This window comes from Acinetobacter sp. ANC 3882, assembly GCF_022549545.1.
Classification (GTDB): Bacteria; Pseudomonadota; Gammaproteobacteria; order Pseudomonadales; family Moraxellaceae; genus Acinetobacter.
The window spans coordinates 631,699-747,041 of sequence record NZ_JAKZGB010000001.1 but is presented as its reverse complement, the minus strand read 5'-3'; the positions used below and the strand labels follow the sequence as shown (position 1 = coordinate 747,041).

The window sequence follows — 115,343 nt, the reverse complement described above, 5'->3', positions numbered from 1 at the left end:
ACTTTTACACGGTTATATACCCACAATATGGATGTCGATAATATTAATTATCAGCATCTGAATGAAATTGATAATGAAAGCCATCAGTTTAATGCTGTGGTCGATGGCAATGAAAAGTTGATGGAAACCTTAAAATCTTCAGTGCGTGCACCTGAAGAACTGACCTTGAAAAAAAATGCCAAAGTCATGTTTGTCAAAAATAACTTTGATATGGGCTATATCAATGGCAGCTTGGGTGAAGTAATCGGCTTTGAAGAAGATGATAAGCAGGGCATTCTGCCTAAAGTAAAGTTGACTGACGGAACAACCTTTTTAGTTGAACCTGAAACATGGTCAATTGAAAATGAAGCGGGCAAGGCAATTGCCAGTTTTCAGCAGATTCCTTTACGTTTGGCATGGGCAATCACCATCCATAAAAGTCAGGGCATGACACTGGAAGCCGCAGAGATTAATCTCACCCATACTTTTGAGAAAGGTCAGGGTTATGTAGCTTTGTCACGCTTAAAGTCACTGACAGGACTTAAGCTACTTGGTTTTAATGATCAGGCACTTGAATTGGATAGTCTGGCAATCAAAGCAGATCGCCGTTTTCAGGAGTTATCGACGGAAGCTGAGGTTAATTTTGAAAATATAGATTTAACCACTCAACATAATGCATTTATTCGTCATTGTGGCGGCACATTGAATGCCACTGAAATCGCACGTAATGAAAAAAAAATCGCCAAAGGGGTGAAACAGAATTATGCTGCTGCGACTTTAGATGAGACCCGCGCTTTATTTGAAGATGGTTATGAAATTGAAGATATTGCGCATGAACGTGGTCTAACCCCTGCAACTATTATTAACCATCTCGCGCGTCTGCATAAAGAACAGGGCTTAGATATCTCTGTGGCGAATCCAGGCGATGAAGTGATTGAAGAAGTTCGTAAGATCTATAAACGCTTACATAAACGTAAAAATCCAGAGCACTTTACCGATGATGGTTCAATAAAGCTGCGTCCAATCGTGGAAGCAACCAGTCCGCGAATGGCTTATGATCAAGTTCGTTTAGCTTTATTATTTATTGAATAGGAAAAATAAAAATGCCTCATCTGATTGCAAACTATTCGGCCAATTTAACTGAATTGGATCCGCAAAAACTCTTGCAAGATATCAATGTTGCGCTAATTGAAACTGATTTATTTATTGCCAATGATATTAAATCACGTGCGTTTCAAGATGAGGTGTTTTTAATTGGCTTGAATGACACCCAAGAGGCCTATATTCACTTAAAGCTATATTTATTGAGTGGAAGGACGCAGCAACAAAAACAAACAGTTGGTACAGCCCTGTTAAATCGATTAGAGCGCAAAAGCTATATGCTGTCCGAGGTCGGATATCCAATTCAGTTGTGCGTTGAAGTAATCGATATGCCTAAAGACAACTATTTTAAGGCGACGGTTTAATTTGATTTGAAAATCCGCAATTCTGATCAAGTTTACAGGATATGAATCTGGCAAATTAGCTTTCATCAAATGATTGAGTTAAATGTATGACGCTATATGATCAGAAGTTGCAGCGCGTATGTGAATATATCCAACAGCATTTAGATGATGAGCTTGATTTGGATCGTTTGAGTCAGGTTGCATCCTTATCTAAATTTCACTTCCATCGCATTTTTTTAGCAAATATCGGTGTGAATGTGATGAAGTTTATTCAATTATCCCGTCTGAAACGGGCATCATTCCAACTGGCATTTTCAGCTGATATTAAAATTATTGATATTGCCTTGCAATCTGGTTTTGAGAGCCCTGAAGCATTTAGCCGTGCATTTAAACGTTCATTTGATCAAACCCCCAGTGCTTTTAGAGAACAGCCACATTGGCCGTCTTGGCATGAAAGGTTTGTTTTTTCTTTACCCCCGAGAGAAATCATGATGAACGTTAATATTGTAGAAAGAGCCGAAGAGAAAATTGCATTCATATCACACTGCGGCGCTCCAGAACGTGTATTTGAAACGGCAGCACAATTTATTCAGTGGCGCAAAGAAACGGGATTATCTCCTGTAGCGAAAAGCCGCACCTACGGTATTCCATTTTCTGACCCTGAACAGACTTTAAGTGATGAATTCCGTTTTGATATTGCTGGAACAATCACGGCGGATATCCCTGAAAATACATATGGTGTAAGTACGGGTACACTTCCCAAAGGCAACTATGCCGTGGTTCGACATTTGGGCAGCCACGATAATATTAAAGACAGTGTTTACTATCTATATCGGGACTGGCTGCCACAATCAGCGCGTGAAGTAGGGGATTTTCCCGTCTTTTTTCACTATCACAACTTTGTTCATGATGTAGATGAATGTGATTTGATTACAGACATTTATTTATTATTAAAGTAAGTATAAGGGTCTGCTGTGAAGCAGAGCTATATAATTTTAATGTCCACATACTGCTGGATTAAATTGTCATCGAGCATATGGACATAATCTAAAAATGCCACATTAAAGCTTCCTACGGTTTGTGCATGCTCATAGGCAAGTTTACCTGCGATGGCAAAATGGATATGTGAAGCCAGCGCGGCAATACTGGCTGTGCTCACCGCATGGTAGGCTGCTGTTAAAGCGCCCAATGCACAACCTGTTGCAGTAATTTTAGGTTGTAAGTAACAACCGCCATTAACTTGAATAACCGCATCAAACTGCTTGGAAATGATGTAATCCGACTCACCAGAAATAGCAATGCATTCAGAATGCTGTAACAGGCTTTTTGCTTGCGCATAGACATCATGGCTATTTAAAGTACTATCTACGCCTTTAGATTGGGCTTGGCTACCTGCCAATGTACTTATTTCTGAAGCATTACCGCGAATAATGCTTGGTTTAAATTGTAAAAGTTGTTCGATGGTCTCACTACGCCATTTTAAAACAGGGCCGTATCCCACAGGATCAAGCACCCAAGGCACATGATGCTGATCTGCAGTCTTGGCAGAAATTAACATGGCTTGGGTTTGTTCTGTCGTTGGTGTACCGACATTAATACTTAAAGCTGAACTAATTTTTGTGAAATCTTCTGCTTCAAATGGATTGTCAATCATGGCTGGCGATGCACCCGCTGCAAGCAAAATATTCGCAACATAATTGTTTGCGACACTATTGGTCATGCACTGTACTAATGGGGTTTGTTGTTGTAAGGCACGCCAAGCTTCTATGACTTGATCAATCAGTTGTTGTTTGTGTGACATGACACATCCTTCATAAGTATTGATTTGGGTATGGGTGTTTTAACGTGTGAAATAATGATCTTGATGTTTGCAGCGACGGCAGATCAATGAGACATAATCTTTCGCATCATAATCGACAATTAAATCGTTTGAACCACAATACATACAGCGTTTGACTGAATAAAAATTTAATCTCGGTTCGATTTTTCGCCAAGACTTCCAAACAGGCTGAATAAAAATACTTTCGTCATAACCCAGAAACTTAAACAGCAGCACTTCACTCATTTTGCTAAAAGGAATGGTGTAGGGCCTTGGCAGGGTTGTGGTTTCCCAACGTTCTGCTAACGCGCGCTCACGATACTGTTCCAGTGTTTTTTTCAGCAAGTTGGTATTGATAAATTTATCATTTCTTGGCTGTAAAGCTTTCTGTTTATAGAGATATTCTAGTGCGGTTTGGATCAAATAAAAAATTTGACCCACTGCTAAGCCTTCCATTAAACGATAGCAAAAAGCTTGGAAGCTGCGATTTCCTGCAATTTGAATGCCCCAAGTGCGACAGTAAAACTGCATAAATTGTACGATTTCTTGGTAAAGCACCAAATATAGGGCGTCTTTTACTTCATCTGTGGTTTTAAATGGAATACCTAAACTAAGATTTTCATAGAACCATTGGCGTAGCTGATGCGTGACACTAAACAGGCTAGGGTCCGAATAACCATCGAGGCGCAGATTGAGATAAAAATGTTCAGTTTCCAAATTATCATTTTGTGGCTTAAAAACACCTAATTTTAATAACTCTTGGACCAAATGGTTTTGAAATAAATAGTTTGGAGTAAAGTCATGATATTTTACATTTTTCCAATGAATTAGTTCGTCGTGTTGGACATCTTCACGGGCATAACTATCCAAAAGACTCAGTAAAAATAATTTATGTAAAAAGCTGAGTTGATTCAGACTATAAATCACTTCGTCTTTGATTTTGTATTTGCGCTGTTCTTGTAAAATCGTCTGTTGGGTTTGCTTTTTCCGTTGAGCCGTACATTGCGCACAATGGCAATTCAGTTTGCTGTCACTTTTAAAGACACGGTGTTGGCAATGGCTGCATTCATGGAATTGCAATTCTTGGCTATATTGTTCTGCTTCTACCCAAAACATAGAGGCTTGGCACAGCGGGCAATGGCTACTTTCATCTAACTGTTTCTGTAGAATCTGTAAATCCATTGATGTTAAACCTGCGACCATTAAAAAGAGAATTATACATGCTGTATCAGCAGAGTGATGCAAAGTTTATAGATGGATCAAAACTAAGGCTAAAATGTGACTGAATTGGATGAAATCTATATCAAAATAAAAGCATATTTCAGTATGAATGATGAATGTCCTAATAGGTGCAGTGAGGTTGGGTTTTCTAAATTTACTCGCATTGTCACATAGATTTAAATCGGTAGCGTATATCAGCAAACATTAATCTTAAAATATGTGAACTAATTAAAATTTTGTTTGATTTTAGATAGTTAAATATGGCTTGGCTGTGTTGACTGTAGATGAACATTAGAATAAAAATGAAGCTACAGACGGATCGATTTTGCATTACGGAGCTTATTATGCAAAGAAACTCACTCATGAAAGGACTCATGGGCATCTCCTTGGGATTGTTCACGACAATTAGTTTTGCTTCCACACCAGAAGGGTTTTGGAAAAGTATTGATGATCGTACAGGTGAGCAACTCTCCATCGTAGAAATCAAGAAGAAACCTGATAATACCTACACAGGAACGATCGTATATCGCTATCCTGTTCCTGGTGGTGCTGCTGTTTTGACGCATTGCGTGAAGTGTCCTGAACCATTTAAGAACAAGCCAATTCAAGGTTTACAAATTGCTTGGGGTTTAAAAGAAGATCCGAAGAATCCAAATCAATATATTGATGGACGAGTACTTGAACCGAAAACGGGTAATGTCTATAAAGGCAAAGCACAGCTAAGTTCGGATGGAAAGCGTTTGCGCATGCGTGGTTACATGGGGGTTTCTGCCTTTGGACGTACACAAGTCTGGATTCGTACCGATAGCGCAAATCCTTAAATAAGGATTGTTTTTTAGAAAGCCTAAACGACTGGTTTAGGCTTTTTTATTTGTGCTAAAGAGTGTGAATTATCGTATCGAGTTTAGCATCTAGATCAGCTATTTCTTATACAAATGAACGCTAGCGTACAGTGTAACTTGCGTAAAAGTGTGATAATTTCCGTGCATTAAACCTATAAAGATGAATAGGTTACTTTTTAAAGACGGGGTTAATATGCTAAATCGAATGCTCATGAATGGAATCATGGGGCTGACTATCGCTTGTGCAAGCGCAACAACTTTTGCTGCATCGATTGAAGGCTACTGGAAAAGTATCGAAGAACGTACTGGGGAACAACTCTCGATCGTAGAAATCCGTAAGGGAAATGACGGCCGTTATCATGGGAAGATTGTTTATCGTTATCCAAATTCGCATGGTATTGCGCTGACGAACTGCACCAAATGTGCAGCACCAAATACCAATAAACCGATTCTTGGGCTGGAAATTTTATCGGGCTTTAGAGAAGATCCAAACAAACCTGATTCGTATATTGACGGTCGTGTCCTCGAGCCGACTTCTGGTCGTGTCTATAAAGGCAAAGGAGTTGTCACTGGAGAAGGAAAGCGTCTTCGTATGCGTGGCTATATGGGTGTCTCAGCATTGGGTCGTACCGTAGTATGGTTGCGTACGGATAATGCAACGCCTTAATCGAAAATAAAAAAACCTCGAATTCGCTTCGAGGTTTTTTTATGGTTAAAGTGAGTGATTAAACAGGGCATGGTAAATTTTCGTCCTCCTGACCGATTTTTTTGGCAGCAATAAGTGCCTGTACTTTTTTACTTGGCAATTTTTCTTTGCCAAGCGCATCATACGTATTCACAATGTTGGTCACTTCTAAGGTTGTCAGTTCAATTCCTTCTGCTGTTAAAAAAACTGAGATTACATGATGATCTACACCAGCTTTAGCCAGATCATGGATTGCTTTGATATTCTCTAAACGATATAGATGTGCTTTTAATTCCATCGTCATAACCCTCGCTTGTTTTATTGTATTTACCTAGATTGGCATATAGAGTTAAGCAATAACCGTGCACAAAATGTAAAACTCAGGAAAAAAATGTAAGTTGCGCGATAGAACGCAATTGGTTCTGTAGTTTTTATTTAAGAATGGAAAACGATGTTGTAATTTTGTCTAAATGATCGGGTAATTTGCAGATCAAATTTGAAAACCTGAATAGCAAACCCAATAAAATTATTAAAACTGATACCGAGCCGTAAAGACAGGTTTTATAAGTTGGCGTATGATCTGATTGAGTCCATGGTTATTTCACCGATGCAGATGACAAAAAGTGATTTGTCACATGATTTTAGGCGATACAAGGCATGATTTGTGCAACTGAATGACTTTAATCAAGAAGTCTTGCTAACAAGACCATCTAAACGACATGATGAAAGATAAGGAATACTGATGAATATTGCTGCACAACCTCCCGTACAAGCAGATCAAACCATTTACCTCAAAGATTATCAAAAGCCATCTTTCTTGGTTGAATCAATTAATTTAGATATTCAAGTCTATGATGATCATACGATTGTTGACTCTACTTTGGTGATGAAGCGTCAGACAACTGGTGCCTTGGTGCTTTTAGGGCGTGATCTTGAGTTGAAGTCAATTCAACTGAATGGGCAAATCCTGAGCGCAGCGCAATATGATTTAGATGATGAGCAATTGGTGATCACTGATGCACCAGATCAGGTCATTCTACAAATTCAAGTGGTGATTCATCCAGAGTCTAATACGCAGCTTGAAGGTTTATATCAGGCTGGAGATTTATTTGTTACTCAGAATGAGCCAGAAGGTTTCCGAAAAATTACTTTCTATCCAGATCGTCCCGATGTGCTGGCTGAATTTACTACGCGTGTAGAAGCAGATAAGAAATATCCAGTATTGCTCGCAAACGGGAACTTATTGGAAACAGGTGATGCAGGTAATGGCCGTCACTTTGCAATCTGGCAAGACCCAACCAAAAAGCCAAGCTATTTATTTGCGTGCGTGATTGGTGATTTGGCGGTGCTTAAAGATCGTTACACCACTTCGGAAGGCCGTGATGTTGCATTAGAAATCTATGCAATTGAAAAAGACATTCCAAAATGCCACATTGCCATGGAAGCATTAAAGCATTCAATGCGTTGGGACGAAGAACATTATGGCCGCCCTTATGATCTTGATAATTATATGATCGTTGCGGTAAGCCAGTTCAATATGGGCGCAATGGAAAATAAAGGTTTAAATATCTTTAATACCTCATGTGTGCTTGCGGATGAAGAATATACAACTGATGCTGCAATTATGCGGGTACAGTCGGTCATTGCACATGAATATTTCCATAACTGGACAGGTAACCGAATTACTTGTCGTGATTGGTTCCAATTGTGTTTAAAAGAAGGCTTAACTGTTTTCCGTGATCAGTCTTTCTCTGAAGATTTACAATCAGCCGCCGTGCAACGTATTGATGATGTTGCTGTTTTAAAATCACATCAGTTCCCTGAAGATGCGGGTCCTTTGTCACATCCGCCACGTCCAGACCATTTTGTTGAAATCAACAACTTCTATACCGCGACAGTGTATGAGAAGGGGGCTGAAATTAACCGCATGATGGCGACTTTACTGGGCAAAGAAAAATATCGTAAAGGCACAGATGAATACTTCCTGCGTCATGATGGGCAAGCAGTTACGGTTGAAGATTGGGTTGCTGCATTGAGTGCAGGCTCAGGTGTTGACCTTTCCAATTTCCTGACATGGTATAACCAACCAGGTACACCAAAGCTGGAAGCGAAAGGTGAATTTGACCCCACTGCACAGACTTATCGTTTGAGTTTCAAACAAAGCTTAAAAGTACATCCTAAATATCCAAATTTAAAGGCTGTGCCTATTCCAGTAGCTTTGGCGTTGTTCAATGCCAATACTGGTGAACAATACACCTTGCACAGCACTGATTTGTTTGTAAATGACGTTCAAGATGGTGTGTACTTATTCGATCAAGACGAGGCAATCATTGAATTTACAGGGATAACTGAACAACCTGTTGCTTCGTTATTGCGTAATTTCTCAGCGCCAGTCAATTTGGTATTTGATTATTCTGATGATGATCTTGCTTTCCTGATTCAACATGAAACCAACGGTTTTAACCAATGGCAAGCAACACAGACCTTGTTGGAACGTATCTTATTAGAAGATCATAAGGCAGATATTTATATTCAGGCGATTAAAAATACCTTGCCAGAATTAGTGAATAAAGATCCATTATTGGCATCACGTTTATTTGATGTCCCAAGTGAAAATTATTTGGGTAGCCGTATTGATCAAGACTACGAACCTGAACTGGTCCGTGAAAAGCGTGAAGCCGTCCTGGATCGTTTAGCACGTGACTTGGGTGGATTTTGGACAGAGACCTATTTGGCTTTAGATCCAGATTTGCAGAAAGAGTTTTCTTTAGCTATGGGTGTGCGTGCGCTCAAAAATATCATGTTGAATATGCTGGCACGACAGGGTGACGATAGTGTATTTGATTTAGCCTATGCGCAATATCAACAAACTGGAAACATGTCTGAGCGTTTAGGCGCATTACGTGTTTTGGTGTGGAATGATGCACCACAAGCCCAAGCAGCATTGGCTGATTTCTATAACCGCTTTAAAGATGAAGCCTTGTCTTTAGACCAGTGGTTTGGCATTCAAGCTTCAAATCCGTGTGCAAGCGCAGAAACGATTGACTATCTGACCAAACATGTGGATTATGATTTGGGTACGCCAAACCGTATTCGTGCAGTGAGTGGTGGCCTAGCGGCAAATCCAGTCAATACATGGAGCTTTGGTGTTGCTCATTTTATTGATCTTGCTGTATATTTAGATGAAAAAAATCCAATTTTAGGTTCTCGCTTACTGCAAGTTCTGTCTCGTTGGTATACCTTGGCGGAACCGCAGCGTTCGCAAGTACAACAGGCACTCAAAGCATTACAACCGAAAGTAAAATCTAAAAATGTCGCGGAAACATTGAACAGCTTATTAAGTATTTAATAGGCCAGTTAAATGTATTAAAAAAGGATGCTGTCAGGCATCCTTTTTTATTTGACAATTGTAATTGTCAGAAATAGTATGGAAATCATTCGAACGCAACGGATGACTGAGATGGAAATAAAAACAATCACATTACCAACACGTCAAATCGAAGTTGAAGTGTATACACCTGCACAAACGACGGAAAAGGCACCTGCGATATTATTGCTGCACGAGTTATTTGGCATTTTGGATGTCTATCGTGAAGACGCCCAAGACTTGGCTGATCATGGCTATTTGGTTTACGTGCCCAACTTATTTAGCGGTGGTGCAGTGAAATACTGTATTCGTGCAATGGTAAGTAAAGCAGGGCGAATCAATGCAGCTGACAGTGAGGTCAATCAAGAAATTCATGTTCTGCTGGATGGGCTCAAAGCAGATCCGAGATGTAATGGCCGTTTAGGTATGCTCGGACAATGCCTAACAGGTGGCTACGTCATACAAATGGCCAAACGTGATGACATGCTGGCACCTGTGGTATATCACCATTCTTTGGGGATTCAGGGGGCAGGTGTTCCAAACAAAGAATCCTTGGATGAGGTTCGAATACTACAGGGACATTGGTCGACTGTAGATCCATTTTGCCCAGCAACCAAGCGTAATAAACTGATTCAGCAGCTAGGTGAGCGTGTCGAAGCTTATACCTATAATATGCCGCATGGTTTTCGTAGCGTGAGTCGTGGCATGCCAGAGGCCCAAGTCGTATGGCAACGTACAGTTGATTTTTTTGATCGAGAATTAAAACAAAACACAATATAAATCATTGCAACAACAGGTTATTATTTATCAATATTTTTATAGAAATAAAAAAGTGAGGGGAAAATATGTCTCAACAATATGCATACGCGGGTTTCTGGATACGAGTTGGCGCCGCGATTATTGATTCAATTATTGTAATCGTTGCCATGATTCCATTAACCATGATTTTTGGTGGCGGTAATACGACCGTTGCTTCTGATGGTTTCTCATCATTCCAATTTATGTCTACGGCAGATTGGATATGGCAAATTCTCGCTGCCGTATTTTATATTTTCTGTTGGATTAAATTCGCAGGAACGCCGGGTAAACGTTTATTGCGTTTAAAAGTGTTGGATGAAAAAACGGGTGAAAATGTAACTGTCGGGCAAGCCATTATTCGCTACATTGGTTATATTCCAGCAACTTTAGTGTTTTTTATTGGTTTAATCTGGGTGGCTTTTGATCCTAAAAAGCAAGGGTGGCATGACAAAATGGCGAAAACAGTTGTAGTAAGAGAACTGTAATTTAAATTTGTTTTAATGCTTTTGCTGAGCTTTGCAATAAAAATTTCATAAAATAGGACTTGTGAATCAGTTTGCATGTCCTATAATGCCGTTGAGTTTATTCACGGAGATCCTAAATGGGAAGTTGTTCGAGGTTCGGGTTTAATAATGGATTAAACCAAGGCGAATACTGAGCAAGTTAGCCTTTTAGGTCGGCTGTCTTGCAATGAGATAGCTTTGAGAAAAATCATTTTCACCCTTCTATAAAATTTTGCTGTATTCACAAAATTTATTGTATTGACTGCTACCTGTTTAGTTTCTCACCTAAAAATGGGGAGAAGCCTATGTTTTTTCACGCTTCCATTCAATGGTTTGCTGTTCTCAACGTATTTATATTGTGTGGATTGTTGTTCACACAAAAGAGTAAGGCTGGTCCACTCATCAATACTGATGATGTGTCTATTACTACAGCACAGCATTGTCAGTTAGAAAGTACCTATAGTTATAACAAAGATCGAACTTGGTCCTATCAAGTTGTACCTGCCTGTAACCTCACTCAAAATTTAGAAGTTTCATTGGGTTATCATTCAAGTAAAGACATCGATCAGATTCATGGTTTTTCAGCGCAAGCCAAGTCCATTTTAAAGCCGATGGACAATGATTGGGGTGTTGCCAGTAGCTTGCTGCTATCACGTGATGATGTTTTACATCATGGTGGTGATTTGGACTGGTTTTTTAATGTCCCTGTGAGTTTCCAACTTTTAAATCAACGTTTAGCTTTGGACACTAATCTAGGCTATCAGCATGCCGATGAACGCTTGCTACGCTGGGGTGTTGCCTCAACCTATAATGTGTCAGAGCGCGTTGGCTTAACACTTGAAACCTATAATCAAGACCGTCAAGCACCATTCTTCCAAACAGCAGTGCAGTATAGTCTTATCCCGAATATCCTCACATTAGAAGCATCCTTTGGTGACCGATTACATCGCTTAAAACAGCATTGGTTTGGGCTGGGTATAAGTTATACGCCATCATCATAATTGCCTTAAATTCAGTTTAGCCCTCATTAAAATCATTGATAATAAATAGGTGTAAGATGCAATTAAAATTTTTACAGAATATTGATTTATCGAATATCGCAGATACCTTGATCAGCCTGTCTGCTGCGTTCATTTTAGGTGCATTGATCGGACTGGAACGCCAGTATCGACAACGTACAGCAGGATTGAGAACCAATGTTCTTGTTGCTGTTGGTGCTGCTATCTTTGTTGATATTGCAACCAATTTAACCGGTGCAGAAGGGGCAGTTCGTGTGATTGCCTATGTGGTATCAGGCATTGGCTTCTTGGGTGCAGGTGTCATTATGCGTCAAGAAGGCAATATCCATGGTTTAAATACGGCTGCGACACTGTGGTGTTCAGCAGCGGTTGGCGCTTCTGCAGGTTCGGACTTGATCATTGAAGCGGTATTGGCTACTGGATTTATTTTAGCGGCAAATACGTTATTAAGACCGATTGTCCATGTGATTGACCGTCGACCAATTGATGATGACACAGAAGTTTTACATGTCATCTATATTATTTGCGATCGCAGTCAGAGTAAGGTGGTGATGGATGAGTTGAATCTAACATTGAAACATCATAATTATCCGGCCAAAGATATTGATGTCACGCCATTTGGTGAAAAAGAAGTTGAAATTGAAGTGACTTTGATCGCTACCTCGATTGAAGCCGAAGAAGCACAGCATATTATTAATCATCTCAATGCCATGCCACAAATTAGACAGGCATTTTGGGATAAGAATGCAATCAATTAGCCGTATTCTACCTATTCTAAAGCATTGAATTGGGATGCATTATCCCATAAATGATATATAAGACTTTTATTGTTTCACATAAAATGAAACCAGCTTGAAAACAATGAGAACAGTATGAGTTCAGAAGCACATTCAATTAGTTTAATTGCGCCAGTGGTCTTGTTGGCCGCTGCTGTTATTGCCGTCCCTATTTTTAAACGTATCGGGTTGGGTTCAGTCTTAGGTTATCTCATCGCAGGATTGATTATTGGCCCCTTTGGTTTTGCCTTTTTCCACGATTCGGCCTCGATTCTGCATATCGCAGAACTGGGGATCGTGATGTATTTATTTGTGATTGGTCTGGAAATGCAGCCTTCACATTTATGGAGTTTAAGGCGTGAAATCTTTGGCTTAGGTACTTTGCAGATTATTGCCTGTGCCTTGGCATTGACGGGTGTCGGGATTTTATTTGGTTTTACTTGGCAGGTTGCATTCATTGGCGCGGCAGGCTTTGTCCTGACCTCAACTGCTATTGTGATGCAGCTCTTGGGGGATCGAGGAGATATTGCCCAACCACAAGGTCAAAAGATTGTCGCAATTTTATTATTTGAAGATTTATTGATTGTCCCGTTACTGGCCATCGTTGCCTTTATGGCACCCAATCACGTGGTTGAGACCACCTCAACCCGTTTAGAAAGTATCGGCATTGGCTTAATTGCGATTGCAGGTTTAATTGCTGCAGGGTACTGGTTGTTAAATCCACTGTTTAGATTGCTGGCTGCCGCAAAAGCACGAGAAGTGATGACGGCAGCAGCATTGCTTGTCGTTTTAGGCGCAGCCTTGCTGATGCAAGTCAGTGGACTTTCAATGGCGATGGGTGCTTTCTTGGCAGGAGTATTGTTATCCGAGTCAACCTTTAGACATCAAATTGAAGCAGATATCGAACCGTTCCGTGGTTTGTTATTGGGGCTTTTCTTCCTCGGTGTCGGAATGTCACTGGACTTATCTGTCGTTGCACAGAATTGGCAGCTGATTGTCAGCGGTGTTTTAGCCATGATGTTTGCTAAGGCCTTGATGATTTACATCGTGGCACGTGTCACCAAGAGCCCACATACCGAAGCTTTAGATCGAGCATTATTAATGGCACAGGGTGGTGAGTTTGCCTTTGTTCTGTTTGCGGCTGCTGTTAGTGCCCAAGTGATTGATAATTCGGTGAAGTCGAATCTCACCGCAATTGTGGTCTTGTCGATGGTCTTGACGCCAATTTTAGGTATTATCTTTAAGCGTTTCACTGAAACCAAAGATGAGATTAATTTGGATAATGTAAATATCGCCGAAGGCTTAAGTGGCAGTGTCCTGATGATTGGTTTTGGTCGTTTTGGACAGGTTACCAGTCAATTGCTTTTGGCAAGAGGTGTCGATGTTACGATTATCGATAATGACATCGACATGATTCAAAATGCCGAGAAATTTGGCTTTAAAATTTATTATGGCGATGGTTGTCGTTTAGATATTTTACATGCTTCAGGTGCATCTTCCGCTCAAGCTATCGTGGTCTGTGTGGACAGTAAAGACACCACCAATCGAATTGTCGAGTTGGTTACGCATGAGTTCCCATTGGCAAAACTGCTGGTTCGTTCTTATGACCGTGAACATTCACTCTATTTAGTCAAACAGAAAGTGGATTATATGATCCGTGAAACCTTTGAATCGGCGATTAAGTTCGGCGGAGTGATTTTACAGGAACTGGGTGTTGACGAAGATGAAGTGCAACGCATTAGTGATGAAATTCGTGATCGTGATGATGAGCGTTTTGAAACAGAGATCGCTGCCGATGATGTTTATGCAGGTGTAGGCCTACAATATACGCATTCACATCCACGTCCAACAGCACCATTGATCCGTCCTAAAAAAGCAGGACGTATTTTAAATGATGAAGAAGCGCAGAAGGATTTGGAGGAAAAGTAGCATTTAAACTATGATCCTCCCATTTTTTCGAATAGGCCTTAGTTCAACTAAGGCTTATTTTTTGCTTTAAATCTAAATAAGATCAGCACAAAGATACCTAATAATAAGCCCCAAAATGCCGAACCAATTCCCCAAAACTGAATACCAGAAGCACTGCATAAAAAGGTAAGCAGTGCGGCTTCACGTTCTTCAACATTTGAGAAAGCAACTGCAATGTTATGGCTAATTGTCGCAAATAAGGCGATTCCAGCCAGGGCGACAATAAAGATTTGCGGGAATGACATCAACAGGCTAACCAAGGTTGCTGCAAAAAGCCCCATGAGAATATAAAACAATCCACAGCTGATGCCTGCAATATAACGTTTGCTTGGGTCTGGATGCACTTGATCATCCAAGCTGACTGCGGCACTAATTGCTGCCAAGTTGTTTGAAAAACAGCCGAAAGGAGCAAATACTGCGTGTGCAACACCTGTCCAACCGACCAATTGATTGACATGTGGGTGGTAGCCATAGCTTTTGATCATAGCAATACCTGGAAGGTTCTGTGACGTCATATTGATGACGAACAGGGGCAATGCCAGACCAAGTAAAGCAGACCATGAAAATGAGGGTTGCATCCAGATCGGTTGAGTCAGTGACCATGTGATTGCTTGTAGTTTAAAGTCAATAAACAATGGGCAAATTGCAGCACCTAAAATCACGGTCAGCACAATGCTATAACGTGGAAATAAGCGTTTTGAAACCAGATAAATCACCAGCATGCTCAGTACAAAACCGAGATGGCTTTCTAAGCTGCTGAAAATTTGGATACCAAACTTTAACAGGATTCCTGCCAGCATGGCACAAGTTAAACTCTGAGGAATATGGGCCAAAAGTTTTTGGAAGATACCTGAGAAACCAACAATCGCAATGGCAATACCGCAGATGAGGAAGGCACCTATCGCCTCATAGAGATCATAATGTCCAGTAGAGGCAATGATTAAAGCAATCCCTGGCGTCGACCAAGCGGTGGCCACAGGATATTTATACTTCCAAGAAAGAAGTAGGCCTGATAATCCAATTGCAAGACCCAAGGCCCAAAACCAAGAGCTGATTTGAGCGGTGTTGGCACCTAAAGACTGAGCACCTTGGATCACCAAGATTGCAGAAACACTAATACCAATCAAAAAGGTAATAAAACCAGCGAAAACAGCAGGGATTGAAAAATCTTGGATAAGACGTTGCATCTATGCATCTATACTTGTTTAAAATTTGTTGAAAAGTATATCGTTAATATGCACTAAATCGTAGTTCTAAGATGATTGAATAAATTGATCATTTGATCAAAGTTCTGATTAGGAAATGGTTGAGGTTGCCAATCTTAAACCAAAACCAAAAAACAGGATGCCAACCAAACAAATGCCAGTTGCTGCCAGCTTATAATTATGCTTAAAAAATCCTGCCAATTTGATCCCTGAAAAAATCAAGGCAGTTAAATAGCTGAAACTGATGATTTGCAGAATGATTGCCAGAATTAAAAAACTTAATGCGGGATAGGCATAACTTGGTTCAACAAACTGAACGAAGAAAGAGAGGAAAAACAAGATTGCTTTAGGATTTAGTAAGCTAATACTGAGCGCAGTACGATAGGGATGGATCTGATCGAGTTTAGGTAAATCAGCGAGTTCAGCATTATGCGGTGGATTTTTCCAAGTCTGATAAGAACCCTGTAATAGCTTAAAACCCAAGTAAGCGAGATAACATGCACCCGTTATTTTTAGAATAATAAACAGAATGGGAAATGCTTTGAGTAAAGACGCTGCACCCAATACGGTACAGAGAATTAAAATAAAGTCGCCTGTAAATACACCACAAGCGGCAGCATAACCTGTACGGATCCCATAGCGAGAAGCCACTGACATCACATATAAAGAGTTCGGGCCGGGGAGTAACACAATTAAGATTGTACCAATAATATAAGTGGTTAAATCTGTTATGCCGAACACGATGAACTCATTAAAAAACCGATTTTCGCTAATATAACAAAAATCGGTTTTTATAGGTGAAAAATCGACTAATTATGGTTTGATTTCAGCATCAATACCAAAAGATTGACGCAGCAATAAACTGAGCTGATCTCGGGCCTTGATAAACCCATCAATGCCGCCTTGCAGTAATTGAAATGCCATCAAATCTTGTTCAAGTTCGGCTTTAAAGCTGTCTTTGTTTTGAGCAGGGCGTTCAATTTTTTCTGCTTGTTGAGCAAATTCAGCACTGAGTTGAGGCTCAATAACCTGTTGGTCTTGTTGCAACTGAGCCAATAGATTTGGTGCAATCGTGAGTAAGTCACAGCCTGCGAGACCAAGGACTTGTGCAGTACTACGGAAACTAGCTCCCATTACTTGAGTTGGAATACCATGCTGTTTGTAATAGTTATAAATCTTCTTCACAGAAAGCACACCTGGATCTTTGGCGATCGGGTATTGCTCTACACCTTCAGCTTTTTTATACCAATCCAAAATACGCCCAACAAAAGGAGAGATTAGAGTCACTTTCGCATCTGCACAGGCTTGCGCTTGATGTAAACCAAACAATAACGTGAGGTTACAAGGAATTCCTTCAGCCTCTAAGACCTTGGCTGCTTGGATCCCTTCCCAAGTTGACGCGATTTTGATCAGGATACGTGATTGTTCAATCCCATAACCTTGGTAAAGTTTTGATAATTCACGGGCTTTGGCAATCGTCGCGTCAGTATCATAAGAAAGTGAAGCATCAACCTCTGTTGAAACACGACCCTCAATCAGTTTTAAAATTTCGACGCCGAATTTTACAGTTAAAATATCAATGGTGCGTTCGATTAATTCATCACTTTGATAGCCTTCCTGCTTTGCTTGCGTATATGCATCTTCAATCAGTTCTTTGCTTTCTGGTTGTTCCGCGGCAGCAGTAATCAGTGATGGATTGGTTGTTGCATCTAAGGGGCGAAATTTTTCGATCGCCTCTAGATCACTACTATCGGCAACAACGGTGGTCAAATTTTTTAATTGGTCTAATGCGGTCTGAGTCATTGATATAGCGTTCTTACTTAAACATATTATTGGTAATTTCTTTTATAACACAATCTAGCCGAAAGCAAAGCATCGCTTTTGTTGGCAGCGTTATTCCTTAAAGTTATCTTTATATTACTTGGCGTGTTGGCGCTGTTTACGAATATGATCAATCAAGAATCTCGCTGCGGCACCTAATTCACTTTCACGGCTCCACACCAGATCTACGTAGTATTCAAATTTTGGGGTGAAATCATAAAGCTCTAAAATTTTTAACTTCTTCTTCAATTCGGGGTTTTCATTAAACATTTCTAAAGGAAGCACCCCCCAACCTAAGTTACGTACAATCATCATACTCGCAGAGTGATGATTATCTGTTCGCCAATAGTCTTTGGAATAGAGCAGCTCTGGTTTGATGGTGTTATCACGGCTGGCGACAACAATTTGACGAGTTTGCACCATTTGCTCAAATGACACTTGATCTAGTTCTGCTAAAGGATGGTTTTTAGCAATCACGGGAACCAATGCTTCTCGCTTTAACTCCACAAATTGTTCACGGCTATCCAATTGTTCTCGCTCAAACATCAGTGCGAGTTGCGCTGATTGATCAAGTAGCATCTGTAAGGCATCTTCTTGCGGTGCAGAGAAGATGTTGATCGCCAGACTTGGAAAGTGTTGTCCAAGCAGGGTGATGTAATCAGTCCAGTTGGTATGCAATAGTTCAGAAACCACCACAATATTCAGAGTGGATTCCAGTCCAGTGCTTAAGGCATGGGCATGCTGCTTCCATTGATTCATTTCAATCAACAGTTGCTGGGTTTTCTCATACAGCACCATAGCCTCTGCTGTCGGAACGGGTTCGCGTCCAACACGTTCAAATAAGTTGAGATTGAGGTCAATTTCTAAATTGGCAATTGACATGCTGACCGCAGAAGGTACTTTGCCTAATTTGCGTGCCGCAGCTGAAAAAGAGCCTGTTTCAATCACGGTTTGAAACATGAGTAATTGTTCTTGATTAATATTCATCTGTCAAAAAAACTGAAAGAACCTGATTGGATTGATCAATATTATAAAAATAAAATAGCGACTATCCAAACAACAGAGTGTTATAGAAATGTTGATTTCCAAAAGAAGACTCGTTCATGCAATTAGCTATGAAGTGATTTTATTGGTCATCATCGCGATTGCGTTAAGTTTTATTTTTAGTATGCCACTTGAAGTAACAGGTATCCTCGGTACGATCATGGCTGTTATTTCCGTATTCTGGAATATGATCTTTAACCATTACTTTGAGAAAATTGAGCATAAATACCAGTGGGAAAGAACGATCCCCGTACGTATTCTACATGCGATTGGATTTGAAGGCGGCCTGATGCTCGCGACAATCCCTATTATTGCGTATTTAATGAACATGAGCTTTATTGAAGCTTTGATTCTAGATTTTGGTTTGACGATGTGTATTTTGATTTATACATTTATCTTCCAATGGTGTTATGACATTGTGGAAGGGCGTTTCTTTCCAAATGCAAAACTCGCATCTTAATCATCAGATCATCAAAAGCATTCTTCGGAATTTTCGGAGGATGCTTTTTTATTTTCATCAAATTAGGGTGATTTGATTACAGTATTGATAAAGTCAGAAGCATAAAGTTTATTTAATATCGGAAGAGAAGGTTTTAGAAAAATAGTAAAAAGATAAAGATTTCATCACGCTAGATCGTAGGAGAATAAAAAATGCCGAGTGTGCTTATCGAAGTCAGGCAACAATATACAATAGACGTAGAACTTGGAATTATGGAGGCAGTCCATTCGGCACTTAGAAGTGCGTTTAAAATCATGCCCAGTGATCGAAATGTGCGTTTAGTCGTGCATGAGCCGCATCGTTTTCAGTGTCCACCAGAAAAGACTCAACCTGAATGCTATACATTAATTAGCATTGATGCTTTTCTTGGGCGATCTTTAGATGCAAAACGGCAGCTTTATAAACAGATAGTTAGCAACCTTGAACCGATTGGTATTCCTAAAGACCACGTCAAAATAATGTTAAGAGAATTACCCTCAGAGAATTTTGGTATTCGTGGTGGGCAAGCAGCCTGTGATGTCAATGTCGGCTTTAAAATTGACGTATAAAATAAGGTTGCTGAAAAGAAAGCTCTAAACGAGCTTTCTTTATTTTGGAATAAAGAAATAGCCTAAGTAAATTAAAATGCATTTAATTCAACAGTGAATTTCTTCTTTAACTAAAAAACATCATGCTAAAATAGGGAACTTATCTTTTTAGATTGCATGATTTTCTCTATGTTTCAACAAGAAATCTCTCAATTAAACCTACAACAATTTAAAGCGGGTGAAAAACGCTGGATCGGTTCCTTACTTGGATCATCTGCGGCACTATTATTCAAAGAAATTGCGACCCAAAGCACCAATCTATACGTCATTATTGCAAGAAATAATCAGCATCTAGCACAGCTTGAAAGCGAACTTGAATTTTACGGAATCAAACCCGTCATTTTCCCTGATTGGGAAATCTTGCCTTATGACCGTTTATCTCCGCATCAAGATATCGTTTCAGAACGTTTGGCAATCTTATCGAATATGCCACAAAAGGGTATTTTGCTGGTTTCTGCCAGTACCTTGGCGCAACGTGTTGCACCCTATTCATGGGTAGTAGGTGAGCACTTTGATATTAAAATTGGTCAAAAACTTGATTTAGAAGTACAGAAAAAGCAATTGGTACAAGCTGGTTATCGCTTAGTAGATACAGTTTATGATCATGGGGAATTTGCTGTACGCGGTAGCATCATGGATATTTATGCATCGGGGCAAGATCAACCGATTCGCATTGATTTGTTTGATGATGAAATTGAAAGTTTAAAGTTCTTTGATCCAGAGACGCAAAGAACTACAGAATCATTAAAAAACTTTACCGTGTTACCTGCAAAAGAGTTTCCACTAAAAGAAGGGCGTTCGACCTTTAGAGATCGTTATGCAGAAAGCTTCCCAACTGCAAATCCTAAGAAAAATCCAATCTATCAAGATGTGTTAGACGGGATTGCGACGCCTGGTTTGGAATTCTATTTACCATTATTCTTTGAAAAGAAAGTGATGGAAGCACAAAGTATGCTCACCACATACTTACCTAATAATTGCGTTGTCATTACAAATAATGAAATTGAAAATGATTTAATCAATTTCTGGAAAGAAGTTGTACGACGTTATGAAGATCGTCGTCATAACATTGACCAACCGATTTTGCCACCAGAAGAATTATTTTTAATGCCGAATCATGTGTTGCAGGCATTGAATCAATTTCCTCGAATTTTAGCATCTGCAGAAGCTTATGACGATAAAGTAGGTGTGCTCAATATTGCCGCGGAACAGCCACCCAAACTGGCGGTTGATCCTAAAAAAGAGCAGCCTTTCGCAGCGGTGAAACATTATATCGACCAAGTTAAACATCCTGTTTTACTGGTGGCTGAAAGTGCAGGACGTCGTGAAACTCTGAAAGATGCTTTGCGTTCCATTTTGGGTGATATCCAAAATGTAGAAAGTTTTGCTCAATTCCAAAAAGCTCAACTAAACATTGCGATTACCAGTGCACCTTTAGATCGCGGTTTATTACTCACCAATCAATTGTCGGTAATTTCAGAAAATCAGCTTTATGAACACCGTGTGGTACAACGTCGCCGTAAACGTCAGCAAGAAGTTTCCGAAGAGTTCTTGATTCGTAGCTTAACTGAGCTGAGCATTGGCGCACCTGTGGTCCATATCGATCATGGTGTAGGGCGTTACGCAGGTTTAATTACTTTAGAAATTGATCATCAAGATCATGAGTTTTTACAGCTGGATTATGCGGATGCTGCAAAAGTTTATGTACCAGTGACCAATTTGCATCTGATCAGCCGTTATAGTGGCGGTGATCCAGACTTAGCACCGCTGCATAAATTGGGTACAGATACGTGGAGCAAGGCGAAACGTAAGGCTTTAGAGCAAATCCATGATGTGGCAGCGGAATTACTGCATATTCAAGCACGTCGCCAATCTAAACCTGGTTTTGCCTTTGAACTGGATCATACTGGATATATGCAATTTGCCAGTGGCTTTGCTTATGAGGAAACTCTCGATCAGGCCAATGCGATTGATGCGACCTTGCATGATATGCAGCTTGCCAAGCCGATGGATCGGCTGGTGTGTGGTGATGTCGGCTTTGGTAAAACTGAAGTGGCAATGCGTGCCGCATATGTGGCAGTGCAGAATAATAAGCAAGTTGCAGTATTGGTTCCAACCACGCTTTTGGCACAGCAGCACTATGAGTCTTTCAAAGACCGTTTTGCTGATACCGCGGTACGTATCGAAGTGTTATCGCGTTTTGGCAGTAATAAAACCCATCTGAAAATTATTGAAGATCTTGCTGAAGGTAAAGTCGATATTGTGGTGGGCACACATAAAATCTTGCAAGAGAACATACAATTTAAAAATCTTGGTTTGATGATCGTCGATGAAGAGCATCGCTTTGGGGTTCGTGATAAAGAACGGATCAAGGCTTTGCGTGCCGATGTCGATATGTTGACTTTAACTGCGACGCCAATTCCACGGACCTTAAATATGGCATTCTCTGGCATGCGTGATTTATCAATCATCGCAACGCCGCCAGCACGTCGTTTAGCCGTAAAAACCTTTGTACAAGAACATACCGATGATTCAGTCAAAGAAGCCATTCTACGTGAGTTATTACGTGGTGGTCAGGTCTACCTCTTACATAATGAAGTCGATACCATCGAACGTGCTGCTGAAACAATCCGTAACTTAGTGCCAGAAGCACGTGTTGCGGTTGCACATGGGCAAATGCGTGAACGTGAACTGGAACAGGTGATGCAGCAGTTCTATCACAAAGAATATAATGTATTGGTCTGTTCAACCATCATCGAAACAGGGATTGATGTACCCAATGCCAATACTATCATCATTGAACGTGCTGACAAGTTGGGACTTGCACAGCTGCATCAATTACGTGGTCGTGTTGGACGTTCGCATCATCAAGCGTATGCCTATTTGCTGGTTCCATCGCTAAAACATCTGAAAGGCGATGCTGAAAAACGCTTAGATGCTATTCAACGTGCTTCAACGCTAGGTGCTGGTTTTATGCTGGCGACCGAAGATTTGGAGATTCGTGGTGCAGGTGAGTTGCTGGGGGAACAACAAAGTGGTTCCATGCAAGCGATTGGTTATAGCCTGTATATGGAAATGCTTGAGAAAGCAACTAAAGCCATTCAGAAAGGCAAGACACCGAACTTCGATGCGCCTTTATCATTGACTGCCGAAATTAATTTGCACATGCCAGCCTTGATTCCGGATGATTATCTTGGTGATGTGCATCAACGCTTGTTGTTCTATAAACGCATCAGTGGTACGGATACCCAAGAGAAACTGGATAATATCCGTATGGAGTTAATCGATCGTTTTGGTATTCCTCCACTAGCGGTGAAGCAATTGTTTAGTGTTCATCAGCTTCGCTTACGAGCAGAGCAACTTGGAATCACCAAAATTGATATCAACAGTAATGGTGGCTATATCGAATTTGCGCCAGATACACCCGTACAAGCGTTGAGTATTATCCAACTGATGCAGAAGAATCCAACCTATTATCGAATGGAAGGTGGGCAACGTCTGAAAGTCATGGTGCAGTTGGCTGAATATGACAAGCGAATACAGTTCATTGTGGATCTGTTGAATAAGCTTTTGAGTGAGCTCGATCGATAGGCTGAACATTATAAATTGATGGTTAATTGAGCGGGTTCTGTTTTTTGCATGACATCTCGATGTTTTTGATCAGATGTTCATGCAATAAATGAGGAAAATCATTGTTATTTGTAATCAAACGGGTTACTAATAATATTCACATCAAAACTGATGTGATAGTATTGATCATCATTATTTTGCATCATTATAAAGATATGTTTAGTTTGCATCCACAACTTGCTCAAGATACATTTTTTGTAGGCGATTTCCCGCTTTCAACATGTCGTTTAATGAATGATATGCAATTTCCATGGCTAATCTTGGTGCCACGTGTACCAGGCGTCACAGAATTATATGAATTAAGCCAAGCAGACCAAGAACAGTTTTTACGTGAATCAAGCTGGTTATCAAGCCAACTGTCACGTGTATTCCGTGCAGACAAGATGAATGTCGCGGCTTTAGGTAACGTTGTTCCTCAGCTTCATTTTCATCATGTGGTCCGTTATCAAAACGATGTTGCATGGCCTAAGCCAGTGTGGGGAACACCAGCTGTGCCTTATAGCAATGAAGTACTAGCGCACATGCGTCAAACGTTAATGCTTGCATTGCGTGGACAGGGTGATATGCCATTTGATTGGCGTATGGACTGATCCAGAAAATAGAATAAATACAGTATTCTATAATAAAAAAAGGAGGATAGAGTGCCACTAGATAGGTTGATTGATAAAGAACCTAGACAGTTTGCTTATTTTCATCGTTTGATGGGATATTCGATTCTGTCACTAATTTTGGTAATTTATACATTTACCTCGACTAGTGCTAGCTATCAACTCTACCTTCTTCCTTTATTACTTATTTATTTTCTGCTTTGTCCTCGTTTAGAAAAATGGCTGCAATATAAATTTGATAAAAAAATAGAAAAAAATGTTCTTTTTGGCAATGAAGCAGTCATTATCGCGTTGGTCCTCGCTGCATTGCATCTCAGTTTAGTTCCCACCTTTACCATTCTATTTGGATTGCTCTATGTGGGGCTGAACAATAAGATTTCCTTGCCCGTCTCCTGTTTAATCGGATTGATTGGCGTCATTGTTTTCTATTTCAGTACCTTTGTGATTTTTGGCGCCGAAGAATACTTTGAACCGACCAATCCTGAATTAACAGTCGTGAGCCTGCTTGGTTTGATGATGTTTATCGTGATTGGTAACTATTACCAGCACCGTCGCTTGAATATTCTAGGCCAACAACGCCAACATTATCATAATCAAATGACGCGTTATATTGCTTTTGCAAATCAACTGAGCCGCTATGCGCCATTACAATTGTGGCAGTCCATCATGCGTGGTGAGGCTGAGGCAAAAATTGAATATAAACGTAAAAAATTAACGATTTTCTTTTCCGATATTCAAGGCTTTACCGAGCTTTCTGAAACCCTAATTCCTGACGACTTAGCCTTCCTGCTGAATGATTATTTGAGTCATATGACTGAAATTGCAAAGCAGTATGAAGCGACAGTCGACAAGTTCATGGGTGATGCGATTCTTATTTTCTTTGGTGACCCCAACTCACAAGGCGTTGAACAAGATGCAAAATCTTGTGTAGAAATGGCGATTGCAATGCGTCAACAAATGAAATTGTTACGTGAACGCTGGAAGAAAATGGGTTATCCGGCTTTACATATCCGTATGGGTATCAGTACGGGTTATTGTCACGTGGGTAATTACGGCGCTTCTCATCGTATGGCCTATACCATTGTTGGTCGTGACGTAAATTTGGCCGCACGTTTGCAGTCTGCCGCGGAAGTTGATGAAATTCTGATTGCAGATGATACCCATCAACTGATTAAAAACGAGTTTTTATGTGTACCGAAAGTGCCGATCTATTTAAAAGGGATTCAAGGTCCAGTTAAAACTTGGCAGGTGATGGAGAAATTCACAGGCAAGAAATCAGATACGCAAAAGTGGTTTGATTTCGATTATAAAGGCTTTCATTTGGTCTTAAATCTGGAAGAAGTACAAAACTATGAATATCCTGAATTGGTCGAAATTCTGGAAAACATGGTGCAGCGTATCAAGACCCAGCAAAAGATTACCAATGCGCAAGGCATTCCTAAACTGACTTTAGATGATGAAGTCAGATAATAATAAGCAGCATATCTAATTTGTTAATCAGTCGTTTTATCTGCATGAACTTCATATAAATGGTCAAATTCAAGTGCTAAAGAGGCGAGTGTGGTTGCCTGAAGTTGTCGGGTTAAGATAGTTTTGGCATCTAGTATGGCGTGATCTAAAGCTGCATTCACGACACGTTCAACTAAGCATTGTGGATTTTCCCTTTCATTTCCAATCGCAAAAATAGTGGGTTCACCCACAGCTTGATAAATATCCCAAAGCGAAATTTTCTCTAAATCACCTGTTAATTGCCAACCACCGCCAGCGCCTTTTTCTGAATGTACAAAACCAGCCTTTTTTAGACCCGACATGGTTCGTCTAACCACCACAGGATTGGTCGACAACATATGAGCGATTTCATCTGACGTGAAGGTCTTATTTTGTCTTGCCATGTGAAGTAGCACATGAAGCATTCGGGAAAGTTTACTGTCGGTACGCATCAGATGAATGGAAATAAAGAATAGATTTAAATGTAACATCAAAAGTTGCAAATTGAAATAAAAAGCATTAATGTAACTTTTGAAGTTACATTATGGTGAAAAAGATGCAGTACGATGTTGCAATTATTGGTGGAAGTTATGCGGGTTTGTCAGCAGCGATGCCATTGGCGAGGGCATGCAGAAAAGTAGTCATTATTGATGCTGGTCAGCGCAGAAATCGTTTTGCAGAGCATTCACATGGCTTCTTAACCCAAGACGGTAGTCGGGCCAGTGAGATTGTTCACATTGCAAAACAGCAGGTTTTAGCTTATCAGACTGTGGATTGGGACGATGGACGGGTAAAACGTGTAGAAAAAGTTGACGGTGGTTTTGCGGTATGTATTGATGCCACTCGTTCAATCACTGCCAAACGCTTGATTATTGCAGCAGGAATTACGGATCAGCTTCCTGAAATTTCGGGCTTGGCTGAACGCTGGGGTAAAAGCATTTTTCATTGTCCTTACTGTCATGGTTATGAACTGAATCAAGGTAAGATTGGCATTATTGCCAGTTCTGAGCATGCTGCACATATGGCGATGATGTTGCCAGATTGGGGCAATACCACGCTGTTCTTAAATGATTATCCTGTAGCCGATGAATTACTCGACCAATTAACTACTCGGGGCGTTACGGTCGAGAAACGATTCATTCAGCAAATCATTGGACATAGTGATGTCTTACTTGCAGATGGTTCTGTTATTCAACTGGATGGTATTTTTGCAACCACCAAATGTACTATTGCTCAGGAATGGATTTTCAAGCTAGGTTGTGAGATTGAGCAGAATACAATGGGAGAGGCAATAAAGACCAATGCGATGAAGGAAACATCCGTGACAGGTATTTTTGCCTGCGGTGATGTTGCTCGTTTAGGAGGTTCAGTACCGCTTGCAGTGGGTGATGGCACGATGGCAGGTGCTGCCGCACATCGATCTTTAATTTTTGGCTGATCATAAAAAAGCTAGAGATCAACTCTAGCTTTTTATGTCTGTGGAAACCAGTCGACTTAATGATTTTCCGAAGCATGGTTGATGGTGTATTTAGGAATCTCAATTTCTAAATCTTCATCAACAATCTCAACCTGACAAGACAGGCGCGAGTCAGGCTCTAAGCCCCATGCACGGTCAAGCAAGTCAGCTTCTACATCATTCATCTCTTCAAGGCTGTCAAAACCTTTACGCACAACCACATGGCAGGTCGTACATGCCGCTGACATGTCGCAAGCATGTTCGATTTTAATGCCTTGTTTTAATAAACTTTGGCATAGATTGGCGTTTTGTTCGACTTCAAATTCTGCACCTTCAGGGCAAATTTGTGCATGAGGAAGAACTTTAATACGTGGCATATTGATCACCTATACCTTTAGTTTGAGTTTGACCAATCTTCAAGTTTCGTACCTTTTAAGGCATGGTCAATATGTCGGTTCATACGAAGCGCAGCAAAGGCATCGCTATGAATTTTAAGCTGTTGAACAGAATGCTCAATCGCTGCAAGCTCATCTGTTTTAAGACGGGCTTTTAACGCTTCAGCAGCAAGAATTAAATCACGAGCCTGTTGCTGTGAAAGTAAATCGGTATCTGCTTTCAAAGCTTGCTCTAATGCTTCCAGCTCACGTTGTGCTTCAACTTTGGTCTCTTGTAAGTGACGAAGATGCTTATCTTCCTCAGCATATTGGAAACCTTCTACCAGTAAGCGCTCAGTATCCGCTGACGATAGACCATATGACGGTTTGATATCGATTTGCGCTTGAACACCAGAAGTTGTTTCTTTAGCCGATACCGTCAGTAAACCATCTGCATCAACTTGGAAAGTTACCTCAATACGTGCTTGGCCTGCAGTCATTGGAGGAATGCCATGTAACACAAAGCGACCCAATGAACGGCAATGCTCAACCAAATCACGCTCACCCTGAACCACATGAATCAACATGGCAGTTTGGCCATCTTGATAAGTAGTGAATTCTTGACGGCGTGCAACAGGAATCGCTGTATTGCGTGAAATCAGACGTTCAACCAACCCGCCCATGGTTTCTAGGCCAAGAGAGAGTGGGGTGACGTCAAGTAGTAAGGAACCATCTTGGCTATTGCCAATGAGCTGGTTTGCAGTAATTGATGCACCAATCGCAACCACTTCATCGGGGTTGATTGTGCAGAGTGGCTCACGTTTAAATAATTCACGAACTGCTTTTTGTACTGCATAAGAGCGAGTTGAACCACCCACTAAGACCACATGTTCAATTTCATCGAGTTCAAGTTTAGCATCACGTAATACGCGTTTGCACACACTCATAGTTTTATCGAGTGCCACTTGAATAATGGTTTCAAATGTTGGGCGGTCTAAAGTCAGACGGTCATCTAATAGTTTTAACTCAGCAGAATCATGATCTGTTAAATATTCTTTGGCTTGTCGTGCAGCCATGATGAAGACAGCATATTCTTCGTCGCTTAAGGTCTCGATATTGAGCTGTTTTTTCGCCCATTTTACGATTAAGCGATCAAGGTCATCACCACCAAGCGCAGTATGTCCGCCTGTTGCCAGAACTTCAAAGACACCTTGTGAGAAACGTAAAATTGATACGTCGAAGGTACCACCACCGAGGTCGTAAATGACATAGTTGCGATCTGTACTGAGATTGGTGTCTTGATCCAATCCATAAGCTACGGCAGCAGCAGTAGGTTCGTTGAGTAAACGTAGAACATTTAAGCCCGCAAGCTGTGCAGCATCACGCGTAGCTTGGCGTTGTGCTTCATCAAAATAGGCAGGCACAGTAATCACCGCACCATTCACAGGATTGCTTAAACTTGCTTCAGCACGATCTTTTAACTGTTTTAAAATTTCAGCAGAAATTTCGACTGGTGTCTTACGTCCAGCAGCTGTTTCAAATGCAGGCATTTCATTTTCTGCACCAACAAGGGTGTATGGATGCTGAAATTTGATATCTGCTTGTGAGCGACCCATAAAGCGTTTTACTGAAACGACTGTGTTTTTCGGGTCAGTTAGCATAAACGGTTTAGCTTCATAGCCAAACGTCGTTGCGTCCTTTGCATAGTGAACAATAGACGGCAGTAATACTCGGTCTTTGTCATCTTGTAGGACTTTCGGTTTTCCCGATAGCACTGTCGCCACTAAAGAGTGGGTTGTCCCTAAGTCAATGCCAATCGCAATACGATGTTGATGCGGGGCAGTAGCTTGACCAGGTTCAGCAATTTGCAAAAGCGCCATGCGTGCGGTATCCCTTGAAAATAATCGGTAACAGCGAATTAAAAATCATCATCGAGGTCGAAGCTTTCTTCTTCGTCCAACATGCGATCTTCAGCTTTATCAATATCATTCATAACACGTTGGAAAAAACGTAATTTACGAACAGTATCACGTGCTTCAGCCCAGTCTTCGTCAGCAAAATCGATTTTAAATTCGCGAACTAAACTATCAATCCACTGTTGAATTTCAATTTTTAACGTATTGAGTTGCTCTGTCGACGTTGCTTCATCCAATTGTTCACGCATTTCGAGTGCTGATTGCAAAAACTCAAAATCACTAATGGATTGGTCAAGATGGTGATCTTGTTTTTTTAAGGCAAGCAAATATGCAGCACGACTATCAACTTGTGAAAGTACTTTATACGCTTGATTGATTTCGCTCGACTTGATCAATGCCTGATCTTTGTCGATGGCCTTGTCGGGGTGATATTGCTGTTGCAAACTTAAAAACTGTTTTTTTAAAGCTGCTAAATCTATATCGAGTGCTTCGGGTAATTGGAACAACTCAAAATGATTCATGGGAGATGAATTCCGCTATTGATAAATACGTTAAAACAGTGCGGAACACACTGTTTTGACGAAAAGAAAGAGAGGTGCTGCAAGTTAAACAGTAAATGATTCACCGCAACCACATTCACCTTTTTGATTTGGGTTGTTAAATTCAAAGCCTTCATTGAGACCATTTTTTACATAGTCCATCTCTAAACCATTGAGATAAACTAAGCTTTTAGGATCAACAAATACTTTAACGCCGAGTTGTTCAAATACTTGGTCGTGCGTGTCGACATCATCGACAAACTCAAGTACATAAGCCAACCCAGAACAACCCGAAGTTTTCACACCAATACGAATACCTTCACCCTTACCGCGATTTTGCAGGTAATTGCTGATGTGACTCGCAGCATTTTCAGTTAAATGGATCATGAAAACTCCAATGTTATTTCGGTCATCAATTAAGCTTTCGCTTTTTTGCCACGATAGTCTTCAATCGCAGCTTTAATTGCATCTTCAGCCAATACAGAGCAGTGTACTTTTACTGGTGGAAGCGCAAGCTCAGTCGCAATATCAATATTTTTGATTGATTGAGCTTCATCAAGCGTTTTACCTTTTAACCATTCGGTTACAAGAGAGCTTGATGCAATTGCAGAACCACAGCCATAAGTTTTGAAGCGAGCTTCTTCAATTACGCCATTGTCATCGACTTGAATCTGTAAACGCATTACATCGCCACATGCTGGTGCACCGACCATACCTGTACCTACGTTTTCTGCATTTTTGTCTAAGACACCAACATTACGAGGGTTTTCGTAATGATCAATTACTTTTTCGCTATAAGCCATGTTGCTTCTCCAAACCTCGGGGTCAGCCTAATATTAATATGAGGGTAAAAACACGTTTTTCAATTGAGGGTTCAATGAATTAGTGTTCAGCCCATTCAACTGTTGAAAGGTCGATACCTTCTTTGTACATATCCCAAAGCGGAGAAAGTTCACGCAATTTCTCAACTGCAGCTTTGGTAATTGTTAACACGTGATCAATATCAGCTTCAGTTGTGTATTTACCAAAACTAAAACGAATTGAACTATGTGCTAACTCATCAGATAAGCCTAACGCACGTAAAACGTATGAAGGCTCTAAAGTTGCAGATGTACATGCTGAACCGCTTGAAACAGCAACGTCTTTCAGCGCCATCATCAATGACTCACCTTCAACGAAGTTGAAGCTCACATTTAGATAGTTTGCAACGTTTTGAGTCGGGTGGCCGTTCAAGAACACTTGTTCAAGGTCTTGTAAGCCATTCCAAAGCTTGTCGCGTAATTTACGAATGCGCTCTTGCTCTGCTTGCATTGTTTTGCCTGCAATTTCAAAAGCTTCACCCATACCAACAATTTGGTGTGTCGCTAAAGTACCAGAACGCATACCACGTTCATGACCACCACCGTGCATTTGTGCTTTTAAGCGAACACGTGGGCTACGGCGAACGAAAAGTGCGCCAATACCTTTAGGACCATAAATTTTGTGACCAGAGAAACTCATCAAGTCGACTTTCATGGTTGAAAGATCAATTTCAACTTTACCTGCTGCTTGAGCAGCATCGACGTGGAAGAATGTTTTATTGGCACGTGTTAATTCACCAATTGCAGCAACGTCTGTTACGGTACCGATTTCATTGTTCACCATCATGAGGGATACAAGAATCGTATCTGGACGTAAAGCTGCTTTCACCATTTCAGGTGTAATTAAACCTGTACGTGGTTCTGGCTCTAAATATGTAATTTCGAAACCTTGTTCTTCTAGCTCACGGCAAGGATCTAACACAGCTTTGTGCTCGATTTTACTTGTAATGATGTGTTTGCCTTTTGAACCGTAGAACTGAGCAATCCCTTTTAATGCAAGGTTGTCAGATTCAGTTGCACCTGAAGTCCAGACGATTTCACGTGGATCTGCTTTAATTAAGTTTGCAACTTGCTCACGCGCATATTCAGCTTTTTCTTCGGCTTGCCAACCATAAGCATGTGAACGTGACGCAGGGTTACCAAAAGTTCCTTCGAACGTTAAACACTCCACCATACGTTCTGCAACTTCAGGCAGTACAGGAGTGGTTGCTGCGTAATCAAGATAAATTGGACGTTTCATGTCAAATACCTGTAACCGATAGAAGGGCTGAATCTAAACTTGGTGAATTCTGGCGTAGAGCAACAGTTTGAACGTTGTCACGCGCAATTAAGTCAGCAAGTGTGATTTTTGCGAGATAATCGGCAATATGGTGGGAGAGTTCTTGCCATAAGTCGTGCGTTAAACACATTGCACCATTCTGGCAGTTGCCTTTGTGGTCACAACGGGTTGCATCAACAGTTTCATTTACAGCTTCGATAATTTCTAGCACGGTGATTTCACTTGCAGTGCGCGCAAGGTGATAGCCACCATTTGCACCACGAACGCTTGAAACTAACCCATGACGTTTAAGTTTTGCGAATAACTGTTCTAAATAAGCGACTGAAATGGATTGGCGTGCTGCTATTTCCGCAAGCGTGATCGTTTGTTCAGTTGGCTGCAAAGCTAAATCAAGTAGAGCAGTCACTGCGTAACGACCGCGAGTTGTAAGACGCATGATTCGGTACACATGGTTAGACTAGATGTCTAAATTTTATGAATTCCGACTAAAATAGTCAAGTTTTAAATTGCCAATATCAGCGTGAAAAGTGAAATATATTGGAATTATTGTATCCACGTATTATAAACAAAAAAGGCAATGAAAATAAAGCTGAATACCGCGAAGCTAATATTAATCAAGCGTTGACGCTTTTGCAGGCGATGAATACGGTTTTGATATTGCTTTACTTCCACCAGTAAAGTGTTGATTTCGGTGCGTTGCTGATCGATTTTATCTAAAAGTGGGGCAATACGTTGCTGAGATGCAGCTGCTTCAGCTTCATCGTTAAATAGGCTAAACCATTGTTTCCAATTTGCAAAAATACTTGTGAGTGTGAGATGGGGGAGTAAGTCTAGAAATTCTTCTGCCAGTGCAGAGTCACCCAAGATACGCATATTGGTGATGCTACGCTGATTGTTAAACACAAAAATCTTAATCAGATCGATGAGTGTGCTATTAATTTCTAAATCAATGGTCCGATCGAGTGCTTTCATATCAAATAAAAGACCCTTTTCGGTAAATTGAATATAAAAATCGAAAAAAGGGATATAGCTATTGATTCGAATCGTCATGTTGCGATTGATCAATTTTTGGGCTTGCAGGCGTAATGCCGCATCGTGTGTAAGGATGAAGGAGAAAAAAGTTTCTAAAACAATGATGACAATGTTTAGCAACAAATGGGGATGTTTATGTCTTTGTTGCGTATCACTCATAGATCTCTTTTTCCTTACCAATAGCGTTGTGAAACAATATCGTCCGTAAACTTGAGTATCCTTACTCAATTGTTAAAAATAATTTACATGACTTTATTGCTTTGTAGAACAGTTTTTTAAAACGATCAAGTCTTAACTTTGATATTATAAAAACATTTTTATGGTTAAATACGACATACTGTTTGTAAAGTGCTTAGGAGCAATGGTCAATGGATAACTCAAATATAGAAAATCCTAACGAAGAAGCTGAAGTAAAAACTAAGCAAAAATCAAAGAGTTCTAAGAAATCTGCGCTGGATTTCAAAAAATATACACAACAAATTTGGCTTGCGGGTTTAGGTGCTTTTTCACGTGCAGAAGAAGAAGGAAATAAATTGTTTGACTCGCTGGTCAAGGTGGGAGAAGAACTGGAATCTAAAACGGTCGATTTCGCAGACAATACTGTCGGTAAGGTGACAGAGAAAGCCAAAGAGTCTGTGACAGATACCAAAGACAAAGTTGAGAAGATTCTGGATACCGGTGTGAATCATTCACTCAACCGTATCGGTTTGGTCACACCAAAGGATCTTCAGCACATCGAACAGCTTCTTGTACAGTTGCATATTAAGGTGGACGCTTTAATCGAAGAAAATAATCAATTGAAGGCCAAATTGAATAAAAAGTAAAAAAATGGCAGGTAACTCGTCTGTTTATGTCGTATTTCAGTATTTATTTTAATTAAAAGGTCTTTCTAGTATTGCGTTCTCCCCCAAAGCATTGCTATAAAGGCGTCATGGCCTTTTAAACTATAGCCTTGGATCTTAACAAACGATATTAAGAGGATATTTTTTATCATGAATAAATCAGAATTAATTGATGCGATTGCTGAAAAAGGGGGAGTGTCTAAATCGGATGCTGGTAAGGCACTCGATGCGACAATCGCGTCAATCACTGAAGCACTTAAGAAAGGTGACACGGTTACTTTAGTTGGTTTCGGTACTTTCAGCGTTAAAGAACGAGCTGCTCGTACAGGTCGTAACCCTAAAACTGGTGAAGAACTGCAAATCAAAGCAAGCAAAGTACCTAGCTTCAAAGCTGGTAAGGGTTTAAAAGATTCGGTTGCGTAATCTTTTTAAATCAATAAACGCACCATTTAGGGTGCGTTTTTTATTTATTGAATGAAAAAGTTAATTTGATCTTTATTCTCCATTCATTCGTCTTTGTTTTTCAGTTAAAATTGCCCCGAAATAAAATATTGGAATTCTTATGGAATCGTTTCGTACTCTCATTAAGGGTTGGCTTGGCAAAGTCCTGTTAGTTTTGTTTTTGACTCCTTTAGCACTTGTCGGTATAGAAGGGTATTTTAGTGGTAGCAATAAAGCAGACGTTGCGAAATCAGTAAACGGTCAAGATATTTCTAATAAAGAATTAGAAAGTGCAACCAAGAACTATAAAGATCAATATTTGTCATTGGTGAAAGGTGATGAATCTCTTTTAAACTTGCCTGTTATTCAGGAAAAAGCATTAGATGCACTTGTTGCGCGTAGTTTGTTGCAACAGCAAGCTGAGAAATTGGGTTTGACTTTAAGTGATGTGCAACTTGAGCAAATGTTAGCTCAACAGCCAAGCTTTCAAGAAAATGGTCAATTCTCTCAAAAATTATATGAAAACTATTTGCGCTCTGTTGGCATGACCAACCAAGCATTGATTGCCAGCTTACGCCAAGACCATGCACTTAAAATGATTTCTACATCATTGATGGATTATGCATTGGTGAGTAAGTCTGATGTGCAGCAGTTAGCGAATTTACAAACTGAACAACGTACATTGCACTTGGCAAGTATTAAGTTAGATGATTACAAAAAAGGTGTGACTGCTTCAAATCAAGAAATTGCAGACTACTACAACAAGCATAAAAATGAATTTAAGCAAGTTGCCAGTGTCGATGTTGATTATGTGGTTTTAACACCAGCATTATTGCCTAAAGCAAATCTTGCAGTGACTGAGGCAGATTTACAGCAGGCGTATACTGCTTTTGTAGATGAACAGAAAAAAGCAATTAAGCGTCAGGTTAAGCATATTTTAATCACCACTGATGCGCGTGATGATGCGGCTGCACAAAAACTTGCCAATGATGTCTATGCAAAAATTCAGGCTGGTATGACATTCGCAGACGCTGCTGCTCAGTTCTCGGATGATCCAACTTCGAAGACTCAAGGTGGTTTGGTTGAAGCTTATGCACCTGGTGCATTCTCGACAGATTTTGATAATGCAGTGAATGCATTAAAAAATGGTGAAATTTCGAAACCTGTTAAAACACAATATGGTTATCACATCATTGAAGCTGAATCGCCAATGGTAAAACTACCATCATTTGAATCAGAAAAAGCGCGTTTAACTGCCGAGGTTGAAAAATCTAAAGCAGCGAATTTATTCAGTGATACAGTCAATAACCTGAATGAAATGGTTGTTGGGGCTGATTCATTAGACGTGGTTGCACAGGAAGTGAAGGGTGCGCGTATTGAATCTGCAAATGATGTAACTTTAGCGACAGATAATCCATATTTAAGTGATTTGAGTGTTAAAGCGAAACTATTCAATGATGACGTGAAGAATGGCGATCGTAATGCTTCGTCAAACATTCAGTTGGCTAATGGCGATACGGTCTGGATTAAAGTCCGTAATTATCATGCAGCAGGTGTAAAACCTCTAGAGCAAGCGACAGCTGAAGTGAAAGCAAAGGTGATCGAAGCGAAAGCATATAAAGCAGCTCAAGCGAAAATTGCAACAATCCTTGCTGATTTTAAAATGCTACCAGCTGCTCAGGTTGTTGCAAAATCACAAGTCACTTTTGAAAATGCAGGTACATTTGCTCGTTCACAAGGTTTAAAACGTCCGATTGAGCGTGCAGCATTTAGTATTCCAGCGCCAAGCAAAGAAGGTTTATGGTCTGCGACGACGGCGAAATTGCCAAATGAATTGGTGATCGTTGCTGTTTCAAATGTAAATAGCAGTGTAGCTAGTACATTACCAGCAGAACAGTTGCAAGAGTTGAATAGGCTTTATCAACAGTTCCGTGGTCAGCAGGTGTTGGAAGACTATACTGAATACTTAAAATCACAGGCAAAGATCAAATAAGTTTGTTCTAAGCATAAAAAAAGCCAGTTTGTTTAAACTGGCTTTTTTTATGGGCGCTATAAATTATTTCTTCTGAATAAATTTAGCTTCTTCAGATTGTGGATATTGGCTGATTAATTTGCTTTTGTATTGATTTGCAAGGGCCGTATTTTTATCGACCTCTTTGGCAATGCTATACAACTGATAAACCGCACGAGATGCTTTTGCTGAGTTTGGATAGCGAGTCGCCACAATATTGTAGTTCTGCTTTGCAGCTTTATAGTCTACTGGTTCAACGGCTAGGTAGAATTCAGCAAGCCAGAAATATGCATTCCCCACATAAATACCATTCGGGTGATTTTTGATGAAGTTTTGCATCGGCTGGATGGCTTTTTTTGCACCACCTTGTTTGTATGCATCAAGCGCAACAGTATAGGCTGCTTTTTCTAACTCGATTTGATTGGTGGTATTGCTCGTTGTGGCGGTATTTGCAGGTGGTTGATCCGCAGCGGGCTGTGCTTTAGCAGGTGCTGTTTGTTGCTGCGCAGGCGCTGTCGGAGCGATTACAGGTGCTGCTGTCTCAGCATTGGCAGTTCCTGTTGCAGCTGTCTGATCTTGAGCTTCGGTATTTTCTTCTGGCGGATCAATTTTTTGTGACAGTAACTCTAAACGCTGATCAAGATCGGTATAGCGATTGGTCAATTCTTTTTTCAATTGCTCGATCGCATTGTCATGTTCTTCAAGTTGACCGCGTAATTTACGTATTTCTTCTTCAAGCTTCTGGTTCTTTTGCATGATTTCCCAGTTTAAACTAGGAGTACCAGCAACAACATTATTGGCTTGTTGTTGGCTCAAAGAGCGCGATTCAATTGGAACATTGGCATATAAATGCGCACTGCTGAGCAGGGCAATAAAAAGTACGGAATGCTTTTTTAGCATAAAAATTCATCCATAAGTTGAAATATAAAGCTGTGGTCGAACAAGCATCAGGTTTTACTTGCAACACACCAGATATAGATTTTTGATTAAGCCATTAAAACAGCAACTCATTTAAATGCAATAAGCATTTACAATCTTCAAGCACTTTTGAAGGAAAATGATGGGTTGTTGTTTAATGTTTGCACGCCTTGAAAGTAAATAGATAACAAATATATAGCGATTGATGAGGAATTAGGCAGTTGAACTGAAAACTCACTTAAAAACAGAGACAAGTCTTGCAACTCAGGCAAAAATCTCTATACTTTGTCAGGCAATGGTAGCCCTGCTGGTAGCTTCGCAATTGTACTCTACGAACCCCGCCAGGACCGGAAGGTAGCAACGGTAGTAGAACTATGATGTGCCGAAGTCATGCTGGTAGGGCTGCCACCATTTATTCCTCTTCGCTCGTTCGAGCAATCGCTTTCATAATTACGCCCATATCAAAACCACGATATTGTAAAAATCGAACTTGTTTTGCTTTGATTTTTGGGTCGGTTGCGACTTCTTCTCCAAATTTTTTAACTTTGAGCTGATAGGCTTGATCGAGCCAGTTCACTTCTTGAAGTTCTTCTACAATCAGCTCCGCATCCAGTTGTTTTGCTTTCAAAGCCTGTTTGATTCGTTGTAAACCTTTGCCTTTTCTAATTTGGCTGGCGAGGGTGAGTTCGGCAACGCGTTGATCGCTCTGATAGTTTTGTTGTGCTAACTCTTCAACAAGGTTTGCCACTTCATCTGGATTGATTGCATAAAGATTCAGTTTGGTAATTAATTCAGCTTTTGAATAATCACGACGCGTAAGCAGGGCAAAAGCATAAGAACGTAATCGTTGCCCAGTGAGCGTTTTGGGTTTCTCGGTTTGATCTGAATTAAACATACGTTCCTCATTAAAAAAACGCCCCGAAGGGCGTTTCAGTTTAGATTTCTAGTAAATCTGGTTCTTCTTCAATCTCATTTTGCGCTGCTTCATTTTTGTTCTTGGTGAGAAGCTGTTCACGAATGATTTTTTCAATTTCTTGAGCCATTAATGGATTCTCTTCGAAATGACGAATCACATTATTTTTACCTTGCCCAATTTTATTACCTTGGTATGAATACCAAGCACCTGCTTTTTGAACGATATCTTGTTGAACGGCTAAATCAACAAGCTCACCCAACTGGTTGGTACCTCGGCCGTACATAATTTGGAATACCGCTTCTTTGAACGGAGGCGCCATTTTATTTTTAACAACTTTAACGCGTGTTTCGTTACCTGTGATTTCATCGCCTTCTTTCACAGCACCGATACGACGAATGTCTAAACGTACAGATGCATAGAATTTAAGTGCATTACCACCAGTCGTTGTTTCTGGGCTACCAAACATTACACCAATCTTCATACGGATTTGGTTAATGAAGATCACCATACAGTTAGAACGCTTTGCATTACCTGTGATTTTACGCAATGCCTGACTCATCAAACGTGCTTGTAAGCCCATGTGTGAATCACCCATTTCGCCTTCAATCTCAGCTTTAGGTGTCAATGCAGCCACGGAGTCGACAACAATCAGATCAATTGCACCTGAACGAACCAACATATCAGCAATTTCTAATGCTTGTTCACCATGGTCTGGTTGTGAAACCAATAGGTTATCAATATCTACGCCAAGCTTGCGCGCATATTCAGGGTCTAAGGCATGTTCAGCATCGATAAATGCACATGTACCGCCATTCTTTTGACATTGTGCAATCGCTTGCAATGTCATGGTGGTTTTACCTGATGATTCAGGACCGTAAATTTCAACAATACGACCCTTAGGTAATCCGCCAATCCCTAATGCGATATCTAATGTTAAAGAACCTGTAGAAACAGCTTCAACTGCTAATACGGTGTTATCACCTAAGCGCATCACCGTATTTTTGCCAAATTGCTTTTCAATCTGACCTAAGGCAGCTTGTAGCGCTTTACTTTTATTATCATCCATCTCAAAACCTCAAAACTTTATTTCTTAACGACTAACCCAAGTGGATGTATTGAATCTCAACTTGTTGGGACTTGAGTATAGTGGCAGATTCTCGTTGTTTATTCTACATCTGATCTGTGTCTATGCGACACGAGATGACGCATCCAAAAATAGAAAATATCGATCTAATCTATTCATCATGATAAGACCAAGATTGGACATTTTCTTGCTTAAAACGATTGATATCACGACGATCTTTTTTACTTGGTCGGTGATCTGGTCGGGCTAGATTATGCAATTTTCGTTGTGAGGCATGCAACTCTCTACGCTCAATACTTTCTGTGGTTTCTTCATAAAGCAATTGGGCGGCAGGTGCGCCACCACGGACGGCAGAAAGTGCCTTCACAACCACCGTTTTTTTCTCAAAACCTTGTTGAATGGTCAGCTCCATTCCAATGCGGACATCTCTGGAGACTTTAACGCGATCATTATTGTGATGGACTTTGCCACCTTCAATTGCAGCTTTGGAAATCGAACGGGTTTTAAAAAAACGTGCGACCCAAAGCCATTTATCAATACGCATGCTATCCATGCTTGTTGCTTCATGCTGTTTTGGCATCTGTTACCTGTGTGTTGGTTTCAAGATAATCAAAGAGTTCAGTGAGCTGATCGAGTGCAGGGTACGGCAGTTCAGTTGAAAGTCTTGCTGGTTTATTGCTAGAAGGTTGAAGAATACTGAACAGTTGGGTGATACCAAAATCTTCTGCACCTTTTAGCACGGCAACGGTGTCATCAATAAAGACCGCTTGTGCTGGATCAAATGGATGTCGTTGCTGCAATTTTTGCCAAAATGCAACGTCCTCTTTGGCATGCCCGAGTTGTTCACTGCTGATCATAAGTTCAAAGTATGGGCTCAGTTCGACATTTTCAAGTTTAAGCTGTAGTCCAGCTTGATCTGCATTGGTCAGTAACCAGCAACGATAACCTAGGGCCTTCAGTTGCTGTAACAGTTGATGGCAACCTACACGAGCACGAATTTTTTCACGGTGTTCATATTGAAGTTGTAAGACATCGACTCCAACTTTAGCCGTCCAATACGCCGAAGAATACCAAGATAGTGTATGCTTATGTTGTTGGTAGAATTGAAAGAGTGTCTGTTGGCTTTGCTCAAGTGTGCATTGATGGACTTGGGCATGACGCTCTGGCAAACAATGATTCCAAATGAAATCATCAAAGGCTAAATCGAGTAATGTGCCGTCCATGTCAAACATGGCAATAGGCTGCTGCTGTAAATCTGAATATGACATAAGGTTGGTCTATGTTTATTAAAACGCTTGTCCCACAAGATCAGTTAATTTCTCAACTTGTTCCGATCATGGCGCAGGCCAGTCAAATATTGTTGGAAGAATACCAAAGTTATTGTGCAGGTTGCGAGTTTAATATTCAGGAAAAAAGTGATGATTCACCTGTCACTCAAGCAGATTTAAAAGTAAATCATTTTTTATTAAAGCACTTAGCGACAGTTACGCCGCAATTACCCGTATTATCTGAAGAAAGTGATTATTCAGCGCGTACGGCATGGCAACGCTGCTGGATGCTTGATCCATTAGATGGCACCAAAGAGTTTATTCATGAGCGCGATGAATTCACAATTAATCTAAGTTTGATTGACGGTCACCAGACCATATTTGCCATTATTGCAGTGCCATGCGAGCAGGTCATGTATATCGGACATACCTCACAATTACCTTATAAATATAGTTTTAGCCGACAAGAATGGTTCCAATATCAGCTTGAAGATCATGATCTGGCGGCTCCGCTGCAAATTGGTTTAAGCCATAATAGTAAAAATCCAAAGTATAAAAACTTTATCGAGCCGATCTTACAGAATCGTCAGGTAGAGCGTCGTGAAGCAGGCAGTGCTTATAAGTTTTGTATGATGCTGGAAGGGGAAATTGATATTTACCCTCGTTTCCATCCAACCTCAGAATGGGATACCAGCTCAGGACAAGCTTTGCTTGAAAGTATTGGTGGTGGCTTGATGACCTTGGATGAAAAACCTTTTCTCTATAATCAACGCGAGACGGTGTTGAATGGTGGCTTTATCGCTTATCGTGATCAGCATTGCAAAAATATTGCATATGATGCGCTAAGCCGTTCTGGCATTTTAGATTGAGAGTTATATGGCTCATGCTATAGTGAGTTAAATTAAAGTTTGTATGTGAATATGACTCTGCACTTATTGCCCAAAAGTATGTTTGAAGCAATTGATTTACTTCCTGATGCTTCAACACCTGTGACTTTATTTACGCGCCACTCTTTACGTGAATTGGTGAATGGGCAGGGTTTGGCTGGCTATGATTTGCAGCTGACGGAACAAGGTCGTGATCTGGCTTATGCATGGGGTGAATATCTCATCCGCAATACGGATCGTGCCATTCAACATTGCATTTCCAGTCCGATACAGCGCTGTGTCGATACAGCTGCCTTAATGATTGAAGGTGCAGACGAGACGCGTAAAGCAGTCAATACACATCAAATTGAAATTGTTGAGCAACGTTTATTGGTTGAGCCAGGTAGTTTCGTTTTGGACATACAGCAGGCAGCGCCTTATTTCCGTAAACAGGGTGCGCTAGGTTTTATTAATAGTTTTGTGAATAATGCTTTGCCAGGCATGAAACATCCCATTACTGGTGTCTTTGATGTATTGGAATTGCTTTATCATACCCATCCGACACAACAGAATGGCCTCAGTTTGGCGGTAAGCCATGACACGATTCTTGCTGCCATTGTTGCGGTGATTTCTGGTAAAAATCAAATTGAACAAACAGATTGGCCAGACATGATGGAGGGTTTATTTGTGTGGTTTGAGGGGGAGGATTTTGGGAGTAGCAAGTTAAAATGGATTTGGCGCGGCAAGCGTGAAGAGTTAATCATTCAAGATTTTAAAAAATTATAAAATAAAAAATAAACTAGGATTTAGACATATAAAAGTCGCTTTTTTATCTAAGCTGCTGTGTTTTCTTGTTTTTTAAAAATTAATCCCCCTTTGCAGTTTTAGCTGATAGTATATATAAATACATGATTTATATTAATTTTAACCAATTAACTTAATTTTTCATTAACGATAATTTATCAAGTTTTTCTTGGGGAAATGTGATGCAATTACAACTTAAACATTTAACAGTTTGTTTGTTATCAATCATGCTGGTCGCTTGTGGCGGCGGTGGAGCGGACCATTCAAATACAACCAATAATACTGAACCGCCTAAAAATGATAATACAACTACAGGTGGAAATATAACTGCAACCCCTGGTGATGGAACCAATGAATTACCAGGTGATGGTTCACCTGAAACACCAAATAATGGTTCAGGGAATACAGTACCTGAATTACCGAATACCGGTAATAACGGCTCTGACAACACTTTGCCAGAGGTACCAAATACGGGCGGCAATACTTCTGGGAATATCACACCTGAAATACCAAACGGTGGTAATACTGGTTCAGGAACTACCATACCAGAGACACCGAATAATGGTTCTGGGAACACAACACCAGAAATACCAAATAATGGCAATAATGGTTCAGGCAATATTCAGCCAGAAACACCGAATCAAGGTGGGGGTAGCAGTACAGAAACACCAACTATTCCTCCTGTGATGGAAAAGTATCCTGAACCACGTAAAGACTTAATCGATGAAACGGTATTGGGCTTTTATGATTACGATAAACTTGGGCTACCAAGATTATTACGTAATGATTTGAATGGCAGTTTTGCTGCCATGTTGCAATTTGCACAAAGTCATGTGGTCAATCCTAAAAATAATGAAAAAGATTCAATGCCACGGTTAACCACAGAAAAAGATGCATTGCTGCTGGTAACACCATTGGCAGAGATGGGTGATCTAAAAAAACTACAAGTTGAAATTTATCAAGGCAATCAATTGCTCAGAACTGTTAAGTTGAAAGAGCCGTCGAGAATAGCAGCTTCTGATCAGTCAAATACCGATGGACGTCCACCTGTTAGCTACTCGAAAAGAGCGTGGACGGTTGCATTAAAGTGGAGTGAGATTCGTGCAGGTTTACATCTTCGAGTGATTGATCCACTGAATAATCGTAGTGGTGATTTAACTGCGGACAATATTGATTTAGCCGCGCCGGGTGAATTGGTGGTACAGAATATTCGTTTGGGTTTATTAACCGATCCGCCAAAGTCAACAGGTCATTATATGTTGCTTGAACCTGCAAAGGCAGGCACAGATTATTTCCAGACTATTCCTGCTGCTCGGATGATTGTCACCAAATACGATGATTTAAAGCTGAATAAAGTCATGGTGGCCAGTGGTGTCATTTATGATGCGGTGAGTGCTACCACAGGCGATGTTTATAGTGGTGATATGCGCGAAAATACCGCTAAATCGACCTTTGGTGTAGGTATTAACTTGGCCAATTGGGGAATCACCAGTGCCTCAATGGCGAGTCAAGAACAACCACAAATCACTCAAAGTGTTGTAGCACATTATGCACGCGGCAAATATAGCAATGGTGAGGCAACTCATGGCTTAAGCGGTGGCAATGGCATGCTGACCCTGATTGATTCAGTGGGCAATGAATTTAGCCATGAGATCGGCCATCACTATGGGCTTGGACATTATCCTGGTTCAGTTGGGGATAATATGTTTTGGGCCGCGCATCATGCGGATAGTGGTTGGGGTTATATTGCTTTTAGAAATAAAATGCGCGGTAACCTCAATTGGACCAATACCAGCCTAGGCGATGGTGCAAATGGTGTACCAAACTTCCTGAACAAGTATGCCTATGGCTGGGATGCGATGTCGGGCGGCGCAACAGCAAGTAGTATTTCTAAATATACCCATTACACAGGGCACAGTACTTATTTAAAAATTCAGCCAGCATTTGATCGTTACGTGTGGGATGCCAGTTCACCAACAGGCTATAAAAAATGGAATGCAACAACACGGGTGATGGAAGTTGCGCAGCCTAAGACGCCAAATTCAAGCAATGTTTGGTATAACCGAGCTGATGGCAATTATTTGAAACCAAGAATGTTTGGCGTGCCTGTGTATACGATTTTGGGTGGATATGATCCTGAAGCGCAGGTTGGCCTGATTTATCCTGCGGCGAAGGGGAACTGGGGCAATGTATTTGACCTGCCACAAGGCAATCCAAATGCGACGACAGCAAATTGTTGGTTGAATGTGAAGTTTGCCAGTGCAAGCCAAAATATCGCTTTAGCACCACAACGTATGAATGCCAATAGCAATGCCAATAAGTTCCATGTCAATCTTGCGCAAAGTGAAGCACCGCAGCAAGTGAATCTGTATTGTAAAAAAGCCAATCAAGCAGCGGTATTGCTTTCTAGCATGTCGATTCCCTTAAATACGGTGGCTTTAGCGCCAGCGGTTGAGATTGGTAAAGAGGCGGAATACTCAGCCCTGAGAACAATTGAATTGCCACAGTTAGAACAGGCTTTACTCGATAATAAAAATAAGGCAGTGGTAAATCTTTCCCCTGAATCTAAGCTGCTGTTTGATTCATACCGAACTTTTAAAGATCAACTAACAGTAGATGCCCAAAATGAAATGGTGCGTTATACCCAACAGCAAATTAAGCTGTATCGTTTAAATCGCTGGATCAATGTATATCGTTCAGACCTCACCAATTTAAATACCGATGCATTAAATGCATTTCATGCCTTTATAGAAAAGCTGGAACTGAAAGGTGATCTGAATGTTGCATCAAGTACAAGTCTGATGAATCGAACCAATTGTTTAAAAGCCGAGAAATTGGGTAATGGGCAATTGAATGCATTTATTAGTGGAGCGACAGGTTGTGTGGGTGATGACTCGGAGAAGTGGGTATATGATGCTTTGGGTAAAATTCATAACAAGCAATATATTGATCAATGCTTAACTACTACAGCAGGAAATGTGATTAATTTGCTGCCATGTAGCAGTGCAAGCAGCCAGATATGGGAAACTGATGCAGTTACACAGGCAATTAAGCAGTCGAATCAGTGTTTTGATTTGGAAGGTGGTTATTTAAGTAATAATCGTGCACGTTTAATCCGCTATCGTTGTACTAATGGGGCCAACCAAAAATGGAGCATTCCTGTGATGAATAATAGTCTGGTGCTGGCGGGTTTATCGGCGAAGAATTTAGCAGTGGCAACCAAGGTGTTGGCACAAAACCCTTCATAATTTTATCTGAATGTCATAAATTGATGATATGAAGCTCTTCGGGGCTTCATATTTTTTATCTGGAATAGATTTTTGCTAAGGTTAAAAAAATAATAAAAGTGTACTTTTAAAATGTATGAATTTTCGTCATGATATGGAAATAAAAAGCGAAACTTGACGCATAATTGGATAAAAAGATGTTATTAAACACAATTTATTTATGGGAGCCTGAAATTTTTACAGGCAAAGTCCCCGCAGAAGATGATTCACAACAAGTTGCTTTTGAACTTCATCAGCAATATCGCAATATTTCTACGCATGGTAAAACCCTTCAGGCTTGGTTGGATCTTTTTTCAGACAAAATTTGTGATCCGCAATATCAACTCTACTTTTCCGAACAGACACAGCAGTGGGTGCAGGGAATTAAGGATCGATTTTCTCAGGGTTTATGCGCTAGTGTGCAACTTGATGTTTTAGAGCATGAAGCACAAAACGATGCGGTTTATCGGGTGTTTTATGAGACCGTTCATGAAACGGGAATTGGTTTTTATGAACCAAATTATAATGTGTGGGCAATTGGTGAGCTGCAATCGCCTGAAAATGCAGTTTCAAATATGTTGCAGCCGTATTTATTAGAACCTTTAAAAATTAAAGTGCTTGAATCAATTGCTGAACCCAAAAAGCAACTTAATCATTTTCAAACACCACAAAGCATGCCAGAAGCGGAGCAGTTGATTAGCCAATGGTTTGAACAGCAAAGTTATACTCAGCATTTAAAGCTAGACGTATTTAACGTTGCGCATGATTTTATTTCAAATTGGGGCAATATTGGTCGACCTGAATTGGCGTTAGATACGGGCTATCGGTGCTTTTTGTTAACCCAAAAACAAGTTGGTATTTTTTACCAACTCAAAATGGTACTCAGAAAATTAACAGTCAGTCCGATGTTGTCTTTCGCAATAGATTTTACCGATCGTTTTATTCCTGATCAATTGCAACAGCAGTTACCTGAACGTTTGATTTTTCGTCTGCGTTCGATGGATGTACATAAAAGGATAGGATTGAAAAACAATGCTGAGCCTCATTTTGCATTGACGGGGCGTTGGGATACGCCAACAGATATTCAAGATTTTTTCACCAATCTGGATGCTTATATCGAGTTTATTTTTTCAAATCTGGGGCAAGGTCGATTGGAGACATTACAGGCGTGGGCCTATGGTGATATGCCATCGGGTATTCAGATTGATTTGGATTTTCGTTTTGAGTTGATGATGCTGGCATTAAGCCAAGATCAGTTGTATTTGCAGCAACGTTATCAATATCATAAGGGGGTATTGATGCAGAGTAATGCTCGAGCAAGTGATTTGGGGTTGTTGGAGGAGAGTTATACGTTGTGCCAGAAGTTGCTCAAGATTGTGACAGAGGCGGGAACAGGTTTACAGCCTTATGTGAAAAATTAAAGACAATAAAAAAGCCCGAAAATTCGGGCTTTTTTATATGCATCAAATTAGTTAGCTAATGCTTTAACTTGAGCGTTTAAGCGGCTCTTATGACGAGCAGCTTTATTTTTGTGGATAATGCCTTTATCAGCCATACGGTCGATAACTGGAACAGCAGTTTTATAAGCTTCTGTAGCAGTAGCATAATCACCAGCAGCAATTGCATTTACAGTACGTTTGATGTATGTACGAACCATAGAACGCAAGCTTGCGTTGTGTTTACGTGCTTTAACGTTTTGACGAGCACGTTTTTTAGCTTGAGCAGAGTTTGCCACTCGTGCACTCCTTGAAAATAAGTTGGTCTGGGCGGGCTGAAGTTAAAACCAATAAAACATTAGCAACATTCACCAGCCCGTAAACAAGTGCCATATTTTGATGAAACTAAGCCCCGAAGTCAAGTCTTGTGATACTTTTAAGTACATTTAACAGGTGATAATGTTGCAAGAAACCGTTACATTAGCATTAGACATTGATTGGAATAAATAAAAATGAAAACAGGTGATAAAAAGGCAATCGTCATCGGTGCGACAGGACTGGTGGGTCAAGCATTGATTGATGAGTTACAGCACTCAGATGACTTCGATGTGGTGACTGTGGTTGTCAGAAAAAATTCAGATACATTAAAAGCTTACAGTAAAGTTAATCAGCTGGTTTTAGCAGATTTCCTACTGTTGAATGACGAAGATGTGAATGGTTATACACATGCATTCAGCTGCTTGGGAAGCACCATAAAACAGGCAGGATCGAAAGACGCATTTTACGCGATTGATTATGAAATTAATGCTCATTTTGCTGATTTAATTCAGGATAAAAATATTCATTTATTAGTGGTGAGCGCGTTGGGGGCGAATGCTAATTCACCAGTTTTTTATAATAAAGTGAAAGGTGAGTTAGAAAACTACCTAAAAAGCTTGTCAATTTATAAGCTATCGATCTTTCAGCCGTCATTGTTAATTGGTAAACGTAGTGAAGTAAGGGTTTTGGAAGACATGGCTCAAACCATTTTTAAGCTGGTTGAAAAGACATGGACCAGACCGTTTAAACTTAAACCTGTAACAGCTGAGCAATTGGCGCATACTATGTTGTTTGCAGCACAAACGCAGACGGCTGCATTCAAACTCTATGACAATTTAAGCATACAACAAAGCAAATAATGGAGAATTTCAGTGACAACGATCCCTTTCGTAACGTGTGATTTGTTAGATGATAATCCTGAGAAAAACCTGCAAGTGGTCATACCGTCATTAGATGGTAAATTCTTTAAAAGTTATGGTGCACGTAAGACCTTTGGCGGGCAAGTGGTCACTGTAAAGTGTTTTGAAGATAACTCTCGTGTGAAAGAACTCTTGGCAACCGATGGTACGGGTAAAGTATTGGTGGTTGATGGTGGGGCGTCAATGCGTTGTGCTTTGATGGGGGATTTGATTGCTGAGTCTGCGGTGAAGCATCACTGGAATGGCGTAGTGATCTACGGCTGTGTACGTGATGTTGATGCACTTGCAGAATTGGATCTAGGCGTACATGCATTGGCTGCAATCCCGCAAAAAAGTAATCGTAAAGGCATAGGTGAAGTCGATATCACACTGTATTTTGGCAGCGTAACGATCAATTCTGGCGATTATCTGTATGCGGATAATAACGGCATTGTGATTGCAAAAGAAAAATTAGTCGACTGCTAAAAGGATAGCGCTATGCTGAAAATGGTGAACCATCAATTCAAGGTTTTACAATCTGTGCTTGCAAGTGTGATTGAAGGTGGGCGGGGCGTCTCAGGTACGCCATTTCCAAACCAACCTGCAAAAGCACTCAAGCTGTATGAATTCGAAGGTTCTCCGTTTTGCCGCCGTGTCCGTGAAGTGATCACCTTGTTGAATTTGGATGTAGAAATTTATCCATGTCCTAAAGGCGGGCAAAAATACCGCCAGATCGTAAAAGAAAAAGGTGGGAAACGACAATTTCCTTTTTTAATTGATGAAAATACGGGTGATCAGTTATATAAATCACAGCAGATTATTCATCATTTGTTTAAACATTATGGAAAAACAGGACAAACGCCGAAGAAGTTTAGTCACTATCCGAAACTTCCTTACGTATCTGCTTTAGCGACTGTGGCCAATGCAGCGCGTGGCGTATGGATTAATCAGCAGATTGTTGAGCGCTCAGCGCCAGCACAGCTCTTAGAGTTATGGAGCTTTGAGGCGAGCCCTTATACACGTCTAGTGCGTGAAGTTTTGACGGAATTAGAACTACCCTATATTTTGCATAATGTGTCTAAAGAGCGTTGGCAGGACATGGGGCCAGCAGTATTGCGTTTAAAACCAGGTAAGTATATTCCACTGCCAAATGGCAAACGTGAAAAGGTGGTTGAGGTGATGGGGCGAGATATTCAGGTTCCATATTTAGTTGATCCAAATACAGGCGTGAAAATGTTTGAATCTGCCAAGATTGTTGAATATTTAAAAACGCAGTATGGAAAGTAAATGTTGAGAAAGCATCTTTTAAAAAGATGCTTTTTTTATAGCGAGTTATCACGTGTAGGTTGCTTGATTGGCATCTTTAGCGGTTTAATATCAGCGAAAAATAGAGTGATGTGATCGATTAATGCTAAGTCAACTGACCAACCTATTCAAAAGTTCGAAAGAAACACCAGAGCAGTTATTTTTAAAAGAGTATGCTTTGAGCTTTGATGCTGAACAAGGGCCGATTCTGAATGGGGCGGTGCTGAATGAATTAGGATTTCGTTTGGAATATTTCTCAAACCGAAAATTAGATCGATTTGATGATTTAGAAAAGCTGTTTCGGATTGCACTACAAATTAATGAAAAGATCGATTTGGAAATTCATTCACAACGTTTTGTGGAGCGATTGGGCAACACTGAGGAAAACCTTATAGAGCTCAAGCACGCGATTAAAGTTTTAAATGATTATTATGTGAAGTTTAAACGGGCGAGATAGTTTAGCTTTAAGCCTGAATTGATCAATATATCTTCATATTAACTAACATTAGATAGGCTGGCTTTGCTCTTGCATTTTAGAGATAAAAATTACGGAAAATCCTTGCCCAGCTTTAGTCACTGTTCATAAACTGATGCTATGTCCGTGTTACCTTAGTTCAATGGGTAATATCCATGCGGCCAATAACAATTGTCAATCAAAGTTTAAATTTAGATGGGTGAATTTTTTGTAGTTTTAAATGTAAAAAAGAGACTAAATCCAAAGATTTAATCCCTTTTTTTGATCAGGTTGGAGATTATTTTTCAATAATCGCCGTTACACCTTGACCACCAGCAGCACAGATCGAAACAAGGATACGACCTGAACCTTTTTGATTTAAGATTTTTGCAGCAGTTGCGATGATACGACCACCAGTTGCAGCAAATGGGTGACCCGCAGCTAATGAAGAACCTTTGATGTTTAGCTTGCTACGATCAATTGAACCTAAAGGTGCATCTAAGCCTAAACGCTCTTTACAGAATTTTTCATCTTCCCAAGCTTTCAAGGTAGAAAGAACTTGTGATGCAAATGCTTCGTGAATTTCATAGTAGTCGAAATCTTGAAGTTTAAGGCCAGCACGCTCAAGCATACGTGGGACTGCATAAGCAGGGGCCATCAATAAGCCTTCTTTTTTGCCAACGAAATCAACCGCAGCAGTTTCAGAGAAAGTGAGGTATGCAAGCACTTCGTGACCATTTGCTTTAGCCCATTCTTCTGAAGCTAAAAGAACACATGAAGCACCATCAGTTAACGGGGTAGAGTTACCCGCTGTCATGGTTGCAGCTTCGCCTTTACCAAATGCAGGCTTTAATTTTGCTAATTTCTCAGCAGTAGAGTCCGCACGTAAGTTGTTATCACGGCTTAAACCTAAGAATGGCGTGATTAAGTCATCGAAGAAACCTTCTTCGTATGCTTTTGCCATTTTTTGGTGAGAAGATGCAGCTAAAGCGTCTTGATCTTCACGTGCAATACCCCATTCAAGCGCAGTGATTGCTTGATGGTCACCCATTGATAAACCAGTACGTGGTTCACCATTTTTAGGCGCATCCATAAGATCTTTTACATTGATTTTCGCTAAAGCTTTTAAACGGTCTTTACCCGTTTTTGCAATGTTAAGCTCAAGGAGTGCTTTACGTAAGCCATCACCGAAAGCGATTGGTGCATCAGAAGTGGTATCAACACCACCAGCAACACCCACTTCGATTTGACCTAAAGCGATTTTGTTTGCAACCAAGAACGCTGCTTGTAAGCCAGTACCACATGCTTGCTGAATGTCATAAGCAGGTGTTTCTGGTGCAAGTTGAGTATTTAAAACACACTCACGTGTCATGTTGAAGTCACGGCTGTGCTTTAATACCGCACCCGCAACCACTTCACCTAGGCGTTGACCTTGCAGGTTGAAGCGCTCAACCAAACCGTTTAACGCCGCCGTAAACATGTCGATGTTAGAAGCTGTGAAATAAGCGCCGTTAGAGCGAGCGAAAGGAATACGGTTACCGCCGATAATGGCAACACGGCGCACAGTGTTTTGGCTCATGGTTTTATCCTGTTGAACAGAAGGTTTGGTTGTTTTAGCTGTAGCTGCTTTCGTCGTTGTAGAAGAAGCAGTACTTTTTGTACCACTCGTACTGCGACTTGGTGTACGTGTACGAGTTGTTTTTTGTGTCGTACTTGCTGCTTTAGAAGTTGTGCTTGCAGTTTTACGTGAAGTAGAAGCTGCTTTTGATGTATTTGACACAGTCTCAGTAGCAGAAGTCTCGACTGCTGGATTTTCTTGAGTTGTTTTGCTCATAAGGCTTTTCCAAGCATAATTGCGATATTCTTGGTACAAACATACCATATTTCCAATACTGCTGTATTGACTAGAATGACGCTTGAGACCACATTCGGGTCAAGACATCTAGACATGAACTCAAGTATGATTTGCTATGAGTCAATCAGACATTGATTTCATGCCATATCCCAACATGATTCATGTGTTTGTAACAAATTCATTTGTATGAGAGATAATAACCATGACTGATCAATACCAAGCATTTACACAATCACCTTTAGGTAAATTTGTTGTAAAAAATTTAGGTTTACCGTCGCCAGTTTCGCTAGATCGTTTTGAAAGTGCTCAACCTGTTGTGAATGGTGCGGTATTGCTTGGCGCAGCACCTTCAAGTACGGTTTCTGCTGCGATTGCTCAAGTTTTGAGTAATATTCATGCCGATAGCTATGTTGGCAATAATGTTGAATTGCAACAAACTGCTGCAAAAGTAGGTTTAAATCTTCGTCCTCTTAATGCAGATGACAAAGAATCTAAATTTAAAGCGGTTGTATTTGATGCTTCTGGTATTCAAGATTCTGAACAGTTAAAAGAGTTGTATAACTTCTTTAATCCAATCGCACGCCAAATCTCAAGTTCAGGTCGTGTGATCGTGATTGGTACCACACCTGAAACTGCCAAAACAGTAAAACAAGCGATTGCACAACGTGCACTTGAAGGTTTTATCAAGTCTGTTGGTAAAGAATTCAAAAAAGGTATTACTGCACAAGTGGTCTATGTTGATCAAGGTGCGGAAGCAAACCTTGAATCAACTTTGCGTTTCTTGATTTCTCCACGTTCTGCTTATGTATCAGGTCAGGTGATCCGTGTTTCTAAAGCAGATGTGCTTGATTTGGACTGGGCGAAGCCACTTGCGGGTAAAACAGCATTAGTGACTGGTGCGAGCCGTGGTATCGGTGAAGCGATTGCTCATGTATTGGCGCGTGATGGTGCACATGTTATTTGCTTAGATGTTCCACAACAACAAGCCGATCTTGAGCGTGTTGCTGGTTCAATTGGTGGTTCAGTATTGGCAATTGACATTACTGCTGCTGATGCGGGTGAAAAAATTAAAACTGCCGCAGCAAAACAAGGTGGTGTAGACGTTATTGTTCATAACGCTGGAATTACCCGTGACAAAACTTTGGCAAACATGAAACCAGAGCTTTGGGATCTTGTAATTAACATTAACTTGTCTGCAATTGAGCGTGTTAACGATTACTTACTTTCTAATGATGGTTTAAATGCAAATGGCCGTATCGTTTGTGTATCATCAATCAGTGGTATCGCGGGCAACCTCGGTCAAACCAACTATGCGGTGTCAAAAGCAGGTGTGATTGGTTTGGTTAAATTTACTGCGCCGACATTAAAGAATGGTATTACCATCAATGCTGTTGCACCTGGTTTCATCGAAACACAAATGACTGCTGCGATTCCATTCGCGATCCGTGAAGCAGGTCGTCGTATGAACTCAATGAACCAAGGTGGTTTACCTGTAGATGTGGCAGAAGCAATTGCTTGGTACGCGTCAACGGGTTCAACTGGTGTAACTGGTAACGTTGTTCGTGTCTGCGGTCAAAGCTTGTTAGGTGCGTAAGCATTAGGGTTTTGAAGAGGGGTGCTTGTGCATCCCTTTTTTATAAAAATATTGAAAGGTTTATTATGAATACACGTCATTTTAGTCAATTGCCAAAACCTTATTTAGCTTATCCAAAAGTCATTCAAGGTCTCATTTTCAAAAAGCCAAAAGGTGAGAAGGTCCTGCCACAAGTTGAATATGTGGTGGATACACTTAAGATTGATAGCAAACATTTAGAAAGCTATAACGAGATTTGTGGTTTTAAAAATGATGGTTTCGTGCCTGCAATTTATTTAGCGGTTCTGTCTCAAAGTCTGCAAATGCATATGATGACCAGCGAAGCTTTCCCATTTGCGATCTTGGGCTTGGTGCATATTCGTAATCAGATCAAGCAAACACGCAAAATTGCTGTGAATGAACAAATTACGCTGTCTTGTAAGTTTGGTGAGTTGAAACCACACGACAAGGGTTTACAGTTTGATTTCATTACCACTGCGAAAGTTGCAGGTGAAGTCGTCATGGAAAGTTTAACGACGTATTTATCGCGTCAAAAAACTGAGAAAAAAGCGACTGAGAAAGTGAAAGATACGCAAGAACCTGCTTATCAACCACAAGCAGAATGGGCGATTTCTGAAAATACAGGTCGTCGTTATGCGGTGATTTCTGGTGACTTCAACTTGATCCATATTCATGCTGTGACTGCAAAAGCATTTGGCTTTAAACAGGCGATTGCACATGGGATGTGGAGCAAGGCAAAAGCTTTGGCGAGCATTGAGCTCCCAGCAGCTTATGAAGCAGATGTTTGGTTCAAACTGCCAATGTATTTACCTTCAACGGTCGAGTTTTTAACTGCGGCTGAATCAAAGCAAACAGATTTCTTAATCCGTAATGTGAAATCTAAAAAGCCGCATGTCGCTGGTACAGTAAAAGCACTTTAATACGTTAGTATTTGTTAAATCATCCCTGTTGTTCGCAACAGGGATATTATAAAAACATAAATATCATAAGGAATTGAGCTTTGATTAAAGAAATTCTATTTGCTGATACACATCATTATCACGGCAGTGTTGATGAACGCTTTATAGACTTGGCTAGCCAATTCAGCCGTCTACAAGATGCGCGGAGCCAGCAAGGTGGTGCTGCATTGGTGGTGTATTTCCAAGGTCAAAAAGTTGTTGATATTTTTACGGGTAAAAAATCTCAAGAAGAAGATTGGCAAGCCAATACCTTGGCGATGTGTTATTCAACTGGTAAAGGTATTCTAGCAACACTTGCGCATATTTTGGTGAGTGAGGGGTTACTTGAGTACGATCAGCCCATTGCACATTACTGGCCTGAGTTCACTCAAAACGGCAAAGCCAATATTACGTTACGACATGTTTTATCGCATCAAAGTGGCTTGTTTGATATCCGTAATATGATTGATGCTGCGACAGAAATGCTGGATTGGTCGCACATGCTGGATGTCGTTGCAGCAGCAACACCACGTTTTGCAGCTGGACAAAGTTTTGCCTATCAGCCTTTGACTTATGGTTGGATTTTGGGTGGTGTGATTGAGAAAGCAGCGAAGCAGCCTTTAAGTTGGTTAATGCAACGTTATCTTGTACAGCCTCTTGAACTGGGTGGGGCATACTTTGGAACGCCTGCTTCAGAATTAGATCGCGTTGCACGTTTATTGTTAAAACCCAAAGCGCCTACCTCAACTAAACCTCAAACCAAGAAAAATAATCAACCACGTAAAGCATCTTTATCAGAACGGTTATTAGAGCTTTCAGGTCAAAACCCACAGGATTTTCAGGATGCTATGATCCCAAAGGGGATGCGTAATTTTAGCTTCTACAGCGATGAAGGATTACAAGCCGTTATTCCAGCAGCCAATGGTGTATTTACTGCAGATAGTTTGGCTAAAGTATATGCGATGCTGGCCAATCAAGGGCAATGGCAGGGGCAACAACTCATTCTTCCAGAAGTATTTAAGCAACTCAGTATGGTACAAAGCAAAGCGCGTGATCGCGTGATGCCAATTCCAATGCATTGGCGATTGGGCTATCACCGTATTCTCACCATGGGCAAACGTGCACCACATGGCTTTGGTCATGTTGGCTTTAATGGTTCAGGTGCTTGGTGTGATTTTGATCGTGAACTGAGTTTTGCTTATACCCATAATTTTAACGTAACCTCGGCAACAGGGGATTATCGTTTGTGGGGCTTAAGTCAGGAAACGCTTCGCTGTGCAGATGAAATATTAACCGGTCGCAAAGGCTGGTTTTAATTCGTATTATCTTGATAGGGCGGAATGTGATAAATCACGGCCTCATATTTCCGCTCAGTTTTGTATCCTGCAACAGTCCCTCCTAAAAATTCAGCCAGTTTACGACTCGGCTGATTTTCGATGGCAACAGGATATAAAAAATATTGGGCCGAGATATGGGCAGAAGCCCAACGGAAAACTTCTAAGATGGCTTCTTTAGCAAAGCCTTGTTGGTGAAAGTCTTCTCGAATCCATAATCCTAACTCGGGCGTTGCGGTATCTAAATGATGGATGCCAATTAAGCCAATAAAGACCTGATCGCGTTTATCACGTAACACAAAATGGCGATCCGTATGGTTGCTTTCTGCAATTAGCCATGTTTGCCCAATCTGTTCGATTTCTGCAAAGCTTTGAGCAGGCTCCCATGCCATATAACGCGTTAAAGTTGTGGTGACGCAAGGATAGATGTCAACAAGATCATCCATCTGAAATGGAAATAAATCCAGTCTAGGACTCTGTAATAATGCTTGTTTCATTGTTTGCTCTTTTTACTTTTTAAACAATTCTGCCTGAATAATGGCTTCGGTATGGCGTTTAAAATCGTTTTCATTTAAGCCAATGAGTCCTAGTTTGTAAATCCCTTCTAAGCCGCAGACAAATGCAATCAGTCGCCATGCGATATCGTGGCTGTTCGTCTCAAAATGAAATTCACCTTGTGCTTGACCTTCATCAATCATACGTACAATAGAGCAGTGCCAGTCTTGCATGGCGATATTGTAGGCCAGCTTTATTTCTTCATCTTGATCAATCAGAACTTCAGCTTCATTCCACAACCTTAAATAAGGCTGGATTTGCTCAATGTTTTCGCAACCGAGTAATAGGGAAAGGCGCTGTAAATAGTTGGCTGTCGTGACCTGTTTTTCAATTTCGTCCAGTTGTTGCATCAGTTTAATAAAAGCTTCGGCTTTTAAATGTGAGTTAGAGGCAAAATGATGATGGACTTGTCCTGTCGAGGTTTGGGCTTCGGTGGCAATACGGCGAACCGTCATCGCAGAGAAACCTTCGTTTAGAGCGACCTGCATTGCAGCTTGTAAAATCATTTCACGACGTTGTTCACGGTTTAAATAAGCCATTCTTTTTAGCACCTATCAGGACATACAAATCAGAAACAAATTAACTCAACTTTGAAAGTTGGACAAATGTTCAATTTTGGTTATAATAACGCCAATTTGAACAATTGTCCAATTTAGAGGCATTTATGTCACGCAAGTGGTTAATTCTTGCAATCGTTGTACTGATTTACCTTCCTGTATCAATTGATGCAACCGTTTTACATGTAGCGACCCCAACGTTAAGTGAGTCACTTTCATTATCTGCAAATGAGTTATTGTGGATTATTGATATCTACTCCTTGGTCATGGCTGGTCTGATTTTGCCGATGGGTGCATTGGGAGATCGTATCGGCTTTAAAAAGTTAATGATTATTGGTGGTATTTTATTTGGCCTAGCGTCGTTGGCAGCTGCATTTTCTTCTACCGCATATGCCTTGATTGGTTCCCGTGCTTTATTGGCAGTGGGTGCAGCCATGATTCTGCCTGCCACTTTATCTGCAGTTCGAAATACCTTTCTTGATGAAAAGCAACGCAACTTTGCCCTAGGTGTTTGGGCAACTGTTGGTGGTGGTGGTGCAGCATTTGGCCCATTGCTGGGTGGTTTCTTATTGGAACATTTCCATTGGGGCGCTGTATTCCTGATCAATGTGCCCATCATGTTGGCTGTATTGACTTTAACTGTATTTGTGATTCCAAAGCAGGCAGGGCAGCCGAAGCAAAATCTTAACTTGCTACAGGCCATCGTATTGGTGGTTGCTATCCTGAGTATGATCTATGCGATTAAAACCGTGATGCATGGTTTTAGCATCTGGTCGGTTTTGATCTTTGCAGTGGGTTTTAGTTTGTTGCTTGGCTTTATTCGTACACAGCTCACTTCAACGTCTCCAATGATTGATATTCAGTTATTCAAACATCCGGTGATTGCGACAGGCGTGGTGATGGCGATTGTATCCATGATGGCCTTGGTCGGATTCGAGTTGCTGATTTCACAAGAATTGCAATTTGTTTATCAACTTTCACCATTGGCAGCAGGGGCATTCATTTTACCGTTCATGGTTGCGATTAGTTTAGGTGGTCCAATCGCCAGTATGCTGGTCAACCGTTTCGGACTACGTTCGGTTGCTTCATTTGGTATGTTGATGAGTGCTGTAAGTCTGTGGGGCTTGGCAAATACCGACTTTATGCAGGCGCAGATGCAAGCATGGGGCTGGATGGTTGTGTTGGGCCTTAGTGTGGAAATTGCTTTACTGGCTTCAACCTCTGCAATTATGTCTTCAGTACCGCCAAGTAAAGCCACGGCAGCAGGTGCGATTGAGGGAATGGCGTATGAGTTGGGGGCAGGTTTAGGAATTGCCTTTTTCGGTCTGATGTTGTCATGGTTTTATGCCAACTCGATTGTGGTGCCAACCGATGTGCCGCATCGTATTATTGAACAGGTGAGCAGTTCGATTGGTGAGGCGGTTCAAGCTGCCAAGCAATTACAGCCAGTGATTGCTGAGCATGTGATTGAAGTTGCGAAACAGGCTTTTAGCCAATCGCATCGTTCAGTGTTGAATGTGGCAGCCTTGTTATTCTTGATCTTGTCGATTTTCATTTGGTTTGCTTTACCAAAGAGAGTCACGGTGGTTGAGGAATAATGGCTTACCCTGATCTAAATTGAGTTTAGGTCAGGGTATTTTTTAAGGAACACTGATTTCAAACTGACGTAGGATCTTACACAGTTGAATCATCGGCAAGCCCATCAAGGTAGTTTGATCATCACCAAGCATTTTTTCAAATAAGCTAATGCCCAAGCTTTCACATTTAAAGCTGCCCGCACAATGCAAGGGTTGGTCAATCTCAATGTAGCGCTCAATTTCTGCCAATGTGAGCTGACGAAATTTAACTTGGTAATGTTCAACCAATGTGGTTTCAAAGCCAGATTGCAAATGTTGAACACTGAGAGCTGTACTGAAAAACACGATTTGACCCGAATTTGCCTGTAATTGCTGAATGGCATTTTCAACGCTTAAAGGTTTACCAATAAAGTCATACGGAGCATATTCACGCCAAGCCACCTGATCGGAACCAATCACAATGGCATCTGGATGTTGTTCCGCAATAACACGGGCTTTTTCATGGGCCAGTCGTTTAGCCAGATCATCAGCATGTAATTCACCTGTTGCTGATTCATCAATATCAGGGGAAATACAGCGATAATCCAAGCTCAAACGATTCATGAGATCTTTACGGGTTTGGCTGCTGGATGCCAAAATCAATTCAGGTTGACGCATTACACCGCATATTCCACAAGGATATTGAGAGGCACGTAATGCAGCACGGCATTGTGGCAGGCATTCAACTTAATAGGAGGAGCTTGTCCTGCTTGATAAGCTTCAACCCAACGGGTTACACAGATACACCAGAAGTCACCTGGTTTGAGGCCAGGGAAACCCACTTCGGGTAAAGGGGTAATCAAGTCGTTGCCGACTTTTTGAGAGAAATTTAAGAACTCTGAAGTCATTTGTGCACACATCGTATGCTGACCTAAATCGGTGACCGCCGTATGGCAAAAGCCATTACGAAAATACCCAGTGATTGGGTCATAACAACAGCTGGCTAAAGGTTCGCCAAGGACGTTTAAACGGTTAATTTTTGGATCTGGATGAATTGACATAATAATAGAAAGATTTAGTGACGGTGATTATCATAATCAAAACTGAAGCTTTCGGCAGCTTTTCTGCAAAAAAACTCACCTTTATTTCAGAGAATCATTTAAAATTACGCCGTTTTTAAAATCAACTAGAGAGCCATCCATGAATTTTCAGCGCATGACTGATCTTGATTTAGCAGGTAAACGTGTCCTTATTCGTGAAGACTTAAACGTTCCTGTAAAAAATGGGGAAATTACCAGTGATGCACGTTTACGTGCTGCATTGCCAACAATTAAAGCTGCTTTAGAAAAAGGTGCGGCAGTGATGGTATTTTCTCATCTGGGTCGTCCTGTAGAAGGTGAGCCAAAACCAGAACAATCACTTGCACCGGTTGCTGCTTATTTGAGCAAGGCGTTGGGTCAAGATGTTAAATTATTCACAGATTATTTAGATGGCGTTGAAGTGGCTGCGGGTCAAGTTGTGTTACTTGAAAACGTTCGTTTCAACCACGGCGAAAAGAAAAATAACCCAGAACTTGCGAAGAAATATGCTGCACTTTGTGACGTATTCGTTATGGATGCATTTGGTACAGCACACCGTGCAGAAGCGTCTACTGAAGGTGCAGCACGTTTTGCCCCAATCGCTGCTGCGGGTCCTTTATTGGCCGCTGAGTTAGATGCGCTTGGCCGTGCGATGCAAACCCCAGAAAAACCAATGGTGGCGATTGTTGCAGGCTCTAAAGTTTCAACTAAACTTGATGTATTAACTTCATTGTCTACAATCTGCGACCAATTGATCGTGGGTGGTGGTATTGCCAATACCTTCTTGGCTGCTGCTGGTTTCAATGTTGGTAAATCACTTTACGAAGCTGATTTGATTGAAACGGCAAAACAAATTGCTGCAAAAGTCAGTGTTCCATTGCCAACAGACGTTGTGGTGGCAGATGCAAGCCAAATCAACTTTGAAGATTTCCTTGGCTCATTGGCAAGTGCACAAGCCGTTGTAAAAAATGTTGCTGATGTGACTGACACCGATATGATTTTAGATGTTGGTCCTGAAACAGCTAAAGCATTTGCAGACATCTTAAAATCGTCAAAAACAATTCTTTGGAATGGCCCAGTGGGTGTGTTTGAAGTAGATCAATTCGGTGAAGGAACCAAAACACTTTCTTTAGCGATTGCTGAATCTGCTGGTTTCTCGATTGCAGGTGGTGGTGACACATTGGCTGCGATTGATAAATACCAAGTTGCTGATCAAATTGGTTATATCTCAACGGGTGGTGGGGCATTCTTAGAGTTTGTAGAAGGCAAAACTTTACCAGCGGTTGCGGTATTGCTTGAGCGTGCTTAACCAAGATTTAATCTGCTGATTAATCAAATAAATACCCAAAAAGAGTCGATTTAAATCGGCTCTTTTTACTTTTGTACAACGTTACAGTCATGAAAATGTCATATATCTGAAATATGCTTGTCATAAGTTAACCAAGTAACTGTGGAAAGCCGTGATGAAATTTAAATTAACCCTTGCCGCTCTAATTATTGCTCCAATCATGCTGACTGCATGTGCAAAGAAAGAAGAAGCGAAAAATGCTGAACAGCAAGATCAAGCAGCTTCTGCTGTATCAACACAGACGACCCCAGAGCAACAAGCCGCGATTGATGCGATTGATAAGCCAAATGTAGATGAAAATAATACTGATGTTGCAGAACATGCTGCTGCTTCAGAGGTTGCTGCGAGCGAAGCTAACTAAGCGATCTAGAAAATAAAAGCCGATGTTTGAACATCGGCTTTTTTATGTTTAAGCGTTGGCTTTGCAGTAGAACGTCAGTGTGGTTTGATAATCATCATCACGGGCGAGTGAGGCATTTTTGCCAGTGAAGGTACCAATTACACCTGCGGCAGCTTCAACCATTTTTCCAGTTTGCTCATCCACCACACCTTTGAGTACGCCTTGATATGCAGTTTTGTCATCAACTACGACAGGAGAGGTGTTGCGGGTACAGGTTTTTTGTGCAGCTGTAACGGCATTGTTTTTTGCAATCAGACTGGTTTTACCCACACCTGTCACTTCGTATTGATTGTTTTCTTTTTGAATGGCCAAGGTGTTGGTTGGTGTTGATGCACACGCTGTTAGGCCAAGGGCTAAACCGCCGAATAAACTCACGATTAAAGTTTTTTTCATTGCTTGTTCTCAAGTTGCTGCTTAATTGTATTATTCGAACATAGAATTTCGCATCGGTTTTGCAGGTTCTGTACAGTTTGTGCAGAGACTCTGTTAATTTTTTCAGATGAATGATGGGCTTAGCAACTCTGGTATTTTCGAGTTGTTAACGAAATCCAATATAGACATCTGAGACAAGCATGAATTAAGCATAGTGGAAATCATTCAGATTATGCTAATCTAGCGCCATCCTTGTGTTAGTTAGATTCATTTCAATGACGGACTCAAAAATAGAGACAATTCATCAAAATATTCATCAACGTCAATCTATTGGGCAATTAATTGAGCCAGCGCCGAATACAGAACAACTCGAAAAAGCAGTACAAGCTGCATTGACCGCACCTGATCATCATCGTTTAAAACCTACTCGTTTCGTCATCATCACGCCTGAGCAACGCGCAGCTTTTGGTGAGCATTTGGCGAGTGCTTTAGCAGATTTGGGTGAAACAGATCCAGCACAACTTGATCGGGTGAAACAGCATCCTTTCCGTGCACCTTTGCTGGTTTTAGCTTTAACGACTCTTCAAGATCATCCTAAAGTTCCACATTTTGAACAGATTTTAAGTACAGGTGCAGCAATTCAAAACTTTTTGCTATCTTTGCAGGCCCAAGGTTTTGCAACGATGTGGCGTTCTGGTGCCGTGGTGGAGTCAAACTGGTTAAAACAACAGTTAGGTTTAAAACAGCAAGATTTAATTTCAGGTATTATTTATATCGGAACTGCAGCCAAGCTAATCGCTCCACGAGCAGAAATAGACAGCCAAGATTTTGTAAAAGTATGGCAAGCAACCTAAGCTTTGTTTTGCGTGATTAAAGAAAGAAATTCGTTTCAGGATAAAAAATGACAGAGTTAAATTTTAGCGATTTAGTTGAGCCAGTTGCCGTAGATCAGAAAACAGCACTCAGAATTACGGTATTGGGCGGTGGTAGTTTTGGCACGGCCATGGCAAATTTAGCGACGAGAAATGGTTGCGATACCATGATCTGGATTCGTGATGCCGCTGTTGCCGAAGAAATTAATCAAACGCATATCAATAAACGCTATTTACCTGATTATCCATTGGAACCTGCATTGCGTGCAGTGGCTGACTTAGAATTGGCAGTACGTGATCGTGACATCATTTTGGTGGCGATTCCAAGCCATTCTTTCCGTGATGTGCTTAAACAGATTGCGCCGTTTATTACTTCTCAGGCTGTGGTTTCATTGACCAAAGGGATTGAAGCAAAAACCTTTAGTTTTATGAGCGATATTATTCGCACAGAATTGCCAGAAGTACCGTACGGTGTTTTATCTGGTCCAAACCTTGCCAAAGAAATTATGGCAGGTATGCCTTCGGGAACGGTCATTGCCAGTGAATCAGAACTGGTCCGTTATGCAGTGCAACATGCGCTACACAGTGCTTTGTTCCGTGTGTTTGGCAGCGACGATGTGCATGGTGTGGAATTGGGGGGTGCCTTAAAAAATATCTATGCAGTTGCAATGGGTATGGGCGGTGCATATAAGATTGGTGAAAATACCAAAAGTATGATTCTAACCCGTGCTTTGGCTGAAATGAGTCGTTTTGCAGTGAAGCAGGGTGCAAACCCATTAACTTTCTTGGGTCTATCGGGTGTGGGCGATTTATTCGCAACCTGTAACAGTCCATTAAGTCGTAACTATCAGATTGGCTTTGCATTGGGTTCAGGGAAAACACTGGATCAGGCGACCAAAGAGCTGGGTCAGACCGCAGAAGGGATCAATACGATTGTACAGGTTCGAACCAAAGCGGAAGAACTGGATGTGTATATGCCAATTACCAATGCACTGTATGATGTGATTTTTGAAGGTGCTCCACCTATGACAATCGCATTGTCTTTGATGAAGAATGGCCATCGTAGTGATGTTGAGTTTGTTTTACCGCATCATGAAGTCTAATCAAAAAACTGTCATCTATTCGCGTTATGATACAGCTATAAAAAATAAGGTCGTTTTATGCAGTTAACTTTAGTTCGTCACGGTGAAGCCTCTCCAGCCATCAATCGAAACGATATGCAGCGTCCATTGACGGTGCGTGGACACCAACAAGCGGAGCAAACAGGGCATTTCTTAAAAGATGTGATTCAGCCTGAAATCTTTGTGGTGAGTCCGTTATTACGAGCTCAGGAAACATTGGCACATATCAAAGCACATTTTCACGGTATTCCTGTGTTAATTTGCGATAAGATTAAACCCGATGATGATGCCAAAGATGCGATCGAGTGGTTGTCAAAACTGCCTTATGAGTCAATTGCAGTGGTCTGTCATATGAATGTTGTGGCACATATTGCCGAACAACTGACCCATGAAAACTTTAATCCATTTGCATTGGCAGAAGCACGTATTTATGATCAAGCTGTGATCGCAAATGGGTTGTCGACACAAAACAATCGTTTTACACCAACATTATAATTTTTATATATCCGCGTAAGGATAAGGGTACTGAACACCGATGCTGTATTTATGGATGCCCGAAACCAATGGAACATGGTATTGGTCGGCTGGGGAAAATTGGTTGCAGGCAGATAGTCTTGAACAGTTGATTCAAGACATGCACGAGCATCATGGAAAAGAGGCTATGGTTTATTTCCCAAGCCGAAATGCACAATTATTACAACAAACAATGACCAAAGCGCATTACAAGCAATTGGGACAAGAGGGTGTTAAATACCTCTTGGAAGAGTTTGTCACCTTGCCGATTGATCACATGAAGGTTGTACATCATTTCCAAAATGATCAACTGAATATTTTGGGTGTTGCACAATCTACGATCGAAACATGGCAGCATGCCTTGAGTTTGTTGCCCATCCAGATTGTGGCCTTTTTACCAGACTTCTTGATCTTACCTGAGCCAGAACCGAATCAAGTCGTGTTGGTCAATCTTTATGATCATTTATTAGTGAGAGAAAATACATGGACAGGTAACTCTGTTGATGATTTAGGATTGTTCTTGGAGTTTCAGGCTGCAGAAACACAGTATAAATTTGCCAATCTGAATGTCAGCCAGTTAGATCGTCTCGCAACTGCATCGAGTAAAGATGAGCGAACTGAATTCAGTTATCAATTTGAACAATTATTAAGACCGAAGCAGCATCCATTTAATGTTCTGCCGAAATCAAAAAATGCCGAAGTACAATGGTCTGGCTATTGGAAGGCGGCAGCTGCCGTACTGTTGGCGGTGATCGTCGTGCAATTGGGTTATGACGCGTTACGGTGGTCAAAACTGAAAAACGTGGCGGACCAAACAGCCAGCCAAGCGATTGAGCAATATAAGTATTGGTTTGGTGAAAATAGTCGTGTCACCGAGCAAAATATTAAGAGTCAGTTTGAAAGCCAGTTGCGTATGAGTCAACTAGGGGATACACAAGCACTTTCGCTATTAAGCCGTGTCGGACCAATTTTGATGCAAAAACAGATTGTTGCCCAACAGGTCAGTTATGATGCCTCTGTATTGGCGATGTCTCTTAAAGCAAAATCTGCGGATGATTTACAAGGATTAACTCAACAATTAAACCAACAAGGTTTCCAAGCTGAATTGGGTAATGTTCAGGCAGATACTGTTGGCGCTATTGGGGTGGTAAAAGTAAAATAATGAAAGCATTCACACGATTACAAAATAGCTTTGATCAGAAAATTGAAGCGTTAAATGAATATTTACAAGGCTTGTCTGTACGTGAACGGGTGATGGTTATTTTCACCACCATTTTTGTCATTGTTACGGTTATTGGTTTTGCTTTGTGGAAAACGCATGCATTGGCAGATCAACAACAAAAACGGTTAAATGAATTAAAAGATTTAACGGTGTGGATGCAGAGTAATGCAGCCACGATGAAGCCTGCAAATGATGTGGGATTGACCGCAGCAGATAAAATACAGCGAACGGCCCAACAGCAAGGTTTAGCAGTTTCTTCACAACAAAATGGTGAGCAGATTCAGCTTGTTGCAGAACATCAGAATTATGCTGTGTTGGCTAATTTTTTGATGCAATTGTCTCAAATGGGGATCAGTATCCAGAAAATGGATATGGTCTCTAACAATAATCAGATTAAATTAACTGCAACAGTACAGTAAGCCATTAAAAACCCTATGTCAGGCATGGTGTTTTGATACGCCTATGCCTATAATATGCCTACTTGAAAATCAGTAGACTGTGATTGGTATGTTATATTCATTGGCTCGCCCTTTGTTGTTTACTTTAGCGCCAGAGCGTGCACATGAACTGACGCTCTCTATGCTAGATAAGGCCCATAAACTCGGCTTTATGCATCAGAAAGTTGCTGCAAAACCTGTGAGCTGTATGGGAATTGAATTCCCAAATCCTGTCGGTCTTGCCGCTGGCTTGGATAAAAATGGCGCGCATATTGATGCTTTAGCAGCATTGGGTTTTGGTTTTATCGAGATTGGAACCATTACACCGCGTCCACAAGCAGGCAACCCTCAACCACGTTTATTCCGTATTCCTCAAGCAAAAGCGATTATTAACCGTATGGGGTTTAATAATGATGGCGTGGATAAGCTGATTGAAAATGTAAAAGCTGCAAAGTTTAAGGGTGTTTTGGGAATCAATATCGGCAAAAATGCGGATACACCTGTTGAAGATGCAGTTTCAGATTATCTTATCTGCCTAGAAAAAGTTTATAATTACGCATCTTATATTACTGTTAATATTTCCTCACCAAATACTAAAAACTTACGTAGTTTACAAAGCGGTGATGCACTGACCGAGTTGCTGCAAACTTTAAAACAGCGTCAGCTCGAACTGGCAAACCAATATAATCATTATGTTCCACTGGTTCTTAAAGTCGCACCTGATTTAACCGCAGAAGATATTCAATTTATTGCCGCACAATTACTGCAATTCAAGATTGATGGTTTGATCGTGACCAATACGACATTAGGACGTGATGGGGTTGAAAACCTACCGAATGGAAATGAGGCAGGTGGATTATCTGGCGCGCCAGTGTTTGAAAAGAGTACAGAATGTTTAGCTCAGTTTGCTAAAGTACTGGCGGGTCAAATTCCATTGATTGGCGTAGGCGGCATTTTGGCGGGTGAACAGGCGATTGCAAAACAACAAGCAGGTGCGAGCTTGGTACAAGTTTATAGTGGTCTCATTTATACGGGTCCAACACTGGTCAAAGACTGTGTTGATGCGATGACTGTGTGAAATGAACACACTTGATATCATCATTCTGGTCATCTTGCTCATTGGAGGGCTGAACGGTTTGCGTCAAGGATTTATCAAAGCCTTTGCGAACTTGATCGGATGGATATTCGCATTGATCGTTGGGGCAAAATACGCTGTGGTGTTGGCACCTGCGATGAGCAGTCTAAGCCAAGACCCCGTTGTGCAAAAAATTGCAGCCTTTGCCTTTATTGTATTGATCATTGTGGTGTGTACATGGATTGTGTCTGCATTACTGAATGGGCTCTTGAAAAGTCTGAAATTGGGCCCATTAAATCGTTTAGCAGGTGGTGCATTTGGTTCCCTCAAAGGACTGCTGATTGTACTGATCACAATGCAGGGTTTAGGGCCTTGGGTTGAGAGTTCACCGCACTGGAAACAGTCTAAATTTGTACAAATTTTATTACCTTACGCACCTTTGGCAAGCGAATTGTCCAAAGATGCAGCAAATCAAGCTTTAAATCAAATGACATCAGAAGGCGCGTTATTACATCGCCCTTCGACCGAAATGGACCAGTCAGAACGTGCTTCAGTGGATGAGCGTTCTGATCATTCGACGAAAAATCCTTTTTATTAATCGCTAGCTTGTCGCGAGGTTGCTATGTGTGGAGTTGTTGGGATAGCCGGTAAATCACCAGTGAACCAAATGTTATTTGATGCCTTAACGATGCTGCAACATCGAGGACAAGATGCTGCAGGGATCGTAACCTGCCATCAAGGGCGTTTATTCCTCCGCAAAGATAACGGTATGGTACGTGATGTATTCCATACGCGTCATATGCGTGCATTGCTTGGTAACTATGGGATCGGACATGTCCGTTATCCAACCGCAGGTTCATCAAGCAGCGCTGAAGCGCAACCATTTTATGTGAACTCACCTTATGGCATTACCCTTGCGCATAATGGTAACTTGACCAACGCTGCCGAAATTCATGATGACCTGTTCAAAACAGATTTGCGTCATATGAATACCGATTCTGACTCTGAAGTTCTACTCAATGTGTTTGCACATGAGTTACAGAAGATCGGAACTTTAAACCCAAGCCCAGATGATATTTTCCACACCGTATCTCGCGTGCACGAACGCTGTAAAGGTGCTTATGGCGTTGTAGCAATGATCACAGGTCATGGCTTAGTCGGTTTCCGTGATCCAAACGGGATTCGTCCTTTGATTTATGGTTCTCGCGAAACTGAACAAGGTGTTGAATATATTATTGCATCTGAATCGGTTGCGATTACGGCACTCGGTTTTAAAGTTGAGCGTGATATTGCACCGGGCGAAGCGATTTTTATTGATTCAGAGGGGCAGTTGTTTACCAAGCAGTGCGCTGTGAATCCTGAATATCGTCCATGTATTTTTGAATATGTGTATTTTGCTCGTCCAGATGCCATTATTGATGGAATTTCAGTATATAAAGCCCGTTTAAAAATGGGTGAAAAACTGGCTTACAAAATCTTGAAAGAATGGGGTGAGCAGCACGATATTGATGTTGTGATTCCAATTCCTGATACCAGTCGTACTTCAGCATTAGAGCTGGCAAATATCTTAGGTGTGAAATTCCGTGAAGGTTTTATGAAAAACCGCTATATCGGACGTACCTTCATTATGCCAGGTCAGCAACAACGTAAAAAATCAGTACGTCAAAAGTTGAACCCTGTAGAACTTGAGTTTAAAGGCAAGAATGTTCTATTGGTCGATGACTCGATTGTCCGTGGTACCACATGTAACGAAATTATCCAGATGGCACGTGATTCTGGTGCGAAGAAAGTATTCTTTGCTTCTGCTGCGCCAATGGTGAAATATCCAAATGTGTATGGTATTGATATGCCCGCGAAGGCTGAACTGATTGCATCGGGCCGTACAGTTGAAGAAATCCGTGAAAATATTGGTGCAGACCGTTTGGTTTTCCAAGACTTGGACGATTTGAAAAATGCAGTTCGTACCAGCAAAGTGCCAGATTTAACTGAATTTGACTGTTCAGTCTTTGATGGTATTTATGTGGCGGGTGGAATTGATCAGGCATATCTTGCTGAGCTTGAGCAGAAACGTAGTGACTCTGCAAAAAAACAGGCGGATGGCTACATTGATGTGAATATTGATGCAGCGTCGGTAGATCTAACTGGGATTAAAGAAGAGTAATCATCTTAATCTATAGAAAAGCGGGAATTTCCCGCTTTTTTATTTTATGATAGTGGGTACGAGAAACTTAACTGAAACAATGTAATCAGGAAAACTTACATTGAAAGAAATGAGCCATTATTTAATTGAAAATAAGAATATTGCATGGTCAGTCAGTTTCTGTCTTATCGCAATGTTATTAACGGTCTTTATTCTCAATTTAATTTTGGGTTTGGTCGTTCATTTCTTTGATTATACCCAACCAATTTGGTGGCACGTTCTTAGTCCTTACTTCATTGTCGTGCTTGTTTTGGTTCTGTTTTGGTCTGTAGGTGCGGAGTTGTATGTGTTACGTGAGGGCGGGCACTCACTGGCAAAGCAGTTAAAAGCAAGACGTTTGGTTTTTGACGAAAGTACACCTGAAGAAAGCACCGCATTAAAAGTTGTAGATCAGGTTGCTAAAAGTTTTAATATTGATACCCCCGCAGTCTATGTGTTACCTGATGAGGTCGGGGTAAATGCGTTAACGGCTGGCTTTAGATCACAAGATATTGCAATTATTCTGACGTGGGGCGCACTGCAAAATCTGGATGAACTGGAGCTTTATGGCTTACTTAGTTATGAGTTTAATCAAATTTTATCTGGCGAAGCGGTTGAAAATACCAAACTTAAAATTTTATATAGCGGCTTGACCACCTTTAGTCAGTGGGGCAGTAAACTTGCTCAAGCAGGCTATAATCCTTATGCAACGTCTTACCGAAATAAGTTTGAGACCATCTTTGTTGCAATTGGTGGAGTGATTTGGCTGATTGGTAGTTTGGGTATTTTAATTACACGTTGTATTAAATATCTCACCTTGAGTGGTCGAACTTTGCGTAATGATCTCAAGACCATGCGTTTGATGAACAACAATGCCAATGTCCAAACCTTATTACGGATTTATGTGCACCATTCGGGTTCTCAGATTCACAGTGCTTACTCTGAATCGATTTCGCATATGTGTTTTGCCAATTCACTGAGCCCACAAAGCTGGATGAATATTCATCCGAGTATCAAAGAACGAATTTACGAATTAAACCCCACCTTGTTGCAAGATCTACAATTAGAAAATCTACGCAAGCTGCGCAACCGACCATTGTTCAGTTTATTCCGTTCTTTGGAAGAAGAAAGTGCGGATATCACCATGCCGTGGAGTTCACCTCAGCCATTACCTTTATTGCGTTTATCGCCGATCAGTTTTGCGTTAAATGATGCAATCAAACCGCTTAATCCAGAAATTCGTAAGAATAAAAAGCGGCCTGAATTGATTCAGCGAGCGATGCAGACGGCGACAGGTTCGCGTGAAGTAATGGTTGCGATTTTAATGATTCGTCAATATCGTGAATTTATTCCACAAGAAGCACCTGTGAGTCATGCGATTGTGGATGCATTATTAAATCTGGATGGTCGTATTCATGTGCAGATTTTCCATGATGCCTGTAAAAATATTGGGCATATGCCAACCAGTATTGCACGTCAGTTCTTAACCAAGCTGGCTTGCATTATTCAAGAAGACGGGGAAGTTGGTTTACTGGATGCATTATTATTGGAACGTGTGAAGCAGGAACTGAATTTAATGCCTGCACATCTACCCGCAGCATTTGAAGATGTGAAATCTCAGATTGTCCATTTGATTGATGCATTACTGCATGTGCAGCAGATTAATAGCCCGAACCAGTTGGAAGTGCGTGAACGCATTTTACAGATGCTTTTAACTGAAGATGAAATGCAAACTTATGCAGACATTTCAGATGAGCCATTGGACTTGGCAGAAATTTTAAATGATGTCTCTGGGTTATTGTTACGTGACCGTCTTAACATCTTGTCTATTGCAGAAAGATGCCTCTGGAATGATCGGATTATTACCCAAGATGAGTTGGATGTTCTGGAGCTTTTGTATTGGCGCTTAGGTTTTGACACCCATGAAGTGGTTGAGCAAATGCAGAAGAAAAACAGTCTGATGATTATTTAAGAGCCATTGCTGTATTGCTTTGAATCTTTTTGTGAAAACGTTACCTGACAATCACATAAAATGCTTAGATTTCAGGGTAAGCTTGCCATTTATTTTTATTCTTGTATTACGTACTTTTGAGTAATTTATGGAACATATTGAAATTTTAAAAGCCTTGTTTTTAGGCTTTATTGAGGGTCTTACCGAATTCTTACCCATTTCAAGCACGGGTCATTTGATTTTATTTGGTCATATGATCGACTTTCATTCAGATGATGGTCGTGTTTTTGAAGTTGTTATTCAGCTTGGTGCAATTTTGGCTGTGTGCTGGTTGTACCGTCAAAAGATTTTTGACTTGGTCAAAGGTTTCTTTAGTGGAGATGCAGAAGCTCGGCATTTTGCTTTTAGTGTCTTACTCGCTTTTATTCCAGCAGTCGTGATTGGTATTTTCGCGGTTGATTTTATCAAGAGTGTTTTATTCAGCCCGCTTGTGGTAGCCGTTGCTTTAATTGTGGGTGGTTTGATTATCTTTTGGGTTGAGTCGAAGAATTTTGACCATAAAACCACAGATGCGACCAAGATCACTTATAAGCAAGCATTCTTGGTCGGTTGTGCGCAATGTGTCGCGATGATTCCTGGGACTTCACGTTCAGGCGCAACCATTGTGGGGGGGATGTTCTCTGGGTTGTCTCGTAAAGCTGCAACGGAATTTTCATTCTTCTTGGCAATGCCGACGATGTTGGGTGCGGCAGTGTTTGATTTGGCGCGTAATGCGGATGTATTGACGCAAGACAATATGATGAATATTGCTGTTGGTTTTGTCGCAGCCTTTATTTCTGCATTATTGGTGGTTAGTGCCTTAGTCAAGTTTGTGGAACGCCATACCTTACGAGTATTTGCTTGGTACCGCATCGTACTCGGTATCATTCTGTTATTCGTCTTTTTATAAGAATAAAAACATCTCCCTTTTGGCACATGCGAAAAGGGAGATTCTCAGTTAAAATTCCTGTTCTTTATTTTAAATCCTTCATATCTGGTTCGATAGCACAATGACAATAGCGAAAATGAATGCTCGAGACTTAATTATTGATTTGCTGTTAGGGCTTCAAGGTCGAGCGATTTCAATTAAACAAATCATTATTGCGGCACGGCTTTTTGAAATCAGTGAAAACAGTATTCGTGTTGCTGTAACACGTTTATCCAGTGATGGGGTGATTGAAGCCATTGAGCGTGGTGTATATCAATTTACTGAGCAGTCGCATGAATGGGCAAATGTCATGTTGAATCGTAAGCATGGCATTAAGCAAACCAAAGCATGGGTGCATCAATATCTGGCTGTTTTTACCGGTGAGTTGGGACGTGTTGATCGTACTGCATTAAATCGTCGTGAAAGGGCCTTAAAGCATTTTGGTTTTAAAGAATTAGAACAAGGAATTTATATTCGTCCTGATAATTTGGTGATTACATTTGATCAGCTTATTTCAGAGTTAAAAGCTTCGGGCTTGGAAAATAATGCCAAGATCTGTCAAATTAGCCATTTTGATGCAGATACTTTGGCGGCAATTCCATTACTTTGGTCCACTCAAACCTTAAATCAAAACTACGAAAAATATAGTCAAATGATTCAAAAATGGTTGTCGACTGCCGATCAGCTCAGCTTAGAAGATGCAGCGCGGGAATCTTTATTGTTGGGACGACAAACCATTTCGTTACTCATGAATGATCCATTGTTGCCAGAAGGTTTTGTCGATGTGCAGCTTCGCGAACAATTTGCGCAAAGTGTGCAACAGTTAGATCAAACAGGTTTGGACTCTTGGCAGAAATTTTATGAAAGCAGTATCGAGTAAATGTTCATTACAAATATTACAATAAATTAAATTTTAATTTATTGACAGAAATATTACTTAATTTAAAATAAAAATATAAATTGTGTAGTTTTAAAATAAAACAAATACAGGATAGGGATATGAATACACGTGTCGCGATTAGTGATTTATTCTCACGAGAAGAAATTACCGAGTTAACTGCAAAATCTGATGCTCATGGCAGTTGGGCTGTATTTTCGACGTGGGCAGTTATTGGTGGAACTTTTGCAGCGGTGGCCAGTTCTTGGGAATATTTACCTGCTTGGGGTAAATTACTGATGTGTATTGCTGCCTTAGTTATTTTAGCAGGTCGTCAGTTGGCACTCGCCATCATCATGCATGATGCTTCACATCAAAGTTTATTTAAAACCAAATGGTTGAATGATACCTTGACGGATTGGTTGTGCGCGCGTCCGATTTGGAATGATCTACATAAATATCGGGCTCATCATATGCGTCATCATAGTAAAACCTCAACGGTGGATGATCCAGATTTATCATTAGTCGCAGGTTTTCCAACTTCGAAAAAATCATTAATGCGTAAATTTATGCGTGATATATCAGGGGTGACTGGATTCAAATTTGCGGTCGGTCGAGTGCTAATGGATATTGAGAAAATGGAGTGGACGGTATCAAATGATCGTCGCTGGATTTCTCAGGAAGGCAGACACTGGAGTGATTATCCCAAAGCCTTGCTTAAAAATAGTGGCGGGGCAATTGCAACCAACGCCGCGCTATTTTCGGCTTTATGGGCGGCAGGTCATCCTAAACTTTATGCATTATGGGTCGTGGCATATTTAACGCCATTTCCTTTATTCCTGAGAGTCCGTTCAATGGCGGAGCATGCAGGAATGGAAACCAGCAATAGCGCGTTGACCAATACTCGGACCACCAAAGCAGGTTATTTAGCGCGAGCTTTGGTTGCACCGATCAATGTTAATTATCATAAAGAGCATCATTTGATGGCCGCTGTGCCATATTTTAAACTGCCAAGAATGCATCGTATGTTACGAGAACGTGGTCATGTAGCTGCGCCACCGACGTATTGGCAAGTTTTGAATGAGTTATCAGATAAATCGGATTAAGAAAGGGATTTTGGGTTCCTGTTTTAAAGCAGAGGCACTGTAACATTAATAACTGGAGAGAGCATGGCTGCAACCAAAGATGAAATCATGGGATTCTTGGCACAAGAGTTTCCACAGGCACTTAAGAAAAGTGTGATTGAAGACATTACGCCAAAAGGTGCACAACTACTTTATCAAGTTGATGCTCGGGATTTACGACCAGGTCAAACAGTCTCTGGCCCAACCTTGATGCTGATTGCTGATTATGTGCTTTATATCGCCATCATGGGACATTTAGGTCTGGTTGCGATGGCGGTTACCACCAATATGACCATCAATTTTTTTCGCAAACCCAATGGAAATCGCGATATTCGAGCAGTGTGTAAATTAATCAAAGTCGGTAAAACCTTGGTCACAGGAGAAGTGTGGTTATATTCGCTTGATGATGAAGAACCTGTTGCACACGTAATCGGAACCTATGCGCTTCCACCGCAGCAGAAAGATGAATAGAACCACTGGTATAATTTTCACCTAAATAGGATGCATATCGCCTATAGGTGAAAATTATCTTCTATTGAAAATCCTTTAAGTAAATGCCCTTTAAACGTTGATTGACTGCAAATACATGAAAAAACAAATCTCGTCATAGGATAATCACCACGAATCGGTTGTGATAAAAGGAATAAATCTTATCGGGAAGAAAGAGATGATAATTAAAAATGGTTTAATTGCTTTGGCATTATTGAGCTGCGTTACAGCAACGCAAGCGAAACAGACGGTATGTGTATTTGATCCTGTGGGTAAATCGGGTGATGCCTTTGCCTTAGCGAAAGATTATGCACTGGAAGCAAAAAAGTGGGGCGCAGAAATTGATTTGCGTGCTTATGTGGATGAGCGTGTTGCAGCAGAAGATTTAAAAGTAGGGCAATGTGATGGCGCGATTATCAGTGGATTGCGTGGTCGACAGTTCAATAAATATGTCGGTTCATTGGACGCTATTGGTGCATTAACCGATTTAAAAACAGCGATCCTTGCTTATCAATTGCTTTCTAAACCGCAAGCTGCAAAAAGTATGCTCAACGGTCCTTATGAGATTGCAGGTTTGGGTACGATTGGCCCTGCATATTTATTTGTCTCTGATCGTAGTATTAATACTTTGGCCAAGGCTGCTGGCAAGAAGATTGGTGTTTTTGCTTATGATGAAGCTCAACCGAAACTGGTCGCCCAAGTGGGAGCGCAAGCAGTTTCTGTCGATGTCACCAATGCAGGGGCAAAGTTTAATAACCATCAAATTGATATCGTACCTGCACCGATTGTTGCTTATAAACCGTTTGAACTCTATAAGGGTTTGGGAGATAAAGGCGGCATCGTAAAATTTCCACTGACACAAATTTCTGCAAATTTTATTATTCGAAAGGACAAGTTTCCAGAAGGATTTGGACAAAAGTCGCGTGAATGGGTAGCGGGTCAACTCGGTCGTACCTTCAATATCATTTCAAAGTACGAAAAAGAAATTCCTGCAAAATACTGGATGATTATTTCTCCTGAAGAGCAAGTGAATTATATGAAAATGATGCGTGAGGCACGTATTTCACTCACCAAGGCAGGCATCTATGATCCTAAAATGATGAACTTTTTGAAAAAGGTGCGCTGTAAACAAAATCCAAATAGTTTTGAGTGTGCGCTGAATGATGAATAAAACATGATTTAAAAGAACAAACAGACCCTCTTTATTAATTGTAATTTAGAGGGTTTTTTATTGAATGTGGTAGATGAGTCCTTTAAAAAACATAACAACATTTAAGTATGCGAAATAGTGAGAACATGCTAAAACTAAATCTGTTCAAATTCATTTGTTCTGACTGTTTGTTACTTTTATGACGATACCGCTCGACTTAACACCTTTATCGCAAATTGAGTCAAATCAAGAACATATTTTGGCGATTAAACGGAATGACTTATTGCCTTTAGTCAATGATCCGCATCGTTTGAATCATTATGCAGATCATTTGGTGCAGGCACAGAGCGTGTTACTCAATGGTGTTGATCCAAAGTTGAATCAACAGCTGAGTGAAGTCATTACGCAGATCATTCAGCAATTATCGCTGTCCAAGAAACATTTAGGTAGCCGACGATTTAATGCATTGCAAAAATGGTTGGGAATTGATGTTGAATATGATGCTGGACAAGTGAAATATGTTAAAGACTTGGATCGTTTGATCAATGAAGCAAATTATTTAAGCCAACGCTTGCAGATTGAAATCCAGAAATCCCAGTCCCGTTTGCAGCAAGCCTTGGGTTTACGAGAACAAATGGCAGCCTATATTGTTGCAGCAGATGAGTTTTTAAGGGAATACCCTCAATTCAGTAAACAGCAGGTGCTTGATCATTTTGTTGAACGACTATCTAAAAAAATCAATACATTACAAACCTTACAGAGCAGTAATGATATTGCGATGAAACAGATGCAGTTGTCACAGCATTTATCCTTTAGTCTTTTAGATCGTTTTAAAGAGGCACAACAGGTGTTGATTCCAGCTTGGCAATATCATTTAAAGCAAAGTCGTGAGTCAAACTCTAGCGCAACGATTGAGCAGCTAGATAAGAGCCGAGAAGAGTTAATTCAAAATTTGAAAAAATCGTTACAGAAATAAGAGGGGAATATGATGTCCGATTCAGAATTAATCCAATCATCAAATGAAATTGAACTGAAGCCAGAACAGCGCTTTGAGCAATTGAATTTAAAAGAGCTGGGCTTGCAACCCCACGACTATGCTGAAGTGATGGATGCACATAAAGAACTGGCTGAAATCAGTACTACAGCTGTGGCTGAATACGGTAAAAATATTGCCAATAAGACTTCAACCTATACCGATGAATTATTAAATTTGGTACAGAATAAAGACTTGGATGCTACAGGGCAGAAACTTAATGAAGTGGTACAAGTCGCTCAGCAGCTAAATACTTCAAGTATTCTGAATAAATCAAAAAGCTCTGGGTTTTTTGGTGGATTGCTGAGCAAACTTAAAGGCGCCAAGCAAAATTTTGACCAGCATTTTAATACCACCAAAGAGCAGATTGATGTACTGGTCAAAGAAATTGAAAGTTCACAATCAGGTTTGAAAGCGCGTGTTGGCACATTAGATAAAATGTTTGATGCTGTTCAGGACGAATATAAACAACTGGGTGTGTATATTGCAGCGGGCCAGTTGAAGCAGCAGGATATTCAACAGCAAATCACGACTCTGACCAGTCAGGAACAAGATCAACAGACCACTCAACAGATTTATGACCTGAATCATGTGGCAAATAATCTTGAAAAAAGAGTCAGTGATCTTCATGTTTTACAGCAGTCTGCAATGCAAACTTTGCCGATGATTCGGATTATCCAATCGAACAATTTAATGTTGGTGGATAAGTTTTATGCGATTAAAAACATCACATTACCTGCTTGGAAGAATCAAATTAGCTTGGCAATTTCGCTGCAAGAACAAAAGAACAGCGTACAACTCGCCAAGGCGATTGATGATACCACCAATGAATTATTACGTCGTAATGCTGAGCTATTGCATCAGAACTCTGTTGATACGGCCAAAGCGAATCAGCGTTCTGTAATTGATGTTGAAACACTTGAACATGTACAAAACACCCTCATTAAAACAGTAAACGATGTGATTCAGATTCAGAAAGAAGGTATGCAAAAGCGTGCAGAAGCAACAACTCGCTTACGCGCTTTGCAAGAGAATTTGAATCATTTGGTGCTTGAGAATAGCCAACCGCCTAAATCTTGATATTGCTTATTTTTGAAGGAAAGATCATTGTCACCCATAGACGATTTTAGTGTACAACCCATTGACCAGCGTTTAGATGTATTAAAAAAACGTCAACGCAATTTGATGATCTGGTTTTTTCTGACCAGTACATTGTTGGTGGTTACAATTGCTGCGCTGTTTTTGCAAAAAGAATTTATCTATCGTTTCTTTGATCTTTCCATACATGTACAGGCTTTAGATTTGCCTTATCATGTACAGGATTTGGTTCCTTTTAAGCAACCTGTCGATTATTTTTTTAATTTATTATCATGGTTTGGCTGGCTGTTTCTCAAACTCTTTGTTTCGTTTGTTGGTGCTTTTTTACTGATCAGCTGGGCAAAGAAATTCAAATTTTTTCAGCAACGTTTCCAAGCATGGACACAGCGTATTCTGGCATGGGTGATTTCGTTTATCTTGCTTTGGTCTGGTTTGACCTATATCCAATACGACTGGAAAGATGAAACCAAGCAGGCCTATCAGCAATGGATGAGCTATCAAAACAATATTGTTGAAAGTCAGATTGCACAGGATTTACAGCAGGCCAATATTTCATCGACTGAAAAAGCCTATGTCTTGGCGCAAGTGGCTTTATTGCATCAGCCTGTCGATCGTAAAACAGCAAATGAGTATGTTAATCAATTGATTGCTGCTGAGAAAAACAACCCGATTCAGTTTAAAGAATATGATTTTAAGCCTGAGCAGCTGTGGGTCATGCAACAGCAGCTTTACGGTAAAAGTATTACATTACTCACACAGCCTCTAGATCTGCGGGCACAGCAAGCAGAACGGGTTTCAAGCGTTGTGAATGTGATCTTGTGGGGACTGATCGTATTTAGTGTCGCGTTCAGCACCATCTTGTATGTGCTTGCCAAACATTTGAAAAATCGTCGTGTTCGAATCACGCAGAAACTTGACGTTTTTTAAATCCTAATTCGGTTTATCCGATCAAACTAATAAAAACATACTGTTTTACCTATTTAGTACTTTTGCGTACTATAGCTTCATTGAATGAATTTAGCCGATTTGCACGTCTTAGAATTTGGAGTCATACATGTTAGATCAAAATATTAAAACTCAATTAAAAGCTTACTTAGAACGTTTAGAAAGTCCAATCGAGTTGGTTGCTGCTTTAGATGACTCGGACAAAGCTGCAAAAATTAAAGAACTCGTAACGGAAATTGCTGAACTTTCTGGCCAAGTTACGGCGCGTTTTGACGGTTCAAACGCTCGCCGTCCTAGTTTTGGTGTAGCCAAAGCAGGTGAACAACCGCGTGTGTTCTTTGCTGGCTTACCAATGGGACATGAGTTTACCTCTTTGATCTTGGCATTATTGCAAGTATCGGGCTATGCACCAAAAGTCTCTGATGAAGTCTTAACTCAGATCAAAGGCTTAAACTTAAGCGCAAACTTTGATGTGTTTGTCTCGCTCAGCTGCCATAACTGTCCTGATGTGGTTCAAGCGCTTAACTTGATCGCGATTAACAATCCAAATACCACTGCCACTATGATTGATGGTGCTTTCTTCCAAGACGAAGTTGAAGAACGTAAAATCTTGGCGGTACCGATGGTGTTCCAAGACAATCAACACATTGGTCAAGGTCGTATGACTTTGGAAGAAATCGTTGCCAAGTTAGATAGCAACTCGGCTGAGAAAGATGCAGCGGCAATCAATGCCAAAGATGCATTTGATGTGTTGGTGATTGGTGGTGGTCCTGCTGGTGGTACAGCAGCGATCTACGCAGCACGTAAAGGCATTAAAACAGGTATCGTGGCTGAACGCTTCGGCGGTCAGGTGATGGATACCATGGATATTGAAAACTTCACCACGGTTCAAAAAACGGTAGGTCCTCAGTTCGCCCAAGACATGGAAGCACATGTACGTGAGTACGGTGTGGACATCATGAACTTGCAACGTGTTAGCAAGATCACAGGTGCAGATCAGACTGTAAATGGTCTGGTTGAAGTTGAACTGGAAAATGGTGCCAAACTTGAATCAAAAACCATCATTCTTTCAACAGGTGCACGTTGGAGAGAAATGAATGTACCGGGTGAAGCAGAATATCGTACCCGTGGTGTTGCGTACTGCCCACACTGTGATGGTCCATTGTTTAAGGGTAAACGTGTTGCGGTGATTGGTGGCGGTAACTCAGGTGTAGAAGCAGCGATTGACCTTGCTGGGATTGTAGAACATGTGACTTTGGTTGAGTTTGATACCAAACTCCGTGCAGACCAAGTTTTGCAAGACAAATTAAACAGCTTGCCGAATACCACGGTGATCTTGAATGCACTCAGTACTGAAGTGGTCGGTGATGGTGCTCAAGTGACGGCATTGAAATATAAAGATCGTGCCACTGATGCTGAACACAGTGTTGAACTTGCAGGGATCTTTGTGCAAATTGGTTTATTACCAAACACGGATTTCTTGAAGAACAGTGCAGTTGAACTGAGTAACCGTGGTGAGATCGTGATCAATGATCGTAACGAAACCAATGTCAAAGGTGTATTTGCTGCGGGTGACTGTACCACTGTGCCATACAAGCAAATCATCATTGCCACAGGTGAAGGTGCCAAAGCCTCACTATCTGCCTTTGATTATATGATCCGTTCTGGCGTATAAATGATTTAATCTAAAAAAGCCCCAATGATTTGGGGCTTTTTATTGTCTTTAGTTCTTCGGTTTATATAAACCGTGATCTACTAAATGCTGGCGTAAGATACGACGAAGTTCTAACACAGCTTCAGGCGTTTCTTGGATAGAGTGGCCACCTTTGAAAATCTTTTCCGAAACTGCACCATCTAAATGTGCACTTTTATAAGGAACAATACCATCTGTAATGACATTTGGGTCGTCACTTTTGGTGATGTTGCCCATAATAGAATGGAACACCAGATCTTTTTCTGGCGGAATGCTGGCAGTTAACTCCATAAATTTGGACTTTTTACTCAGATCACTTGGACCATTTTGAATTACATCATTGGTCAAAGTTTTGACAAAATCTTTAAGATCCATGTCATCACTGGTGAGTGTATCTGCGAGAGTAGTTAAAAAGGTTGCAGGTAACTTGATAATTTTTCGTGCCGCCAAAGTAAACCAGCGATCAGCAAAATCTGTTCCGTGATGTGGTGCAGCCAAGAAAATAGCACGATCAAAGTTTTGAATGGGTTCCATTTTAAGTCGTTCACCAATCACAGGATGCTTCCGCAAACGTGCTTGCTGGCGGCTATTCATCATGGTGAGAGCTTCTTTAGAAATATCGGCATTACTCACCAAAAGACGACTGATAATGCCACCCATACTATGACCAATTAAAACCGCATCCTGAGCAGCTGCGTCTTTAGGATTTAGTGAGCCAAAGGCTTGCTTTAACACGGCATAGATTTGAAAGCGACTTTCTAGAATCGGCATATTGGTCGAGTAGAACACCTGCCAGACTTGATAGTGCTCACGCAGAACTGCATCACCCATAATATCATTGGTGACTGCAATCCATGCTTCAGGGCTACTTGCCAAACCATGTACCAATACAATGATTTTCTTATTGGGATTATAGGGTTCGAGCATATATAAATGTGGCATGGTTAAATGCTGATCACGATCAATTAAAGTTAAATAAGCAGCAGTCCCTAAATTATTTTCAGCCAGCCAAAGCCCATAAGGTGCAGAGAAATTGGCTGCCAGAGAGTATTCTTTTCCAGCAATATTTACTTTCTCGACGCTATATGGATCGTAAACCTTGATTTCAAATTCTGGGCTATTAAGCACATCCTCAACCGTTGCAGTTGTCTTTTTAGGTTGTGCAATAATGGTTGCAGCTAAATAACGGGCTTTATGAATATTAGGGTTGATGCCATTTGGATAGCTGTAGCTCAATGGATCAAGTATGTATTTATTTTCACCAGGAGCTGAATCTGTAGAAGGGAAAACCGCAACGAAATCCGAGCCGAAACCATCACGGCGGTTAATTGCTCTTAAGCCAGAAAAGTTCATGTTGTAACTAGAAATAAACTTTTCAAGCTTCATATTTTGTAGACGCTGATAAGACTGGATATCAATAGTATAGGTGCTTTTGCCAATCTGGATGGTTGGCGTTATCGTTTTAGATGGATTTCTGAGGCTATGTACATTGACCAGTTTGGTTAACGCTTGATTATAGAAGTCGCGAATTTGAACCTGTCTGTTATCAAAAATGCGTTCTTGTGGTTGGCGTGATGTCTTGAATAAATAAGCATAACTATAACGAATACTTTTATCTAAAGCTTCAAGCTCTTGGTCTAAACATTGCTCATAGCTTTTTTGAATTTTTTTTTGTTCTTCTTCGGCCTTATGTTTGGTCAGCTTACTGATTTTGCATTCAGAAGAGTCAGACAGTGTCATCGCTTTTGAAAGATACAGTTCACTGGAAGTTGATAAAAGTTGTTCATCCTGAATTTGCGGAATTTTATGCAGATCAGCAATACACTCATTTGGTGTCTGCATGCAAATTTTAGCTTCTTTACCTGACATGGATAAAACATTCAGGCTTGCTTCGCTCAATCTCTTTTGCGTCAGAATACTATTACGCTCATTGGCAATGGTAACATTGAGGTCTTGTTGTTTGAGACTGACAACTTGACAGCCACTCATGACCATGGTGCTGAGCAGGGAGAGAAGAAATAGACGTTTATTTGGGGTAAATGCTAGCATGATATGTCAGCAAGTTCGCTGGAAGATTGTAGCTATAATACGAAAATAGAATGTTTTTTCAATGACTGATAAAAAAATAGACTGTACACGACAGTCTATTTTTTAGCGCAGAATCTGCAAGCAATTAGTTGAGGACTTGCCACATATTCCAGCGTTTTCCAGTTTCAACCTCTTTGATTAAGCGATCTGTTACTTCCGCTTCATCTGGGTAGCTCACTTTATAATTCTTTAAGGTTTGAATCGCATTTTTCTTTTGCTCTAACCAAAGGTAGTTATTTGCAGCAGAAAGATACGCTTCTTGTACACCGCCTTTCATCGCTTTGTCTAAATATGGAATCGCTTCACGCTGACCACCACCTTCAGACAAACCAAAACCAAACCAAAAGTTGGTTTCAGCATCACTTGGATTCATCGCAAGAATACGTTGAGCATAAGTTAAAGACTTAGAGGTATAAGAGGTACCTAAGTCTAGGTTACGCGCCATAACACTTGCTTTGAAAGCTCGTGTTAATACGTCAAGAGACGCATTTGGTTTTTCAGCTAAAGTATCTAATCTTTGTGTCGTTTCTTTCAGCTTCACTTCATAACCTTTACGTTCTTGACGCTCAGGGAAACGAGGTGGATAGTGACGTGCTTTACCTTCAACCAATTGTAAGAAATCGTCGATTTCAGTTACATCAACTTCATTATCACCAGCAAGAACCGCATATTTCATGCTGCGTTGTTTGCTGTCGATTGTTGGAATAATCAGTTTATTGACATCAAGCGTTGTTGTTTTTGACGGGTCGCTTTGTAATGACACCACCATCTTGGTCACAGGTTGAGCAGTTGCATCTTTAATCGCAACTTCAAAACTTGGCGGTGCATCGTACTTGATTGGATTTAAAGCATAGAAAGCTGGGGTTGGATCTGGTTCCTTGAACACAAATGGTTCAGCAACCTTATCTTTTTTAACGGGTGCAATACCACAGGCCGTCAAAAAAGAAGTTGAAAGTACAAGTAATGCCAAAGGCTTAAAATTCATGCTTTACATCCATTAATTTTAGTTAAATGAGAAGTAGATCGTTGGTTTCAACAGTCTAGGAAAAGCAAAACCAACTTGCAATGATAAGCTTGTTACATTTCTTATATATTCAATTATGTTGCTGAAGTTTTGTTCTGTGCTTCGCATTCACGTCTAACTTCTTCAATAATTTTGAGTTCTTCTTTACTCAATGGTTGAGTTTTCGAACTTTGAGGCTTGAAGCTTGGATCAACTTCAGACAGACGTTGGCAAAGTACATTCATGCGCTTTTCGTTCTTTTGCATGCGGTCGAGTAAAACACGGATGCCTTCTAGAATCGGATCTGCCTGATCTTGTGTTGTTGCATAGGGTTGGAAACCAATGCTTTCTGCATAATCACGGCGACTGACTTCATCTTGCTCGATTTGGGTCTTGTCTTTGAAAATATAGCGAGCAGGGTTGCCAACAGCCGTTACGCCTTCAGGGACTTCTTTAGTGACGACTGCATTTGAACCCACTTTTGCACCTTTATGTACAGTAAATGGACCTAAAATTTTTGCGCCAGCCCCAACGACCACGCCATCTTCTAGGGTTGGATGACGTTTGCCTTTATTCCAAGTCGTTCCACCTAAAGTCACACCATGATACAGCGTGACATCATTTCCAATTTCCGCAGTTTCACCAATCACTACGCCCATACCATGGTCGATAAAGAAACGTTTACCAATTTTTGCACCTGGGTGAATTTCAATCCCTGTCGCGAATCGGCTAAATGACGAGAGTAGACGGGCAGTGCCTTTGTATTCTTTCTTCCAGAGTTCATGTGCCATACGATGCATAATCAGTGCATGAATACCTGGATAGGTGGTGAGGACTTCTAGTGTATTTCGAGCTGCAGGATCACGTGCAAATACAGCCTCAATATCTTCTTTAAGCTGTTTAATCATTGGAATGATCCTCCGTATTGGTTTTTTTCCATGAACCTTGGGCTAATGCCTGTACGCGGCTAAAGATTCCACGTAATAAATGATACTCCATACGATCTAATTGTATCCTTCCGAATAGACGACGCAAGCGTAATGGTAGTAAACGGGGATTATTTGGATCTAAAAACTCAATTTCGGTCAACATTTTTTCTAAATGAGGATAAAACTGTTCCATTTGTTGTTGTGTCACCAACGGTTCATCCCATTCCATGCTCTGTTGCTGTTTCAGTTGCATGTGATCATCTGGGGTATCTTGAGCCTGTGTATTTTGCTCAAGTGCAGCCATTCTTAACTCATAGCACACCACTTGAATAGCTTGTGCTACATTGAGCACGCCATATTCAGGATTGACTGGAATGGTTAAGTGATAATTGGCCAAGGCTAACTCTTCATTGGTGAGTCCACGATCTTCACGACCAAATACAATTGCAATATTTTGTTGTTTAGTTGCGGCCTGCAAAGCTTCTTTAGCTGCGGGGCGGACATCAAGCAGCGGCCATGGAATAGTACGGCTACGCGCACTGGTTCCGAATACCATATGGCAGTCTTGAATGGCTTGCTCTAAGGTTTCAACAATTTCAATTTTTTCAATTAAATCTTGAGCACCGGCTGCTAGAGCATCAATATCTGGATGCGGATAGGTTTTAGGTGCGACCAGTACAAGTTTTGATAAACCCATGGTTTTCATTGCGCGTAAGGCACTACCAATATTGGCTGGTAGGGTGGTATTGACCATAACAATACGCACATGATCCAATTGTTTGGACACGTTGTTTGAGTCAAACAGGTTCATATATCATCCAAAATTAAGAGTATTGAGAGACTTCAGCTTGGTAAAGATCAAGGGCTTCATCCATAGACATATTGTCTTGCGGAGGAGCTATAGTTGCAACCTTAGGCGCTTCCGCTACTTTTGCAGCCTTTGATTTCACTTGATATTCGATGGAAATGGTTTCTTTACCAAAATAATCGCGCAGTTTTCCAAGTAATTCATCTAGTGGCACAACTTTCCATTGTGCACCTAAATGCAATTCAGCTGTTGCAAAGCTTTGTTCAAGCAGGATTTGCAGACCAATATGCTGGCACATATCGATATTGCAATAAGGTAAGAGGATCGCCTGTAAATCTTTGGCTAAAGATTTGGTCATCAGATCTTGAGGGAGACGAATTTGAATGCTTTGTGCACGTTTCTGGCGAATTTCATTCAAATTAAAAGCCTTGCTTAATCGCGCCATCGGACGATCAAAACCTTCGCGCTCGTAAATCTCGCCTTCAATCACCACAACCTGTTCTAAGCGAACAATATCCTTATAGCGTTGGAAACGTTCATGGTTGCAGCTAATTTCAACCCGTGCGGTACCATCATCAAGGGTGATCATGATACGGTTCGGGAAGTTGGCAATATCCACCACCAGACCTGCAAAAACTGTCGTTACGCCACGACGAGTCGGGGTGAGTTCATTCAGTTTTGCTGAAATGAATGATTTTAATTCAGGACGGTAAACATCAATTGGGTGACCAGTGAGATACAAGCCAAGCGTATCTTTTTCACCTTTGAGGCGAACTTCATCAGCCCATGGTTTTACGGGTTTGGCAGGTTTACGTTGAACTTCTTCAACTTCACCAAACAAGTCCATGATACCTGTTTCACGGTTACTTCGAGCCTGATCAGCGGCTTGCACGGCTTCAGGCAGTTGAGCCATTAAACTTGATCGCTCAATCCCAAGGCAATCTAGCGCACCCGCACGAATTAAGGCTTCCAAGGTACGTTTATTGATTTTTTTCAGATCAATACGATGGCAGAAATCAAATAAATCTTTATATGGACCTTCATTAATCCGTGAGTCGATGACCGACTGCATCGCCTGTTCGCCGACACCTTTAATTGCACCTAAGCCATAAACAATGGTTTGTTCGTCACTGGCATGGAAGTGATATAAAGACATATTCACAGAAGGTGGAAGCACTTCCAGTTTGTTATTACGGCAGTCATCAATCAAGAAAACGATACTGTCGGTGTTCTGCATTTCCGATGATAAAACGGCTGCCATAAACTCAGCAGGGTAATGTGCTTTTAACCATGCAGTATGGTAGGCAACAAGGGCATAGGCTGCGGCATGTGATTTGTTAAAACCATAGCCTGCGAATTTTTCCATATAGTCGAAGATATGGTTGGCTGTTGCTTCATCAATATCTTTCTTCGACGCACCTTCAATAAAGATTTGGCGCTGTTTCACCATTTCTTCAGGTTTCTTTTTACCCATGGCTCGACGAAGCAAGTCTGCGCCACCGAGTGTATAGCCTGCACAGAACTGTGCAGCCTGCATCACCTGTTCTTGGTAAACCATAATCCCGTAAGTTGGTTCTAATACACCTTCCAGCAAAGGATGTAGATATTCAAACTCACCACCATGCATACGGTGGATAAAGTCAGGAATAAGGTCCATTGGGCCTGGGCGGTACAATGATACGAAAGCAATAATTTCTTCAAATTTGCTTGGTCTTGCTTCCTTGAGCATTTTTTTCATGCCGACGGATTCAAACTGGAATACCGCAGTGGTATTTGCGTTGGCAAAGACGAGATAAGCATCTTTGTCATCCAGTGGGACATCGGCAATATTAAGCGGTATTTCAGCCTTGATTCTTTTATTAATATTTTGAACTGCGTCTTCAATGACGGTCAGGTTTCGTAAACCCAAGAAGTCAAACTTAACCAGACCTGCCGCTTCTACGTCATCTTTATCGTATTGCGCGACGCGGTTTGTTCCGTCTGCATCACAGAGTACTGCGGAATAATCGGTAATTTTACCTGGTGCAATAACAACACCACCGGCATGCTTACCTGTATTACGGGTAATGCCCTCGAGTTTGAGTGCCATTTCCCAGATTTCAGCAGCATCGTCATTGTCTGGATTTGATGGATTGGTAACGATATCTTTAAGCTGAGGTTCCATATCAATCGCAGTGGCTAGATCGACACCAAGCGGTTTGGTTGGAACCATTTTTGAAATACGGTCAGCAAGACCATAAGATTTACCCAAGACACGTGCTACATCTCGGATTGCACCTTTCGCAGCCATAGTACCGAAAGTTGCAATCTGCGATACGGCTTGGCGACCATAATTTTGCGCGACATATTCAATCACACGGTCACGACCTGCGATACAGAAATCGACGTCGAAATCGGGCATGGAAACACGTTCTGGGTTTAAGAAACGTTCAAAGAGTAGATCATAACGTAATGGGTCAAGATCGGTAATTTTTAAGCTATAAGCAACCAGTGAGCCTGCACCTGAACCACGACCAGGGCCTACAGGGACGCCATTATTTTTGGCCCACTGAATAAAGTCCATGACGATGAGGAAGTAGCCAGGGAATCCCATTTTGAGAATAATATCAACTTCGTATTTGATACGTTCGTCATAGGGTTTACGAATTTCTGCCCAGTCATCATCACGTTCAGCAATTGGATAAAGATGATTTAAACGTTCCTCTAAACCTGTACGAGATAAATGCTCGAAATAGGTGTCGATGGTATAGCCATCTGGAATAGGGAAGTCAGGTAAGAAATAAGTGCCGAGTTGTAATTCGGCATTACAACGTTTTGCGATGTAGTAACTATTTTCAAGGGCACTCGGAATATCTGAGAATAACTCAGACATTTGCTCGCCTGTTTTGAAATATTGCTCAGGAGTGTAGTTTTTAGGGCGTTTGTCATCCCCAAGTACATAGCCATCGGCAATACAAACACGAGCTTCATGCGCTTCGAAATCATCTTGTTCAACGAAGTGAACATCGTTATGTGCAACCACACCAATTTGATATTTGGCAGCGAGTTTGACTGCTTGCTGAATGAAATCTTCTTCACCGGCACGTTCAGTCCGAGTTAAAGCTAAATAGACACGATTTCCAAACTTTTCAATCCATGCTTCTAATAAAGGTTCAGCTTTTTGTGGATTGGAAGAACACAGCATTTTACCAACATCACTATGTTGGCCAAGCAATACAATCAGGTCTTCGGCTTGTTCAAGTACCCAGTCTTTTTGTACACATGGGATGCTGAGCTGCTGACCTTCAATAAAACCTCGAGAGACGATTTCAGTCAGGTTTCGCCAACCTTTACTGCTCATCGCCAATAAGGTGGTACGGTGCTCGGCATCATTCAAGCGAATGACACTACCTAAAATAGGTTTAATGCCTTTTTTTAAACAGGATTCATAAAACTTTACTGCAGCATGCAGATTGGATAAGTCGGTGAGTGCCAGTGCAGGCATCTCTTCTTTTACGGCAGCCTTGACCAAATCAGGTATGCGAACAATCGATTCCGTAATCGAGAATTCTGTATGGATACCGAGATGAACAAACCGCATAGAAGGACTATCCTTTTTCAAAGCAACGCATAGTTTAGCATGCAAACCGAAAATGAAATGCTTAATATTTTGGCAAACCGTGTCTTTGCTTTGTTATTTTTATAAAATATTAAAAATTAGTCTTTGATTTTTCAATGGATATAAATATCAGTTTACAAGAAGTGTTTTACAGCTAGAATGTAATCGAATAAAAATGTAGCAATGCGAGCGACATAATGAAATTAAAAAATATCGTACTTTCAATACTATTGACTAGCAGTTTATTTACCTTGAGTTATGCAGATGATGTTTCTTTTAGTCAAGGGCTTGTACAGCAAGCAAAAGCGGGTGATGCCGTTGCACAGAATAATTTAGGCGATGCTTATTATTATGGTAATGAGGTTGATCAAGACTTTGGTAAAGCATTGGAATGGTTTAAAAAGTCAGCGGCACAGGGCAATGCTGATGCAATCTTTTCAGTCGGTTACATGTATGACTATGCTGAAGGAATTGAAGAAGACAATCCAACCGCTTTGAAATGGTATACCCAAGCTGCACAAAAAGGTCAGCTCTACGCACAATATTATTTAGGATATTTATACCTTTACGGCGATGATGGTGTGAAGGTAAATACTCAAAAAGGATTGGAATGGATGAGCAAGTCAGCCGATGCTGGCTTAGATATGGCTCAGGCAGAACTTGGACATTTATATAATGATGGAGGTGAAGGTGTACTGCAAGACCTAAAAAAAGCACTGCGTTATTACCAATTAGCTGCAAAACAGAATGAATCTTCTGCGATTAACAATTTGGGTATTTTTTATTTAGAAGGCAAGGCTGGATTAAAGCAAGATTATAAAGAGGCTTTGCGCTTATTTAGTTTGGCTTCTGGCGCAGGCAATGGTTTAGGTTCTTCAAATATTGCCTATGTATACGAAGAAGGTAAGGGGGTCGCTAAAAACTATAAAAAGGCAGCGGAATTTTATGAGTTGGCGGTGACACAAGGTGAGGACGAGGCCCTGCTGGATTTAGCGCGAATCTACGAAAAGGGTGGTTTTGGCTTAACTAAAAATTTGAAGAAAGCCAAAGAATACGAGGCACAGTGGGATGAGCTACAAGATTCGGACTCTTAAATATAAAAAATCCCCCAGTTAAGGGGGATTTTTTATTAACGCATTTTCGCCAAGAAGCGACTCAAGCGATTGATCGCTTCACGCAATTCATTTTCAGCGGGCAAGAACACTACACGGAAATGGTCTGGCGTTGGCCAGTTGAAACCAGTACCTTGTACTAATAGAACCTTTTCAGCTCTTAATAAATCCAGCATCAATTTTTCATCATCCTCAATTGGATAGATCGCTGGATCAAGTTTAGGGAAGCAGTACATTGCACCATCTGGTTTGACACAACTTACGCCTGGGATTTCATTCAGCATTTCCCAAGCAATATTGCGTTGTTCATATAAGCGACCACCTGGGCGAATCAAATCATTAATCGATTGATAACCACCTAACGCAGTTTGAATGGCATATTGCGCTTGATGGTTGGCGCATAAACGCATTGAAGCCAACATGTCCAAGCCTTCAATATAGTCAGCTGCACGTGCTTTGTCGCCTGTAATTGCCATCCAACCCGCACGATAACCAGCAATACGGTATGCTTTTGATAAACCATTGAATGAAATACAAAGCTGATCGCCAGCCAATGCTGCAACAGCAACATGTTCAATGCCGTCATAAACGATTTTGTCGTAGATTTCATCAGCAAATAAAATCAGGTCATGCTTTTTCGCCAGAGCCACAATCTGCTCTAACACATGACGTGGATAGACTGAACCTGTCGGGTTGTTTGGATTAATAATCACAATACCACGTGTATTTGGTGTGATTTTGCTTTCCATATCTGCAATGTCTGGATACCAGTAGTTTTCAGAATCACATTTATAGTGAACAGCAGTACCACCCGACAGATTTACTGCTGCTGTCCATAACGGGTAGTCTGGCATAGGCACTAGCATTTCATCGCCATCATCAAGCAAACCTTGCATCGCCATCACGATCAGTTCTGAAACACCATTGCCGACATACACGTCATTAACGTGCATATCAAAAATGCCTTTTTGCTGGTAATACTGGCAGATGGCTTTACGTGCAGGGAAAATCCCTTTTGAATCGGTATAGCCAATTGCATTCGGCAGGTTTAAAGCAACATCATTAATAATTTCTTGTGGTGCTTCGAAACCAAAAGGTGCAGGGTTGCCGATATTTAGCTTGATGATCTTGTGTCCTTGCTCCTCCATTTCATTGGCGGCGCGTAATACTGGTCCACGGATGTCGTAGCAAACATGCTCAAGCTTAGATGATTTTTTAATTTCTCGGCTTGATTGGGTAGACTGGGGAACAACAGTATTTTTTGACATAGCTGGATTCACTTTTGCATATCGGTATAAATAACTTTTAAAGGTTTCAACGCTTACCAAATTTAGATCGTGTTGATCTCTCAGCAATTCAACAATTTTTTCATGGGTAAAACCCGATTGTTGATATTGTCTGATGGTTGGTAATAAGTTTTGGAAAACCACACTTTTTTTCTGAGACATTTTTTGTCCTATACAACCGTGCGGAATTAGAATAACACCATATTTGCTTACGTAAAAGACAATATTGTTAAAAATTGCTTACCGTGTAGATTTAATTTGCTTTCTTTTTGCTATTTTTAAGTTAAGTGCTTAAATTTCACTAAATTGTACGATCTGAGACTAGAGTTTTTTTTTCGAATGGCGTAAATATAAAATCTGATCATCATGATATTTTTAACAACAGAATATAAAGGTGCAGGTTATGGGAAAAGTGAATAAAACGGACCGAGAATGGCAAAGAGAATTATCACCTGAAGAATATCGCATAACTCGTCAGAAAGGCACAGAACCCGCATTTACAGGACAATATTGGAATAATAAACAACATGGTACTTATGTATGCCGTTGTTGTGGTGCGGAATTATTCTCTTCTGAAACGAAATACGATAGTGGTTGTGGTTGGCCAAGCTTTTTTAGACCGATTGATGGTGTTGCCATAGAAGAACATGAAGATTTGTCACATGGTATGGTCAGAACAGAAATTGTCTGCCATGATTGCGATGCACATTTGGGCCATGTGTTTGAGGATGGCCCACAGCCGACAGGACTGCGTTATTGCGTGAATTCGGCATCATTACAACTTAAAACAGAAGAAAAGAATGACGAGGAAACTTATCCATGAGTAACATTTATCAGTTCGAAGCTGACTTGTTAGAGGGAGAAATAAAAGCGCTCGCTGATTATAAAGGCAAGGTCATGCTGATTGTAAATACTGCAAGTAAGTGTGGCTTTACACCACAGTTTGCAGGACTTGAGAAACTTTATGAAAAATATAATGCTCAAGGATTAGAAGTTTTAGGTTTTCCGTGTAATCAGTTTGGAGGACAAGATCCAGGCACAAATAAAGAGATTGGTACTTTTTGCCAGCGTAATTATGGGGTCAGTTTTCCTATGTTTGCCAAGGTCGATGTGAAAGGCCCAGAAGCACATGTGATTTTCCGTTATTTAACCCGTGAAGCAAAAGGGCTTTTAGGCAGTCGTAATATCAAATGGAATTTTACTAAATTTCTGGTAGGGCGTAATGGTGAAGTGCTAGAGCGTTATGCACCAACAACCAAGCCAGAAGCGTTAGAAGCTGATATCGAAAAAGCTTTGGCAAAATAAAAAGTGATCAGCCTAGTGGTTGGAGTTTAAATTATTTTGGACTCAACAGTTGAATTTTGGAGTCATCCAGATATGCCTTATGTCGAAACACGTAGGGCATGTCAAAGTCGCATTTGTTATAAATCCCACAGCCATCCTACTTTTTCAATCGGTGCCGTTGATATAGGGCAGAGCCGCTTTTCAAGTGCTTTTTCACACGAGCAAGTCATTCAAGCAGGGAGCTTAGTGGTTATTCCTGCGCATGTAGAGCACGCTTGTAATCCTTTACCTGATCAGGCTTGGGGTTACCAGATGATGCATCTTGATGCCAGATGGTTGGCTGGATTGATCGAGGAGCTACAGCAAAATATTCAGCTAAAAGTAGAGATAGATACGCTATATTTTCCGAATCTAAAACCAAATATCATCAATAATTCAAATCTTTATCATGCATTCAGCGCTTTAAATTCTATTTTGTTTGATTCTCACATGTCGTTGATACAGAAAGAGCACTGTTTAATTCAGGTCCTAACCGATATTTTGTTGCCAAATTTTAACTGGGAAAAAATACAGTCATCTCATTATTTTCAGCAGCATTTATCTGATTTATTGGAATGCCTTGAAGACAATATTGAGAATCTGTCTTTGCAAGAGCTTTCTGAAAAAATGAACATCAGTCGTTATGCTTTGATACGATTATTTAAACATTACTTTGGATTAACACCCCATGCTTATCAATTAAATTATAAAGTGAATCAAGCTCGGCAACGGTTAAGGGCAGGCTGCGATTTAGCTCAGCTTGCCTGCGAGTTGGAGTTTGTAGATCAGAGTCATTTTCATCGTGTATTTAAACAACATACTGGCATCACGCCGAAGCAATATTATAAAAAATCTTAGCCTACGCAATTTTATACAAGAATAATTTGTCCTGCTTTTCTAAGCTCGCTCCCATCTATCGGGAGAGAATCTATGGAGCTTTTTCTAACCATCGCTATCACTCATTTTATTGCGTTGCTTACACCAGGTGCAGATTTCTTTTTGATTCTAAAAACGCTGATACAAAGTAAGCAACGAGCAGCGCAATATACGTGTTTTGGTATCGCACTGGGTAATGCAATTATTTTGATTGGAATATATGTCAGCTTGTTTTTGATGGGTCAGATCAATACCAAGTTGTTGATCTATATGAAATGGTTGGGCGTGGCTTATTTCGCATATCTGGCTTTTCAATGCTTTGTTGCTGCACGGTTAGCCCGTCGTTCGATTGATATCATTCCTGAAGAACTTGAAATACAAGTAAATAATACTAATCTCAAGCAGTTATTGCTTGGCTTACTTTCTAGCTTACTTAATCCTAAGAATTTGATGTTCTATATGGTATTGGTGATCTTGATCTATCCGCAATATGGCTTTATTGAAAATGCTCTGGTCTGCTTTTGGATGGTGGGGGTGGTACTGATTTGGAATCTAGCTCTTGTAAAACTACTTGGCTCTACGATTGATTTAGTCTGGCTAAACCGAAAGCTGCATTATTTATATTATTTGGCGGGTGCAAGTTTTATCTTTTTCATGTTGGTTTTAGTCGTGTCTTAATGAGAAAAAAGACGGTCATCTGACCGTCTTTTTTTATTCAACACTATTGAGTGGGTTCAATAGGCTGAACTGGGGTTTTCCTAAAGCTGTGTATCTTGCGATTAATATCATCAATAAAGGTATACACCACTGGAATCACCAGTAATGACAAGAAGGTACTGGTAATCAAACCACCAATCACCGAGATTGCCATTGGCGCACGGAAACTCGGATCTGTACCAATCCCGAGTGCAATCGGCAACATCCCAGCGCCCATCGCGAGTGTGGTCATGATGATTGGACGTGCTCGTTTGTGGCAGGCATCAAGCAGGGCATTGAATCGCGAATAATGCTTTTCGTTTCTTGCAATAATGGCGTAATCGACCAGTAGAATCGAGTTCTTGCTGGCAATCCCCATGAGCATAATCAGACCAATCAAGCTTGGCATCGAGAAGCTACTTTTAGCTAAAAGCAGCATCACAAATGCACCGCCCAGAGATAAAGGCAAGGCTACAAGAATGGTGATTGGCTGTAGGAAGTCTTTGAATAACAGTACTAACACAACATAGATACACAATACTCCCGTTAACATTGCCAAACCAAAGCTTGAAAAGAGTTCCTGCATGACTTCGGCATCACCAATATTGGTACGCTTCACAGTTGGTGGTAAATTCTTCATGGTTGGTAGTTGGTCAACTTTGGCAGCAACATCCCCCAAAGGTTGGTTGTTCAATTCGATATTGAAATTAATGTTGCGTAGACGGTTGAAGCGGTCAATTTGCGATGGCCCACTTTCGATATTGACGTCCGCAATGGTGCCCAACATCACTGGTCCGCGGCTACCTTTCACCATCAAACGTTTCATCAATTCCTGATCTTGACGAGCAGCTAGAGGAAGTTTAATCACCACAGGGACTTGGCGTTGAGATAAGTTTAATTTCGCAAGATTTTGATCGAAATCACCCGCGGTTGCGATTCGTAAAGTCTCAGCAATGTCATAGGTGGTCACGCCTAAATCTGCGGCTTTGGCAAAGTCAGGACGAATCACTAACTCTGGACGAATCAAGGCTGCACTCGAGGTAATACTGCCAATATTTGGAATCGTGCGTAATTCACGTTCAAGGTTACGCGCAGTTGCCATCAATGCTTCAGGATCATCACCAGATAAAGCCAATTGATATTGACTGTTATTCCCAGCCAAGCCGACTTGAATACGTGCACCTGGAAGCGGAGCAAGACGCTGGCGCAATTGATCTTCAATGTCTTGTAAGCTGGCACTACGATCAGAACGTTCAGTGGTTTGAATCGTCAGTGTTGCTTTACGTGGTTCGCTCGAAGCGCCACCTGCAAAAGGATCTGTTCCCGCAGCACCGCCACCAATCGTGGTATAGATACTTTTAATTTCAGGATGATCTTTAATCAGTGAGCGGGCATATTCGGCTGTTTTAAGCGTATCTGCAAACTGGGAACCTGGTGTTAGCTCTAATCGGACTTGTGTCTGTCCTGTATCTGGTGGGGGTACAAAGCCTGTGGGTAACAATGGAATCAGCATGACTGAACCGACAAAGAAGGCAATTGCACCCGCTAGAGTGATCCAGCGATGGTTCAGACACCATGTGACCAAACGCATATAGCCACGCATGACTTTGCCATCTTTAGCACGGTCTTTGGCTAGGCTGCTTGTGCCTTGATCAGTGGCAGTTTGTAGTGTTGTTGATTCATCTTGTTGCTCAACCTTACCGACCCATGGTTTCAGAATATAAGCAGACATCATTGGGGTAAGCAAACGCGCAACAAGCAGTGAGGCAAAGATTGCCAAAGCTGCTGTCCAACCAAATTGCACGAAGAATTTTCCTGCAATACCACTCATAAATGCGGTTGGCAGGAATACTGCAATCAGTGTGAAGGTTGTGGCAATCACGGCCAGACCAATTTCATCGGCTGCTTCCATGGCCGCCTCATACGGCGTTTTACCCATGCGTAAATGCCGTATGATATTTTCAATCTCAACAATCGCATCATCAACCAGAATACCGACCACCAATGACATGGCCAAAAGCGTGACGGTATTGAGGGTAAAGCCAAAGAAATACATCCCAATCAAAGCTGGCAAAATTGATAAAGGTAGGGCGGTTGCAGCAATGATGGTGGCACGCCAATCACGTAAGAATAACCATACCACCAAGATCGCTAATATCGCACCTTCATACAGCAGTGACATTGAGCCTTCGTAGTTATCCTGAACAGGTTTTACAAAGTTAAATGCTTCATTGATTTTGAGATCTGGATGTGCGGCTTTGAGTTTATCCAATGCGGCGACTACACCTTTTTCAACATCAACCTCACTGGCACCTTTACTTCGCGTGATCTCGAAACCAATCACAGGTTGGCCATTTAATAAGGCCGCAGAGCGTCTCTCCGCAATACCATCGCGAACAGTCGCAACCTGATCCAGACGAATATGTCGGCCATCACTGAGCGCAATATCCATTGCCCCAATTTCATCCGCTGTTTTTACGGTCGCAATGGTACGAATGGATTGTTCACTTCCGCCGATTTTGGTTTGACCACCTGAAGCGTCTTGCTGAATTAAACGTAATTGTCGGGTAATGTCGGTTGCAGTTGCATTCAGAGCCAAGAGTTTTTCGGGATCGAGTTCAACCTCAACCTGACGAGTCACGCCACCGACGCGAGCCACAGCACCAACACCTTTGACCTGTAACATGGCGCGGGCAATATCATAATCAACAAACCATGACAGGGCTTCTTCATCCATCTTTGGTGATTGGATGGTATAGGTCAGAATAGGAGAGCCTGAAAGGTTAATCTTGCTGACAATCGGATCTCGTAGATCCGCAGGTAAATCTGAACGGACTTGTGACACTGCATTGCGCACATCATCAACCGCTTCTTGCAGGGGTTTTTCGAGTTGAAACTCTGCTGTAACAGTGACAACACCATCTTGAATATTGGTATATTGATTTCGCAGTCCTTGCAAGGTTGCAATCGAGTTTTCAATCTTACGCGCTACTTCAGTTTCAAGCTGAGGTGGTGCGGCACCAGGAAGTGCCGCTGTGACGGTCACCATCGGCAGTTCGATGTCTGGAAACTGCTGAATTTTCATCCATTTAAAACATAACAATCCGGCCAAACCCAGCATGATAAATAATAGAATGCCGGGAATCGGGTTTCGGATCGACCAAGCAGAGAAATTCATATTATTTCTCCTGTGTGGTCACAAGTTGTTTGCTAAGTGGAGTCTCTGGAATGTCTTTAGCGATACTGACCAGATCGCCATCGGTTAAGAAACCTGTACCTGAAGAAACCACTTTCACATTCGCAGGTAAATTCAAGAGTTCGACACGATCTCCTAAACGGCGACCCACATTGACTTTCTGTTGAGTGACACGATTCTTGTCATTGACAATAAACACATAAGAAAAACCATCGCGTAATAGCAGGGCAGTTTGAGGAACTGTCAATGCAAGCTTTTGACCTAAATCAAATTCACCTTTAACGAACATTCCCATACGGACTGCTTGGGTTGTTGGAATATCTACATAGACCAAGCCATAACGAGTCTGTGGGTCAATCACTGGTGCAATCATTCTGACTTTACCTGTCACTGCAGGTTGGGCAGGATCAGGTGAGATGATGTGCGCGGTCATGCCTTGTTTAAGCTTGTACAAATCAGAGGTTGTGACTTCCGCACGCCACTCTAAACGATGATCGCGGATCAAGCGGAAAAGTTCTTGCCCTGTTTGCGCTAAAGAGCCTACGGTTGCAGTACGAGCTGAAATGACCCCATTATCTGGTGAAACCACTTGAGTCTGTGCTAAACGTAATTGATTACTTTCGATCTGTGCTTTGGCTGCATCAAGACGTGCTTGGGCCGTGGCTTGAGAGGTTTGATATTGGGTGGATTCCTGTGCTGAAATTGCACCTGTATTTTTAAGCTGCTGGATACGTTTGTTGTTGGTGATTGCATCCGCAAGAACGGCTTGTGCCTCGGCATAACTTGCTTTCGCTGCTGCAAGATCGGCACGAATGGTTTCGCTGTTAATTTCAGCCAAAACCTGACCACGTCGAACTTCATCACCGACATTGACATTCACTCGGGTGAGGCGTTGGCCTGAGAGTTCGCTGCCAATCACCACTTCTTGCCATGCAGCAATATTGCCATTCGCGGTGAAAGTCTGTTCCCAATTCTGTTGTTGAGGAGAAACAACAGTAACGGTCAGTGCTGCTTTTTGTGTCGTGGTTTCTGCATTTTTAGCTTTGTCTGCCTCTGTTGATTTTTTAGCAGTTCCAGTCTGCCAAATCACGATAGCAATAATTAAAAGTGCAACAACAATTGCTAAAATGAGCCAACCCTTTTTCTTAATTTTCTTGGGAGTTTGAGAAGTCATCTTTCCATAGTCATCAAGTTTTGATGGCTAAGTATAGACGAAGATTTCAACAGTTGGTCAATACAAACAGACAGATAAAAAAATTAATAGAGTTGCCCATCTTTATTACCTTTGAGTAAAGAAAAGATGTGAATTTATTCATATTGATACATTTTAGCTTTACCCAAAATGATAATTATTGCTTAAAGCGGTAGTAAACGATTCGAGACCACATTTTTCATGACGATGGTTGAGGTTAGGCGCTGTACATTGGGCAAGGCCGACAGGCTGTCGTCATAAAGTTTCTGGAAACTCGCCAAGTCTTTAGCAACCACATGAAGTAAATAGTCTGGATTTCCAAATAAACGCTGAGCCTGAATGACGTTGGCAATTTCAGTGACTTTTTCTTCAAAGCTGGACAGGGCTTTTTTATCACCATCTTTTAAGGTAACAAAGATAATCGCTGAGAAATTGAGACCGATTTTAGAGGCTTCCAGATCCGCATGGTAACCTTTGATGACGCCAGTTTCTTCCAAAGCTTTAACACGGCGATGGCATGGTGACAGGCTTAAACCAATTCGTTCTGCCAGTTCTGTAATAGATAATCGCCCATTTGCCTGTAGTTCAGCAATAATTTTCTTATCAATGCGATCCATTTAGAAGAATCTCCCTGTGGGCTTTGAAGATATAGAAGTATTTGGAATAACATTTTCACCATTAAAGCATATCCTTTCTCAACAATCTTCACCAAATGGTGAAAAAGAAAGCTATTAAAAAATAGCGTTGGTGATGTGAGAAGGGCTTCGCTTATGGAACTTAGTGTGATTTTTGCTTTTTGGTGTGTTTCAATTTTATTTGTACTTACACCAGGTGCAGACTGGGCTTACGCTATCCTTGCGGGCATCAAAGGTAAGTTTATTTTAAATGCAGTTACTGGCTTGGTGCTTGGGCATTTAATGGCAATTTTATGTGTGGCAGCAGGTGTAGGGGCGTTGGTGCAGCATTATCCGATCTTGTTGACTGGCATGACGATTTTAGGGGCCTGTTATTTGTTATGGATGGGAATCAATCTATTTATACATCCAGCGACAATTTCGAGTGATCACAAGGAAACGCAATCTTTAGATTCAGCACGTTCATGGTTGATTAAAGGAGTAGGCATCAGTGGTTTAAACCCAAAAGTATTGCTGCTGTTTTTTGCTTTATTACCACCATTTATTCATCCGCAAATGGCATTTTCTCCGACAGCACAGATTATTTCATTAGGACTGATTCATTTGCTGAGTTGTGCTGTAGTGTATGTATTGGTCGGTATGGCAGCAAAGAAAATACTGAGAACCCGACCTTTTGCAGTACAAGTGGTCAGTCGTATTTCTGGTGGACTGATGATGGGCATTGCGGTGATCTTATTTGTTGGGCAAATTTGAATCAACATGTTGTTTTGAACTGAATATCCGGCATTAGACTTTATATTGATTGAATTCAGTCTGTTAATTTTAATGCCGTTTGAGTCTGGAAAATCATTAAATTATCGAATGGCACATATAGCTAAAAAATAGTGTAAAACGTATCAATTCTCATTTATTATGCGGTTTTTTGAAGTCGGCTGGTAAAGATTATGGGTAGACAACTTAAACCATTAGTGCTGATGATGGCATGTGCGTCGATGGGGACAACCGCTGTTTTTGCAGATGAAACGCAAGATAGCCAAAAGGCTGAAGCAGCAGTGACCTTGAATACTATTCGGATTACTGCAAGTGCAGATGCCTCGGCTGATGGTCTAATGGACGCTTTTGCTGGCGGACAAGTTGCTAGCGGTGGTCGTGTCGGGATCTTTGGCAATCAAAAAAATCTGGATACACCTTTTAACCTGACCAGCTATACCAATGACTATATTCAGTCCAAACAAGCCAAAAGTGTAGGGGATGTATTAAAGGCTGATCCAAGTGTCCGTGTTGGTCGTGGTTTTGGAAATTTTCAGGAATCTTATTATATTCGAGGTTTTAATTTAGGCTCGGATGATACGGCTTATAATGGTTTGTATTCGATCTTGCCACGTCAATATATTCCAACAGAGTTATTTGAACGTGTCGAAGTACTTAAAGGTGCTTCATCTTTCTTAAATGGCGCAATGCCAGGAAATGGTGGAATTGGTGGCGCAATTAACCTGTTACCAAAACGTGCCAGTAATGAACCATTGAATCGTGTGACCGTTGGAACGGATTTTAACGGTGGTCAAGTTGCTAGTGATATCTCGCGTCGCTTTGGTGAAAACCAAGAGTTTGGTGTGCGTGTAAATACAGCCTATCATGGTGGCAATACCAGTGTAGACGATGAGAAAAACTCATTAGGTTTAGCTTCAATCGGTCTGGATTACCGTGGCGATCGTTTGCGTTTGTCTGGGGATATGGGATACAGCAATAACCGTTTAGATGCAACACGGCCTAATATTTCTCTTGCAGGTTTGACTGAAGTGCCTGCTGCAATAAAGGCGAGTCGTAATTACGCTCAAAAATGGACCTATTCTAATGAAGAGGACGTGTTTGGTAGTTACCGTGCAGAATATGATTTAACTGATGCTGTAACCGCTTATGCAGCATATGGTTTTCGTCATGGTGAAGAGCAAAATAGCCTTGCGAATCCAACTGTAACCAATATATCCAATGGAGACGCGAAGTATTCTCGTTTTGACAATGGTCGAGTCGATATGGTGAATACAGGCGAAATTGGGATTCGAGGTAAATTAGCGACAGGTTCAATCCAACATAATCTGGTACTATCAGGTTCCGCATTCCAGCAAAATACTCGCAATGGCTGGGCTATGAGTGGTAGTAATACAACTAATATTCTTAAACCCAATTATACCAATGCATCGGAATTAACAATTGGTAATCCTGAGCGTGTCAATGATCCTAAGCTTGGAACGCGAACTCGTTTAAGAAGTATCGCGATTGGAGATAATATTTCTGCATTCGATGATAAGTTGATTGTCATGCTTGGTGCACGCTATCAAAAGATCATGCAGGAAACTTATAATTATCAAACGGATGGTAGTAAAATTAATCCGGCATATAATGAAGCGAAATGGACGCCTGCTTTAGGTGTGACTTATAAACTGACGCCAGAATTTTCGCTGTATGCAAACTATATCGAATCGCTTGCGAAAGGTTTAAGTAATACCACTGCGAATGCAACCACGACTCTCAAACCTTTTGTTGCCAAGCAAAAAGAAATTGGTGCTAAATTCGAAAATGATCGTCTAGGCGCCAGTGTCAGTTTATTTGATATCAATAAGCAGCGCGGTGTTTTACAGGATGGCGTATTTAGTGATGCAGGTGAATACGTACATCGCGGTGTCGAGTTGAATACCTATGGTAAGTTGACCGATTCTATTAAAGTATTGGGTGGGGTATCTTGGCTACATGCCAAGCAAAAAAATACAGGTTCAGCATTATATGATGACAATAATGAAGTTGGTGTGCCGAAGTTCCAAGCCAATTTAGGTACTGAATGGGCCTTACCAATTCCACAAGACATTTCATTAAATGCACAGCTGACTTATACAGGTTCAACTTACGCAAGCTTGGATAATAAGTTAAAAGTGAATGACTGGACTACGCTGGATATCGGTGCAAACTATAAAACCCAGCTTGGACAAACACCAACCACTTTCAACTTTAAAGTGAATAATGTCTTCAATAAAGATTATTGGTCTTCTGTTGGTCTATCTGACAATATTAATAGCACAGCAAATACGAATAACGGTTATGTCGTTGCAGGCTTGCCGCGTACCTTTATGCTCAGTGCAAGTTTTGATTTCTAATGTATTGATTTAAAAAAGCCCCGAATATTCGGGGCTTTTTATTTATAAAACTGCTTTCAATCGTTTGACCACTTCTTCACACTGCGCTAAATCCGCAACAAGAGCCATGCGCACATGACCTTCACCTGGATTCCCTTGTTCTGTATCACGAGATAGATAACGGCCTGGTAAAACCTTGATATGCGCCTTTTCCATCAACATTTTGGCAAAAGTCTCATCATTATCTACTTTTAACCAATAATAGAAGCCAGCATCTGGTTTTTGTAACGGTAATAAGTGACCGAGTTCAGACTGGAATAAATCAAACTTGGCACGATATTGCTGACGGTTTTCTTCAACGTGTGCTTCATCATTCCATGCTGCAATAGAAGCCAGTTGATTTTGTACTGGCATCGCAGCACCGTGATAAGTGCGGTATTGCAAATATGGTTTCAATAGGGCTGCATCACCCGCAACAAAACCAGAACGCATGCCTGGTAAGTTGGAACGTTTAGAAAGTGAATGGAACACGATACAATTTTTATAATCGTCACGGCCCATTTCCGCACAGACTTCTAAAAGTCCAATCGGTGCTTGATCAAACCAAAGTTCCGAATAACATTCATCCGATGCGATTACAAAACCATATTGATCCGAAAGTGCAATCAGCTTTTTAAACTGTTCTTTTGAAAGTACTGTTCCTGTTGGATTGCCTGGGGTACAAACAAATAATAAAGCTGTTTTTTCCCATACTTCCGCTGGAACCGCATCAAAGTCACCTAAGTAACCATTTTCTTCGGTACAGTTAATAAAATAAGGTTTTGCACCTGCAAGCAGGGCTGCACCCTCATAAATTTGATAGAATGGATTTGGCATCACTACATAGGGTGCATCTTCACGCTTAATCAAAGCTTGAACAAAAGAAAAGATGCCTTCACGTGTACCAGAAACAGGCAGAATATGATCTTCTGCACTAATCTGATTCAACTGGAAGCGGTTTGTGAGCCACTGTGCAATGCTTTGGCGCAGTTCAGGTAGGCCTTTACTATTTGGATAGGTCGATAGATGAGCAAAGTTATCAATAATTGCTTTCTTAACAAACTCTGGCGCTGGATGTTTAGGCTCACCAATTGATAAGGGAATCAATGGTAAATTGGCAAGTTGCACATCTTTAAAAAGTTGATTTAACTTTTCAAAAGGATAGGGATGCAATAACGACAAGCTAGAGTTCATTTAAACAGTTACCAAACAATAAAATTTAAGATGGATTACAAATTTGATTCGATGCTTCATCTAAAGCGGCTTTTAAGCTTTCCGCAAAAGTTTTCACTTCTTCATCGGTGAGCAAGACACCATTTTTCTTGGTGACAAAGAAAATATCTTCCGCACGTTCGCCCAGCGTGGCAATTCGTGCAGAATGAATATCTAAACCTTGCAGCATAAATAGGCCACCAATACGTGCCAATAGACCTGGGTGATCGAGCGTCGAGATTTCGACCATGTGTTGCTGTAAGGTCGGGTTCAGAACGATATCCACAGTATTCTGCACATCAAAATGGCGTAAATGACGTGGGATACGGCGTTGCATGATACCCGGATATTGATCTGAATGGCTCAATGCATCAATCAAAGCGTCTTTTACTTTGCGTTCGCGATCAGGATCAGTCAACAAGGTACCAAAACGGTCAAGCACTAAGTAAGTATCGAGACTGAATGAGGTCGAAGCCGTAATAATACGTGCATCTTGAACATCAAGATTCATACGGTCTAACACGGCCACCGTTGTGGCAAATAAGTTTGGTTGATCGCGGGTATAGATAAAGATCTGAACTGCATCATCCGCAGCATTACGGTGTGCACGCAATAACACCAAAGGTTCAGGATTATCGCCGTGTTGCAGAATGGCTTGAGTATGCCATGCAATTTCATTCGCCGATTCTTTGACAAAGTATTCATCGCCCAATTCTTGCCAAACTTTCTCCACTTCAGCAAGCGAAAAGTCATTTACCAACAGTTCACTGGCAGCAAATTTGGTGTCCTCGATCAGCATTTGATAGTCGACTGGGCGACCCAAACCTGAACGGATCACGTCTCGCGCATAGGTATACAGCTGGCGCATTAACGAAGCTCGCCATGTATTCCACAGTTTTGGATTAGTCGCATTAATATCTGCAACGGTCAGGGTATAGAGATAATCTAAATGCTCCATATCGCCGACTTTTTCTGCAAATTCTCTGACCTCATCTGGGTCGGAAATATCTTTTTTCTGTGCAGTGAGCGACATCAATAAGTGATTGTTAATCAGCCATGCAACCAGTTTGCATTCACGCTCAGTAAAACCATGGGTACGACAGAATTCAATCGCATCGAGTGCCCCAAGTTCACTATGATCACCACCACGACCTTTGGCAATGTCATGGAAAATTGCAGCCATATAGACGATGTCATGGCGGGCAATACGTTGGAATACCGAACTTACCACAGGGAATTCTTTCGCAAATTCAGGTTCTTTAAAACGACTTAAATTACGAAGGAGCAGAAGGGTATGTGCATCGACGGTATAAATATGGAATAAGTCGTATTGCATCAATCCTGTAATCTGTCCAAATGCAGGGATGTAATTGCCAAGAACACCGTAACGCTTCATGGCCACCATGGTGTCATAGAGGTGCGGTGAGCGAATAATCGACATAAACAAGGCTTGATGTTCTGGATTATCGCGGAAACGTTGGTCAATTCGTTTTGCTGCAAGCACCAGTAGACGCAAAGTACGGGCACGAATACCGGTAATTTCTGGACGATTTGCCAACAGAAAGAACAATTCTAAAATCGCGCTGGGCTCTTCAGAAAATACTTTATGATGCTGAACGGCAAGTTTGCCATCGACAATTTTAAAACGCTCATTAATCTCGATAATGTCACGTTCATAATCAGGCAGACGCGGTGTAATCACCGACTCATTGAAATAGGCCAGTAGCATTTCGTTCAGCGTTGAGACTTGTTGTGCAGTTCGATAGTAACGCTTCATGAACTGTTCAACCGCAAAATTAACTGGTTGGCCTTCTTCACGGACATAGCCAAATTTTGCTGCAATATCACGTTGATATTCAAACAACAGGCGGTTTTCATCACGCTTTGCTAAACGGTGTAAATGGGTGCGGATTTCCCACAAAAAGCTTTCAGCCTCTTCCAGCACACCTAATTCAAATTCAGTGATAAAACCCAAATGAACCAGATCATATATACGATTGACACGGAAATGGCGTTTGGCAATCCAACCAATTTGGTTAATATCACGAATACCCCCCGGAGCATTTTTAATGTCGGGCTCTAGGTTGCTTTCCGTATTATTATGCTGTGCATAGCGTTTGGCTTGCTCGACCATTTTGGCATCATAGAAGGTTTTATCCGTCCATGTTTGCGCCACGATACGGCGTGGCCATTTTGCCAACTGCTCATTGCCAGTAATCAGACGAGCTTCAATTAGCGTGGTCGCAACGGTTAAATCGTTAATGGCTTGTTCGACACAATTCTGAATGGTCCGAACACTGATCCCTGGTTTGAAATTACCCACATCCCATAAGGAAGAAATAAAAGTTGAGATCAGTTTTTCTTGTTCTTCGTTGATATCATCTTCAGATAAAATCATGATATCGGTATCTGAATATGGCAGCATTTCATGGCGACCATAACCACCGACTGCAAATAAGCCCAACTCTGTTTGATCAAGGCCTGCATGATTCCAAAGAAAAATCAGCGCTTCATCAATGGAGTCTGAACGTGCGCCAATCACTTCACGAATGGGTTGTCCATTTTCATAACTCTCCTGTAATTGCTGTTCTACATCCTTACGCCATTGGTTAATGGCTTGAATATCATGAAGACTGGTGACGTAGTTCAGCAATGGAGAGGTCTTGATCATAAAGCTAGTCTTCTATCAAAGCCCCTCTAAATCAAGAGGGGAAGTTATAATGATGGCAACGAAAGGTGATCTTAAGCGTTGGTTTGTACACTCACTTGGTCTGCAGCCTGCTGAGCCAGTTCACGCGCAAGATCAGTTGTTTCTGCGCGTGCAGTTGCAACGCCCATACGGCGGCGTTTAAAACCTTCTGGTTTACCAAATAAACGTAAGTCTGTGTTTGGGTTGGCTAATGCAAGATTCAAGCCAGTGAAACTTAAATTTTTTGCATCAACACCCGCATAAATCACCGCGCTTGCAGCAACGCTATGGCGAGCTGTATTCACGGGCAAACCTAAAATTGCACGTGCATGCAATTCAAATTCATTTTGGAATTGTGAAGCCAAAGTCACCAAACCTGTGTCATGTGGACGAGGAGAAACTTCACTAAACCAGACTTTATCGCCTTTGATAAACAGTTCTACACCGAAGATACCACAACCACCTAAAGCAACAGTGACTTTATTGGCAATGCGTTTTGATTCTTGTAGAGCAGCAGGTGTCATCAACTGTGGTTGCCAGCTTTCAACATAGTCGCCTGCATCTTGGCGGTGTCCAATCGGATCACAAAAATGTGTTTCGATCTCGCCAGTTTCTGGATTTTTGGCACGAACGGTGAGAAGGGTAATTTCAAAATCAAAATCAATCTGCGATTCAATAATCACTGTGCCTTGATTGACACGACCGCCTTGCATTGCATATTCCCATGCAGCATCCACTTCATCAAAACTTTTTACACGTGATTGGCCTTTGCCTGAAGAAGACATTACTGGTTTTACAAAGTTTGGATAACCGATGTCATCACAGGCAGCGCGGAAGCTTTCCAAGGTATTGGCAAAACGGTAGGCAGAGGTCGGTAAGCCAAGTTCTTCTGCTGCTAAACGACGAATCCCTTCACGGTTCATGGTGAGATTGACAGCTTTAGCCGATGGAATCACTGTTGCTGTTTGGCTTTGTTCAATTTCAACTAAAACTTCAGTCGCAATTGCTTCAATTTCAGGAACAATTAAATTTGGTTTGATGTTTTCAATCAGTTGCTTTAACTCAGTTGGATCCGCCATATTCAGGGTATAAGCATAATGAGCTACTTGCATGGCAGGTGCATGATCATAGCGATCTGCTGCATGAACTTCGACACCCAAGCGTTGTAAAGAAATCACAACTTCTTTACCTAGCTCTCCAGAACCTAACAGTAAAACCTTAAATGCAGAAGATTGAAGTGGAGTTCCAAGAGTGACGCTCATGCGAATAATCCTATCCTGAGTAATTTGCGTTTAAGCATAGCAGAACTTTTTGCTGAATTAAGCTTATATGACACAAAAAACATGGTTTTTGTTAGACAGAAAATAGCACTTGGGACGGTATTTGTCTGTTTAAACATTGACCTGATAATTGAATTGTAATTCATCTGCATTTTGTCCGCGAATCCCCCAATTACATTTAGGTGTTTCAAAAATTGTGATTTCAATGTCTTGGGCTGAAATCCCACATTGCTGCTGGACATAAGTAAAAATGCTTTGAATCAAGCGTTTTTTTGCTTCAGTGCTTCTGCCTTCAAACATAGAAATTTCAATAATCAGATAGTGCGGACTACGATCATTCGGATAGATAAAGTCTTCTTTCGCTAGTGCAATAAAACGCTGAAATTTTTTTTCGATGGGATAGTTCAAACTTTCCACCAGCGCTTGATGTATGGCACGAGAAAGTTGATGCCTAAACTGCTCAATCGTGGGTTGTAAGGCATAAATCTTGATTTGTGACATTGTGGATTTCTTCCTTCTCGGAGTTTTAATTTTATATATATGGACAAGTCTGACTTTATGCTGAACAAGACTATAAAATCAAATGCTTAGAATAAAAGGTATTCTGCTGAGTAAATAAGTAACAAACATTGAGAATTATTCCCAAATTGACTAGCATAATGGCCAAATGTTTCCTCGGCGATTTGCTATGTTTAATTCAAACTCTCCTGTAGCTGCAATCCTGTTATGCAGTGCGTTTTTATTGGCTGCTTGCGGAAACTCAAATAATGAGCCAAAAGAAAAGGTAGAAATCAAACCTGCGCCAAAACTCAACAATGATGCAACAACCTATGCCAATGCAGCATGGAAGTTGATTAATGACATTGATTCGATTGTTTATGATCAGCAAGTTGCTGAGATTGAAGAACAAGTCAGGAAGCCTTTACGTCAACTCAGTACAGATTGGCGTATCAATGTCAAAATGACCGACTCAGTGACGGAAGGGAAATATGCCTTGTGCCGTAAAGCACTCACCAGCTTGGATACATGGGCACGTGATGTAAAAGACAATGCCAATGCATCTACTCAAAAGCAGGCTGATTATGAGCGTGATAAAGCACAGTGTAAGGATGCAATTGATAATCCTGCTTTAGGAAATACCTCTCCTAAATAATTTGATAGCAATAAAAAAGCGAGATCATGAATCTCGCTTTTTTATGGTTAAAGTTATCAATCACTTATGAGGTTTTTACTGTCTTGGCTGCTTCCTGTTTTGCTTTGCTTGCAGTAGTACTGGCCACTTTCTTGGTATCAGACGCAGCTTTCATGGCTTCATGTTTGCTTGTATCTTTGGTTTTGATCGCTTCTTTTTTAGCAGTATTTGTCGCTTTGACGGTTTCTTTCTTGGTTTTGACTACACCAGCGGCCACACATTTTCCACCTTTATGATTTGGTCCTGTACCACCTTGGAGTTGGGTTCCTTTTGGGCAGGCAAATGCGCTAGCGCTTAATACGGTAAATAAACCTGCGGTTAGAATCGTTGCAATTTTTCTCATGATTGTCATCTGCATCGGATAAGCGATAGTGCTTAGCTTTAATGTAGATGGATTGAAGTCAATAAAGCAGATTGATTTTGTGAAATATTTTAGAGCATGCGTAGCATTTTATAGTAAGAGTTTGTCTTTTAATTTATGTTTAAGCTTAGAAGCATATTGCAGAAAGTGTATTGCTTAGCGATTTAAAATAAAAAGACTCTAGGCTTATTCTTTGAGATGACCCACTGTTGCCAGCTTTCTGAGCCGATCAAGATCAATCACTTCAATTTTTTTAAATCCTAAATGAATGACTTCCTGTTTCTCGAACAGATTCAATTCCTGATTCACTGTTTGTCTTGATACGGTCAGCATATTGGCCAGTTGGTCTTGTGAGATTTGAATGTGAAAATCTTGGATAAAGGAACGGTTGCCATAACCTTCTAAAATAAACAATAGACGCTGTGCCAGACGTTGGCTAATGCTCTGCGTTTGAATCGCAATTTGCTCTAAAAAGACGTAGCGTAATTTCTGACTGGTCAGCAAGGCGAAGTAGTACCAGTAATAAGGATTTTGTAGCAAAAAATCATGTAAAGGCTGGGCAGGAATTTGCAGCACGACACTCTTTTTCAATGCAATTGCATCATGCGAACGAGGTTGTTGATCGATGAGGGATATTTCACCAAACCACATGATCGGCTCTGCAATGGCGGCAATCGCTTCATTACCATTCACATCGATATAACCCAAGCTAATTGAACCCTCCAGTACCCCGTAAACACCGTCAAAAATATCTTGAGCACTAAACACCGCAGCATTTTTTTCAACGATATGCTTTTTGCCATGTTCAATAATAAAGTTCTGAAAAGGTTCTGCCAGATGACTAAACCATGAATTTTGCTGCAAATGTTTGATATAAATTGGGTCTAGCACAACATTTCCTTTGTTAAAAATAGATCCATTTGTCAGCTACATGACAACTTCACATTGATATTTCTTATAGATTAACAGCATAAACGAATTATATGAGGAATGAGAAATGACAAATTTGGAACGTCTGCTCAGCCAGTATGCGGCTTATCACTTAGATCGAAGTAATATAATGACCCATTTTGTGGGGATTCCATTAATTGTTTTTTCCATTTTATGCTTAACAGCCCGTGCTGGTGTGAACATCTCAGGTGTTTCAATTACCTTAGCACTGGTGCTGATCGTACTCAGTACACTCTATTATATTTCACTAGATAAACTATTCGGCATTCTCATGCTGATTTTATTCGTATTGGTTTATCCATTCGCTGTCAAAATTGCAGCTTTACCAATGTGGAGTTGGTTAGGTGCCAGTATTGGTATTTTTGTGGTGGGGTGGGTATTTCAATTTATCGGTCATTATTTTGAGAAGAAAAAACCTGCCTTTGTTGACGATTTGATCGGTTTGGCGATCGGGCCATTATTTGTGCTGGCAGAATTTGTTTTCTTGCTCGGATTCCGCAAGCCTTTACATGAGCGTATTTTAAAAGAAGCACAAATGAAACGTGCTGAAATGGATATGAAGCCGCAAACAGTGTCTTAAATTAACTATTTCAGTAAGATGAAGCCAATACGATTCGGTGTTGGCTTTTTTATTTAAGCAATAAATGCTTTTAAACGTTCAAGCAACTCAATAAAAAAACCGCCAATAAGCGCATTATTGGCGGTTTAGCTATCAGAACACTGATTTAAACGTTAAAACGGAAGTGCAATACGTCGCCGTCTTGAACGACATAAGTTTTACCTTCTAAACGCCATTTACCTGCTTCTTTGGCACCGTTTTCACCGTTGTATTGAATGAAGTCATCATATGCAACACATTCTGCACGGATAAAACCTTTTTCAAAGTCAGTGTGAATGACACCAGCTGCTTGTGGCGCAGTTGCACCGACTTTAACGGTCCAAGCACGAACTTCTTGTACACCTGCAGTGAAGTAGGTCTGTAAGCCAAGTAAGCTATAACCTGCACGAATCACCACGTTCAGACCAGGTTCTTCCATACCCATTGCTTCAAGGAATTCGGCGCGATCTTCATCTTCTAATAATGAAATCTCAGCTTCGATCTGGTTGCAAAGTGGAACAACAATGGCATTTTCTTCAGCAGCAAGTTTTTTTACTGCGTCAAGGTGTGGATTATTTTCGAAACCATCTTCTGCCACGTTGGCAATATACATGGTTGGTTTAAGCGTCATTAAACCGAAACCGCGAACAGCTTTACGTTCATCATCAGAAAGATCAGCCGCACGTGCTGGTTTACCTTCGTCAAGCAAAGGCTGAATTTTTTCTAAAACCGCTTTGGTTGCAAGCGCTTCTTTGTCACCGCCTTTTGCTGCTTTAGTCAAACGCAACAAGGCTTTTGCAACGGTATCAAGGTCCGCAAGTGCAAGTTCGGTATTGATCGTTGCGATATCATCTAATGGATCAATTTTACCGTTGACGTGAATGACATTTTCATCTTCAAAGCAACGTACCACGTGTGCAATGGCATCTGTTTCACGGATATTGGCAAGGAACTGGTTACCCAAACCTTCACCTTTTGATGCACCTGCAACGAGACCTGCAATATCAACGAATTCCATCGTAGTTGGAATAACACGTTGTGGTTTAACAATTGTTGTAAGTTTATCTAAGCGTGGATCTGGAACAGGTACAATCCCTGTATTCGGTTCAATGGTACAAAATGGAAAGTTTTCAGCAGCAATCGCTGCCTTTGTTAATGCATTAAATAATGTAGATTTACCTACGTTTGGCAGACCAACAATACCGCAATTAAAACCCATGAAACCACTCACAAATGTGTTATTTAAAAATTGCTGCTGATTTTACATGAAAGCCATGACAAAGTCATGGCTAGAGCGGATTATCAATTCGACATTAAACTTTGCGTTTATCGAGCTGTTTGGCAATATTATCCCCTGTACTTTGGACCAGCATGACCAAGACAATCAATACCAAGATGACGGCTAACATCACTTGCATATCAAAACGTTGATAGCCATAACGATAGGCAATATCACCGAGTCCACCTGCACCAATCGCACCGGCAATGGCAGAAGAACTGATCATGGTGACAATGGTCACGGTAAAGCCTGCAATAATCCCTGGTAAGGCTTCGGGAAGTAATACATGCCAAAGAATTTGTTTACGATTACAGCCCATCGCTTGAGCTGCTTCAATCAGGCCTTGATCGACTTCACGTAAACTGACTTCTGCAATACGGGCGAAGAACGGAATCGCGGCGATGGTTAGAGGTACAATTGCAGCTAGCACACCATAACTGGTGCCGACGATCCAACGGGTAAACGGAATTAATGCCACCATTAAAATCAGGAAGGGGACTGAACGGGTAATGTTAATCACCCAACCTAATGACTGGTTAATTTTCTTGGATGGATAAATACCAAAATCTGCAGTACTGACGAGAATCAAGGCAATGGGTAAACCAATCAAAAAGGCAAAGATGGCTGAAACACCAACCATGACTAAAGTATCGATTGTCCCTGTCAGTAATAAATCAATGAGCTGATTGTGCATAGCCGATCACCTCAAGTTGTGTAATTGCATGATGTTTTTCAACTTTTTCGTCATTTAAGTTAAATTCGAGATTACGAATACCAATGACCAGTGAGCCAATTGTTCGTTGTTGAATGGTGTCCACTTGACTGTGATAGACCTGAACTGGGCTATTAAAACCACCAAGTAATTGGTATAAATCAGGAACCGATTTCGATTCACTTGCGTATTTCAATTTTAAAATTTGATGGGTGGTGTGCTGGTCAAGGGTTTGGCTCAGTTCAAAGGGTAAGTTCACTTTTTCAAGATTGAGTAATTCTTGCGTGATTTGTTGTTGGGGATCTGAAAATACTGACCAGACTTGCCCAGCTTCAACAATTTCCCCTTGATCAATCACCACCACTTGATCGCAAATCTCTTGGATAACCTGCATTTCATGCGTGATCAAAACAATGGTCAGACCCAAGTCTTGATTGATCTGTTTTAACAAAGCAAGGATATTGGCAGTACTCTCGGGGTCGAGTGCCGACGTTGCTTCATCACAGAGCAGGATTTCAGGCTGAGAAACCAAAGCACGGGCGATACCGACACGTTGTTTCTGCCCACCAGAAAGTTGAGCAGGATAATCATTTTGCTTTGCCTCTAATCCAACTAGTGTCAGTACCTCACTGACGCGTTGTTCGATTTCAGCCTTGTCATAAGCTGCGATACGTAGCGGTAAAGCCACATTTTCCCATACGGTTTTGGCAGACATTAAATTAAAATGCTGAAAAATCATGCCAATTTTTTGTCGTGTTTTGATCAGCTCAGCATGACTCAGTTCAGCAATATTTTGTTGGTGAATCAAAATACTGCCTGTATCAATCGCTTCCAGACCATTTAAGGTACGAATAAGTGATGATTTACCCGCACCACTTTTACCGATAATGCCGACAATCTGCGCTTTAGGAATATCGAGGTTAATGTCTTTTAAGGCATGTAGGCGTTGGCCCTGTACTTCATAAAATTTATTTAAACCGCGTATTTTCAGATGTGGAACTGAAAAATCAACCTGTGATCCAAAACTCACCATTATTGTTCTCCTTACTTCCAGCCAGGGAACCAAAGTGTTGGGCCGAAATCGCTGTCTAATGCGGCTTTGACTTTCGGCGAGTTTTGATAAATCTCGACAAATTTCTGAAGTTTGTTGTCTTTATCTTGATAGTTATCACGTACCACAAATAAAATCGCATAACGCTTGTTGGTATTGTCATCAAACAATAGGGCGCTTTCAGGATCAGCCGTTTTTGCCAAGCGTAAGTAATGTGGATAGCCAAAAGCTAAATCAACATCATCAATCGCACGTGCAGTTTGAGGGCCTTCAACTTCGGTAAATTTCAGGTTTTTTGGATTTGCGGTAATGTCTTTCAGTGCAGAAAGGTGATTATTGCTGTCTTTCAGTTCAATCAGCTTAGCTTGTTGTAAAAGCAGGAGTGCACGACCTTGATTCACGGGATCATTAGGAATGGCAACCGTTGCGCCATTTGGGAGTTCACCAAAGCTTTTATATTTTTTGGAATACAGTCCTACATGCGAAGCCGCACCTGCAGCAAAGGATTTTAATTTAAACCCCGTTTCCTTAATCGCATTATCCAAGAATGGTTGATGCTGGAAAAAGTTCGCATCAATGTCACCATGATTTAAGGTAATATTCGGCGTATTCCAATCAGAAAATTCCACCAATTTCACATTTAGACCTTGTTGTTTGGCTTCATCCGCAGCGACTTGTAGGGGATGTGCAAACGAAGGGCTAATACCAATCACTAGTTCACTGCTGTTACTGTGTCTTTGTTTATTCCAAATGAATAACGCGATAATTGCGATAACAACGACAAGGCCAATACCTAACCATTTTTTTGAGGCAGTTTGAGCCATTTATTTCTCCAATTCTATTCTTAAACGTGTAAGCACTAATTTCTTCAATTCTTTTTAGATCATCTGTGTTGTTAGGCGTTCTACATCGGAACTGATCGGCAGGATGGCTTGCGGCTAAATGATCACCTTGGGCAAACAGTTTGTTGCGCAGTGAACCCGTTGCATATTCAGTTTTATAACGTCCACGTTGTTGTAACTCCGGAATCACCAATCGAATAAAATCATGATGTGATTCAGGGGCAACGGTACGGGTCAGGTTAAAACCATCGATGCCTGTCTGATCAAGCAGCTCAATCAGATATTCAGCAACTTCAGTACTACTGCCGACGATGAGAGGATAACGTCCACCGAGAACATGTTGGGCTTTCAGGTCATTTTTACTGATACGCTGTTCTTTAAATTTTTCATTGACGGAAGCAATGCTGTTGCTTTTTTGATAGGGAATCGCTTCATTATCAGCAAACTTGGCAAGGTCAATACCGACTGAGCTGGCATAATGGGCTAAACCTGCTTCAGGGCTGGCATATTGGCGATATTCGGCCAGTTTTTGCTGTGCGAGTTCGTGTGTTTCAGCCACAACAACGGTAATCCCGACAAAGATCTTAATGCCATGCGCATCACGACCTTGTTGTGTAGCCTGCTGTCGTATCTTATTGACTTGCTGACGAATTTTCTCAGGTTGATCACCGCCAATAAAAATACATTCTGCATGACGCGTGGCGAACTGTAGTCCCTTCGGCGAAGCACCTGCCTGAAATAAGGTTGGAGTGCGTTGTACCGATGGCGCTACTTGAAACACACCTTGGCTTTGGTAATATTGACCTTGATGATTGATCGAGTGGACTTTGTTTGGATCAGTAAAAATACGCTGTTGCTTATCTTTCTTTAAGGCACCATTTTCCCAAGAACCTTCCCAATATTGATAGCAAAGCTGTAGAAACTCCTCGGCCTGATCATAACGCGCATCATGATCTTTTAAGCCTTTTTGTCCAATCAGGCGTTCGGCACTATCCAGATAACCTGTGACAATATTCCAACCGAGACGACCTCGGGTTAAATGATCAAGACTGGCAAAACGGCGTGCAAATTGGTAGGGCTGTTCATAGCTTAGATTGACGGTCACGCCAAAGCTTAAATTCTGTGTTACCAAGGCCATGGCCGAAATCAAGGTAGAAGGATCATGACTTGGTAACTGGATCGACTCTTTTAAGGTCAGATCTATACCATTTTGGTAGACATCATAAACGCCCGTAATATCAGCTAAAAATAAACCATCAAACAAACCTTGTTCTAAGGTTTGTGCCAAGTCAGTCCAATAATTCAGTTCATTAAAGCGATGTGATTGATCACGCGGATGCGTCCA

The 115,343-nt window shown here is 41.0% G+C and carries 108 protein-coding genes, 1 other RNA gene and 1 pseudogene (2 of these 110 only partly in view); 62 read left to right on the top strand and 48 right to left on the bottom strand.

Annotation, left to right across the window (positions count from 1 at the left end; all coding sequences use genetic code 11):
* From MMO42_RS03745 to MMO42_RS03735, 3 genes are all read left to right on the top strand, one after another.
* Window positions 1-1,071 carry the 3' portion of an AAA family ATPase gene (locus MMO42_RS03745; RefSeq protein ID WP_241319369.1) on the top strand. 642 nt of this gene lie to the left of the window's left edge, so 1,071 of the gene's 1,713 nt are visible here — the last part of the coding sequence; its start codon lies off the left edge, out of view; its stop codon occupies window positions 1,069-1,071.
* An 11-nt stretch (window positions 1,072-1,082) separates the two neighbouring features.
* A complete protein-coding gene (locus MMO42_RS03740; protein ID WP_241319368.1) occupies window positions 1,083-1,445 on the top strand; it encodes a 5-carboxymethyl-2-hydroxymuconate Delta-isomerase in 363 nt (120 codons plus the stop codon).
* Window positions 1,446-1,531: 86 nt separating this feature from the next.
* Entirely contained in the window at window positions 1,532-2,383 is an 852-nt protein-coding gene (locus MMO42_RS03735) for an AraC family transcriptional regulator (RefSeq protein ID WP_241319367.1), read from the top strand.
* 26 nt (window positions 2,384-2,409) lie between these two features.
* Here the strand turns inward: MMO42_RS03735 and thiM are convergent, their stop codons facing one another.
* Both thiM and MMO42_RS03725 read right to left on the bottom strand, forming a co-directional pair.
* Window positions 2,410-3,225 carry a hydroxyethylthiazole kinase gene (gene thiM / locus MMO42_RS03730; protein WP_241319366.1) on the bottom strand — a complete coding sequence of 272 codons (816 nt, stop codon included), beginning with the start codon at window positions 3,223-3,225 and terminating at the stop codon, window positions 2,410-2,412.
* A 39-nt stretch (window positions 3,226-3,264) separates the two neighbouring features.
* Entirely contained in the window at window positions 3,265-4,425 is a 1,161-nt protein-coding gene (locus MMO42_RS03725) for a hypothetical protein (protein ID WP_005293092.1), read from the bottom strand.
* 383 nt (window positions 4,426-4,808) lie between these two features.
* On the opposite strand from MMO42_RS03725, the gene MMO42_RS03720 reads away from it, so the two are divergent.
* Window positions 4,809-5,285 carry a DUF2147 domain-containing protein gene (locus tag MMO42_RS03720; RefSeq protein ID WP_005293096.1) on the top strand — a complete coding sequence of 159 codons (477 nt, stop codon included), beginning with the start codon at window positions 4,809-4,811 and terminating at the stop codon, window positions 5,283-5,285.
* 214 nt (window positions 5,286-5,499) lie between these two features.
* Window positions 5,500-5,973: a DUF2147 domain-containing protein gene (locus MMO42_RS03715; RefSeq protein WP_005293098.1), complete on the top strand. Its 474-nt coding sequence runs from the start codon at window positions 5,500-5,502 to the stop codon at window positions 5,971-5,973.
* Between the two features lie 58 nt (window positions 5,974-6,031).
* Here MMO42_RS03715 and MMO42_RS03710 read toward each other — a convergent pair whose 3' ends face one another.
* The gene (locus MMO42_RS03710; protein ID WP_004652954.1) at window positions 6,032-6,289 is read right to left on the bottom strand and encodes a hypothetical protein; all 258 of its coding nucleotides are present in this window, start codon (window positions 6,287-6,289) and stop codon (window positions 6,032-6,034) included.
* 444 nt (window positions 6,290-6,733) lie between these two features.
* Here MMO42_RS03710 and pepN point away from each other — a divergent pair, with 444 nt between their 5' ends.
* The 6 genes from pepN to MMO42_RS03680 all read left to right on the top strand — a co-directional run bounded on the left by pepN (window position 6,734) and on the right by MMO42_RS03680 (window position 14,383).
* Window positions 6,734-9,340: an aminopeptidase N gene (gene pepN / locus MMO42_RS03705; RefSeq protein WP_241319365.1), complete on the top strand. Its 2,607-nt coding sequence runs from the start codon at window positions 6,734-6,736 to the stop codon at window positions 9,338-9,340.
* Between the two features lie 111 nt (window positions 9,341-9,451).
* The gene (locus MMO42_RS03700; protein ID WP_241319364.1) at window positions 9,452-10,138 is read left to right on the top strand and encodes a dienelactone hydrolase family protein; all 687 of its coding nucleotides are present in this window, start codon (window positions 9,452-9,454) and stop codon (window positions 10,136-10,138) included.
* A 65-nt stretch (window positions 10,139-10,203) separates the two neighbouring features.
* Window positions 10,204-10,641, top strand: a complete 438-nt coding sequence (locus tag MMO42_RS03695) for an RDD family protein (RefSeq protein ID WP_241319363.1) — start codon at window positions 10,204-10,206, stop codon at window positions 10,639-10,641.
* A 323-nt stretch (window positions 10,642-10,964) separates the two neighbouring features.
* Entirely contained in the window at window positions 10,965-11,660 is a 696-nt protein-coding gene (locus tag MMO42_RS03690; protein ID WP_241319362.1) for a hypothetical protein, read from the top strand.
* A 56-nt stretch (window positions 11,661-11,716) separates the two neighbouring features.
* Window positions 11,717-12,436 (top strand): MgtC/SapB family protein, encoded by a 720-nt coding sequence (locus MMO42_RS03685; RefSeq protein WP_005152097.1) that lies wholly within the window; start codon window positions 11,717-11,719, stop codon window positions 12,434-12,436.
* Window positions 12,437-12,550: 114 nt separating this feature from the next.
* Entirely contained in the window at window positions 12,551-14,383 is a 1,833-nt protein-coding gene (locus MMO42_RS03680; protein ID WP_005293112.1) for a monovalent cation:proton antiporter-2 (CPA2) family protein, read from the top strand.
* 47 nt (window positions 14,384-14,430) lie between these two features.
* Here the strand turns inward: MMO42_RS03680 and MMO42_RS03675 are convergent, their stop codons facing one another.
* The 4 genes from MMO42_RS03675 to MMO42_RS03660 form a co-directional block, all read right to left on the bottom strand.
* Window positions 14,431-15,609, bottom strand: coding sequence for a benzoate/H(+) symporter BenE family transporter (locus tag MMO42_RS03675; RefSeq protein WP_241319361.1), 1,179 nt, complete (start codon window positions 15,607-15,609; stop codon window positions 14,431-14,433).
* Between the two features lie 108 nt (window positions 15,610-15,717).
* Entirely contained in the window at window positions 15,718-16,368 is a 651-nt protein-coding gene (gene leuE, locus MMO42_RS03670) for a leucine efflux protein LeuE (RefSeq protein ID WP_005293118.1), read from the bottom strand.
* 72 nt (window positions 16,369-16,440) lie between these two features.
* Window positions 16,441-17,430, bottom strand: a complete 990-nt coding sequence (tal, locus tag MMO42_RS03665) for a transaldolase (RefSeq protein ID WP_241319360.1) — start codon at window positions 17,428-17,430, stop codon at window positions 16,441-16,443.
* A gap of 114 nt (window positions 17,431-17,544) precedes the next feature.
* Window positions 17,545-18,435 carry a LysR family transcriptional regulator gene (locus MMO42_RS03660; RefSeq protein WP_005293123.1) on the bottom strand — a complete coding sequence of 297 codons (891 nt, stop codon included), beginning with the start codon at window positions 18,433-18,435 and terminating at the stop codon, window positions 17,545-17,547.
* Between the two features lie 88 nt (window positions 18,436-18,523).
* Between MMO42_RS03660 and aceI the strand changes: the two genes are divergently transcribed.
* The 5 genes from aceI (at window position 18,524) to MMO42_RS03635 (ending at window position 25,286) form a co-directional block, all read left to right on the top strand.
* Window positions 18,524-18,952, top strand: a complete 429-nt coding sequence (aceI, locus tag MMO42_RS03655; RefSeq protein WP_005152117.1) for a chlorhexidine efflux PACE transporter AceI — start codon at window positions 18,524-18,526, stop codon at window positions 18,950-18,952.
* 191 nt (window positions 18,953-19,143) lie between these two features.
* Window positions 19,144-19,539 (top strand): tautomerase family protein, encoded by a 396-nt coding sequence (locus tag MMO42_RS03650; protein ID WP_005152119.1) that lies wholly within the window; start codon window positions 19,144-19,146, stop codon window positions 19,537-19,539.
* A gap of 168 nt (window positions 19,540-19,707) precedes the next feature.
* The gene (mfd, locus tag MMO42_RS03645; protein WP_241319359.1) at window positions 19,708-23,169 is read left to right on the top strand and encodes a transcription-repair coupling factor; all 3,462 of its coding nucleotides are present in this window, start codon (window positions 19,708-19,710) and stop codon (window positions 23,167-23,169) included.
* A 194-nt stretch (window positions 23,170-23,363) separates the two neighbouring features.
* Window positions 23,364-23,798: an HIT family protein gene (locus MMO42_RS03640; protein ID WP_032857985.1), complete on the top strand. Its 435-nt coding sequence runs from the start codon at window positions 23,364-23,366 to the stop codon at window positions 23,796-23,798.
* 51 nt (window positions 23,799-23,849) lie between these two features.
* Window positions 23,850-25,286 carry an adenylate/guanylate cyclase domain-containing protein gene (locus MMO42_RS03635; protein ID WP_005152124.1) on the top strand — a complete coding sequence of 479 codons (1,437 nt, stop codon included), beginning with the start codon at window positions 23,850-23,852 and terminating at the stop codon, window positions 25,284-25,286.
* 23 nt (window positions 25,287-25,309) lie between these two features.
* Here the strand turns inward: MMO42_RS03635 and MMO42_RS03630 are convergent, their stop codons facing one another.
* Window positions 25,310-25,756 (bottom strand): Rrf2 family transcriptional regulator, encoded by a 447-nt coding sequence (locus MMO42_RS03630; protein WP_241319585.1) that lies wholly within the window; start codon window positions 25,754-25,756, stop codon window positions 25,310-25,312.
* Between the two features lie 104 nt (window positions 25,757-25,860).
* Between MMO42_RS03630 and MMO42_RS03625 the strand changes: the two genes are divergently transcribed.
* Window positions 25,861-26,742 (top strand): NAD(P)/FAD-dependent oxidoreductase, encoded by an 882-nt coding sequence (locus MMO42_RS03625; protein WP_241319358.1) that lies wholly within the window; start codon window positions 25,861-25,863, stop codon window positions 26,740-26,742.
* Between the two features lie 56 nt (window positions 26,743-26,798).
* Here MMO42_RS03625 and fdx read toward each other — a convergent pair whose 3' ends face one another.
* The 8 genes from fdx to MMO42_RS03585 all read right to left on the bottom strand — a co-directional run bounded on the left by fdx (window position 26,799) and on the right by MMO42_RS03585 (window position 32,919).
* On the bottom strand, window positions 26,799-27,137 hold the full coding sequence (gene fdx, locus MMO42_RS03620) for an ISC system 2Fe-2S type ferredoxin (protein ID WP_005152126.1): 339 nt from the start codon (window positions 27,135-27,137) through the stop codon (window positions 26,799-26,801).
* 17 nt (window positions 27,138-27,154) lie between these two features.
* Window positions 27,155-29,014, bottom strand: a complete 1,860-nt coding sequence (hscA, locus tag MMO42_RS03615) for a Fe-S protein assembly chaperone HscA (RefSeq protein WP_241319357.1) — start codon at window positions 29,012-29,014, stop codon at window positions 27,155-27,157.
* A gap of 38 nt (window positions 29,015-29,052) precedes the next feature.
* A complete protein-coding gene (gene hscB, locus MMO42_RS03610; protein ID WP_241319356.1) occupies window positions 29,053-29,571 on the bottom strand; it encodes a Fe-S protein assembly co-chaperone HscB in 519 nt (172 codons plus the stop codon).
* A gap of 84 nt (window positions 29,572-29,655) precedes the next feature.
* Complete coding sequence (iscA, locus tag MMO42_RS03605; RefSeq protein WP_004807977.1) at window positions 29,656-29,976, bottom strand: iron-sulfur cluster assembly protein IscA; 321 nt, start codon at window positions 29,974-29,976, stop codon at window positions 29,656-29,658.
* Window positions 29,977-30,005: 29 nt separating this feature from the next.
* Entirely contained in the window at window positions 30,006-30,392 is a 387-nt protein-coding gene (gene iscU / locus MMO42_RS03600) for a Fe-S cluster assembly scaffold IscU (protein ID WP_004652980.1), read from the bottom strand.
* A 79-nt stretch (window positions 30,393-30,471) separates the two neighbouring features.
* Window positions 30,472-31,689: an IscS subfamily cysteine desulfurase gene (locus tag MMO42_RS03595; protein ID WP_004807975.1), complete on the bottom strand. Its 1,218-nt coding sequence runs from the start codon at window positions 31,687-31,689 to the stop codon at window positions 30,472-30,474.
* A 1-nt stretch (window position 31,690) separates the two neighbouring features.
* Entirely contained in the window at window positions 31,691-32,164 is a 474-nt protein-coding gene (locus MMO42_RS03590; protein WP_004807972.1) for an Rrf2 family transcriptional regulator, read from the bottom strand.
* A gap of 107 nt (window positions 32,165-32,271) precedes the next feature.
* Window positions 32,272-32,919, bottom strand: a complete 648-nt coding sequence (locus tag MMO42_RS03585; protein WP_005293137.1) for a hypothetical protein — start codon at window positions 32,917-32,919, stop codon at window positions 32,272-32,274.
* Between the two features lie 209 nt (window positions 32,920-33,128).
* On the opposite strand from MMO42_RS03585, the gene MMO42_RS03580 reads away from it, so the two are divergent.
* The 3 genes from MMO42_RS03580 (at window position 33,129) to MMO42_RS03570 (ending at window position 36,036) form a co-directional block, all read left to right on the top strand.
* On the top strand, window positions 33,129-33,584 hold the full coding sequence (locus tag MMO42_RS03580; protein ID WP_005152136.1) for a phasin family protein: 456 nt from the start codon (window positions 33,129-33,131) through the stop codon (window positions 33,582-33,584).
* 168 nt (window positions 33,585-33,752) lie between these two features.
* The gene (locus tag MMO42_RS03575) at window positions 33,753-34,025 is read left to right on the top strand and encodes an HU family DNA-binding protein (RefSeq protein ID WP_004639426.1); all 273 of its coding nucleotides are present in this window, start codon (window positions 33,753-33,755) and stop codon (window positions 34,023-34,025) included.
* 139 nt (window positions 34,026-34,164) lie between these two features.
* Window positions 34,165-36,036, top strand: coding sequence for a SurA N-terminal domain-containing protein (locus MMO42_RS03570; RefSeq protein WP_241319355.1), 1,872 nt, complete (start codon window positions 34,165-34,167; stop codon window positions 36,034-36,036).
* A 63-nt stretch (window positions 36,037-36,099) separates the two neighbouring features.
* Here the strand turns inward: MMO42_RS03570 and MMO42_RS03565 are convergent, their stop codons facing one another.
* Window positions 36,100-36,954, bottom strand: a complete 855-nt coding sequence (locus tag MMO42_RS03565; protein ID WP_241319354.1) for a YbgF trimerization domain-containing protein — start codon at window positions 36,952-36,954, stop codon at window positions 36,100-36,102.
* A gap of 323 nt (window positions 36,955-37,277) precedes the next feature.
* Here MMO42_RS03565 and ffs point away from each other — a divergent pair.
* Window positions 37,278-37,374, top strand: an RNA gene (gene ffs, locus MMO42_RS03560) — signal recognition particle sRNA small type.
* 10 nt (window positions 37,375-37,384) lie between these two features.
* On the opposite strand, the gene MMO42_RS03555 is transcribed toward ffs, so the two are convergent.
* The 4 genes from MMO42_RS03555 to MMO42_RS03540 form a co-directional block, all read right to left on the bottom strand.
* Window positions 37,385-37,867, bottom strand: a complete 483-nt coding sequence (locus MMO42_RS03555) for a regulatory protein RecX (RefSeq protein WP_005293144.1) — start codon at window positions 37,865-37,867, stop codon at window positions 37,385-37,387.
* Between the two features lie 40 nt (window positions 37,868-37,907).
* Window positions 37,908-38,954 carry a recombinase RecA gene (gene recA, locus MMO42_RS03550; protein WP_004807961.1) on the bottom strand — a complete coding sequence of 349 codons (1,047 nt, stop codon included), beginning with the start codon at window positions 38,952-38,954 and terminating at the stop codon, window positions 37,908-37,910.
* 169 nt (window positions 38,955-39,123) lie between these two features.
* On the bottom strand, window positions 39,124-39,552 hold the full coding sequence (locus MMO42_RS03545) for a S4 domain-containing protein (RefSeq protein WP_241319353.1): 429 nt from the start codon (window positions 39,550-39,552) through the stop codon (window positions 39,124-39,126).
* Complete coding sequence (locus MMO42_RS03540) at window positions 39,536-40,240, bottom strand: HAD-IA family hydrolase (protein ID WP_241319352.1); 705 nt, start codon at window positions 40,238-40,240, stop codon at window positions 39,536-39,538. Before MMO42_RS03540 ends, MMO42_RS03545 begins: the two co-directional genes overlap by 17 nt.
* 11 nt (window positions 40,241-40,251) lie before the next feature.
* Between MMO42_RS03540 and MMO42_RS03535 the strand changes: the two genes are divergently transcribed.
* The 4 genes from MMO42_RS03535 (at window position 40,252) to MMO42_RS03520 (ending at window position 46,597) form a co-directional block, all read left to right on the top strand.
* A complete protein-coding gene (locus tag MMO42_RS03535; protein WP_241319351.1) occupies window positions 40,252-41,109 on the top strand; it encodes a 3'(2'),5'-bisphosphate nucleotidase CysQ in 858 nt (285 codons plus the stop codon).
* 51 nt (window positions 41,110-41,160) lie between these two features.
* Window positions 41,161-41,892 carry a phosphoglycerate mutase family protein gene (locus MMO42_RS03530; protein ID WP_005293157.1) on the top strand — a complete coding sequence of 244 codons (732 nt, stop codon included), beginning with the start codon at window positions 41,161-41,163 and terminating at the stop codon, window positions 41,890-41,892.
* A gap of 200 nt (window positions 41,893-42,092) precedes the next feature.
* Window positions 42,093-45,158 (top strand): M66 family metalloprotease, encoded by a 3,066-nt coding sequence (locus tag MMO42_RS03525; protein ID WP_241319350.1) that lies wholly within the window; start codon window positions 42,093-42,095, stop codon window positions 45,156-45,158.
* A gap of 176 nt (window positions 45,159-45,334) precedes the next feature.
* Window positions 45,335-46,597 (top strand): hypothetical protein, encoded by a 1,263-nt coding sequence (locus MMO42_RS03520; RefSeq protein WP_241319349.1) that lies wholly within the window; start codon window positions 45,335-45,337, stop codon window positions 46,595-46,597.
* 47 nt (window positions 46,598-46,644) lie between these two features.
* On the opposite strand, the gene rpsT is transcribed toward MMO42_RS03520, so the two are convergent.
* Complete coding sequence (gene rpsT, locus MMO42_RS03515; RefSeq protein ID WP_004652997.1) at window positions 46,645-46,911, bottom strand: 30S ribosomal protein S20; 267 nt, start codon at window positions 46,909-46,911, stop codon at window positions 46,645-46,647.
* Between the two features lie 213 nt (window positions 46,912-47,124).
* Between rpsT and MMO42_RS03510 the strand changes: the two genes are divergently transcribed.
* From MMO42_RS03510 to MMO42_RS03495, 4 genes are all read left to right on the top strand, one after another.
* On the top strand, window positions 47,125-47,790 hold the full coding sequence (locus MMO42_RS03510; protein WP_241319348.1) for an NAD(P)H-binding protein: 666 nt from the start codon (window positions 47,125-47,127) through the stop codon (window positions 47,788-47,790).
* A 12-nt stretch (window positions 47,791-47,802) separates the two neighbouring features.
* Window positions 47,803-48,315 (top strand): ribonuclease E activity regulator RraA, encoded by a 513-nt coding sequence (rraA, locus tag MMO42_RS03505; protein WP_005293167.1) that lies wholly within the window; start codon window positions 47,803-47,805, stop codon window positions 48,313-48,315.
* 12 nt (window positions 48,316-48,327) lie between these two features.
* Complete coding sequence (locus tag MMO42_RS03500) at window positions 48,328-49,116, top strand: glutathione S-transferase N-terminal domain-containing protein (protein WP_241319347.1); 789 nt, start codon at window positions 48,328-48,330, stop codon at window positions 49,114-49,116.
* 121 nt (window positions 49,117-49,237) lie between these two features.
* Window positions 49,238-49,591 (top strand): hypothetical protein, encoded by a 354-nt coding sequence (locus tag MMO42_RS03495; RefSeq protein ID WP_241319346.1) that lies wholly within the window; start codon window positions 49,238-49,240, stop codon window positions 49,589-49,591.
* Between the two features lie 295 nt (window positions 49,592-49,886).
* Here MMO42_RS03495 and MMO42_RS03490 read toward each other — a convergent pair whose 3' ends face one another.
* Window positions 49,887-51,422: an acetyl-CoA C-acetyltransferase gene (locus MMO42_RS03490; protein ID WP_241319345.1), complete on the bottom strand. Its 1,536-nt coding sequence runs from the start codon at window positions 51,420-51,422 to the stop codon at window positions 49,887-49,889.
* Between the two features lie 223 nt (window positions 51,423-51,645).
* Between MMO42_RS03490 and MMO42_RS03485 the strand changes: the two genes are divergently transcribed.
* The 3 genes from MMO42_RS03485 (at window position 51,646) to MMO42_RS03475 (ending at window position 55,291) form a co-directional block, all read left to right on the top strand.
* The gene (locus MMO42_RS03485) at window positions 51,646-53,037 is read left to right on the top strand and encodes a 3-oxoacyl-ACP reductase (protein WP_005293176.1); all 1,392 of its coding nucleotides are present in this window, start codon (window positions 51,646-51,648) and stop codon (window positions 53,035-53,037) included.
* 65 nt (window positions 53,038-53,102) lie between these two features.
* Window positions 53,103-53,957, top strand: a complete 855-nt coding sequence (locus MMO42_RS03480; RefSeq protein ID WP_241319344.1) for a MaoC/PaaZ C-terminal domain-containing protein — start codon at window positions 53,103-53,105, stop codon at window positions 53,955-53,957.
* Between the two features lie 80 nt (window positions 53,958-54,037).
* Window positions 54,038-55,291 carry a beta-lactamase family protein gene (locus MMO42_RS03475; protein ID WP_241319343.1) on the top strand — a complete coding sequence of 418 codons (1,254 nt, stop codon included), beginning with the start codon at window positions 54,038-54,040 and terminating at the stop codon, window positions 55,289-55,291.
* Here MMO42_RS03475 and MMO42_RS03470 read toward each other — a convergent pair.
* The gene (locus MMO42_RS03470) at window positions 55,288-55,806 is read right to left on the bottom strand and encodes a GNAT family N-acetyltransferase (protein ID WP_241319342.1); all 519 of its coding nucleotides are present in this window, start codon (window positions 55,804-55,806) and stop codon (window positions 55,288-55,290) included. The two genes, MMO42_RS03475 and MMO42_RS03470, sit on opposite strands and share 4 nt — an antisense overlap.
* A gap of 12 nt (window positions 55,807-55,818) precedes the next feature.
* Window positions 55,819-56,403 (bottom strand): TetR family transcriptional regulator, encoded by a 585-nt coding sequence (locus MMO42_RS03465; RefSeq protein WP_241319341.1) that lies wholly within the window; start codon window positions 56,401-56,403, stop codon window positions 55,819-55,821.
* A 125-nt stretch (window positions 56,404-56,528) separates the two neighbouring features.
* On the opposite strand from MMO42_RS03465, the gene MMO42_RS03460 reads away from it, so the two are divergent.
* A complete protein-coding gene (locus MMO42_RS03460) occupies window positions 56,529-58,019 on the top strand; it encodes an MFS transporter (protein WP_241319340.1) in 1,491 nt (496 codons plus the stop codon).
* Between the two features lie 42 nt (window positions 58,020-58,061).
* On the opposite strand, the gene MMO42_RS03455 is transcribed toward MMO42_RS03460, so the two are convergent.
* Window positions 58,062-58,655 carry a Maf family nucleotide pyrophosphatase gene (locus MMO42_RS03455; RefSeq protein ID WP_241319339.1) on the bottom strand — a complete coding sequence of 198 codons (594 nt, stop codon included), beginning with the start codon at window positions 58,653-58,655 and terminating at the stop codon, window positions 58,062-58,064.
* Window positions 58,655-59,038, bottom strand: coding sequence for a DUF2237 domain-containing protein (locus tag MMO42_RS03450; protein ID WP_004653014.1), 384 nt, complete (start codon window positions 59,036-59,038; stop codon window positions 58,655-58,657). The genes MMO42_RS03455 and MMO42_RS03450 overlap by 1 nt, the downstream gene beginning before the upstream one ends.
* Before the next feature lie 139 nt (window positions 59,039-59,177).
* On the opposite strand from MMO42_RS03450, the gene MMO42_RS03445 reads away from it, so the two are divergent.
* On the top strand, window positions 59,178-60,365 hold the full coding sequence (locus MMO42_RS03445) for a phosphoglycerate kinase (RefSeq protein WP_005293193.1): 1,188 nt from the start codon (window positions 59,178-59,180) through the stop codon (window positions 60,363-60,365).
* Between the two features lie 154 nt (window positions 60,366-60,519).
* Complete coding sequence (locus tag MMO42_RS03440; protein ID WP_241319338.1) at window positions 60,520-60,765, top strand: hypothetical protein; 246 nt, start codon at window positions 60,520-60,522, stop codon at window positions 60,763-60,765.
* 48 nt (window positions 60,766-60,813) lie between these two features.
* Here the strand turns inward: MMO42_RS03440 and MMO42_RS03435 are convergent, their stop codons facing one another.
* On the bottom strand, window positions 60,814-61,197 hold the full coding sequence (locus tag MMO42_RS03435) for a hypothetical protein (protein ID WP_241319337.1): 384 nt from the start codon (window positions 61,195-61,197) through the stop codon (window positions 60,814-60,816).
* Between the two features lie 254 nt (window positions 61,198-61,451).
* On the opposite strand from MMO42_RS03435, the gene MMO42_RS03430 reads away from it, so the two are divergent.
* From MMO42_RS03430 to ahpF, 18 genes are all read left to right on the top strand, one after another.
* Window positions 61,452-62,030: a nitroreductase gene (locus MMO42_RS03430; RefSeq protein ID WP_241319336.1), complete on the top strand. Its 579-nt coding sequence runs from the start codon at window positions 61,452-61,454 to the stop codon at window positions 62,028-62,030.
* Between the two features lie 47 nt (window positions 62,031-62,077).
* A complete protein-coding gene (locus MMO42_RS03425) occupies window positions 62,078-63,151 on the top strand; it encodes an NAD(P)H-dependent glycerol-3-phosphate dehydrogenase (protein ID WP_004807911.1) in 1,074 nt (357 codons plus the stop codon).
* Window positions 63,152-63,208: 57 nt separating this feature from the next.
* Window positions 63,209-63,664, top strand: coding sequence for a phosphohistidine phosphatase SixA (gene sixA, locus MMO42_RS03420; protein WP_241319335.1), 456 nt, complete (start codon window positions 63,209-63,211; stop codon window positions 63,662-63,664).
* Window positions 63,665-63,704: 40 nt separating this feature from the next.
* The gene (gene gspL / locus MMO42_RS03415) at window positions 63,705-64,844 is read left to right on the top strand and encodes a type II secretion system protein GspL (RefSeq protein WP_241319334.1); all 1,140 of its coding nucleotides are present in this window, start codon (window positions 63,705-63,707) and stop codon (window positions 64,842-64,844) included.
* The gene (gene gspM, locus MMO42_RS03410; protein ID WP_005293212.1) at window positions 64,844-65,323 is read left to right on the top strand and encodes a type II secretion system protein GspM; all 480 of its coding nucleotides are present in this window, start codon (window positions 64,844-64,846) and stop codon (window positions 65,321-65,323) included. Before gspL ends, gspM begins: the two co-directional genes overlap by 1 nt.
* An 88-nt stretch (window positions 65,324-65,411) precedes the next feature.
* Entirely contained in the window at window positions 65,412-66,419 is a 1,008-nt protein-coding gene (locus tag MMO42_RS03405) for a quinone-dependent dihydroorotate dehydrogenase (RefSeq protein ID WP_241319584.1), read from the top strand.
* Window position 66,420: 1 nt separating this feature from the next.
* Window positions 66,421-67,014 (top strand): CvpA family protein, encoded by a 594-nt coding sequence (locus MMO42_RS03400; protein ID WP_171553244.1) that lies wholly within the window; start codon window positions 66,421-66,423, stop codon window positions 67,012-67,014.
* A gap of 24 nt (window positions 67,015-67,038) precedes the next feature.
* Complete coding sequence (purF, locus tag MMO42_RS03395; RefSeq protein WP_241319333.1) at window positions 67,039-68,577, top strand: amidophosphoribosyltransferase; 1,539 nt, start codon at window positions 67,039-67,041, stop codon at window positions 68,575-68,577.
* Between the two features lie 100 nt (window positions 68,578-68,677).
* Window positions 68,678-70,567, top strand: coding sequence for a M48 family metalloprotease (locus tag MMO42_RS03390; RefSeq protein WP_171067392.1), 1,890 nt, complete (start codon window positions 68,678-68,680; stop codon window positions 70,565-70,567).
* 127 nt (window positions 70,568-70,694) lie between these two features.
* Window positions 70,695-71,495, top strand: coding sequence for an undecaprenyl-diphosphate phosphatase (locus MMO42_RS03385; RefSeq protein WP_005293224.1), 801 nt, complete (start codon window positions 70,695-70,697; stop codon window positions 71,493-71,495).
* Between the two features lie 100 nt (window positions 71,496-71,595).
* Window positions 71,596-72,393 (top strand): PaaX family transcriptional regulator C-terminal domain-containing protein, encoded by a 798-nt coding sequence (locus tag MMO42_RS03380; protein WP_241319332.1) that lies wholly within the window; start codon window positions 71,596-71,598, stop codon window positions 72,391-72,393.
* A gap of 119 nt (window positions 72,394-72,512) precedes the next feature.
* A complete protein-coding gene (locus tag MMO42_RS03375; protein ID WP_241319331.1) occupies window positions 72,513-73,496 on the top strand; it encodes a fatty acid desaturase family protein in 984 nt (327 codons plus the stop codon).
* A 63-nt stretch (window positions 73,497-73,559) separates the two neighbouring features.
* A complete protein-coding gene (locus MMO42_RS03370) occupies window positions 73,560-73,985 on the top strand; it encodes a PaaI family thioesterase (RefSeq protein ID WP_241319330.1) in 426 nt (141 codons plus the stop codon).
* Between the two features lie 196 nt (window positions 73,986-74,181).
* Window positions 74,182-75,174 carry a putative solute-binding protein gene (locus MMO42_RS03365; RefSeq protein ID WP_241319329.1) on the top strand — a complete coding sequence of 331 codons (993 nt, stop codon included), beginning with the start codon at window positions 74,182-74,184 and terminating at the stop codon, window positions 75,172-75,174.
* A gap of 178 nt (window positions 75,175-75,352) precedes the next feature.
* Complete coding sequence (locus MMO42_RS03360; protein ID WP_241319328.1) at window positions 75,353-76,129, top strand: tellurium resistance protein; 777 nt, start codon at window positions 75,353-75,355, stop codon at window positions 76,127-76,129.
* A gap of 12 nt (window positions 76,130-76,141) precedes the next feature.
* Window positions 76,142-77,266, top strand: coding sequence for a toxic anion resistance protein (locus MMO42_RS03355; RefSeq protein WP_241319327.1), 1,125 nt, complete (start codon window positions 76,142-76,144; stop codon window positions 77,264-77,266).
* Between the two features lie 27 nt (window positions 77,267-77,293).
* Complete coding sequence (locus MMO42_RS03350) at window positions 77,294-78,211, top strand: hypothetical protein (protein WP_241319326.1); 918 nt, start codon at window positions 77,294-77,296, stop codon at window positions 78,209-78,211.
* A gap of 127 nt (window positions 78,212-78,338) precedes the next feature.
* Window positions 78,339-79,904, top strand: coding sequence for an alkyl hydroperoxide reductase subunit F (ahpF, locus tag MMO42_RS03345; RefSeq protein ID WP_241319325.1), 1,566 nt, complete (start codon window positions 78,339-78,341; stop codon window positions 79,902-79,904).
* Window positions 79,905-79,952: 48 nt separating this feature from the next.
* Here the strand turns inward: ahpF and MMO42_RS03340 are convergent, their stop codons facing one another.
* The 5 genes from MMO42_RS03340 to dnaE form a co-directional block, all read right to left on the bottom strand.
* Window positions 79,953-81,971: an alpha/beta fold hydrolase gene (locus tag MMO42_RS03340; protein ID WP_241319324.1), complete on the bottom strand. Its 2,019-nt coding sequence runs from the start codon at window positions 81,969-81,971 to the stop codon at window positions 79,953-79,955.
* A gap of 124 nt (window positions 81,972-82,095) precedes the next feature.
* Window positions 82,096-82,995, bottom strand: a complete 900-nt coding sequence (locus MMO42_RS03335; RefSeq protein WP_241319323.1) for a hypothetical protein — start codon at window positions 82,993-82,995, stop codon at window positions 82,096-82,098.
* A 113-nt stretch (window positions 82,996-83,108) separates the two neighbouring features.
* Window positions 83,109-83,921, bottom strand: a complete 813-nt coding sequence (cysE, locus tag MMO42_RS03330) for a serine O-acetyltransferase (protein WP_241319322.1) — start codon at window positions 83,919-83,921, stop codon at window positions 83,109-83,111.
* Complete coding sequence (locus MMO42_RS03325) at window positions 83,914-84,753, bottom strand: RNA methyltransferase (RefSeq protein ID WP_241319321.1); 840 nt, start codon at window positions 84,751-84,753, stop codon at window positions 83,914-83,916. Before MMO42_RS03325 ends, cysE begins: the two co-directional genes overlap by 8 nt.
* Window positions 84,754-84,766: 13 nt before the next feature.
* Window positions 84,767-88,330, bottom strand: a complete 3,564-nt coding sequence (dnaE, locus tag MMO42_RS03320; protein WP_241319320.1) for a DNA polymerase III subunit alpha — start codon at window positions 88,328-88,330, stop codon at window positions 84,767-84,769.
* Window positions 88,331-88,545: 215 nt separating this feature from the next.
* Between dnaE and MMO42_RS03315 the strand changes: the two genes are divergently transcribed.
* Complete coding sequence (locus MMO42_RS03315) at window positions 88,546-89,442, top strand: sel1 repeat family protein (protein WP_241319319.1); 897 nt, start codon at window positions 88,546-88,548, stop codon at window positions 89,440-89,442.
* A gap of 35 nt (window positions 89,443-89,477) precedes the next feature.
* Here the strand turns inward: MMO42_RS03315 and MMO42_RS03310 are convergent, their stop codons facing one another.
* Window positions 89,478-90,908, bottom strand: a complete 1,431-nt coding sequence (locus MMO42_RS03310; RefSeq protein WP_241319318.1) for a pyridoxal phosphate-dependent aminotransferase — start codon at window positions 90,906-90,908, stop codon at window positions 89,478-89,480.
* Window positions 90,909-91,149: 241 nt separating this feature from the next.
* Here MMO42_RS03310 and msrB point away from each other — a divergent pair, with 241 nt between their 5' ends.
* The 4 genes from msrB (at window position 91,150) to MMO42_RS03290 (ending at window position 93,623) form a co-directional block, all read left to right on the top strand.
* Window positions 91,150-91,569 carry a peptide-methionine (R)-S-oxide reductase MsrB gene (msrB, locus tag MMO42_RS03305; RefSeq protein ID WP_005152257.1) on the top strand — a complete coding sequence of 140 codons (420 nt, stop codon included), beginning with the start codon at window positions 91,150-91,152 and terminating at the stop codon, window positions 91,567-91,569.
* On the top strand, window positions 91,566-92,051 hold the full coding sequence (locus tag MMO42_RS03300; protein WP_241319317.1) for a glutathione peroxidase: 486 nt from the start codon (window positions 91,566-91,568) through the stop codon (window positions 92,049-92,051). The genes msrB and MMO42_RS03300 overlap by 4 nt, the downstream gene beginning before the upstream one ends.
* A 72-nt stretch (window positions 92,052-92,123) precedes the next feature.
* A complete protein-coding gene (locus MMO42_RS03295) occupies window positions 92,124-92,927 on the top strand; it encodes an AraC family transcriptional regulator (RefSeq protein ID WP_241319316.1) in 804 nt (267 codons plus the stop codon).
* Window positions 92,928-92,999: 72 nt separating this feature from the next.
* Window positions 93,000-93,623 (top strand): LysE family transporter, encoded by a 624-nt coding sequence (locus MMO42_RS03290; RefSeq protein ID WP_241319315.1) that lies wholly within the window; start codon window positions 93,000-93,002, stop codon window positions 93,621-93,623.
* Between the two features lie 43 nt (window positions 93,624-93,666).
* Here MMO42_RS03290 and MMO42_RS03285 read toward each other — a convergent pair whose 3' ends face one another.
* The 3 genes from MMO42_RS03285 to MMO42_RS03275 form a co-directional block, all read right to left on the bottom strand.
* Window positions 93,667-96,819, bottom strand: a complete 3,153-nt coding sequence (locus tag MMO42_RS03285; RefSeq protein ID WP_241319314.1) for an efflux RND transporter permease subunit — start codon at window positions 96,817-96,819, stop codon at window positions 93,667-93,669.
* 1 nt (window position 96,820) lies between these two features.
* Window positions 96,821-98,011, bottom strand: coding sequence for an efflux RND transporter periplasmic adaptor subunit (locus MMO42_RS03280; RefSeq protein WP_241319313.1), 1,191 nt, complete (start codon window positions 98,009-98,011; stop codon window positions 96,821-96,823).
* A gap of 182 nt (window positions 98,012-98,193) precedes the next feature.
* A complete protein-coding gene (locus tag MMO42_RS03275) occupies window positions 98,194-98,646 on the bottom strand; it encodes an Lrp/AsnC family transcriptional regulator (RefSeq protein WP_005152264.1) in 453 nt (150 codons plus the stop codon).
* Between the two features lie 153 nt (window positions 98,647-98,799).
* On the opposite strand from MMO42_RS03275, the gene MMO42_RS03270 reads away from it, so the two are divergent.
* Both MMO42_RS03270 and MMO42_RS03265 read left to right on the top strand, forming a co-directional pair.
* Window positions 98,800-99,417 (top strand): LysE family translocator, encoded by a 618-nt coding sequence (locus tag MMO42_RS03270; protein ID WP_241319312.1) that lies wholly within the window; start codon window positions 98,800-98,802, stop codon window positions 99,415-99,417.
* Between the two features lie 191 nt (window positions 99,418-99,608).
* Window positions 99,609-101,813 (top strand): TonB-dependent receptor, encoded by a 2,205-nt coding sequence (locus MMO42_RS03265; protein ID WP_241319311.1) that lies wholly within the window; start codon window positions 99,609-99,611, stop codon window positions 101,811-101,813.
* A gap of 42 nt (window positions 101,814-101,855) precedes the next feature.
* On the opposite strand, the gene dapC is transcribed toward MMO42_RS03265, so the two are convergent.
* The 4 genes from dapC to MMO42_RS03245 all read right to left on the bottom strand — a co-directional run bounded on the left by dapC (window position 101,856) and on the right by MMO42_RS03245 (window position 107,513).
* The gene (gene dapC / locus MMO42_RS03260) at window positions 101,856-103,025 is read right to left on the bottom strand and encodes a succinyldiaminopimelate transaminase (protein WP_241319310.1); all 1,170 of its coding nucleotides are present in this window, start codon (window positions 103,023-103,025) and stop codon (window positions 101,856-101,858) included.
* 25 nt (window positions 103,026-103,050) lie between these two features.
* Window positions 103,051-105,714, bottom strand: coding sequence for a [protein-PII] uridylyltransferase (gene glnD / locus MMO42_RS03255; RefSeq protein ID WP_241319309.1), 2,664 nt, complete (start codon window positions 105,712-105,714; stop codon window positions 103,051-103,053).
* 71 nt (window positions 105,715-105,785) lie between these two features.
* Window positions 105,786-107,003, bottom strand: coding sequence for a formate-dependent phosphoribosylglycinamide formyltransferase (purT, locus tag MMO42_RS03250; protein ID WP_241319583.1), 1,218 nt, complete (start codon window positions 107,001-107,003; stop codon window positions 105,786-105,788).
* 120 nt (window positions 107,004-107,123) lie between these two features.
* The gene (locus MMO42_RS03245; protein ID WP_241319308.1) at window positions 107,124-107,513 is read right to left on the bottom strand and encodes a tautomerase family protein; all 390 of its coding nucleotides are present in this window, start codon (window positions 107,511-107,513) and stop codon (window positions 107,124-107,126) included.
* A gap of 187 nt (window positions 107,514-107,700) precedes the next feature.
* Here MMO42_RS03245 and MMO42_RS03240 point away from each other — a divergent pair, with 187 nt between their 5' ends.
* A complete protein-coding gene (locus tag MMO42_RS03240; RefSeq protein ID WP_005293284.1) occupies window positions 107,701-108,165 on the top strand; it encodes a hypothetical protein in 465 nt (154 codons plus the stop codon).
* Between the two features lie 64 nt (window positions 108,166-108,229).
* Here MMO42_RS03240 and MMO42_RS03235 read toward each other — a convergent pair whose 3' ends face one another.
* Both MMO42_RS03235 and MMO42_RS03230 read right to left on the bottom strand, forming a co-directional pair.
* The gene (locus MMO42_RS03235) at window positions 108,230-108,547 is read right to left on the bottom strand and encodes a hypothetical protein (RefSeq protein ID WP_241319307.1); all 318 of its coding nucleotides are present in this window, start codon (window positions 108,545-108,547) and stop codon (window positions 108,230-108,232) included.
* 204 nt (window positions 108,548-108,751) lie between these two features.
* On the bottom strand, window positions 108,752-109,456 hold the full coding sequence (locus tag MMO42_RS03230; protein WP_241319306.1) for a Crp/Fnr family transcriptional regulator: 705 nt from the start codon (window positions 109,454-109,456) through the stop codon (window positions 108,752-108,754).
* A 106-nt stretch (window positions 109,457-109,562) separates the two neighbouring features.
* Between MMO42_RS03230 and MMO42_RS03225 the strand changes: the two genes are divergently transcribed.
* A complete protein-coding gene (locus tag MMO42_RS03225) occupies window positions 109,563-110,096 on the top strand; it encodes an Mpo1-like protein (RefSeq protein ID WP_241319305.1) in 534 nt (177 codons plus the stop codon).
* 145 nt (window positions 110,097-110,241) lie between these two features.
* On the opposite strand, the gene ychF is transcribed toward MMO42_RS03225, so the two are convergent.
* The 5 genes and pseudogenes from ychF to MMO42_RS03200 all read right to left on the bottom strand — a co-directional run.
* Window positions 110,242-111,333, bottom strand: coding sequence for a redox-regulated ATPase YchF (gene ychF / locus MMO42_RS03220; RefSeq protein WP_005152292.1), 1,092 nt, complete (start codon window positions 111,331-111,333; stop codon window positions 110,242-110,244).
* A gap of 94 nt (window positions 111,334-111,427) precedes the next feature.
* On the bottom strand, window positions 111,428-112,087 hold the full coding sequence (locus MMO42_RS03215) for a methionine ABC transporter permease (RefSeq protein WP_005152295.1): 660 nt from the start codon (window positions 112,085-112,087) through the stop codon (window positions 111,428-111,430).
* Window positions 112,068-113,138 (bottom strand): ATP-binding cassette domain-containing protein, encoded by a 1,071-nt coding sequence (locus MMO42_RS03210; RefSeq protein ID WP_241319304.1) that lies wholly within the window; start codon window positions 113,136-113,138, stop codon window positions 112,068-112,070. Before MMO42_RS03210 ends, MMO42_RS03215 begins: the two co-directional genes overlap by 20 nt.
* 11 nt (window positions 113,139-113,149) lie before the next feature.
* The gene (locus tag MMO42_RS03205) at window positions 113,150-113,980 is read right to left on the bottom strand and encodes a MetQ/NlpA family ABC transporter substrate-binding protein (protein ID WP_241319303.1); all 831 of its coding nucleotides are present in this window, start codon (window positions 113,978-113,980) and stop codon (window positions 113,150-113,152) included.
* Between the two features lie 31 nt (window positions 113,981-114,011).
* Window positions 114,012-115,343, bottom strand: a pseudogene (locus MMO42_RS03200) (LLM class flavin-dependent oxidoreductase) (its annotated part continues 78 nt past the right edge of the window); the annotation flags it as partial.

Excerpts from the sequence above, each read along its gene's own strand:
- MMO42_RS03565 (WP_241319354.1), bottom strand. The coding sequence starts at position 36,954 with ATGCTAAAAAAGCATTCCGTACTTTTTATTGCCCTGCTCAGCAGTGCG.
- fdx (WP_005152126.1), bottom strand. The coding sequence starts at position 27,137 with ATGCCACGTATTAAAGTTCTTCCTCATGCACAAATTTGCCCTGAAGGT.
- MMO42_RS03675 (WP_241319361.1), bottom strand. The coding sequence starts at position 15,609 with ATGCAACGTCTTATCCAAGATTTTTCAATCCCTGCTGTTTTCGCTGGT.
- MMO42_RS03455 (WP_241319339.1), bottom strand. The coding sequence starts at position 58,655 with ATGCGTCAACCTGAATTGATTTTGGCATCCAGCAGCCAAACCCGTAAA.
- MMO42_RS03570 (WP_241319355.1), top strand. The coding sequence starts at position 34,165 with ATGGAATCGTTTCGTACTCTCATTAAGGGTTGGCTTGGCAAAGTCCTG.
- MMO42_RS03510 (WP_241319348.1), top strand. The coding sequence starts at position 47,125 with ATGAAAACAGGTGATAAAAAGGCAATCGTCATCGGTGCGACAGGACTG.
- MMO42_RS03400 (WP_171553244.1), top strand. The coding sequence starts at position 66,421 with ATGAACACACTTGATATCATCATTCTGGTCATCTTGCTCATTGGAGGG.
- MMO42_RS03280 (WP_241319313.1), bottom strand. The coding sequence starts at position 98,011 with ATGACTTCTCAAACTCCCAAGAAAATTAAGAAAAAGGGTTGGCTCATT.
- dapC (WP_241319310.1), bottom strand. The coding sequence starts at position 103,025 with ATGAACTCTAGCTTGTCGTTATTGCATCCCTATCCTTTTGAAAAGTTA.
- MMO42_RS03575 (WP_004639426.1), top strand. The coding sequence starts at position 33,753 with ATGAATAAATCAGAATTAATTGATGCGATTGCTGAAAAAGGGGGAGTG.
- MMO42_RS03430 (WP_241319336.1), top strand. The coding sequence starts at position 61,452 with ATGACGGACTCAAAAATAGAGACAATTCATCAAAATATTCATCAACGT.
- MMO42_RS03405 (WP_241319584.1), top strand. The coding sequence starts at position 65,412 with ATGTTATATTCATTGGCTCGCCCTTTGTTGTTTACTTTAGCGCCAGAG.
- MMO42_RS03680 (WP_005293112.1), top strand. The coding sequence starts at position 12,551 with ATGAGTTCAGAAGCACATTCAATTAGTTTAATTGCGCCAGTGGTCTTG.
- MMO42_RS03325 (WP_241319321.1), bottom strand. The coding sequence starts at position 84,753 with ATGAACCTGTTTGACTCAAACAACGTGTCCAAACAATTGGATCATGTG.
- msrB (WP_005152257.1), top strand. The coding sequence starts at position 91,150 with ATGGGAAAAGTGAATAAAACGGACCGAGAATGGCAAAGAGAATTATCA.
- MMO42_RS03735 (WP_241319367.1), top strand. The coding sequence starts at position 1,532 with ATGACGCTATATGATCAGAAGTTGCAGCGCGTATGTGAATATATCCAA.
- MMO42_RS03530 (WP_005293157.1), top strand. The coding sequence starts at position 41,161 with ATGACTCTGCACTTATTGCCCAAAAGTATGTTTGAAGCAATTGATTTA.
- MMO42_RS03695 (WP_241319363.1), top strand. The coding sequence starts at position 10,204 with ATGTCTCAACAATATGCATACGCGGGTTTCTGGATACGAGTTGGCGCC.
- MMO42_RS03445 (WP_005293193.1), top strand. The coding sequence starts at position 59,178 with ATGAATTTTCAGCGCATGACTGATCTTGATTTAGCAGGTAAACGTGTC.
- MMO42_RS03300 (WP_241319317.1), top strand. The coding sequence starts at position 91,566 with ATGAGTAACATTTATCAGTTCGAAGCTGACTTGTTAGAGGGAGAAATA.
- MMO42_RS03625 (WP_241319358.1), top strand. The coding sequence starts at position 25,861 with ATGCAGTACGATGTTGCAATTATTGGTGGAAGTTATGCGGGTTTGTCA.
- MMO42_RS03365 (WP_241319329.1), top strand. The coding sequence starts at position 74,182 with ATGATAATTAAAAATGGTTTAATTGCTTTGGCATTATTGAGCTGCGTT.
- MMO42_RS03235 (WP_241319307.1), bottom strand. The coding sequence starts at position 108,547 with ATGAGAAAAATTGCAACGATTCTAACCGCAGGTTTATTTACCGTATTA.
- dnaE (WP_241319320.1), bottom strand. The coding sequence starts at position 88,330 with ATGCGGTTTGTTCATCTCGGTATCCATACAGAATTCTCGATTACGGAA.
- gspL (WP_241319334.1), top strand. The coding sequence starts at position 63,705 with ATGCTGTATTTATGGATGCCCGAAACCAATGGAACATGGTATTGGTCG.
- MMO42_RS03215 (WP_005152295.1), bottom strand. The coding sequence starts at position 112,087 with ATGCACAATCAGCTCATTGATTTATTACTGACAGGGACAATCGATACT.
- recA (WP_004807961.1), bottom strand. The coding sequence starts at position 38,954 with ATGGATGATAATAAAAGTAAAGCGCTACAAGCTGCCTTAGGTCAGATT.
- ahpF (WP_241319325.1), top strand. The coding sequence starts at position 78,339 with ATGTTAGATCAAAATATTAAAACTCAATTAAAAGCTTACTTAGAACGT.
- cysE (WP_241319322.1), bottom strand. The coding sequence starts at position 83,921 with ATGATTAAACAGCTTAAAGAAGATATTGAGGCTGTATTTGCACGTGAT.
- MMO42_RS03540 (WP_241319352.1), bottom strand. The coding sequence starts at position 40,240 with ATGTCATATTCAGATTTACAGCAGCAGCCTATTGCCATGTTTGACATG.
- iscU (WP_004652980.1), bottom strand. The coding sequence starts at position 30,392 with ATGGCTTATAGCGAAAAAGTAATTGATCATTACGAAAACCCTCGTAAT.
- MMO42_RS03315 (WP_241319319.1), top strand. The coding sequence starts at position 88,546 with ATGAAATTAAAAAATATCGTACTTTCAATACTATTGACTAGCAGTTTA.
- MMO42_RS03520 (WP_241319349.1), top strand. The coding sequence starts at position 45,335 with ATGTTATTAAACACAATTTATTTATGGGAGCCTGAAATTTTTACAGGC.
- MMO42_RS03375 (WP_241319331.1), top strand. The coding sequence starts at position 72,513 with ATGAATACACGTGTCGCGATTAGTGATTTATTCTCACGAGAAGAAATT.
- MMO42_RS03380 (WP_241319332.1), top strand. The coding sequence starts at position 71,596 with ATGACAATAGCGAAAATGAATGCTCGAGACTTAATTATTGATTTGCTG.
- MMO42_RS03450 (WP_004653014.1), bottom strand. The coding sequence starts at position 59,038 with ATGTCAATTCATCCAGATCCAAAAATTAACCGTTTAAACGTCCTTGGC.
- MMO42_RS03650 (WP_005152119.1), top strand. The coding sequence starts at position 19,144 with ATGCCGAGTGTGCTTATCGAAGTCAGGCAACAATATACAATAGACGTA.
- MMO42_RS03685 (WP_005152097.1), top strand. The coding sequence starts at position 11,717 with ATGCAATTAAAATTTTTACAGAATATTGATTTATCGAATATCGCAGAT.
- MMO42_RS03205 (WP_241319303.1), bottom strand. The coding sequence starts at position 113,980 with ATGGCTCAAACTGCCTCAAAAAAATGGTTAGGTATTGGCCTTGTCGTT.
- MMO42_RS03245 (WP_241319308.1), bottom strand. The coding sequence starts at position 107,513 with ATGTCACAAATCAAGATTTATGCCTTACAACCCACGATTGAGCAGTTT.
- MMO42_RS03340 (WP_241319324.1), bottom strand. The coding sequence starts at position 81,971 with ATGCTAGCATTTACCCCAAATAAACGTCTATTTCTTCTCTCCCTGCTC.
- MMO42_RS03545 (WP_241319353.1), bottom strand. The coding sequence starts at position 39,552 with ATGCCAAAACAGCATGAAGCAACAAGCATGGATAGCATGCGTATTGAT.
- MMO42_RS03690 (WP_241319362.1), top strand. The coding sequence starts at position 10,965 with ATGTTTTTTCACGCTTCCATTCAATGGTTTGCTGTTCTCAACGTATTT.
- MMO42_RS03465 (WP_241319341.1), bottom strand. The coding sequence starts at position 56,403 with ATGGCTTATTTAAACCGTGAACAACGTCGTGAAATGATTTTACAAGCT.
- MMO42_RS03265 (WP_241319311.1), top strand. The coding sequence starts at position 99,609 with ATGGGTAGACAACTTAAACCATTAGTGCTGATGATGGCATGTGCGTCG.
- MMO42_RS03495 (WP_241319346.1), top strand. The coding sequence starts at position 49,238 with ATGCTAAGTCAACTGACCAACCTATTCAAAAGTTCGAAAGAAACACCA.
- MMO42_RS03355 (WP_241319327.1), top strand. The coding sequence starts at position 76,142 with ATGTCCGATTCAGAATTAATCCAATCATCAAATGAAATTGAACTGAAG.
- MMO42_RS03490 (WP_241319345.1), bottom strand. The coding sequence starts at position 51,422 with ATGAGCAAAACAACTCAAGAAAATCCAGCAGTCGAGACTTCTGCTACT.
- MMO42_RS03435 (WP_241319337.1), bottom strand. The coding sequence starts at position 61,197 with ATGAAAAAAACTTTAATCGTGAGTTTATTCGGCGGTTTAGCCCTTGGC.
- MMO42_RS03470 (WP_241319342.1), bottom strand. The coding sequence starts at position 55,806 with ATGAAACAAGCATTATTACAGAGTCCTAGACTGGATTTATTTCCATTT.
- MMO42_RS03525 (WP_241319350.1), top strand. The coding sequence starts at position 42,093 with ATGCAATTACAACTTAAACATTTAACAGTTTGTTTGTTATCAATCATG.
- MMO42_RS03385 (WP_005293224.1), top strand. The coding sequence starts at position 70,695 with ATGGAACATATTGAAATTTTAAAAGCCTTGTTTTTAGGCTTTATTGAG.
- thiM (WP_241319366.1), bottom strand. The coding sequence starts at position 3,225 with ATGTCACACAAACAACAACTGATTGATCAAGTCATAGAAGCTTGGCGT.
- MMO42_RS03555 (WP_005293144.1), bottom strand. The coding sequence starts at position 37,867 with ATGTTTAATTCAGATCAAACCGAGAAACCCAAAACGCTCACTGGGCAA.
- gspM (WP_005293212.1), top strand. The coding sequence starts at position 64,844 with ATGAAAGCATTCACACGATTACAAAATAGCTTTGATCAGAAAATTGAA.
- MMO42_RS03715 (WP_005293098.1), top strand. The coding sequence starts at position 5,500 with ATGCTAAATCGAATGCTCATGAATGGAATCATGGGGCTGACTATCGCT.
- MMO42_RS03290 (WP_241319315.1), top strand. The coding sequence starts at position 93,000 with ATGGAGCTTTTTCTAACCATCGCTATCACTCATTTTATTGCGTTGCTT.
- ychF (WP_005152292.1), bottom strand. The coding sequence starts at position 111,333 with ATGGGTTTTAATTGCGGTATTGTTGGTCTGCCAAACGTAGGTAAATCT.
- iscA (WP_004807977.1), bottom strand. The coding sequence starts at position 29,976 with ATGATCCATTTAACTGAAAATGCTGCGAGTCACATCAGCAATTACCTG.
- MMO42_RS03580 (WP_005152136.1), top strand. The coding sequence starts at position 33,129 with ATGGATAACTCAAATATAGAAAATCCTAACGAAGAAGCTGAAGTAAAA.
- MMO42_RS03585 (WP_005293137.1), bottom strand. The coding sequence starts at position 32,919 with ATGAGTGATACGCAACAAAGACATAAACATCCCCATTTGTTGCTAAAC.
- MMO42_RS03485 (WP_005293176.1), top strand. The coding sequence starts at position 51,646 with ATGACTGATCAATACCAAGCATTTACACAATCACCTTTAGGTAAATTT.
- MMO42_RS03740 (WP_241319368.1), top strand. The coding sequence starts at position 1,083 with ATGCCTCATCTGATTGCAAACTATTCGGCCAATTTAACTGAATTGGAT.
- MMO42_RS03630 (WP_241319585.1), bottom strand. The coding sequence starts at position 25,756 with ATGCGTACCGACAGTAAACTTTCCCGAATGCTTCATGTGCTACTTCAC.
- MMO42_RS03270 (WP_241319312.1), top strand. The coding sequence starts at position 98,800 with ATGGAACTTAGTGTGATTTTTGCTTTTTGGTGTGTTTCAATTTTATTT.
- MMO42_RS03310 (WP_241319318.1), bottom strand. The coding sequence starts at position 90,908 with ATGTCTCAGAAAAAAAGTGTGGTTTTCCAAAACTTATTACCAACCATC.
- MMO42_RS03360 (WP_241319328.1), top strand. The coding sequence starts at position 75,353 with ATGACGATACCGCTCGACTTAACACCTTTATCGCAAATTGAGTCAAAT.
- MMO42_RS03225 (WP_241319305.1), top strand. The coding sequence starts at position 109,563 with ATGACAAATTTGGAACGTCTGCTCAGCCAGTATGCGGCTTATCACTTA.
- MMO42_RS03210 (WP_241319304.1), bottom strand. The coding sequence starts at position 113,138 with ATGGTGAGTTTTGGATCACAGGTTGATTTTTCAGTTCCACATCTGAAA.
- MMO42_RS03335 (WP_241319323.1), bottom strand. The coding sequence starts at position 82,995 with ATGAATTTTAAGCCTTTGGCATTACTTGTACTTTCAACTTCTTTTTTG.
- MMO42_RS03460 (WP_241319340.1), top strand. The coding sequence starts at position 56,529 with ATGTCACGCAAGTGGTTAATTCTTGCAATCGTTGTACTGATTTACCTT.
- hscB (WP_241319356.1), bottom strand. The coding sequence starts at position 29,571 with ATGAATCATTTTGAGTTGTTCCAATTACCCGAAGCACTCGATATAGAT.
- mfd (WP_241319359.1), top strand. The coding sequence starts at position 19,708 with ATGTTTCAACAAGAAATCTCTCAATTAAACCTACAACAATTTAAAGCG.
- MMO42_RS03295 (WP_241319316.1), top strand. The coding sequence starts at position 92,124 with ATGCCTTATGTCGAAACACGTAGGGCATGTCAAAGTCGCATTTGTTAT.
- MMO42_RS03660 (WP_005293123.1), bottom strand. The coding sequence starts at position 18,435 with ATGAATATTAATCAAGAACAATTACTCATGTTTCAAACCGTGATTGAA.
- MMO42_RS03710 (WP_004652954.1), bottom strand. The coding sequence starts at position 6,289 with ATGGAATTAAAAGCACATCTATATCGTTTAGAGAATATCAAAGCAATC.
- pepN (WP_241319365.1), top strand. The coding sequence starts at position 6,734 with ATGAATATTGCTGCACAACCTCCCGTACAAGCAGATCAAACCATTTAC.
- MMO42_RS03640 (WP_032857985.1), top strand. The coding sequence starts at position 23,364 with ATGTTTAGTTTGCATCCACAACTTGCTCAAGATACATTTTTTGTAGGC.
- MMO42_RS03535 (WP_241319351.1), top strand. The coding sequence starts at position 40,252 with ATGTTTATTAAAACGCTTGTCCCACAAGATCAGTTAATTTCTCAACTT.
- MMO42_RS03240 (WP_005293284.1), top strand. The coding sequence starts at position 107,701 with ATGTTTAATTCAAACTCTCCTGTAGCTGCAATCCTGTTATGCAGTGCG.
- MMO42_RS03725 (WP_005293092.1), bottom strand. The coding sequence starts at position 4,425 with ATGGATTTACAGATTCTACAGAAACAGTTAGATGAAAGTAGCCATTGC.
- glnD (WP_241319309.1), bottom strand. The coding sequence starts at position 105,714 with ATGATCAAGACCTCTCCATTGCTGAACTACGTCACCAGTCTTCATGAT.
- MMO42_RS03720 (WP_005293096.1), top strand. The coding sequence starts at position 4,809 with ATGCAAAGAAACTCACTCATGAAAGGACTCATGGGCATCTCCTTGGGA.
- MMO42_RS03700 (WP_241319364.1), top strand. The coding sequence starts at position 9,452 with ATGGAAATAAAAACAATCACATTACCAACACGTCAAATCGAAGTTGAA.
- MMO42_RS03590 (WP_004807972.1), bottom strand. The coding sequence starts at position 32,164 with ATGCGTCTTACAACTCGCGGTCGTTACGCAGTGACTGCTCTACTTGAT.
- MMO42_RS03285 (WP_241319314.1), bottom strand. The coding sequence starts at position 96,819 with ATGAATTTCTCTGCTTGGTCGATCCGAAACCCGATTCCCGGCATTCTA.
- aceI (WP_005152117.1), top strand. The coding sequence starts at position 18,524 with ATGTTGATTTCCAAAAGAAGACTCGTTCATGCAATTAGCTATGAAGTG.
- MMO42_RS03425 (WP_004807911.1), top strand. The coding sequence starts at position 62,078 with ATGACAGAGTTAAATTTTAGCGATTTAGTTGAGCCAGTTGCCGTAGAT.
- tal (WP_241319360.1), bottom strand. The coding sequence starts at position 17,430 with ATGACTCAGACCGCATTAGACCAATTAAAAAATTTGACCACCGTTGTT.
- hscA (WP_241319357.1), bottom strand. The coding sequence starts at position 29,014 with ATGGCGCTTTTGCAAATTGCTGAACCTGGTCAAGCTACTGCCCCGCAT.
- MMO42_RS03500 (WP_241319347.1), top strand. The coding sequence starts at position 48,328 with ATGCTGAAAATGGTGAACCATCAATTCAAGGTTTTACAATCTGTGCTT.
- MMO42_RS03440 (WP_241319338.1), top strand. The coding sequence starts at position 60,520 with ATGAAATTTAAATTAACCCTTGCCGCTCTAATTATTGCTCCAATCATG.
- MMO42_RS03370 (WP_241319330.1), top strand. The coding sequence starts at position 73,560 with ATGGCTGCAACCAAAGATGAAATCATGGGATTCTTGGCACAAGAGTTT.
- MMO42_RS03595 (WP_004807975.1), bottom strand. The coding sequence starts at position 31,689 with ATGAAACGTCCAATTTATCTTGATTACGCAGCAACCACTCCTGTACTG.
- MMO42_RS03275 (WP_005152264.1), bottom strand. The coding sequence starts at position 98,646 with ATGGATCGCATTGATAAGAAAATTATTGCTGAACTACAGGCAAATGGG.
- sixA (WP_241319335.1), top strand. The coding sequence starts at position 63,209 with ATGCAGTTAACTTTAGTTCGTCACGGTGAAGCCTCTCCAGCCATCAAT.
- MMO42_RS03480 (WP_241319344.1), top strand. The coding sequence starts at position 53,103 with ATGAATACACGTCATTTTAGTCAATTGCCAAAACCTTATTTAGCTTAT.
- purF (WP_241319333.1), top strand. The coding sequence starts at position 67,039 with ATGTGTGGAGTTGTTGGGATAGCCGGTAAATCACCAGTGAACCAAATG.